107 protein-coding genes and 3 pseudogenes (2 of these 110 cut by a window edge) are annotated in these 113295 nt (G+C 60.1%); 60 read left to right on the forward strand and 50 right to left on the reverse strand.

Annotation, left to right across the window (positions count from 1 at the left end; all coding sequences use genetic code 11):
- The 3 genes in view from AB4O01_RS08065 to AB4O01_RS08075 are tightly spaced (at most 32 nt apart) and all read left to right on the forward strand, a layout consistent with a single transcriptional unit that may run on beyond the window.
- On the forward strand, positions 1–722 hold the 3' portion of the coding sequence (locus AB4O01_RS08065; RefSeq protein WP_460091255.1) for a bifunctional transcriptional activator/DNA repair enzyme AdaA. It extends 361 nt beyond the left edge of the window; the window shows 722 of its 1083 coding nt (coding positions 362–1083); its start codon lies beyond the left edge, outside the window; the stop codon is at positions 720–722.
- Between the two features lie 32 nt (positions 723–754).
- Positions 755–1552 carry an isocitrate lyase/PEP mutase family protein gene (locus tag AB4O01_RS08070; protein ID WP_460091257.1) on the forward strand — a complete coding sequence of 266 codons (798 nt, stop codon included), beginning with the start codon at positions 755–757 and terminating at the stop codon, positions 1550–1552.
- Positions 1553–2182: a DNA-3-methyladenine glycosylase family protein gene (locus tag AB4O01_RS08075; protein WP_093442579.1), complete on the forward strand. Its 630-nt coding sequence runs from the start codon at positions 1553–1555 to the stop codon at positions 2180–2182. It begins immediately after the preceding gene.
- A 194-nt stretch (positions 2183–2376) separates the two neighbouring features.
- On the opposite strand, the gene AB4O01_RS08080 is transcribed toward AB4O01_RS08075, so the two are convergent.
- The 3 genes from AB4O01_RS08080 to AB4O01_RS08090 all read right to left on the reverse strand — a co-directional run bounded on the left by AB4O01_RS08080 (position 2377) and on the right by AB4O01_RS08090 (position 5575).
- The gene (locus AB4O01_RS08080; RefSeq protein WP_460091259.1) at positions 2377–3474 is read right to left on the reverse strand and encodes an extracellular solute-binding protein; all 1098 of its coding nucleotides are present in this window, start codon (positions 3472–3474) and stop codon (positions 2377–2379) included.
- A gap of 2 nt (positions 3475–3476) precedes the next feature.
- The gene (aguA, locus tag AB4O01_RS08085) at positions 3477–4586 is read right to left on the reverse strand and encodes an agmatine deiminase (RefSeq protein ID WP_093442586.1); all 1110 of its coding nucleotides are present in this window, start codon (positions 4584–4586) and stop codon (positions 3477–3479) included.
- A 104-nt stretch (positions 4587–4690) separates the two neighbouring features.
- Complete coding sequence (locus AB4O01_RS08090) at positions 4691–5575, reverse strand: LysR substrate-binding domain-containing protein (RefSeq protein WP_460091262.1); 885 nt, start codon at positions 5573–5575, stop codon at positions 4691–4693.
- A gap of 382 nt (positions 5576–5957) precedes the next feature.
- Between AB4O01_RS08090 and AB4O01_RS08095 the strand changes: the two genes are divergently transcribed.
- The gene (locus AB4O01_RS08095) at positions 5958–6473 is read left to right on the forward strand and encodes an HvfX family Cu-binding RiPP maturation protein (protein WP_186625434.1); all 516 of its coding nucleotides are present in this window, start codon (positions 5958–5960) and stop codon (positions 6471–6473) included.
- Between the two features lie 3 nt (positions 6474–6476).
- Here the strand turns inward: AB4O01_RS08095 and AB4O01_RS08100 are convergent, their stop codons facing one another.
- Positions 6477–8093, reverse strand: a complete 1617-nt coding sequence (locus AB4O01_RS08100; protein ID WP_460091263.1) for a L,D-transpeptidase family protein — start codon at positions 8091–8093, stop codon at positions 6477–6479.
- Between the two features lie 151 nt (positions 8094–8244).
- Between AB4O01_RS08100 and AB4O01_RS08105 the strand changes: the two genes are divergently transcribed.
- The gene (locus AB4O01_RS08105) at positions 8245–8958 is read left to right on the forward strand and encodes a murein L,D-transpeptidase catalytic domain family protein (protein WP_093442598.1); all 714 of its coding nucleotides are present in this window, start codon (positions 8245–8247) and stop codon (positions 8956–8958) included.
- Between the two features lie 1659 nt (positions 8959–10617).
- On the opposite strand, the gene AB4O01_RS08110 is transcribed toward AB4O01_RS08105, so the two are convergent.
- Entirely contained in the window at positions 10618–12030 is a 1413-nt protein-coding gene (locus tag AB4O01_RS08110) for an MFS transporter (protein ID WP_460091265.1), read from the reverse strand.
- Positions 12031–12133: 103 nt separating this feature from the next.
- Between AB4O01_RS08110 and AB4O01_RS08115 the strand changes: the two genes are divergently transcribed.
- Positions 12134–13021, forward strand: a complete 888-nt coding sequence (locus tag AB4O01_RS08115; protein WP_460091267.1) for a LysR family transcriptional regulator — start codon at positions 12134–12136, stop codon at positions 13019–13021.
- Here the strand turns inward: AB4O01_RS08115 and AB4O01_RS08120 are convergent.
- Complete coding sequence (locus tag AB4O01_RS08120; protein ID WP_034155563.1) at positions 13018–13638, reverse strand: cell wall hydrolase; 621 nt, start codon at positions 13636–13638, stop codon at positions 13018–13020. The genes AB4O01_RS08115 and AB4O01_RS08120 overlap by 4 nt on opposite strands.
- A 199-nt stretch (positions 13639–13837) precedes the next feature.
- Here AB4O01_RS08120 and AB4O01_RS08125 point away from each other — a divergent pair, with 199 nt between their 5' ends.
- The gene (locus AB4O01_RS08125; RefSeq protein WP_460091269.1) at positions 13838–14689 is read left to right on the forward strand and encodes a CAP domain-containing protein; all 852 of its coding nucleotides are present in this window, start codon (positions 13838–13840) and stop codon (positions 14687–14689) included.
- Between the two features lie 312 nt (positions 14690–15001).
- On the opposite strand, the gene AB4O01_RS08130 is transcribed toward AB4O01_RS08125, so the two are convergent.
- From AB4O01_RS08130 to AB4O01_RS08145, 4 genes are all read right to left on the reverse strand, one after another.
- Complete coding sequence (locus AB4O01_RS08130) at positions 15002–15157, reverse strand: DUF2474 family protein (RefSeq protein ID WP_186625518.1); 156 nt, start codon at positions 15155–15157, stop codon at positions 15002–15004.
- A complete protein-coding gene (gene cydB / locus AB4O01_RS08135; protein ID WP_116254923.1) occupies positions 15144–16160 on the reverse strand; it encodes a cytochrome d ubiquinol oxidase subunit II in 1017 nt (338 codons plus the stop codon). Before cydB ends, AB4O01_RS08130 begins: the two co-directional genes overlap by 14 nt.
- Positions 16161–16163: 3 nt before the next feature.
- The gene (locus tag AB4O01_RS08140) at positions 16164–17567 is read right to left on the reverse strand and encodes a cytochrome ubiquinol oxidase subunit I (protein ID WP_116255024.1); all 1404 of its coding nucleotides are present in this window, start codon (positions 17565–17567) and stop codon (positions 16164–16166) included.
- A gap of 106 nt (positions 17568–17673) precedes the next feature.
- Positions 17674–19998: an FdhF/YdeP family oxidoreductase gene (locus tag AB4O01_RS08145; protein ID WP_460091272.1), complete on the reverse strand. Its 2325-nt coding sequence runs from the start codon at positions 19996–19998 to the stop codon at positions 17674–17676.
- 354 nt (positions 19999–20352) lie between these two features.
- Here AB4O01_RS08145 and moaA point away from each other — a divergent pair, with 354 nt between their 5' ends.
- Both moaA and AB4O01_RS08155 read left to right on the forward strand, forming a co-directional pair.
- Positions 20353–21351, forward strand: a complete 999-nt coding sequence (gene moaA, locus AB4O01_RS08150) for a GTP 3',8-cyclase MoaA (protein WP_095124584.1) — start codon at positions 20353–20355, stop codon at positions 21349–21351.
- A 36-nt stretch (positions 21352–21387) separates the two neighbouring features.
- The gene (locus tag AB4O01_RS08155) at positions 21388–22284 is read left to right on the forward strand and encodes a bestrophin family protein (RefSeq protein ID WP_460091274.1); all 897 of its coding nucleotides are present in this window, start codon (positions 21388–21390) and stop codon (positions 22282–22284) included.
- Positions 22285–22956: 672 nt separating this feature from the next.
- Here the strand turns inward: AB4O01_RS08155 and AB4O01_RS08160 are convergent.
- The gene (locus AB4O01_RS08160) at positions 22957–24162 is read right to left on the reverse strand and encodes a molybdopterin molybdotransferase MoeA (RefSeq protein ID WP_460091276.1); all 1206 of its coding nucleotides are present in this window, start codon (positions 24160–24162) and stop codon (positions 22957–22959) included.
- Positions 24159–24698 carry a molybdenum cofactor biosynthesis protein B gene (gene moaB, locus AB4O01_RS08165; protein ID WP_038365659.1) on the reverse strand — a complete coding sequence of 180 codons (540 nt, stop codon included), beginning with the start codon at positions 24696–24698 and terminating at the stop codon, positions 24159–24161. The genes AB4O01_RS08160 and moaB overlap by 4 nt, the downstream gene beginning before the upstream one ends.
- Positions 24699–24987: 289 nt before the next feature.
- Here moaB and AB4O01_RS08170 point away from each other — a divergent pair, with 289 nt between their 5' ends.
- From AB4O01_RS08170 to AB4O01_RS08205, 8 genes are all read left to right on the forward strand, one after another.
- Positions 24988–25887, forward strand: a complete 900-nt coding sequence (locus AB4O01_RS08170) for a LysR family transcriptional regulator (RefSeq protein WP_108226803.1) — start codon at positions 24988–24990, stop codon at positions 25885–25887.
- Positions 25888–26103: 216 nt separating this feature from the next.
- On the forward strand, positions 26104–26949 hold the full coding sequence (fdhD, locus tag AB4O01_RS08175) for a formate dehydrogenase accessory sulfurtransferase FdhD (RefSeq protein WP_460091279.1): 846 nt from the start codon (positions 26104–26106) through the stop codon (positions 26947–26949).
- A complete protein-coding gene (moaC, locus tag AB4O01_RS08180) occupies positions 26946–27431 on the forward strand; it encodes a cyclic pyranopterin monophosphate synthase MoaC (RefSeq protein ID WP_116254930.1) in 486 nt (161 codons plus the stop codon). Before fdhD ends, moaC begins: the two co-directional genes overlap by 4 nt.
- Complete coding sequence (locus AB4O01_RS08185) at positions 27428–27679, forward strand: MoaD/ThiS family protein (protein WP_102899228.1); 252 nt, start codon at positions 27428–27430, stop codon at positions 27677–27679. Before moaC ends, AB4O01_RS08185 begins: the two co-directional genes overlap by 4 nt.
- Before the next feature lie 3 nt (positions 27680–27682).
- Positions 27683–28144 carry a molybdopterin synthase catalytic subunit MoaE gene (gene moaE / locus AB4O01_RS08190; protein ID WP_460091283.1) on the forward strand — a complete coding sequence of 154 codons (462 nt, stop codon included), beginning with the start codon at positions 27683–27685 and terminating at the stop codon, positions 28142–28144.
- Positions 28145–28514: 370 nt separating this feature from the next.
- Complete coding sequence (gene chrA / locus AB4O01_RS08195) at positions 28515–29858, forward strand: chromate efflux transporter (protein ID WP_460091285.1); 1344 nt, start codon at positions 28515–28517, stop codon at positions 29856–29858.
- Positions 29859–30267: 409 nt separating this feature from the next.
- Positions 30268–31632 carry a glutamine synthetase family protein gene (locus AB4O01_RS08200; protein WP_099756544.1) on the forward strand — a complete coding sequence of 455 codons (1365 nt, stop codon included), beginning with the start codon at positions 30268–30270 and terminating at the stop codon, positions 31630–31632.
- A 149-nt stretch (positions 31633–31781) separates the two neighbouring features.
- Entirely contained in the window at positions 31782–33065 is a 1284-nt protein-coding gene (locus AB4O01_RS08205) for an NAD(P)/FAD-dependent oxidoreductase (protein WP_460091287.1), read from the forward strand.
- A 133-nt stretch (positions 33066–33198) separates the two neighbouring features.
- Here AB4O01_RS08205 and AB4O01_RS08210 read toward each other — a convergent pair whose 3' ends face one another.
- Complete coding sequence (locus AB4O01_RS08210; RefSeq protein ID WP_460091289.1) at positions 33199–33984, reverse strand: DeoR/GlpR family DNA-binding transcription regulator; 786 nt, start codon at positions 33982–33984, stop codon at positions 33199–33201.
- Between the two features lie 255 nt (positions 33985–34239).
- Positions 34240–35133 carry a LysR family transcriptional regulator gene (locus tag AB4O01_RS08215; protein ID WP_460091291.1) on the reverse strand — a complete coding sequence of 298 codons (894 nt, stop codon included), beginning with the start codon at positions 35131–35133 and terminating at the stop codon, positions 34240–34242.
- Positions 35134–35218: 85 nt separating this feature from the next.
- On the opposite strand from AB4O01_RS08215, the gene AB4O01_RS08220 reads away from it, so the two are divergent.
- Positions 35219–35995, forward strand: coding sequence for an NAD(P)H-dependent oxidoreductase (locus AB4O01_RS08220; protein ID WP_460091293.1), 777 nt, complete (start codon positions 35219–35221; stop codon positions 35993–35995).
- Between the two features lie 218 nt (positions 35996–36213).
- Here the strand turns inward: AB4O01_RS08220 and AB4O01_RS08225 are convergent, their stop codons facing one another.
- The 3 genes from AB4O01_RS08225 to AB4O01_RS08235 form a co-directional block, all read right to left on the reverse strand.
- Positions 36214–37236, reverse strand: coding sequence for an AbrB family transcriptional regulator (locus tag AB4O01_RS08225; protein ID WP_460091295.1), 1023 nt, complete (start codon positions 37234–37236; stop codon positions 36214–36216).
- Between the two features lie 153 nt (positions 37237–37389).
- Positions 37390–37812 (reverse strand): HD domain-containing protein, encoded by a 423-nt coding sequence (locus AB4O01_RS08230; RefSeq protein ID WP_093440765.1) that lies wholly within the window; start codon positions 37810–37812, stop codon positions 37390–37392.
- Between the two features lie 15 nt (positions 37813–37827).
- Positions 37828–38217 (reverse strand): hypothetical protein, encoded by a 390-nt coding sequence (locus AB4O01_RS08235; protein WP_460091297.1) that lies wholly within the window; start codon positions 38215–38217, stop codon positions 37828–37830.
- 166 nt (positions 38218–38383) lie between these two features.
- Here AB4O01_RS08235 and AB4O01_RS08240 point away from each other — a divergent pair, with 166 nt between their 5' ends.
- Complete coding sequence (locus AB4O01_RS08240) at positions 38384–38815, forward strand: hypothetical protein (protein ID WP_460091299.1); 432 nt, start codon at positions 38384–38386, stop codon at positions 38813–38815.
- 60 nt (positions 38816–38875) lie between these two features.
- On the opposite strand, the gene AB4O01_RS08245 is transcribed toward AB4O01_RS08240, so the two are convergent.
- From AB4O01_RS08245 to AB4O01_RS08255, 3 genes are all read right to left on the reverse strand, one after another.
- Positions 38876–39175 carry a hypothetical protein gene (locus AB4O01_RS08245; protein WP_093440779.1) on the reverse strand — a complete coding sequence of 100 codons (300 nt, stop codon included), beginning with the start codon at positions 39173–39175 and terminating at the stop codon, positions 38876–38878.
- A 199-nt stretch (positions 39176–39374) separates the two neighbouring features.
- Complete coding sequence (locus AB4O01_RS08250) at positions 39375–39710, reverse strand: hypothetical protein (RefSeq protein WP_093440784.1); 336 nt, start codon at positions 39708–39710, stop codon at positions 39375–39377.
- 79 nt (positions 39711–39789) lie between these two features.
- Positions 39790–40215, reverse strand: a complete 426-nt coding sequence (locus AB4O01_RS08255; protein WP_007919295.1) for a hypothetical protein — start codon at positions 40213–40215, stop codon at positions 39790–39792.
- Positions 40216–40387: 172 nt separating this feature from the next.
- Here AB4O01_RS08255 and AB4O01_RS08260 point away from each other — a divergent pair.
- A pseudogene (locus tag AB4O01_RS08260) lies at positions 40388–40480 on the forward strand (fructose-bisphosphate aldolase); the annotation flags it as partial.
- Positions 40481–40722: 242 nt separating this feature from the next.
- Here AB4O01_RS08260 and AB4O01_RS08265 read toward each other — a convergent pair.
- The 4 genes from AB4O01_RS08265 to AB4O01_RS08280 form a co-directional block, all read right to left on the reverse strand.
- Positions 40723–41271 carry a cupin domain-containing protein gene (locus AB4O01_RS08265; RefSeq protein WP_007950154.1) on the reverse strand — a complete coding sequence of 183 codons (549 nt, stop codon included), beginning with the start codon at positions 41269–41271 and terminating at the stop codon, positions 40723–40725.
- Positions 41272–41685: 414 nt separating this feature from the next.
- Positions 41686–42969 carry an NAD(P)/FAD-dependent oxidoreductase gene (locus tag AB4O01_RS08270; protein WP_093440793.1) on the reverse strand — a complete coding sequence of 428 codons (1284 nt, stop codon included), beginning with the start codon at positions 42967–42969 and terminating at the stop codon, positions 41686–41688.
- Between the two features lie 49 nt (positions 42970–43018).
- Positions 43019–44509, reverse strand: coding sequence for an aldehyde dehydrogenase (locus AB4O01_RS08275; RefSeq protein ID WP_460091302.1), 1491 nt, complete (start codon positions 44507–44509; stop codon positions 43019–43021).
- Between the two features lie 267 nt (positions 44510–44776).
- Positions 44777–46153, reverse strand: a complete 1377-nt coding sequence (locus AB4O01_RS08280) for a glutamine synthetase family protein (protein ID WP_093440801.1) — start codon at positions 46151–46153, stop codon at positions 44777–44779.
- Positions 46154–46435: 282 nt separating this feature from the next.
- Here AB4O01_RS08280 and AB4O01_RS08285 point away from each other — a divergent pair, with 282 nt between their 5' ends.
- The 5 genes from AB4O01_RS08285 to AB4O01_RS08305 all read left to right on the forward strand — a co-directional run bounded on the left by AB4O01_RS08285 (position 46436) and on the right by AB4O01_RS08305 (position 51685).
- The gene (locus tag AB4O01_RS08285) at positions 46436–47197 is read left to right on the forward strand and encodes a gamma-glutamyl-gamma-aminobutyrate hydrolase family protein (RefSeq protein ID WP_460091304.1); all 762 of its coding nucleotides are present in this window, start codon (positions 46436–46438) and stop codon (positions 47195–47197) included.
- A gap of 366 nt (positions 47198–47563) precedes the next feature.
- Positions 47564–48706: an ABC transporter ATP-binding protein gene (locus tag AB4O01_RS08290; protein ID WP_077572275.1), complete on the forward strand. Its 1143-nt coding sequence runs from the start codon at positions 47564–47566 to the stop codon at positions 48704–48706.
- Entirely contained in the window at positions 48703–49617 is a 915-nt protein-coding gene (locus tag AB4O01_RS08295; RefSeq protein ID WP_034155532.1) for an ABC transporter permease subunit, read from the forward strand. Before AB4O01_RS08290 ends, AB4O01_RS08295 begins: the two co-directional genes overlap by 4 nt.
- Positions 49614–50489, forward strand: a complete 876-nt coding sequence (locus AB4O01_RS08300; protein ID WP_038365610.1) for an ABC transporter permease subunit — start codon at positions 49614–49616, stop codon at positions 50487–50489. The genes AB4O01_RS08295 and AB4O01_RS08300 overlap by 4 nt, the downstream gene beginning before the upstream one ends.
- A gap of 98 nt (positions 50490–50587) precedes the next feature.
- Positions 50588–51685, forward strand: a complete 1098-nt coding sequence (locus AB4O01_RS08305; protein ID WP_257355437.1) for a polyamine ABC transporter substrate-binding protein — start codon at positions 50588–50590, stop codon at positions 51683–51685.
- A gap of 250 nt (positions 51686–51935) precedes the next feature.
- On the opposite strand, the gene thpR is transcribed toward AB4O01_RS08305, so the two are convergent.
- Positions 51936–52457 (reverse strand): RNA 2',3'-cyclic phosphodiesterase, encoded by a 522-nt coding sequence (gene thpR, locus AB4O01_RS08310; RefSeq protein ID WP_116254945.1) that lies wholly within the window; start codon positions 52455–52457, stop codon positions 51936–51938.
- Positions 52458–52564: 107 nt separating this feature from the next.
- Between thpR and AB4O01_RS08315 the strand changes: the two genes are divergently transcribed.
- Positions 52565–52759, forward strand: a complete 195-nt coding sequence (locus AB4O01_RS08315) for a hypothetical protein (RefSeq protein WP_460091307.1) — start codon at positions 52565–52567, stop codon at positions 52757–52759.
- Positions 52760–52916: 157 nt separating this feature from the next.
- Here the strand turns inward: AB4O01_RS08315 and AB4O01_RS08320 are convergent, their stop codons facing one another.
- Together AB4O01_RS08320 and AB4O01_RS08325 are read right to left on the reverse strand one after the other, a co-directional pair.
- The gene (locus tag AB4O01_RS08320) at positions 52917–53270 is read right to left on the reverse strand and encodes a DUF1428 domain-containing protein (RefSeq protein WP_460091309.1); all 354 of its coding nucleotides are present in this window, start codon (positions 53268–53270) and stop codon (positions 52917–52919) included.
- A gap of 2 nt (positions 53271–53272) precedes the next feature.
- Positions 53273–54355 (reverse strand): hypothetical protein, encoded by a 1083-nt coding sequence (locus AB4O01_RS08325; RefSeq protein WP_460091310.1) that lies wholly within the window; start codon positions 54353–54355, stop codon positions 53273–53275.
- A gap of 301 nt (positions 54356–54656) precedes the next feature.
- Between AB4O01_RS08325 and AB4O01_RS08330 the strand changes: the two genes are divergently transcribed.
- Positions 54657–54932 (forward strand): hypothetical protein, encoded by a 276-nt coding sequence (locus AB4O01_RS08330; protein WP_095047967.1) that lies wholly within the window; start codon positions 54657–54659, stop codon positions 54930–54932.
- Positions 54933–54988: 56 nt separating this feature from the next.
- Here the strand turns inward: AB4O01_RS08330 and AB4O01_RS08335 are convergent, their stop codons facing one another.
- Complete coding sequence (locus AB4O01_RS08335; protein ID WP_007918829.1) at positions 54989–55192, reverse strand: hypothetical protein; 204 nt, start codon at positions 55190–55192, stop codon at positions 54989–54991.
- A gap of 243 nt (positions 55193–55435) precedes the next feature.
- Between AB4O01_RS08335 and AB4O01_RS08340 the strand changes: the two are divergent.
- The 4 genes and pseudogenes from AB4O01_RS08340 (at position 55436) to paoC (ending at position 61250) form a co-directional block, all read left to right on the forward strand.
- Positions 55436–57189: pseudogene (locus tag AB4O01_RS08340) on the forward strand (L-lactate permease).
- 289 nt (positions 57190–57478) lie between these two features.
- Positions 57479–58102, forward strand: a complete 624-nt coding sequence (gene paoA / locus AB4O01_RS08345) for an aldehyde dehydrogenase iron-sulfur subunit PaoA (RefSeq protein ID WP_093440843.1) — start codon at positions 57479–57481, stop codon at positions 58100–58102.
- On the forward strand, positions 58099–59055 hold the full coding sequence (locus tag AB4O01_RS08350; protein WP_460091311.1) for an FAD binding domain-containing protein: 957 nt from the start codon (positions 58099–58101) through the stop codon (positions 59053–59055). The genes paoA and AB4O01_RS08350 overlap by 4 nt, the downstream gene beginning before the upstream one ends.
- Entirely contained in the window at positions 59052–61250 is a 2199-nt protein-coding gene (paoC, locus tag AB4O01_RS08355; protein WP_460091313.1) for an aldehyde oxidoreductase molybdenum-binding subunit PaoC, read from the forward strand. Before AB4O01_RS08350 ends, paoC begins: the two co-directional genes overlap by 4 nt.
- Before the next feature lie 249 nt (positions 61251–61499).
- Here paoC and AB4O01_RS08360 read toward each other — a convergent pair whose 3' ends face one another.
- Entirely contained in the window at positions 61500–61976 is a 477-nt protein-coding gene (locus AB4O01_RS08360) for a (R)-mandelonitrile lyase (protein ID WP_460091315.1), read from the reverse strand.
- Between the two features lie 97 nt (positions 61977–62073).
- Here AB4O01_RS08360 and AB4O01_RS08365 point away from each other — a divergent pair, with 97 nt between their 5' ends.
- Positions 62074–62967 (forward strand): LysR family transcriptional regulator, encoded by an 894-nt coding sequence (locus AB4O01_RS08365; RefSeq protein WP_460091317.1) that lies wholly within the window; start codon positions 62074–62076, stop codon positions 62965–62967.
- A 19-nt stretch (positions 62968–62986) separates the two neighbouring features.
- Here the strand turns inward: AB4O01_RS08365 and AB4O01_RS08370 are convergent, their stop codons facing one another.
- Entirely contained in the window at positions 62987–63934 is a 948-nt protein-coding gene (locus AB4O01_RS08370) for an aldo/keto reductase (protein WP_257355446.1), read from the reverse strand.
- Between the two features lie 112 nt (positions 63935–64046).
- On the opposite strand from AB4O01_RS08370, the gene AB4O01_RS08375 reads away from it, so the two are divergent.
- Together AB4O01_RS08375 and AB4O01_RS08380 are read left to right on the forward strand one after the other, a co-directional pair.
- On the forward strand, positions 64047–64817 hold the full coding sequence (locus tag AB4O01_RS08375; RefSeq protein WP_460091319.1) for an alpha/beta hydrolase: 771 nt from the start codon (positions 64047–64049) through the stop codon (positions 64815–64817).
- Between the two features lie 274 nt (positions 64818–65091).
- Positions 65092–65958: a CAP domain-containing protein gene (locus AB4O01_RS08380; RefSeq protein WP_460091321.1), complete on the forward strand. Its 867-nt coding sequence runs from the start codon at positions 65092–65094 to the stop codon at positions 65956–65958.
- Here the strand turns inward: AB4O01_RS08380 and AB4O01_RS08385 are convergent.
- The 3 genes from AB4O01_RS08385 to AB4O01_RS08395 all read right to left on the reverse strand — a co-directional run bounded on the left by AB4O01_RS08385 (position 65928) and on the right by AB4O01_RS08395 (position 69883).
- Entirely contained in the window at positions 65928–66869 is a 942-nt protein-coding gene (locus AB4O01_RS08385; protein ID WP_460091322.1) for a DHH family phosphoesterase, read from the reverse strand. The genes AB4O01_RS08380 and AB4O01_RS08385 overlap by 31 nt on opposite strands.
- A 101-nt stretch (positions 66870–66970) precedes the next feature.
- Entirely contained in the window at positions 66971–68254 is a 1284-nt protein-coding gene (locus AB4O01_RS08390) for a Zn-dependent hydrolase (protein WP_093440879.1), read from the reverse strand.
- A gap of 144 nt (positions 68255–68398) precedes the next feature.
- Positions 68399–69883: an NCS1 family nucleobase:cation symporter-1 gene (locus tag AB4O01_RS08395; RefSeq protein WP_099756568.1), complete on the reverse strand. Its 1485-nt coding sequence runs from the start codon at positions 69881–69883 to the stop codon at positions 68399–68401.
- Between the two features lie 625 nt (positions 69884–70508).
- Here AB4O01_RS08395 and hydA point away from each other — a divergent pair.
- The 3 genes from hydA to preA all read left to right on the forward strand — a co-directional run bounded on the left by hydA (position 70509) and on the right by preA (position 74749).
- Positions 70509–71948, forward strand: coding sequence for a dihydropyrimidinase (gene hydA / locus AB4O01_RS08400; protein WP_460091323.1), 1440 nt, complete (start codon positions 70509–70511; stop codon positions 71946–71948).
- A 158-nt stretch (positions 71949–72106) separates the two neighbouring features.
- A complete protein-coding gene (locus AB4O01_RS08405) occupies positions 72107–73474 on the forward strand; it encodes an NAD(P)-dependent oxidoreductase (protein ID WP_099756570.1) in 1368 nt (455 codons plus the stop codon).
- Positions 73475–74749: an NAD-dependent dihydropyrimidine dehydrogenase subunit PreA gene (gene preA / locus AB4O01_RS08410; protein WP_093440896.1), complete on the forward strand. Its 1275-nt coding sequence runs from the start codon at positions 73475–73477 to the stop codon at positions 74747–74749.
- Positions 74750–74999: 250 nt separating this feature from the next.
- Here preA and AB4O01_RS08415 read toward each other — a convergent pair whose 3' ends face one another.
- A complete protein-coding gene (locus AB4O01_RS08415; RefSeq protein ID WP_007919317.1) occupies positions 75000–75620 on the reverse strand; it encodes a TetR/AcrR family transcriptional regulator in 621 nt (206 codons plus the stop codon).
- 139 nt (positions 75621–75759) lie between these two features.
- Between AB4O01_RS08415 and copC the strand changes: the two genes are divergently transcribed.
- Together copC and copD are read left to right on the forward strand one after the other, a co-directional pair.
- Complete coding sequence (copC, locus tag AB4O01_RS08420; protein WP_460091326.1) at positions 75760–76122, forward strand: copper homeostasis periplasmic binding protein CopC; 363 nt, start codon at positions 75760–75762, stop codon at positions 76120–76122.
- A 3-nt stretch (positions 76123–76125) separates the two neighbouring features.
- Positions 76126–76983, forward strand: a complete 858-nt coding sequence (gene copD, locus AB4O01_RS08425) for a copper homeostasis membrane protein CopD (RefSeq protein ID WP_460091328.1) — start codon at positions 76126–76128, stop codon at positions 76981–76983.
- Between the two features lie 115 nt (positions 76984–77098).
- Here the strand turns inward: copD and AB4O01_RS08430 are convergent, their stop codons facing one another.
- Positions 77099–78241 (reverse strand): HlyD family secretion protein, encoded by a 1143-nt coding sequence (locus AB4O01_RS08430; RefSeq protein ID WP_093440910.1) that lies wholly within the window; start codon positions 78239–78241, stop codon positions 77099–77101.
- Entirely contained in the window at positions 78238–79893 is a 1656-nt protein-coding gene (locus tag AB4O01_RS08435) for an MFS transporter (protein ID WP_093440914.1), read from the reverse strand. The genes AB4O01_RS08430 and AB4O01_RS08435 overlap by 4 nt, the downstream gene beginning before the upstream one ends.
- A 295-nt stretch (positions 79894–80188) precedes the next feature.
- On the opposite strand from AB4O01_RS08435, the gene AB4O01_RS08440 reads away from it, so the two are divergent.
- The 6 genes from AB4O01_RS08440 (at position 80189) to AB4O01_RS08465 (ending at position 86425) form a co-directional block, all read left to right on the forward strand.
- Positions 80189–81484 carry an OprD family porin gene (locus AB4O01_RS08440; protein WP_460091330.1) on the forward strand — a complete coding sequence of 432 codons (1296 nt, stop codon included), beginning with the start codon at positions 80189–80191 and terminating at the stop codon, positions 81482–81484.
- A 276-nt stretch (positions 81485–81760) separates the two neighbouring features.
- Positions 81761–82585, forward strand: coding sequence for an NAD-dependent epimerase/dehydratase family protein (locus AB4O01_RS08445; RefSeq protein WP_257355454.1), 825 nt, complete (start codon positions 81761–81763; stop codon positions 82583–82585).
- A gap of 30 nt (positions 82586–82615) precedes the next feature.
- Positions 82616–83509: an SMP-30/gluconolactonase/LRE family protein gene (locus AB4O01_RS08450; RefSeq protein WP_460091332.1), complete on the forward strand. Its 894-nt coding sequence runs from the start codon at positions 82616–82618 to the stop codon at positions 83507–83509.
- 60 nt (positions 83510–83569) lie between these two features.
- Positions 83570–84541 (forward strand): TRAP transporter substrate-binding protein, encoded by a 972-nt coding sequence (locus tag AB4O01_RS08455; RefSeq protein ID WP_320413131.1) that lies wholly within the window; start codon positions 83570–83572, stop codon positions 84539–84541.
- A 76-nt stretch (positions 84542–84617) separates the two neighbouring features.
- A complete protein-coding gene (locus tag AB4O01_RS08460) occupies positions 84618–85145 on the forward strand; it encodes a TRAP transporter small permease (protein WP_093440938.1) in 528 nt (175 codons plus the stop codon).
- A complete protein-coding gene (locus tag AB4O01_RS08465) occupies positions 85145–86425 on the forward strand; it encodes a TRAP transporter large permease (RefSeq protein ID WP_016986826.1) in 1281 nt (426 codons plus the stop codon). The genes AB4O01_RS08460 and AB4O01_RS08465 overlap by 1 nt, the downstream gene beginning before the upstream one ends.
- Positions 86426–86468: 43 nt before the next feature.
- Here AB4O01_RS08465 and AB4O01_RS08470 read toward each other — a convergent pair whose 3' ends face one another.
- The 3 genes from AB4O01_RS08470 to AB4O01_RS08480 all read right to left on the reverse strand — a co-directional run bounded on the left by AB4O01_RS08470 (position 86469) and on the right by AB4O01_RS08480 (position 89032).
- Positions 86469–87269: a sulfite exporter TauE/SafE family protein gene (locus AB4O01_RS08470; protein WP_150708839.1), complete on the reverse strand. Its 801-nt coding sequence runs from the start codon at positions 87267–87269 to the stop codon at positions 86469–86471.
- A gap of 9 nt (positions 87270–87278) precedes the next feature.
- On the reverse strand, positions 87279–88523 hold the full coding sequence (locus AB4O01_RS08475; protein WP_460091336.1) for an NAD(P)/FAD-dependent oxidoreductase: 1245 nt from the start codon (positions 88521–88523) through the stop codon (positions 87279–87281).
- Positions 88524–88690: 167 nt separating this feature from the next.
- Entirely contained in the window at positions 88691–89032 is a 342-nt protein-coding gene (locus tag AB4O01_RS08480) for an ArsR/SmtB family transcription factor (protein WP_007915092.1), read from the reverse strand.
- A gap of 91 nt (positions 89033–89123) precedes the next feature.
- Between AB4O01_RS08480 and AB4O01_RS08485 the strand changes: the two genes are divergently transcribed.
- Complete coding sequence (locus AB4O01_RS08485) at positions 89124–89987, forward strand: MBL fold metallo-hydrolase (protein ID WP_186624574.1); 864 nt, start codon at positions 89124–89126, stop codon at positions 89985–89987.
- 96 nt (positions 89988–90083) lie between these two features.
- Here the strand turns inward: AB4O01_RS08485 and bkdR are convergent, their stop codons facing one another.
- On the reverse strand, positions 90084–90572 hold the full coding sequence (gene bkdR / locus AB4O01_RS08490) for a Bkd operon transcriptional regulator BkdR (protein ID WP_025111414.1): 489 nt from the start codon (positions 90570–90572) through the stop codon (positions 90084–90086).
- Between the two features lie 185 nt (positions 90573–90757).
- Between bkdR and AB4O01_RS08495 the strand changes: the two are divergent.
- From AB4O01_RS08495 to AB4O01_RS08515, 5 genes and pseudogenes are all read left to right on the forward strand, one after another.
- Positions 90758–91992 (forward strand): annotated as a pseudogene (locus AB4O01_RS08495) (thiamine pyrophosphate-dependent enzyme).
- A 1-nt stretch (position 91993) separates the two neighbouring features.
- The gene (locus AB4O01_RS08500) at positions 91994–93052 is read left to right on the forward strand and encodes an alpha-ketoacid dehydrogenase subunit beta (protein WP_003224000.1); all 1059 of its coding nucleotides are present in this window, start codon (positions 91994–91996) and stop codon (positions 93050–93052) included.
- Positions 93053–94321 carry a dihydrolipoamide acetyltransferase family protein gene (locus tag AB4O01_RS08505; RefSeq protein WP_460091339.1) on the forward strand — a complete coding sequence of 423 codons (1269 nt, stop codon included), beginning with the start codon at positions 93053–93055 and terminating at the stop codon, positions 94319–94321.
- A gap of 7 nt (positions 94322–94328) precedes the next feature.
- Positions 94329–95702 (forward strand): dihydrolipoyl dehydrogenase, encoded by a 1374-nt coding sequence (gene lpdA, locus AB4O01_RS08510; RefSeq protein ID WP_460091341.1) that lies wholly within the window; start codon positions 94329–94331, stop codon positions 95700–95702.
- A 214-nt stretch (positions 95703–95916) separates the two neighbouring features.
- Positions 95917–96936, forward strand: coding sequence for a branched-chain amino acid aminotransferase (locus AB4O01_RS08515; RefSeq protein WP_007915073.1), 1020 nt, complete (start codon positions 95917–95919; stop codon positions 96934–96936).
- Between the two features lie 250 nt (positions 96937–97186).
- Here the strand turns inward: AB4O01_RS08515 and AB4O01_RS08520 are convergent, their stop codons facing one another.
- The 3 genes from AB4O01_RS08520 to AB4O01_RS08530 all read right to left on the reverse strand — a co-directional run bounded on the left by AB4O01_RS08520 (position 97187) and on the right by AB4O01_RS08530 (position 100132).
- Positions 97187–98020: a TIGR03915 family putative DNA repair protein gene (locus AB4O01_RS08520; protein ID WP_320337636.1), complete on the reverse strand. Its 834-nt coding sequence runs from the start codon at positions 98018–98020 to the stop codon at positions 97187–97189.
- Entirely contained in the window at positions 98017–99237 is a 1221-nt protein-coding gene (locus AB4O01_RS08525; RefSeq protein WP_460091343.1) for a putative DNA modification/repair radical SAM protein, read from the reverse strand. The genes AB4O01_RS08520 and AB4O01_RS08525 overlap by 4 nt, the downstream gene beginning before the upstream one ends.
- Positions 99238–99358: 121 nt before the next feature.
- Positions 99359–100132 carry an ArsR/SmtB family transcription factor gene (locus AB4O01_RS08530; protein ID WP_460091344.1) on the reverse strand — a complete coding sequence of 258 codons (774 nt, stop codon included), beginning with the start codon at positions 100130–100132 and terminating at the stop codon, positions 99359–99361.
- Positions 100133–100211: 79 nt separating this feature from the next.
- Here AB4O01_RS08530 and AB4O01_RS08535 point away from each other — a divergent pair, with 79 nt between their 5' ends.
- Positions 100212–101315 (forward strand): cytochrome P450, encoded by a 1104-nt coding sequence (locus AB4O01_RS08535; RefSeq protein ID WP_460091345.1) that lies wholly within the window; start codon positions 100212–100214, stop codon positions 101313–101315.
- A 130-nt stretch (positions 101316–101445) separates the two neighbouring features.
- On the opposite strand, the gene AB4O01_RS08540 is transcribed toward AB4O01_RS08535, so the two are convergent.
- Both AB4O01_RS08540 and AB4O01_RS08545 read right to left on the reverse strand, forming a co-directional pair.
- Positions 101446–102765 (reverse strand): Nramp family divalent metal transporter, encoded by a 1320-nt coding sequence (locus AB4O01_RS08540; RefSeq protein WP_460091347.1) that lies wholly within the window; start codon positions 102763–102765, stop codon positions 101446–101448.
- Between the two features lie 72 nt (positions 102766–102837).
- Entirely contained in the window at positions 102838–103374 is a 537-nt protein-coding gene (locus AB4O01_RS08545) for a chalcone isomerase family protein (protein ID WP_099756586.1), read from the reverse strand.
- Positions 103375–103521: 147 nt separating this feature from the next.
- Here AB4O01_RS08545 and AB4O01_RS08550 point away from each other — a divergent pair, with 147 nt between their 5' ends.
- Both AB4O01_RS08550 and AB4O01_RS08555 read left to right on the forward strand, forming a co-directional pair.
- Positions 103522–104295, forward strand: coding sequence for a hypothetical protein (locus AB4O01_RS08550; protein WP_460091348.1), 774 nt, complete (start codon positions 103522–103524; stop codon positions 104293–104295).
- 84 nt (positions 104296–104379) lie between these two features.
- On the forward strand, positions 104380–104937 hold the full coding sequence (locus AB4O01_RS08555) for a DcrB/PsbP domain-containing protein (protein ID WP_257355467.1): 558 nt from the start codon (positions 104380–104382) through the stop codon (positions 104935–104937).
- On the opposite strand, the gene AB4O01_RS08560 is transcribed toward AB4O01_RS08555, so the two are convergent.
- From AB4O01_RS08560 to AB4O01_RS08575, 4 genes are all read right to left on the reverse strand, one after another.
- Entirely contained in the window at positions 104927–105643 is a 717-nt protein-coding gene (locus AB4O01_RS08560) for an alpha/beta hydrolase (RefSeq protein WP_460091350.1), read from the reverse strand. The two genes, AB4O01_RS08555 and AB4O01_RS08560, sit on opposite strands and share 11 nt — an antisense overlap.
- Before the next feature lie 180 nt (positions 105644–105823).
- Complete coding sequence (locus AB4O01_RS08565) at positions 105824–106936, reverse strand: M14 family metallopeptidase (RefSeq protein ID WP_460091352.1); 1113 nt, start codon at positions 106934–106936, stop codon at positions 105824–105826.
- Positions 106937–107146: 210 nt separating this feature from the next.
- Complete coding sequence (locus tag AB4O01_RS08570) at positions 107147–107926, reverse strand: ABC transporter substrate-binding protein (protein ID WP_460091354.1); 780 nt, start codon at positions 107924–107926, stop codon at positions 107147–107149.
- A 247-nt stretch (positions 107927–108173) separates the two neighbouring features.
- Positions 108174–108602 carry a rhodanese-like domain-containing protein gene (locus AB4O01_RS08575; RefSeq protein WP_460091355.1) on the reverse strand — a complete coding sequence of 143 codons (429 nt, stop codon included), beginning with the start codon at positions 108600–108602 and terminating at the stop codon, positions 108174–108176.
- A 101-nt stretch (positions 108603–108703) separates the two neighbouring features.
- On the opposite strand from AB4O01_RS08575, the gene ftrA reads away from it, so the two are divergent.
- The 5 genes from ftrA (at position 108704) to AB4O01_RS08600 (ending at position 112646) form a co-directional block, all read left to right on the forward strand.
- Positions 108704–109678, forward strand: coding sequence for a transcriptional regulator FtrA (gene ftrA / locus AB4O01_RS08580; protein WP_460091356.1), 975 nt, complete (start codon positions 108704–108706; stop codon positions 109676–109678).
- Between the two features lie 438 nt (positions 109679–110116).
- Complete coding sequence (locus tag AB4O01_RS08585; RefSeq protein WP_116254971.1) at positions 110117–110497, forward strand: DUF6124 family protein; 381 nt, start codon at positions 110117–110119, stop codon at positions 110495–110497.
- A 2-nt stretch (positions 110498–110499) separates the two neighbouring features.
- On the forward strand, positions 110500–110769 hold the full coding sequence (locus AB4O01_RS08590) for a hypothetical protein (protein WP_007915053.1): 270 nt from the start codon (positions 110500–110502) through the stop codon (positions 110767–110769).
- A 306-nt stretch (positions 110770–111075) separates the two neighbouring features.
- On the forward strand, positions 111076–112314 hold the full coding sequence (locus AB4O01_RS08595) for an S-type pyocin domain-containing protein (RefSeq protein ID WP_460091358.1): 1239 nt from the start codon (positions 111076–111078) through the stop codon (positions 112312–112314).
- Complete coding sequence (locus tag AB4O01_RS08600; protein ID WP_257355473.1) at positions 112311–112646, forward strand: hypothetical protein; 336 nt, start codon at positions 112311–112313, stop codon at positions 112644–112646. The genes AB4O01_RS08595 and AB4O01_RS08600 overlap by 4 nt, the downstream gene beginning before the upstream one ends.
- A gap of 59 nt (positions 112647–112705) precedes the next feature.
- Here the strand turns inward: AB4O01_RS08600 and AB4O01_RS08605 are convergent, their stop codons facing one another.
- Positions 112706–113044: an FKBP-type peptidyl-prolyl cis-trans isomerase gene (locus tag AB4O01_RS08605; RefSeq protein ID WP_257355474.1), complete on the reverse strand. Its 339-nt coding sequence runs from the start codon at positions 113042–113044 to the stop codon at positions 112706–112708.
- Positions 113045–113207: 163 nt separating this feature from the next.
- Here AB4O01_RS08605 and AB4O01_RS08610 point away from each other — a divergent pair, with 163 nt between their 5' ends.
- Positions 113208–113295, forward strand: the start of a protein-coding gene (locus AB4O01_RS08610; protein ID WP_460091360.1) for a diguanylate cyclase domain-containing protein. 1004 nt of this gene lie beyond the right edge of the window; the window shows 88 of its 1092 coding nt (coding positions 1–88); it begins with the start codon at positions 113208–113210; the stop codon falls past the right edge of the window.

Below are 113295 nucleotides of genomic sequence, written 5' to 3' on the forward strand. Positions count from 1 at the left end.
TCAAGCAGCATTTCGGCATGACCTTCCATGCGTGGCTGCGTACGCGCCGCTTGGGCGTGGCGCTGGGCGGGATCAAGCAAGGCATCTCGATTGATCATGCTGCGTTTGATTCAGGCTACGAATCGCTCAGCGGTTTTCGCGATGCCTTCCAGAAGTCCTTCCACATCACCCCGGGCCGCGCCGGACACAGCGAGCCGCTGCTGTTCACCCGGTTGACCACGCCGCTGGGGCCGATGATCGCCATGGCCGAACGCCGCGGCCTGGTGTTGCTGGAATTTCTTGATCGCCCGGCACTGACCCGCGAAGTCGAGGAATTGCAGAACCGCTACGGTTACGCGGTGGCGCCGGGGCACAACGCGCATTTGCAGCAGATCGAGGCGCAACTGGCGCAGTATTTCGCCGGCCAGCTGAATACCTTTACCGTGCCATTGCACCTGCCCGGCAGCGAGTTCGCCCGGCAGGTCTGGTCGGCGCTGCTGCAAATCCCTTACGGCCACACCAGCACCTACGGCGCCATCGCCGCCGGTTTGGGCAAACCCGGCGCCAGTCGCGCGGTCGGCCTGGCCAACGGGCACAATCGGCTGTCGATTGTGGTGCCTTGTCATCGCGTGATCGGCGCGGATGGCTCGCTGACCGGCTATGGTGGTGGGCAGCCGCGCAAAGCGTTTCTGCTGCGACTGGAAAACGCCGCCGTGCAGCTCACCCAACAACTGGCATTCTGACGAATCGAATCAACTGACAAGAAGGATTTTTGATGAACGCGCTCGCTACGCAGTTTCACCAGTTGCACCAGCAAGGCCTGTTAATGCTGACCAATGTCGGCGACGCCACCGGTGCGCGACTGGTCGAGCACCTGGGCGGTAAAGCCGTGGCCACCAGCAGTGCGGCGGTGGCCTGGGCCCACGGTTATCCGGACGGCAACGCTCTGCCGCTCGAACGGCTGGTATCGACCGTGGAATCGATCGCCCGGGTGATCAGCGTGCCGTTGACTGTGGACGTTGAAGCCGGTTACTCCGATGACCTCGGACGCGTGGCGGAAGTGTTGGATGCGGTGATTGCGGCGGGTGCTGTTGGCATCAATATCGAGGATGGTTCTGCGGATCCGGAGGTGCTGGTGCGCAAGATCGAAGTGGCACGTCAGGTGGCCAACAAGCGCGAGGTGCAGCTGTTCATCAATGCGCGCACTGACGTTTATCTGAAAAGCCTTGTGCCGGCCGAAGATCGCGTCGCCGAAACTCTGCACCGCGCGGCGCTCTATCAAGCGGCCGGAGCGGATGGGTTGTTCGCGGCGGGCGTGACGTCGGCCTATGAAATCGAGGCCATTTGCAAAGGCACGACGCTACCGGTCAATGTCCTTGGTTTCGCTTGCCTGCCTTCGCCCGAAGAACTGCAAGCACTGGGCGTACGCCGCTTGAGCGCCGGCTCCGGCATTGCCGAATTCCTCTATGGCGCGATGGGCGGGCTGGTGAAAAGCTTTCTGGCCAGCGGCAAACTCGACAGCCATGACCTCAAGGCGTTCACCTACGGCGAAGTCAACGGCTTGCTGAAATAAATGGCTGACGACTATCAAGCGGCCAGCGTGTTTCTGGCCGCGCTTGATCCGGACTGGCAGCGCCATGTTGCAGCGGTCGGCCCGTGCCTGCATCAGCCGCATCCGGCGCGTGATCCGTACGAGTCATTGGTGCGGGCGATTGCTTATCAGCAGCTGCATGCCAAGGCCGGGGATGCGATTGTCGGGCGCCTGTTGGGATTGTTTCCCGGTCAGACGTTTCCTCGTCCCGAGCAGATTCTGGCGACGGAGTTTGATCGCATGCGCGGTTGCGGGTTTTCGGCGAGCAAGATTGCGACGATTCAGGGGATTGCTCAGGCGACGCTGGATGGCGTGGTGCCGGATTACGCCACGGCGTTGGCGATGGATGACGAGGCACTGATCGAACGTTTGGTCAGTTTGCGCGGGGTCGGTCGCTGGACGGTGGAGATGTTGCTGATTTACAGCCTGGAACGCATGGATATTTTGCCGGCGGATGACTTTGGTGTGCGTGAGGGTTATCGGCGCTTGAAGGGGTTGGAGGTGCAGCCTACGCGCAGGCAGATGGTTGAGATTGGTTTGGCGTGGAGCCCGTATCGGACGGTGGCGGCTTGGTATTTGTGGCGGGTGCCGAAACCGCTGCCCTCACCCTAGCCCTCTCCCAGAGGGAGAGGGGACTGATTGGGGGAGATTGGGGATTTACGCCGACTTGAAATAGCGCCTGTGAATCCATGATCGTCAGGACTTAAATCCATAATCAACTCGGGTTTTCAGGTCGATGTTTAACGCAAGACACCTCGGTCGGCCCCCTCTCCCTCTGGGAGAGGGCTGGGGTGAGGGTCAGCTTTTCACAGTCCGGACTTCAACCTGCTAAACGCCCGGATCAACGCACGATTGAACGCCTTGCCATTGTCATTCTTGCTGTACAGCGTGGCCCTGACGTCGGCCGACGGATACGTCCCCGGATCATTACGAATCGATGCATCGACCAAACCATCCGCCGCCGTAATAGCGTTGGCGTAATGAATGGTGTCAGTGATCGGCGCAATCACCTCCGGCGTCATCAGATAATCCATCAGCGCCAACCCGGCCTGCGGATGCGGCGCGTCCTTGGGCACGACCATGGCATCGAACCAGATCAACGTACCCTCCTTCGGAATCCGGTAACTCAGCGTGAACGGTTTCTTCGCCGCCTCAGCCTGCCCCGCCGCGATCGCCACATTGCCATTCCACGACATCGCCACACAGGTGTTGCCGTTGGCCAGATCGCTGATGTTCAAGTCGTTATCGAAGTAACGAATGTACGGCCGGATCTTCGCCAGTTGCTGCTCGGCGAGCTTCAAGTCATCGAGGTTCTGCCGGTTGATGTCCAGCCCCATGTACTTCATGACGGCGGCAAATACTTCGTTGGGATCGTTGAGCAGACTCACCCCGCAGTCAGCGAATTTCGAAACCACTGCCGGATCGAACAACATCGCCCAACTGTCCGTCGGTGCATCGGGCAAACGCTGCTCGATCGCCTGTTCCTGATAGCCCACACCGGTGGTGCCCCAGGCGTAAATCCCGGCATAGCGATTGCCCGGATCGAACACCGCCATGTGCTGGCGAAACTCCTCGCCAACCCCGGCAAAGTGCGGCACCCGGGCCTTGTCCAACGGCTGGATCGCGCCGCTTTCGATGGCCCGCGACAGGTGCTGGCCGGCGGTCAACACGAGGTCGTAGCCGCTGCGCCCGGTGAGCAATTTGGTCTCGACGGTTTCCAGCGAATCGAAGTGATCGGCGACCACATGAATACCGGTCTTCGCCTCGAAATTCTTCAGCGTATCCGGCGCCAGATACTCGCCCCAGATGTACAGATTAACCACCGGTTTGGCGGAGTCAGCGGCCTGCACACATAGGGGTGCAAGCACCAGCAATAACGCTTGAGTCAGTTTGTGCAGGCCCATGATTACACTCCTTTGCCGGCGTATTGCGGCATGGTGATGCACGCAACGTTGCCGCCGCCAAGGAGGATTTCCCGGGAGTTTTCGATGCCGACGATCTTGTGCTGCGGGAACAGTTCGGCCAGCGTCGCCATGGCAACCTTGTCGTTACGATCACCGAACAGCGGCACCACGATCGAGCTGTTGCCTGCGTAGTAGTTGATGTACGACGCGCAGATTTTCGTGCCGGCCTGACGGGTGTGAGTGCTGTCCTGCTGATCGAGGCCTTCGGCTTCTTCGGCGGTCCACTCGAGCACATCCGGTTGCGGCAATTTGTGCACGATCAACTCGCGGCCACGGCTGTCGCGGGTGCTGCGCAGGATGTCGAAGGCCTCTTGGTAGATTTCCCACTGCGGATCGTCGCGGTTATCGGTCCATTGCAGCACCACTTCGCCGGGACGGACGAAACAGGCGAGGTCATCGACGTGGCCATCGGTTTCGTCGAACTTGCAGCCGCGTGGCAGCCAGATCACTTGCTCGGCACCGAGGTAATCGGTCAGGCGTCGGGTGACTTCGTCCTTGCCCAGATGCTGGTTGCGATTGCGGTTGAGCAGGCATTGTTCGGTGGTGAGGATACTGCCCTGGCCATCGCTCTGGATGCCGCCCAGTTCGGCAATCAATGGCGCGCGGTAGCGGTCGAAACGCTCGATTTCGAGGATCTTGCTGGCGATCTGGTCGTCCTTGTCCCACGGGTAATAGAGACCACCGTCGAGGCCGCCATAGGCGTTGAACTCGAAGTCGACGCCGCGCACTTCACCGCTCTGGTCGTTGACCACAAAGCACGGGCCGCTGTCGCGAAACCAAGTGTCATTGCAGGTCATCTCGACCACGCGCACCTGCGGTGGCAACTGCCGACGCGCCGTGGCGAATTGCGCGGCGGAGGCACAGACAGTGACCGGTTCACTGTGGGAGATCGCGGTGACGATTTGCACCCAGACTTTCTGCGCCGGTTTTGCGCCGTTGCGCCAGACGTCGGTGCGCTCCGGCCAGCCCAGCCAGCAGCCGGATTTGGCTTCGAATTCGCCGGGCAGACGAAAACCGTCGTGTTTCGGGGTGGAGTCGAGCAAACGTGCCATGGTCAAACCTCGTCTTCGCGATGGGATTGGAATGACCACAGGCTAAGGGCGCGCGCACTGCGCCCGCCAACGATGATTATTACGGAATAGTTGAATTCAACTCATCAATCGACCAGTTGATCGTTGAACCATTCGAGCATCTGCGCCACCGCCGGACGCTCCAGCCGCAGCCGCTCGCAGACCAACGCATATTGGCCGAGCGCGGTCATGCTCGATGCGAAGGGACGCACCAGTCGACCACTTTGCAGATCTTCCTGCGCCGTGAGGTTGTCGCCCATGGCCACGCCCTGCCCTTGCGCCGCCGCTTCCAGCGCCAACCCGGCGTGGGCGAAATACAACTGACGCTGCGGGCGTAGATCGCCGGCGTGGCTGGTCAGCCAAGCGGTCCAGGTCTTGCCGTCCTGATCGTCGTGCAGCAGGCAGTGGCGAGCCAGATCCTTCGGGGTTTTCAAAGTGCCTTGGTTGAACAGGCCGGGGCTGCACACCGGGAAGAACTGCAAGGCTGGTAGCGGCCGAACGAAGTAAGCACTGCTGTCCACCGGGCCGGTGCCGTAGGTGATCGCCAGGTCGATGTCTTCGCCGGGCGCCGTGGCATCGATTGGTTGTTCGTAGAGGTGCAGGGTGATGTGCGGATAGCGCGCGTAGAAATCGGTGAGACGACTCATCAGCCACTTCTGCGCGAGTTCGGCAGTGACGGCCAGTCTGAGCACGGCCAGTGAGGACGGATCGCGCAACTCATCGCAGGCATCGCCGATCAGTTCGAAGGCCTGTTGCAGGCTTTGCATCAGCCGGCCGGCGGCGATGGTCGGACGGATTTGTCGGCCTTCGCGGATGAACAGTGAGACGCCGAGTTGCTCTTCGAGCTGGCGGATCTGATGGCTGACGGCGCTGTCGGTGACGCACAGTTCGGCGGCTGCACGGCCGAAATGCGCGTGGCGGGCGGCGCATTCGAAGGTGCGCAGGGCGGCCAGGGAGGGGAGTCGTCGCATGGGGGGATGGTCCGTTTTTTTGTGGGTCATGCTGACTGGGCTTTGGGTGCGCGTCCAGCCCCGTTGCCCTCACCCCAGCCCTCTCCCGAAGGGAGAGGGAGCCGATCGGGGGATATTGAGGATGTACGCCGACCTGAACGTGTTTCGGTGAATCCATAATCGACCGGATTTCTCAGGTCGATGGATGACGCAAGACAACTCGGTCAGCCCCCTCTCCCTCCGGGAGAGGGCTGGGGTGAGGGGCCTTTGACTGTATCGCACTGTATACCCCGAAGCCGCAGACACACCAAAAGCACAATCCCCCACCCCGCCGACACACACCCGATACACCCCAACGCTGAAATACCCCGGTCGATTTCACTCAACTCACCGGAGCTGCATCATGACCGCCACCCTTTCAACCGCCGTCAAAACCCTGCACCTGAACCTCGACCGCGCCGGCACCTGGCTCGCCCCTCTGACGCTGCGCCTGTTCATCGCCTGGGAATTCTTCGAGTCCGGGCTGGAGAAATTCAACGGGCAGAACTGGTTCGAAGACATTCAGGAGCGATTCCCCTTCCCCTTCGACCAACTGCCGGCAACGTTGAACTGGGAACTGTCGATGTGGGCCGAACTGATCTGCGCACTGGCGATTCTGCTTGGCTTCGGCACGCGAATTTCGGCGGTTTCGCTGATCGTGGTCACCGTCGTCGCGACCGCCGCCGTGCACTGGCCCGCGGACTGGTCGTCACTGAGCGAGCTGGCGCAGGGGTATGCGATCACTAACAAAGGCTTCGGCAACTTCAAGCTGCCGGCAATTTACCTGGCGGCGCTACTGCCACTGGTGTTCGCCGGGGCTGGCAAGTTGAGTGTCGATGCGTGGCTGGCGCGGGTGTTCTGGAACCGAAGCACCCGCTGAGGCTCAATGCGCTCGATCAAGCCCCACCAACAACGCGCTGTCGCGACTGTAGATGTCCGGTGAGTAACGCACGCGGCCACTGCTGTCGACCTGTGCCGTCCAGTAAGTCATCAGGATCGGCACCGGTTCCGACAAGCGAAATTCGTGGGTGGTGCCGGTAGCAAGCAAGGTTTCGGTGCGGGCCTTTTCCGCCGGGGTGAGCAGCAGATCACGCAGTTGCATTGGGTGCTCGACCCGCACGCAGCCGGAGCTGAAGGCGCGCGGACCTTTTTCGAACAGCGCCTTACTTGGTGTGTCGTGCAGGTACACCGAGAACGGGTTGGGGAAGCGGATGACCATTTGCCCCAACGGATTACGCGGTCCGGCGTCCTGACGCAGCATGATGTTGCCGGGGTTGTCCCAATCGATGTCCGCCGCCGCCAGCGGCTGCCCGTTGGCGTCGAGCACTTGCAGGTTTTGCCGGCTGAGGAAGGTCTGGTCCTTGCGGATCTCCGGCAGCTTGTCTTCTTTCCAGATGGTCGGCGGCACGGTCCACGTCGGGTTCAGGGTCAGGCGTGTCACCCGCGATTTCAGCAGCGGTGTCTGGCGTTCGGCGCGGCCCACCTGAGTACGTGTCTGCCACACCGCCACACCGCCCTGATACAGCGTCAGTTCCGCGGCGGCGACGTTGACCAGCAAGCCATTGGGCTCCAGATCCTGAGCCATCCAGCGGAAACGCTCGAGGTTGACCCGCAGTTGTTCGCGGCGGCTCAGCGGACTGATGTTGAGTTCGGCAATCGTTCCCGGCCCGACGACACCGTCCGCCTGCAGCGAGTGGTTGGCCTGAAAACTCTTCACCGCGTCGACCAGCACGCCGTCATAAGCATTGCCGGGCGTACCAATGATCTGAGTCAGATAACCTTCGTTGTAAAGACGCTGGGCCAGTTCCGGCACGCGTTTGTCTTCCATGGCCGGGCGCAACAGCGGCCCGCTGCCCACCGACTGCCATTGCGGCAAGGCTTTAAGCCGTTGCGCGGCGTAGAGCTGACGCAGGTCCTGATATTGCGCCAGACGCGGCCGGGCCAGATCGAACGCGGCGGGAATGTCGTGCATGCCCGGTACCGCGATGGCCAACAATTCCGCCTGACGGTCGCGTGGGGTGGCGTCGGCATGCCACAGCGGTTCGAAGTGCGATTGCAGCAGGCTTCCGTAATGCAGATCCTGCAGGGCCTGGAGGTAGTTGCGGCTGATGTCGATGTCGGCACACAACTCGCCATCCTGAGGCGCCGTGGTTGCGACCGGATAGCGTTTTGGATTGAGACCATCATCGGCCAACAGCTGCAATTGCGCCTGCAAGGCCGGCAATCGTGCCGAGTCACCGGCCCACACCGGCATCCAGTCCTGCTGCTGGTAGAAGGCCTGCAATTGCGTCAGCGCCGGGCCATTGAGATGCGCGGCAATCGCCGGGCATGACTGCGCCAGACTGATCAAAACCGCCTGCAACGGACTTTGCGGCTCGACCGGCATTTCTGCCGGTGGCGTCGGCAGTGTTTCCAGCGGCGGCAGCGGTTCATCGGCACAAGCGACAAACGGCGCAGCGAGCAAACAAATGCTCAAGTAGCATGCGTACTTTTTGAACAACTGCTTTACTCCAATCCATGGCCGTCTAGATGATGGCCAACCTTACATCAGGTGCGCTGAACAGTCAGGCTCGATCAACGGGCTTGCCGGTATTGACTGGGAGTCAGGAGCCAAAGTGCCAAATAAGTAGCAAGTGAGGACACTTTATAAAATGTTGACGTTTTTGCGCCGACTTCTGTTGACCACCGCGACCCTTGTCGCCGTGTCCAGTCCCGTTTTTGCCGCCGGCAAACCATCGCCGGTTCTCTACACCAGCCTCGCGCACGCCGCGCCAGAACTCAATCCCCAGGCGCTGAAAGGTGCCCTGAACGCCATGCAATGCGCGGTCAACAGCGGTGCGAAACCGTCGCGTCACCTGGCGATCATCGACTATTCGCAGCCGTCCACCGAACGCCGTCTGTGGATCTTCGACCTCAACAAAAAGAAACTGGTGCTGCGTGACCTGGTTGCTCATGGTTCCAACTCCGGGGAAAACTTCGCTACGCAGTTTTCCAATGTCGAAGGCAGTTACCAGTCGAGCCTTGGCCTGTTCCGCACGCAGGAAAGCTACAGTGGCACCCACGGTTATTCGCTGCGCATGGACGGTCTGGAGCCGGGTTTCAATGACATGGCCCGCGATCGCGCGATCGTCATTCACGCCGCCAGTTATGTGAATCCGTTGTGGAGCAAGAAACAGGGACGCATCGGCCGCAGCCAAGGCTGCCCGGCAGTGCGACCGCAGATTGCCAAGCAAGTGATTGATCGCCTGAAGAATGGCCAGTTCATGTTTTCGTGGTACCCGGATCAGCGCTGGCTGAAGTCGTCGCCGTACCTGAACTGCCAGCCGCAGCAGGTGGCGAGCATCCTCAACACCCACGCGAGCTGACGGCCACCACAAATCCCCTGTAGGAGCGAGCCTGCTCGCGATAGCGGTGTGTCAGTCTCTGAAGATATTGGCTGTGCCGGCCCCTTCGCGAGCAGGCTCGCTCCCACATTTGATCTCGGTTCGGTTGAAGATCTCTGATCAACTCGATTCCCTGTGGGAGCGAGCCTGCTCGCGAAAGCGGAGTGTCAGTCTCTGGAAATATTGGCTGTGCCGGCCCCTTCGCGAGCAAGCTCGCTCCCACATTTGATCTCGGTTCGGTTGAAGATCTCTGATCAACTCGATTCCCTGTGGGAGCGAGCCTGCTCGCGAAAGCGGAGTGTCAGTCTCTGAAGATATTGGCTGTGCCGGCCCCTTCGCGAGCAGGCTCGCTCCCACATTTGATCTCGGTTCGGTTGAAGATCTCTGATCAACTCGATTCCCTGTGGGAGCGAGCTTGCTCGCGAAAGCGGAGTGTCAGTCTCTGGAAATATTGGCTGTGCCGACCTCTTCGCGAGCAGGCTCGCTCCCACATTTGATCTCGGTTCGGTCGAAGATCTCTGATCAACTCGCTCCCCTGTGGGAGCGAGCTTGCTCGCGAAAGCGGAGTGTCAGTCTCTGGAAATATTGGCTGTGCCGGCCCCTTCGCGAGCAGGCTCGCTCCCACATTTGATCTCGGTTCGGTTGAAGATCTCTGATCAACTCGATTCCCTGTGGGAGCGAGCCTGCTCGCGAAAGCGGTGTGTCAGTCTCTGGAGATATTGGCTGTGCCGGCCCCTTCGCGAGCAAGCTCGCTCCCACATTTGATCTCGGTTCGGTTGAAGATCTCTGATCAACTCGATTCCCTGTGGGAGCGAGCTTGCTCGCGAAAACGGAGTGTCAGTCTCTGGAAATATTGGCTGTGCCGGCCCCTTCGCGAGCAGGCTCGCTCCCACATTTGATCTCAGTTCGGTTGAAGATCTCTGATCAACTCGATTCCCTGTGGGAGCGAGCCTGCTCGCGATAGCGGAGTGTCAGTCTCTGGAAATATTGGCTGTGCCGGCCCCTTCGCGAGCAGGCTCGCTCCCACATTTGATCTCGGTTCGGTTGAAGATCTCTGATCAACTCGATTCCCTGTGGGAGCGAGCCTGCTCGCGATAGCGGTGTGTCAGTCTCTGAAGATATTGGCTGTGCCGGCCCCTTCGCGAGCAAGCTCGCTCCCACATTTGATCTCGGTTCGGTTGAAGATCTCTGATCAATTCGATTCCCTGTGGGAGCGAGCTTGCTCGCGAAAGCGGTGTGTCAGTCTCTGAAGATATTGGCTGTGCCGGCCCCTTCGCGAGCAGGCTCGCTCCCACATTTGATCTCGGTTCGGTTGAAGATCTCTAATCAACTCGATTCCCTGTGGGAGCGAGCCTGCTCGCGAAAGCGGAGTGTCAGTCTCTGGAAATATTGGCTGTGCCGACCTCTTCGCGAGCAGGCTCGCTCCCACATTTGATCTCGGTTCGGCCGAAGATCTCTGATCAACTCGATTCCCTGTGGGAGCGAGCCTGCTCGCGATAGCGGTGTATCAGTCTCTGGAGATATTGGCTGTGCCGGCCCCTTCGCGAGCAGGCTCGCTCCCACATTTGATCTCGGTTCGGTTGAAGATCTCTGATCAACTCGATTCCCTGTGGGAGCGAGCTTGCTCGCGAAAGCGGAGTGTCAGTCTCTGGAGATATTGGCTGTGCCGGCCCCTTCGCGAGCAAGCTCGCTCCTACAGTTGAACTGCGCTCGGCTGATGATCAAAGCCATAGCGATCAATGCCACCGCGACGCCAAAAGTGATGTGCAAACCGCTGGCAATCGATGTTGCCGGCGCCTGCGTCGGATCGCCCGCCGCCAGCGCAAACACTGCGCCCATCACCGCCGCCCCAGTGATCAACCCCAGATTACGTGCCAGTCCGAGCATCGCCGAAACCACACCGCGTTGCTCCTGACGAACTCCGGCCATCAACCCGGTGTTGTTCGCCGCCTGAAACAGCGCATAGCCGACGGCGACCACTGCAATCGGCAGCAAATAGGCGGGCAACCCCAGACTCATCGGCAACAGCGCCAACAAACCACAACCGCAGGCCATGGCGAGCAACGCGCCCGGCACGATGCGCCGCGCGCCGAAGCGGTCCACCAGACGCCCGGCCGGCACACCGCCAAACGCAGACAACAACGGCCCGACCGATAACGCCAAGCCGACCACGGCACTGCTGAGGCCCAATCCGCGACTCAGGTAAAACGGTCCCACCACCAGCGTGGTCATCATCACGGTCGTCACCAGCAAGGTCAGCGCCAGGCTGCTGCTCAATCGCCGGTCAGCGAACAGTGACAAGCGAATCAACGGCGCCTTGGCCTTCTTCTCGATCATGAAGAACAAGCCAGCGCCGCCCAGACTGGCCAGCAGCAGCGGCAACATGAAACCGTCGAGCGTCATTGCCAGCGCATAGGCCGCCAGCGTGAAGACCAGCACCGCGCTGCCAGAATAATCGAACGTCATTCGCGGCCCAACTGCGCGATCCGCCGGCAGAAAGCGATACACCAGCCAGACATTGAGCAAGCCCAGCGGCACGTTGAGCAGGAAAATCGCCTGCCAGCCGACATGCGTCATCAACAACCCACCCAGCGACGGCCCAAGACTGGTGCCCGTCGCCGACATCGTCGCCAGCAAGCCCATCGCACTGCCAGCCCGTGTCTTCGGCACCGCATCGGCCACCAACGCCATTGTCAAAGCGAACATGATCGCCGCGCCAACGCCTTGCACCGCCCGTGCGCCGATCAGCCAACCCAGTCCGGGAGCCAGCGCACAGGCCAACGAAGCGCTGGTGAAAATGCCGATCCCGATCAACAGCAGTCGACGTCGACCAAAACCATCGCCCAGACGCCCGACGCTGACGATCAACGTGGTGATCGCCAACAGGTAAGCGAGCACGATCCATTGCACCTGTTGAAACGTCGCCGCAAACGCCGCCGCCAGAATCGGCAGCCCGGCGTTGGCGATGCTGGTGTCCAGCGAAGGCATCAACATCGATAAGGCCAGACTGGTCAGCGCCCAGCGGGCGGGAGTGCTCAGGAGTTCTTGGGGCATGGCAGGCTCGCAGTGCAAAGGTGATGCGTCATAGCCTGAGCCTCGACAACACACGGCGCAAGACGCATGCTTTGCACTCAATACCTGCATGGAACGCCATGTCATGACTGCACCGGATCTGAACCTGCTGATCACCCTCGACGTCTTGCTGCGCGAAGGCAGCGTCGCCCGCGCCGCCAAATGCCTGCGGTTGAGCCCGTCGGCCATGAGTCGCGCCCTCGCCCGTTTGCGCGAAACCACCGGGGATCCCTTGCTGGTGCGAGCAGGTCGTGGCCTGGTGCCAACGCCGCGTGCACTCGAATTGCGCGAGCGGGTCAGTCATCTGGTGCAGGAAGCCGAGGCGGTTTTACGCCCTGCTGAGGTGCTCGACCCGAGCCGCTTGCAACGCACCTTCACCCTGCGCAACACCGACGGCTTTGTTGAAACCTTCGCCGCTGCCCTGCTCGCACGCATCGCTGAAGAAGCGCCGGATGTACGCCTGCGCTTTGTGCAGAAAGCCGACAAGGACAGCACGCCGCTGCGCGAAGGCCGCGTCGATCTGGAAACCGGCGTGGTCGATGACAGCACCGACCCGACACTGCACAGCCGCATCCTGTTTCAGGATCAATGGATTGGCGTAGTGCGTGAGGGGCATCCTTTGAGCACGGGAAAAATCACCAGCAGGCGCTTTGCCGGCGGCGAGCACATTCTCATTTCACGACGCGGGCGCAGCACTGGCCCGGTCGACGAAGCGTTACTTGCGCTAGGGCTGACACGGGACATCGTCACCTCATTCGGTGGATTCTCGGCGGCGCTGACGCTGGTGCGTGAGTCAGACCTGATCGCCACGGTCCCGCAGCGTCATACCAGCAAACTGCGCACAGGCCTGCACAGTTTCGCCCTGCCCTTCGCGATGCCGGACATCAGTGTGTCGATGCTCTGGCACCCGCGCATGGACGCTGACCCGGCGCATCGCTGGTTGCGTGATTGTGTGCGGCAGGTCTGCGCCTAACGCGCGTCACCACCGGCAGGTTTGTAGAAGAGAAATTTTTTCGTTTCCGCGGTCTTGCGATATTCCTTGGCCCAGCTCGGATGCACATTGCGGTCGTGGAAATACAGCGCGCCGTTGGTGCGATCCTTGAGCTGGCGGTTCAGCGCTTTGCGGGCGATATCCTTGGCCAGCGTGTATTCGGCATCTTCCTTGACCTGATCCGGACGCCCGTCGCACCACCAGGAAAACTGGCAGCTCTTGGTTTCCGAGCCTTGTTTGACGACAGCGCAGACCGTGTCGGGGAAACCTTCGTGGCCGAGGCGATTCATCACCACACTGGCCACCGCTTCCATTTCCGGCGTGTCTTTGCCTTTGGCTTCCCAATAGATACTGCGCGCCAGGCAAGTGATCGGATCGTCCAGCGGCGCAGCGCCGGCCGGGTCGACCGCTTGCACTTCGGTCGGGGTGATGGCTTCGGCTTTCGGTGCCGGTGCGGCGCTGACCTTGTCCGCCGCTTTCTCTTCCAGCACTTGGGCTTTTTCTTCAGCCTTCGCTTTGATCGGGGCCTGATCGGTGGCCCATGCAGAGCCTGCCAACAGGGTGAATACGAGACAACCCGCCCAGCCTTTCAATCCCATGTCTGTTCTTCCGGCAGCGCCCGAGTCGGGCAAGGTGTTACGTCGGGGAGACACCCGTATCCCGGGGTCTTCGGTGAGTGTAGACGGCAAACCCAGAGACAAAGTTGCGCAGAAAAACCGCTGAATGAAGAAAAAAGACATTGCACTCACAGGGTGCCTTTCGCGCATCATGGGCGCATTCAGCTCAAGGGAGATTTCCATGCGCTTCATGCCGTTCGTTTTGCGTCTTGCCGCTTTGTCCGTGGGCGTTATGTCTGCCATTCCCGCGCTGGCTGGCGATGAGTCGCAATTGATCGAGTCGATCAACAGCTACCGCAGCCAGCCGCAGCGTTGCGGGTCGCAGGCATCGAATGAACTGCCACCGCTGTCGGCTGATCCCCGGCTGAGATTACGCGCCAGCGGTGCTGTCGATCTGCAACAAGCCATGGCCAGCGCCAGTTACCCGATGGTCAATGTGCAGGCAATCACGCTTAACGGCCCGCGCGATGCGGCGTCGGCGATGAAGGCGATTCAGGAAAGTTTCTGTCAGGTGGTGCTTGATCCGCAGTTCGTCGATGTCGGTGTCAGCCGCGATGATCGTGACTGGCGCATCGTATTGGCGCGGCCGCTGCTGTCGGCCAAACTGGGGGATGCGCAAAGTGAGGGGCAGAAGTTGCTCAGTGAACTCAACGCCGCGCGCAGCCAGGCACGTCAGTGTGGCGGTCAGGCATTCGCCGCTGCCGCACCGCTGGCCTGGAACGCGACGCTGGGTACGATCGCCCAGGATCACAGCCGCGACATGGCCAACAACAATTACTTCGATCATAAGGACCGCGACGGCCGCACCCCGGGCGATCGCGCGGAACTCGCCGGTTACAGCGGGCAACAGGTCGGCGAAAACATCGCCGCCGGCCAAGACACCGTGCACAAAGTCGTCGAAGGCTGGCTCGCCAGCCCCGGCCACTGCGCCAACCTGATGAACCCGCAATACAAGGAACTCGGCGCCGCCTACGCGACCGACCCGAAAAGCAGCGCCGGGATCTACTGGACCGCGATGTTCGGCGCCCAGTAAACCCAATCTCAAGTTCCCCCCTGTGGGAGCGAGCTTGCTCGCGGAGAGGCCAGTACATTCAACATCAACGTTGTCTGTCCTGACGCCTTCGCGAGCAAGCTCGCTCCCACAATGTTCGGCGGTGTTTACATATTCTCCAACCACCACAAATCCCTGTAGGAGTGAGCCTGCTCGCGATGAGGCCATTACATTCAACATCAATGTTGTCTGACCTGACGCCTTCGCGAGCAGGCGAAGGCCTACTGGGGGTAGTCAGTGACCTCAAGATCGGCGGCAATAAAAAACCGGAGCCAGGCTCCGGTTTTTTTGGGGTCAATGGGCTCTCATGCCCGCTGCATACATCGCCAGTTTCAGCACACTGGCGACAACCGCCAGCGACACCACGCTGCCCAGCCAGATCAACAACAACCAGCCCAAACGCTGGTACCAGCGACTGCTTTTCACTTCGCGCGAATCAATGGTAGCCATCGCCAATCCTCACTTTGCCGCGGAACACGTAGTAGCTCCAGAAGGTGTACATCAGGATCACCGGCAGGATGAACAGTGCGCCGATCAGCGCGAACAACTGGCTCGACGGTGGTGACGCGGCGGCCCAGATGCTCACCGACGGCGGGATGATGTTCGGCCAGATGCTCAGCGCCAGGCCGATGTAACCGAGCAGCATCAGCACCAGCGTGAACACGAACGGCCAGTGCGTATGCCGCTGACGCAACGTGCGCAGCAGCCCGAACACCGCCAGCAAGGCCAACACCACCAGCCCGGCAAACACCTGCAGATGCCCGTGCGTCGACCAACGTGTCACCAGTTCCGGATGCAGTTGCAGGGTCCACACGCCAATCACCAGCACCATCGCCATCAACAGCAAGGCCAGCGGCCGGGTGAACAGGCGCATCCGCGACTCAAGCATGCCTTCGGTCTTGACCAGCAACCACGTGCTGCCAAGCAACGCATAAGCCACCACCAGCCCCACGCCACACACCAGCGGAAACGGCGCCAACCAATCCAGACCGCCACCGGCAAATTGCCGATCGACCACCGGAATCCCGGACACATACGCACCAATCACCACGCCCTGGGAGAACGTCGCCAGCAGCGAACCACCGATAAACGCCTTGTCCCACCAATGGCGTTTTTGCGGCGAAGACTTGAAGCGAAACTCAAACGCCACGCCACGGAAAATCAAACCGCACAGCATCAGGATCAGCGGCAGGTACAGCGCTTCGAGAATCACCCCGTACGCCAGCGGAAACGCGCCATACAACGCCGCGCCACCGAGCACCAGCCAGGTCTCGTTACCGTCCCACACCGGCGCGACGGTGTTCATCATCACATCGCGTTCCTGCTCATCCGGGATCAGCGGAAACAGGATCCCCAGGCCCAGATCGAAGCCGTCCATGATCACGTACATCATCACCCCGAAGGCAATGATCACTCCCCAGATCAACGAGAGATCGATACCTTGAATACCCATGACTCAATGCTCCTTCATAGGGGCGATAGCCGCCGAAATCGGTCGACGCGGCGTCTGCAATTCATCGCCCGCAGGCGGATGTTCGTGATGCGGCTGCGGACCTTTTTTCACCAGTTTCATCATGTAGCCGATGCCCACGCTGAACACCGTGAAATAGATCACCACGAACAGCGCCAGCGACGTGCTCATCTGCGCCACCGAGTGATGCGACGCCGCGTCATGGGTGCGCAACAAACCATAAACCACCCACGGCTGACGCCCGACTTCCGTGGTAATCCAACCGGCCAGCAGCGCAATCAAGCCGCTCGGCCCCATCAACAACACCAGACGCTGGAAGCCGCGATGCTGATAAAGCTTGCCGCCCCGGCGCAACGCCAGACCGAGCAAACCAACGAGGATCATCAACATCCCCAACCCGGCCATGACGCGGAAGCTCCAGAAAATCACGGTCGAATTCGGCCGGTCTTGTTTTGGGAAGCTCTTCAGCGCCGGGATCTGCTTGTCGAGGCTGTGAGTGAGAATCAGGCTACCGAGGTACGGAATTTCCAATGCGTATTTGGTCTTCTCCGCCTCCATATCAGGAATACCAAACAGCACTAGCGGCGTCGGGCCGTTGTCGGCGTTTTCCCAGTGGCCTTCGATGGCGGCGATCTTCGCCGGTTGATGCTCCAGCGTGTTCAAGCCATGGGCGTCACCGACCACCGCTTGAATCGGCGCAACGATCAGCGCCATCCATAAAGCCATGGAGAACATCTTGCGCACCGGCGCGGTGTTGTTGCCGCGCAGCAAATGCCAGGCAGCCGAGGCGCCGACGAAGAACGACGTCGCCACAAACGCGGCAATCGCCATGTGCGCCAGACGGAACGGGAACGACGGGTTGAACACAATCGCCAGCCAGTCCAGCGGCATCACCCGACCATCGACAATCTCGAAGCCCTGCGGCGTCTGCATCCAGCTGTTCGACGCAAGAATCCAGAAGGTCGAAATCAACGTACCGATGGCGACCATCACCGTGGCGAAGAAGTGCAAGCCACGGCCGACGCGGTTCCAGCCAAACAACATCACCCCGAGGAACCCGGCCTCGAGGAAGAATGCGGTCAGCACTTCATAGGTCAGCAGCGGCCCGGTGATGCTCCCGGCAAAGTCCGAAAACCCGCTCCAGTTGGTGCCGAACTGGTACGCCATGACCAGTCCCGAAACCACGCCCATGCCAAAATTGACCGCGAAAATCTTCGACCAGAAATGGTAAAGATCGCGGTACGTGTCGTTATGGGTTTTCAGCCACAGGCCTTCGAGTACCGCGAGGAAACTCGCCAGGCCAATGGTGATCGCCGGGAAAATAATGTGGAACGAAACCGTGAACGCGAATTGAATTCGCGCCAGGTCCAGTGCCTCCGGATTGAACATGATGATGTCCTCATCAGGACTGAAAAGCGGCAGCACGAACCCGGGCCACCGCCAGGCGCGAACGCCTGCAGCCAGTAAAATTGCCAGTGTTTTTATGAGTCGCGGGTTACGCCACCGACGACGGGATCAGGTTGCTGACCTTCGCGGCTTCGAGGCGGATCGCCACGAATTTGGAGGTCGGCGTATACGTGCGGTCGCCGTAGCTTTCCAGCGGCACCAAAGGGTTAGTCTCCGGGTAATACGCCGCTGCCTGCCCTGGCGGAATGTCGTAGGCGATCAGGGTAAAACCGCTGACCCGACGCTCGCGCTCGTCATCCCACAGCGCCACCAGATCGACCTTCTGCCCCGGTTCAAACCCCAGGCGCTGAATGTCCTGTTCGTTGGCGAAGATCACATCGCGCATGCCATAGACCCCGCGATAACGGTCATCGAGGCCATACAGCGTGGTGTTGTACTGATCGTGGGAACGCATGGTTTGCAGAATCAGATGCGGTTTCACCGGCAGGTTGCGCACGCCTTCGCTGATCAAGTGGTCGGGCAGCACGCACGGCGTGAACTGGGCTTTGCCACTGACGGTGTTCCAGACCCGATCCGAGGCGTCGTTGCCGAGGTGAAAACCACCCGGAATCAGCAGTTTTTCATTGAAGTTTTCGAAGCCCGGAATCACGTCGGCAATCAGGTTGCGGATGCGCCCGTAGTCGCCCACCACCCATTCCCAATCGATCGGATGCTTGCCCAGGGTCGCGGCGGCGATCCCGGCAATGATCGCTGGCTCGGATTTCAACTGCGCCGATTTCGGCTTCAACTGACCGAACGACAAATGCACCATGCTGAACGTGTCTTCAACGGTCACGCCTTGCGGACCTTCAGCCTGGATGTCGATGTCGGTACGCCCGAGGCACGGCAGGATCAGCGCGTCGCGACCGGTGACCAAGTGGCTGCGGTTGAGCTTGGTCGCGATGTGCACGGTCAGGTCGAGTTTGCGCATGGCGGCGTGGGTGCGCGGGGTGTCCGGCGTGGCTTGGGCAAAGTTGCCGCCCAGACCGATAAACACCTTGGCTTCGCCACGTTCCATGGCGCCGATCGCCATCACCGTGTTGTGCCCGTGCATGCGCGGCACGTCGAAGTTGAAACGCTTTTCCAGCGCGTCCATCAAGTCTTTCGGCGCGAGTTCGTTGATGCCCATGGTGCGGTCGCCCTGCACGTTACTGTGACCGCGAACCGGGGAAAGCCCGGCGCCCGGACGGCCGACGTTGCCGCGCAGCAGTTGCAGGTTGATGACTTCCTGCAAGGTCGCCACCGAGTGCACGTGTTGGGTCAGACCCATGGCCCAGCACATGATCACGCTTTTGGCACGGCCATACATGCGCGCGGCCAATTCGATGTCATGCAGCGGCACGCCGGACTGCTCGACGATGTGCTCCCAAGTGGTTGCATCGACTTCGGCCAGATAGCTGTCGAGGCCCGAGGTGTGCTCGGCAATGAAGGCGTGATCGAACACCGGTTCGCCGCCAGTCGCCTGCGCCTCGCGTTCCCACTGCAACAGAAATTTGACCATGCCGCGAATCATCGCCATGTCGCCACCCAGCGCCGGACGGAAGTAGGCGGTGTTGGTCGCTTCCCAGCCGTTGCTGAGCATTTCCAGCGGGTTCTGCGGGTTCTGGAAACGCTCCAGGCCACGCTCTTTCAGCGGATTGATACACACCACTTGGGCGCCACGTTTCACCGCTTCACGCAGCGGTTCGAGCATGCGCGGGTGGTTGGTGCCAGGGTTCTGGCCGATAACGAAAATCGCATCGGCGTGATGCAGATCCTCGTAAACCACGGTGCCTTTGCCGACGCCGAGGGTCTCGTTCATGCTCACCGCACTGGCCTCGTGGCACATGTTCGAGCAGTCGGGGAAGTTGTTGGTGCCGAACGCGCGGACGAACAATTGATAGAGAAACGCCGCCTCGTTGCTCGCGCGGCCCGAGGTGTAAAACTCGGCTTCGTGTGGCGACTTGAGGTTTTTCAAGTGATCGGCGATCAGCGCGAACGCGTCGTCCCAGCTGATTTCCACGTAGCGATCGACCCGCGCGTCGTAGCGCATCGGGTGGGTCAAACGGCCCTGATACTCCAGCCAGTAGTCGCTCTGCTGGGCCAGGCTCGACACCGTGTACTTGTTGAAGAATGCCGGGTCGACCAAACGCCCGGTCGCTTCCCAGTTCACCGCTTTCGCGCCGTTCTCGCAGAACTTCAACATACTCGCGCCGGGTGCTTCACCCCAGGCACAACCCGGGCAGTCGAAGCCGCCGTTCTGGTTGGTCTTGAGCATGGCGCGGATGTTTTTCAGGGCGTTTTCACTGCCCAGCCAGCTCTTGGTCAGGCTGATGACAGCGCCCCAACCGGCAGCGGCGCCTTTGTAGGGTTTGTAACGGTCGACTTGTGACATGGGACTCTCCATGACGATGCACACAGGCATGAACCTGATTCGGTTAAACAGCGACGGCCGACTTTCAAGGTTGAAAAGTGGTCGTTGGGTTTGCCGGGGCAAGGATATGAACCGTTACAAAACGTTGTCTAATCGCTATTAATGACCGCTTTATCGAAAGCATCTATCACGGCTAAAAAACCCTTATTTACGGGGCCTTGCGAAACTAACGGAGCAACTTTCAGCGAAAAATAATTCATCATCGACGGCATCAATCAGCTGTTCATTAAGAGTGATTGGACGGCACTTAAAGTTAGCCATAACCTGCGCTGACCAAACTCCTTCAACCGGGGTTTTCATTCTTGCGAGGCTGTCATGTCAGAGCGTGTCTTGATCGATGGTTACAACCGCCGCGTCGACTATCTGCGCATGTCGGTGACCGACCGCTGCGATTTCCGCTGCGTCTATTGCATGGCCGAAGACATGCAGTTTCTGCCACGCCAACAAGTGCTGACGCTGGAGGAAATCTATCAACTGGCGCAGAGCTTCGTCGCCCTCGGCACGCGCAAGATTCGTCTCACCGGCGGCGAACCGCTGATCCGTCCGGGCGTGGTCAAGTTGTGTGAGCAGATCGCCGCCCTGCCCGGCTTGCGTGAACTGTGCATGACCACCAACGGCTCACAACTGGGCAAACTCGCCGCGCCGCTGTTCGACGCCGGGGTCAAACGCCTGAACATCAGCCTCGACAGCCTCGATCCGCAGCGCTTCAAACAGATGACCCGTACCGGTGATCTGGCGCAGGTGATCAACGGCATCGATGCCGCGCGCAAGGCCGGTTTCACGCGCACTAAACTCAACGTCGTGGTGATGCAGGGCCGTAACGATCAAGAGATCAATGATCTGGTCAGCTTCGCGATCGACCGGCAGCTCGACGTCTCTTTCATCGAAGAGATGCCGCTGGGGATCATCAGCGAACACAGCCGTGCCGAGTCGTTTTTCTCCAGTGCGCAGGTGCGCGAAAAGATTGCCGAGCGCTACACCCTGATCGACTCGGCGGAATCGACCCAAGGCCCGTCGCGCTACTGGCGGCTGGCCGAGGCGCCGGAGATTCGCCTGGGCTTTATCTCGCCGCACAGCCACAACTTTTGTGGCACCTGCAACCGCGTGCGGCTCACCGTCGAAGGGCGCCTGCTACTGTGTCTGGGTAACGAGCATTCGGTGGATCTGAAAGCGGTGCTGCGCGCGCATCCGGGGCAACCGCAGCGGCTGGAGAAAGCCATTGTCGAGGCGATGAAACTCAAGCCGTATCGGCACAATTTCGAAGTGAACGATGATGTTCAGGTCGTGCGCTTCATGAACATGACCGGCGGCTGATCCCGCCAGTTTCATCGGTTATCGGAACCGCACAGCATGATCATCAGACCCAAGGTCAATCAGTTCGCCATTCTCTTCACCCTCAAGGGTTCGATTGCCAAGCGCATCGCCCTGCGCACGTTGATGGTCACCCTGCTCGCTTCGGCTATCGTGCTGGTGGAAATCCTCCATCCGAGCAACTTCACCAAGGTCAACGCCACGCCGTTTACGTTGTTGGGTTTGTCGCTGTCGATCTTCATGAATTTTCGCAACAACGCCTGTTATGACCGCTGGTATGAAGCTCGTAAAGCCTGGGGCGAGGTGATCGTGCACATTCGCTCGGTGATTCGCGAAACCAATGTGATTCGCGAGTCCGCTGAGCGCAAGCCGTTGTTGCTCAATCTTTGTGGTTTTGCTCATGCGTTGAACGCGCGGTTGCGTAAAGAAAGCGAAGCGGACGCCAGTAGCCAATGGATCATGCCCAAACCCGATCCGCAGACACCGGATTACAGCGGCCGCATTTTGCAGACGGTTGGCCAGCAGTGTTCCGATCTGCACCAGAACGGTGAGCTGACTGAGTGGCGCTACATGTTGCTGGCCAATCACCTGACCAGCCTGACCCAGGCGCAAGCCGTGTGCGAACGGATCAAGACCACGCCGCTGCCGTTTCCTTACACGCTGTTGCTGCACCGGACGATTTATCTGTTCTGCATCCTGCTGCCGTTCGCCATGGCCGAACCGCTGGGCTGGCTGACACCGCTGTTCACGGCGATCGTCAGCTACACATTTTTTGGCCTGGATGCGATTGCCGATGAACTGGAAGACCCCTTCGGCCGCGATGAAAACGACCTGCCGACCGACGCGCTGGTGCGCACCATCGAACGCGACATCCTCGCCGAACTTGGCGCAGAAGTGCCGCCGGCGCTGAAGCCGGTGGACTATGTGCTGAGCTGACCCTTAGCTCTGCAGACACCTCAAAACCCTGTGGGAGCGAGCTTGCTCGCGAAGGGGCCCTATCAGCCAAAATCAATGTTGACTGACACTCCGCCTTCGCGAGCAAGCTCGCTCCCACAGGTTTTGCGTACACCGCGGATATTGATGACCACCACAAAACCAATGTGGGAGCGAGCTTGCTCGCGAAGAGGCCGTATCAGCCAACATCAATGTCGACTGACACTCCGCCTTCGCGAGCAGGCTCGCTCCCACAGGTTTTGCGTACACCGCGAATATTGATGACCACCACAAAACCAATGTGGGAGCGAACTTGCTCGCGATGGCGCCGGCCCAGTCAACATCTTCGTCGACTGACCCTCCGTCATCGCGAGCAGGCTCACTCCTACAGGTTTTGCATTCACACCCGAGTATTGATGAGCGCCAAATCCATTGTGGGAGCGAGCTTGCTCGCGAAGGGGCCCTATCAGCCAAAATCAATGTTGACTGACACTCCGCCTTCGCGAGCAAGCTCGCTCCCACAGGTTTTGCGTACACCGCGGATATTGTTGAGCACCACAAAACCATTGTAGGCCTTCGCCTGCTCGCGATAGCGGTTGACCAGCCAACGCAGATGTTGACTGTGCCACCGCCTTCGCGAGCAGGCTCGCTCCCACAGTTTGATTGGTGGTGAGGTCAGAACAGTTCGTTGAAGGGGATGAAACGCAGCGGGTCGCCGAGGTTGTGCGTGCTGTTCTCGGGGATTTCCACCAGGCCGTCGGCCCAGGTTGCGCCGAGCAGGACGCCGGAGCTTTGATTCGGATAAAGCACCGCACGCCCCGCCTCCAGCTTCACCCGCAGGTATTCACGGCGGCCGCCAGCCTTGTGCCAATCGAAGCCCGCGCTGACCGTAAAACTCAGCGGCATGACATCTTCCACGCCTTGAATGCGCAGCAGATACGGCCGCGCCAACAAGCCAAACGTCACCAGTGCTGAGGTCGGATTACCCGGCAGGCCAATCACCGGCACCGTGCCGAAATGGCCCACGGTCAGTGGTTTGCCAGGCTTGATCGCCAGTTTCCACAACAGCGGTTTGCCGTTGTCGCGCAACACCTGTCCGAGGCAATCGGCATCGCCGGCAGACACCCCGCCCGTGGTCAGAATCAGGTCGGTCGCCACTTGCAATTGCTCAAGCTTGAGCCGCGTCTGCGCCGGGCGATCCGGGAGGATGCCGGCGTCGATCACTTCGCAGCCCAGCTCACGCAACCAATGGCCGAGCAATACGCGGTTGCTGTTGTAGATGCTGCCGGGGCGCAACGGCTGGCCCGGCTCGACCAGTTCATCACCGGTCGACAGCAGCGCCACACGCGGGCGACGCACCACGTGCAGTTGCGCCAGCCCTTGCCCGGCAGCGACCGCCAGTTCGAAAGGTCCAAGTCGCTTGCCAGCGCGCAGCAGGATGTCGCCGACGCGATTTTCCTGACCTTGCGCGCGGATGTTCTGCCCCGCTTTCAGCGGCTGCAAAAAACGCACGCGGCCGTCCTCCAGCACTTCGACGTTCTCCTGCATCTCGACACAGGTGGCGCCGGGCGGCAGTGGTGCGCCAGTAAAAATCCGTGCGCAGGTGCCGGGCAGCAACGTGTCCGGCGCCAGCCCGGCGTAAACCTTTTGCGAGACCTTCAGCGGCTGACGGTGCAGATCGGCGAGATTGAGCGCGTAACCGTCCATGGCGCTGTTCGGCCACGGCGGCAGGTCGAGTGTCGCCACCAGATCACTGGCCAACACCCGCCCACGCGCATCGTCGAGCGCCAGCACTTCGCCGTCGGCCAGACGTTGCTCATTGGCCATGCCGAGCAATTGGTCGAGAGCGTCTTCGACCGGCATCAGCGGTGCTTTGCTCATCCGCGTGGCCCGCAGGCTTGCACGGCTTTCAGGTGCGGGACGAAGTTGCACGGGCGATGACGGTTATCCAATTGTTCGGCAAGAATGCCTTCCCACGCCGTGCGGCAGGCACCGGTCGAACCCGGCAGGCAGCACACCAGCGTGCCGTTCGACAGCCCGGCCAGCGCGCGGCTTTGCACGGTGGATGTACCGATATCCAGAATCGAAATCGCCCGGAACAGTTCGCCAAAACCATCGATCTGTTTGTCGAACAGGCAGGCCACCGCTTCCGGTGTGCTGTCGCGACCGGTGAAACCAGTGCCGCCAGTGATCAACACCACCTGAATGCCTTCGTCGGCGATCCAGTTCGCTACCTGAGCGCGGATTTTGTACAGATCATCCTTGAGCAGATTGCGCTCGCTCAACGTGTGACCGGCCTCCAGCAAACGACTGACCAGTAATTGGCCGGACGTATCGCTGGCGTAATCGCGCGTATCGCTGACCGTCAACACGGCAATATTCAGGGGGACAAACAGGGCATCGGCTTTTGCGCTCATGGCAGTTCTCCGGCAGCAGTCAATCAACATTGCCGAGCAGCCTAAGTGCCACTTATGAGTACTGTCTAATCACTCTGGCCAACCACATTATCGACCGCCTCTATCGGTGCCTTTCACTTTGCTCAAGGCCAGTAAAACCGGGCGTGATAGAGCTGATCGATAGTCCCTTAAACACTTCCGATTGGACGAACAACCGTTCAGATGAGATCGTCGCACCCTGCGCTTTTCGTGCGACTCGCGCATCCGCGTCAATACTCAATCAAAAAATTCCCATCGAGCAGGTGCCATCGTGGACATCAAACAACTCAAGTTCCTGATCGCGCTGGACGAAACCCGCCACTTCGGCCAGGCCGCCGCACGCTGCCACATCACCCAACCGACGCTGTCGATGCGCCTGCGCAATCTGGAAGACGAGCTGGATCTGGTGCTGGTCAACCGTGGCCAGCGCTTTGAAGGTTTCACCCAGGCCGGCGAGCGTGTGCTGGCCTGGGCGCGCACCTTGCTCGCAGCGCATGACGGATTGTTCGCCGAAGCGGCGGCGTGTCGCGGGCAATTGGTGGGTAGCTTGCGGTTGGGACTGGTGCCGCTCAGTAGCTTCAACCCGGTCAATTACATTCAGGGGTTGTCAGGGACGTATCCGGAGTTGAAGTTCAGTCTGTCGTCGCTCAGTTCCGACGAGATCATTGCCGGGTTAGGCAATAACCAACTGGACTTGGGCGTGTGCTATCTGGATCACGTCAACCCGAACTATTTCGAGTTTTTCGAGATCGGTGAAACCCGCGTCGGCCTGCTCTACGACAACCGGCATTTCCAGTTCGAAGGCTCGGAAATGAGCTGGGAAGACGCCGCCGAACTGCCGCTGGGGATGATTACCGCCGGCATGCATTACCGTAAATCCATCGATTTGAGCTTCCGCAGCCGTGGCCTCAGCCCGCAGCCGATCATGGAAAGCGACTCCACCTATCAGCTGTTGCAGGCGATTCACCAAGGCTTCTGCTGCGCGATCATGCCGCTGGACAGCGGCCTGGAAGAGCCGATCGAGCACTTGTCGTTCATGCAGTTGCCGGATGCCAGTGTGCTTGCGCCATTGGGCCTGGTGATGCGCAAGACCGAACCGCGCTCGGCGATTGCCGAGAAGTGTTTTGCCGAGGCGCGGAAGTTGTTTGGGGTTGAGGTTTCTGCCGAATAAATGATGGTGAATGTAAGGCCGCCTTCGCGAGCAAGCTCGCTCCCACAGTTGAAATGCATTCCCCTGTGGGAGCGAGCTTGCTCGCGAAGAGGCCCGAACAGTCGATACAAATCCTGGTTGATCGAGCAAAGCAATCACCACATCAGAACAAGCGATTGGACGCACTTTTAACGCCCCCGTAGCCTGAACACTCTTCAGCGCTTCGGGACTTTCAAGATGCTCTGCCACGTCGAAACCCTCACAGAATCCGCCACCGAGCCCAACGCCCCCGCCCCGCAACCGGCGCAAGTGGCGTTTCGCGAATACCTGCCCGACGCCACCATCACCCACGCCGCGCTAGCCTCGGAAATCGCCCTCGCCATCACCTACAACGGCCTCAGCCAAGCGGTGATGATGGTCTCGCCCGGCAACCTCGAAGACTTCATCCGTGGCTTCAGCCTGAGCAACGCGATCATCGACAGCGTCGACGAGATCTACGATATCCGCCTCACGCATTTCGATCAGGCCTGTCAGGCCGATGTGCAGATTTCCAGCCGGGCGTTCTGGGCCTTGAAGGATCATCGTCGGCAAATGACCGGCACCAGCGGTTGCGGCATCTGCGGCGTTGAAGCGCTGGAGCAGGCGCTGCCGCAACTGCAGATTCTGCAACCTTCACCGCTGCCGCCGGCAGAGCATTTCGACGGCATTCGCCAACGCATCGAAGCCGCTCAACAACTCGCCCGAAGCAGTGGCGCCCTGCACGCCGCGCTGTACTTTGACGCCAACGGTGAAGCGCTGCTGTGCCGCGAAGACATCGGCCGCCACAACGCCCTCGACAAGCTGATCGGTGCGATGCAATTCGACGACATCAATGCTGCTGAAGGCTTCGTCGTGGTGACCAGCCGTTGCAGTCTCGAACTGATCCACAAAGCCGTGCGCGCCCGCCTCGGCACCCTCGTCAGTCTGTCCGCGCCAACCGCTTTGACTGTGCGGTGGGCACTCAAGCACCGGCTTAATCTGATCCATGTGCCGCACCGCAACGCCCCGCGAATTTACAGCCCGATCCAGGAGCATTCCGCATGAGCCACACCCTCACCCACCTCGACGATCAGGGCCGCGCCAACATGGTCGACGTCAGCGACAAAGCCGCGACCCGCCGCGAAGCCAGCGCGCAAGCCTGGGTGCAGATGCGTCCGGAAACCTTGCAGATGATTCAGGCCAACGGTCACCCGAAAGGCGATGTCTTCGCCGTGGCGCGGATCGCCGGGATACAAGCGGCCAAGCGCACTCACGAACTGATCCCGCTGTGCCATGCGTTGCTGCTCAGCTCGATTCAGGTCGAGTTGAAGGCTTGCGAACCGGATCGCGTGCAGATCAACAGCACCTGCCGCCTGACCGGCCAGACCGGCGTCGAACTCGAAGCCCTGACCGCCGCCAGCGTCGCCGCGCTGACCATTTACGACATGTGCAAAGCGGTGGATCGGGCGATGGTTATCGGTGATATCCGCTTGCTGAGCAAACAGGGCGGACGCTCCGGCCACTTTCAATCGGAGGACGCGCGATGATCCTGATCAACTACTTCGCCAGCTACCGCGACCGGCTCAATCTGGGCGGTGAAAAAATCCCGCTGACCGAGGCTTTGGGCAGCGTTGAAGATGTCCGGCAAATGCTCATGCAGCGCGGCGATCTGTGGCGCGAAGTGCTCGGTGCCGGGAATCTGATGTGCGCGGTGAATCAGGAACTGTGTCAGCCGAGCCAGGTGATTGAGGATTTCGATGAGATCGCGTTTTTTCCGCCAGTGACCGGGGGTTGATCGATGGCTATTCGAGTCCAGCACAAAAGCTTCGATGTCGGCCAGTTGACGGCTGATCTGCACGCGCGCAACCCACGAGTGGGTGCGGTGGTGAATTTCATTGGTTATGTGCGTGATCTGAACATTGGCCAGAGCGTGAATGAGCTGTTTCTTGAGCACTATCCGGGCATGACCGAAAAAGCTCTTGAGCAGATCGCCGCAGAGGCCCGCGAGCGCTGGCCGCTGTTGGGGGTGGAGATTGTGCATCGGGTTGGCGCGTTGTCGGTGAGTGAGCCGATCGTGTTTGTCGGGGTCAGCAGCAAGCACCGGCACATGGCGTTTGAAGCCTGCGCGTTCATCATGGACGTGCTCAAGACCCGTGCGCCGTTCTGGAAGCGTGAGACTACGCTTGTGGGTTCTCACTGGGTCGAGGGCCGTGAGAGCGATCGGGATGCGGCGTTGCGCTGGAGCCTGGCGCATGCCTGAAAAGCAAAAGCCCCTCATCGGAACGCCGCCCTCCTAACCCTCTCCCCGAGGGAGAGGGGACTGATTGGGGGATATTGCAGAAGTACGCCGACGTGAAGGAATTGTGGTGAATCCATGACCGACCAAACCTTTCAAGGTCGATGTGAAACGCAAATTACCTCGGTACGCAATCTCTCCCTGAGTAGCTGGCCGGCCGCTCGCCCTCAGGCGTCTGGCTGATGACCCAATCCATAATCGACTCGATCTTCCAGGTCGATGGATAACACCAGACACCTCGGTCGGCCCCCTCTCCCTCTGGGAGAGGGTTGGGGTGAGGGTTGAAAGTCTGATTAGATAGCCACTCCGCCAGGATTCAACTCCGGAGTCTCGCTTGAGCACAGCGCCGAACAACCTGCCCCGCCCCGATCCCGTCACCCTGCGCCAAGCGTGGCGCTTCTGGCTGAAACTCGGCTGCATCGGTTTCGGCGGCCCGGCCGGGCAGATCGCGATCATGCATCAGGAGCTGGTCGAGCGTCGGCGCTGGATCTCCGAAAAACGTTTCCTGCACGCACTCAACTACTGCATGTTGCTGCCCGGCCCCGAGGCTCAGCAATTGGCGACGTACATCGGCTGGCTGCTGCATCGCACCTGGGGCGGTGTCATCGCCGGAGCGCTGTTTGTGCTGCCATCGTTGTTCATTCTGATTGGCTTGTCGTGGCTGTACGTCGCTTTCGGTGACGTGCCAGCGGTGGCTGGAGTGTTTTACGGGATCAAACCGGCAATCACCGCGATAGTGCTGCACGCCGCGCATCGCATCGGCTCGCGCGCCCTGAAGAATGCCTGGCTATGGGCGATTGCCGGGGCGTCGTTTGTGGCGATTTTCGCCTTCAATGTGCCCTTCCCTTTGATCGTCCTCGGGGCTGCGTTGATCGGCTATCTGGGCGGACGATTCGCCCCTCGGCGGTTCAACAACGCAGGTACGCGCAACAGCGAGAAATCCTTCGGCCCGGCGTTGATCGACGACGATACGCCGGCGCCCGAACACGCCCGTTTTAGTCTGCCGAAGCTGCTGCGCTTGGGGTTGATCGGCGCAGTGCTCTGGTGTTTACCGATGGCGTTACTGACGGTGCTGTTTGGCTGGGACGGCACGTTCACGCAAATGGCCTGGTTCTTCACCAAAGCCGCGCTGCTTACCTTCGGTGGCGCCTACGCGGTGCTGCCTTACGTCTATCAGGGTGCCGTCGGGCATTATGGCTGGTTGACGCCGACGCAGATGATCGACGGTCTCGCCCTCGGTGAAACCACCCCGGGCCCGCTGATCATGGTGGTGGCGTTTGTCGGTTTCGTCGGTGCCTACGTGCAACCGGCGTTCGGCCCCGAACATGCCTTTGCCGCCGGGGCGCTGGCGGCAACGCTGGTGACTTGGTTCACTTTCCTGCCCTCTTTTCTGTTCATCCTCGCCGGCGGGCCGTTGGTGGAATCGACGCACAACGAACTGAAGTTCACCGCACCGCTGACGGCGATCACCGCTGCCGTGGTCGGGGTGATTCTGAATCTGGCGTGTTTTTTCGCCTACCACGTGTTCTGGCCGAACGGTTTTGCCGGGAAACTGGATCTGTTTTCGCTGATGCTGGCGGTTGCGGCAGCATTGGCCTTGTTCGTTTTCAAACGCGGCGTGATCAGCGTGTTGATCGTTTGCGCCCTCGCCGGGCTGGGCTTTGAGCTGACGCGCTGAAGCGGGGCCTGTGAATCTCCCGTTTACAGGCCCGCGAATTCCCCCTTACTATCCGGGCACACCGGTCGGCGGGTCAGCCCGCCACCGACGTTTTCCGCCAACGGAAACACGCGTTATGAGTACGTCACCACAACAACGAAAATCGTTGAACGTCTCTACCCTGCGCGCCCTCTCCCACAGGGGCGGCGTATGAATCGTATCGTCAATCTCCCCATGGCCCTGCGCCGTTCCAAGCTGCGTCACTCCGCACGCCCGCCGGATATCGCCCGGTCTGTCTGATCGCGTCCGTTAAAGAACCGCGACAGTCCCCTACTTCTTGATATCCCTGCCAGGACACCTACGCCTTTTTGTCGCGTCGTGTCCGGCCCGAATCTGCGCGCCTGCGCGGCGCCATCGTGAGTGATTGATTATGAAATTCGCAGCCATCGAAGACGCACGCCTGTTCCTTGAACAGAACCCCGATATCGACATGATCGAGCTGTTTATCCTCGACGCCAACGGCGTGCCGCGCGGCAAGCTGTTGCACCGTGAAGAACTGCTCGCCGTGTACCAAAGCGGTCGGCCACTACCCAGCACCATCCTCGGTCTGACCGTACAGGGTGAAGACGTCGAGAACTCCGGTCTGGTCTGGGATGTCGGCGACATCGACTGCCGCGCCTATCCGCTGGAAGGCAGTCTGGTGCGCCTGCCATGGCGCAAGATTCCGACCGCCGCCGTGCAGGTCAGCATGCACCCGACCGAGGGCATGCCCGCGAGCATCGCCGACCCGCGACACTTGCTGATCAAGGTTATCGACGGGCTCAAGGCCGAGGGTTATCACCCGGTGATGGCGTGTGAACTGGAGTTCTATCTGCTCGACGCCAAACGCGATCACAACGGTCGCCCGCAACCGGCGCTGGACGCTGACGGTGGTCGACCGCGACATACGCAGGTTTATGGTTTGCGCGAGCTGGAACAGATCGAACCATTCCTCGCCGACCTCTACAGCGCCTGCAAACTGCACGGCATTCCGGCGCGCACGGCGATCTCCGAATACGCCCCGGGCCAGGTGGAAATCACCCTCGAACATGGCGACGCGCTGGAGGCGATGGATCAGGCCGTGCGCTACAAACGTCTGGTCAAAGCCATCGCCCACAAGCACGGCATGCAGGCGACCTTCATGGCCAAGCCGTTCGATGATCTGGCCGGCACCGGCATGCACATGCATGTCAGTCTGGCCGATGGCGCGGGGCACAATCTGTTCGCCTCCGAAGACCCGGCCGGCACCCCGCTGCTGCGCACGGCGATTGGCGGCATGCTCGCGTCCTTGCTCGACTCGTTGCTGCTGTTCTGCCCGAACGCCAACTCGTACCGGCGCTTTCAGGCCAACAGCTACGCACCGCTGGCGCCGACCTGGGGTGTCGACAACCGCACCGTCAGCCTGCGCGTACCCGGTGGCCCGGCCAATACCCGACACATTGAACACCGCATCTGCGGCGCCGATGCCAACCCGTATCTGGCGGCAGCGGCGATCCTTGCCGGGATTCATCGTGGCATTCGTGAAGACCTTGATCCGGGTGCACCGGTTGAAGGCAATGGCTATGCGCAGGCGAAGGAATTGCTGCCGACCGATTGGCTGACCTCGCTGCAGGCACTGGAGAATTCGGTGTGGGCGCGGGATGCCTTGGGGCGGGAATTTCTCGGGGTGTATCTGGCGGTGAAGCGTGCAGAGTACCGGCAGTTCATGGCGGAGGTGGGTGAGCAGGATTGGCGCTGGTATCTCACCGAAGCTTAACGATCCGACACCGAACCTGTGGGAGCGAGCTTGCTCGCGAAGGCGTCGTCACATTCAACATTTTGGGTGACTGACACACCGCTTTCGCGAGCAAGCTCGCTCCCACAGGGGACTGCACTCCGACTTCCGAACTTTGTGTGGACACTGACATGACCGAACGCTGCAATTCCTACTACACCGCCACCCTTAACCAAGACACCGACTACCCGACCCTGCAAGGCCGACACACTGTCGATGTGGTGATCATCGGCGGCGGCTTCACTGGCGTCGCCACTGCCGTCGAACTCGCCGAAAAAGGCCTGAAAGTAGCCATCGTCGAAAGCCACAAAATCGGCTGGGGCGCCACCGGCCGCAATGGCGGCCAAGTCACCAGCAGCCTTTCCGGCGATGGTGCGATGCGCAAACAGATGCGCGCGAAACTCGGCGATGACGTCGATGATTTCATCTGGCACCTGCGCTGGCGCGGACATGAAATCATCCAACAACGCGTCGACAAGTACGGCATTCAATGCGATCTCAAACACGGCCATTTACACGCCGCGTACAAACCCAGCCACATGACCGACTTGCGCAAGGATTATGAAGAAGCCGTGCGTCGCGGATTAGGCGATGAAGTCAGTCTGCTCGACCGCAGCCAAGTGCGTGATCTGCTGCAAAGCGACCTCTACCACGGTGCAATCAAGAACACCCGCAACATGCATCTGCACCCGCTCAACCTGTGCATCGGTGAAGCGCGAGCGGCGGAAAGTCTTGGCGCGCTGATCTTCGAAAATAGCGAAGTGCTGGAGATCATTCACGGCGCTACGCCTAGCGTAAGAACCGCCCACGGCCAGATCGACGCCAAGCAGGTGATGCTCGCCGGCGACGTCTATCACAAGCTCGAACCGGGACAGCTCAAGGGCAAGATTTTCCCGGCCATGGGCGGCATCGTCACCACCGCGCCACTGGGCGATCTGGCAAAACAGATCAACCCCGAAGACCTCGCGGTGTACGACTGCCGCTTCGTCCTCGACTACTACCGCCTCACCGCCGACGGCCGCTTGTTGTTTGGTGGCGGCGCCAACTACAGCGGCAAGGATTCACGCGACATCGCCGCCGAACTGCGCCCGTGTATCGAGCAAACCTTCCCGGCGCTCAAAGGTGTGCAGATCGATTACCAGTGGAGCTGCGCGATGGGCATCGTCATCAACCGCATTCCGCAACTGGGCAAGCTCTCGGACAACGTCTGGTATTGCCAGGGCTATTCGGGGCACGGCATCGCGACGACGCACATCATGGGCGAAATCATGAGCCGCGCGATCACTGGGCAGATGGAGCAGTTCGATACGTTTGCCGCGTGTCAGCACATTCGGGTGCCGATGGGGGATTTGCTCGGTAACCCGTTGCTGGCGGCGGGGATGTGGTATTACCAGATGCTTGAGCGCCTGCGCTGAAACATGTGTTGAATATACCGGCCCCTTCGCGAGCAAGCTCGCTCCCACAGTTGATCGAGTTCTATCTCAGAAACGCGTTCGAATGTGGGAGCGAGCTTGCTCGCGAAGGGGCCATCAAAACCACCGCAAAACCTCAATCCGGCAACTGCTCGACGACAATCCCCAACCGCCGATAATCCTCGACACTCCCCGACGCCACATGCCGTTCGGTAATCAGCGTATGCAGGCGCGTACAAGGCGCCACCACAAACGGCTCCACCGCTCCCAACTTGTCCGCCGAAGTCACCGCTATCACCCGCGTCGCGCCCTCCAGCATCGCCTGCTTCACCGGCACTTCATCGAAATGCAGCGAGGTAATCCCCACCTCCGGATGAATCGCGCACACCCCGGTAATCGCCAGATCCGCCTTGATCCCCGCCAGCAGCCGCAGCGCCTCATGCCCACCCGCCGCCATCGTTCGCGGGTTCAACTGGCCGCCAGCAAGAATCACTTTCACAGCCTTGAATTCGGACAAGGCAATCGCCGTCATCGGTGAAGCGGTCACCGCCGTGATGCTGATATCTGCACGTAACGAGCGCGCCACTTGCAGCGTGGTCGAGCCGGAATCGAACAGCACAATCTGCCCGTCCTCCACTTCCAGCGCCGCCCGTTGCGCCAAGCGAATTTTCACCTCATCCGTCTCGTCCAGCCGCGTGAAGTAATCCTTGCCGGAGTCTTTTGGACGCGGCAACGCGCCGCCGTGCACGCGCTGCACCAGTCCTGCGTTGTCCAGTTCGGCGAGGTCGCGGCGGATGGTGTCCTCGGAGACTGCGAAGTGCTGGCTCAACTCGGAGGCCATGACCTTGCCGTCACGTTCGAGGAGCAAAAGGATTTTCTGCCGGCGCAGGGATGGCAGTTCAGCCGCGGAATGATCGTGCATGGTTATGCCTGTTTATGCTTGTAGTTGCAGGTTTTTTCGAGATTAGCCAAAGCCCTGAGCAAACACAATCCGGCGGGGTATCAATCGTTTCGATCATTGGAATCAACAAGGCGAATTTTTTCTTTGCTTTCAACCTGTTCAGAATGGCGCCACTCTAAAAGGCTCAGGATGAACACCTCATGAATCTCAATTTTGCGTTTGCGTGCATGATCGTCGTGTCGTTTGCGATTGCCCTCGGCCACGCCTGACAGCGCCTCAGACCGACGCCAACAAATGCTCACGCAGCCATTTGTGCGCCGGATCGCGGTGCGAACGTTCGCCCCAGAACATCGCCATTTCGTAACCCGGCACTTGCAGCGGCGCGTCGACCACTTGCAAGGCCGGGTTGCCACGCACCAGACGTGACGGCAGCATCGCCACCAGATCGGTGCTCGCCAACACCGACATCGCCATCAGAAAGTGCGGCACCGACAACACCACTTTGCGCATCAACCCGACATCGGCCAACGTCCGGTCAGTCACCCCGAAAAAGCCCCCGCCCTCGCGCGACACCATGACGTGCTCCAGCGCGCAGAACTGTTGGCGGCTCGGCGCATGCATCAAATCTGGATGTCCGACTCTACCGGCGAGCACATAACGCTCGGTGAACAGCGGCCGTCGATGCAACTCCGGCGGCGCGTCTTCGCTGATGTGCAGCGCCAGATCGAACACGCCCTGCTCGGCCTGTTTGACCAGATGCGCCGGCGTCAGATCGATCACCGCCAGACGCGTGCCCGGCGCCTGCTCGCGCAAGCTGCTCAGCGCCGGCAGCACCACCGTCGACTCGCCGTAATCGGTCGCGGCGATCTTCCAGGTGTGGGTCGCCTGCGCCGGATTGAACGCACTGGCCGGCGCCACCGCTCTCTCCAACGCCTCCAACGCTTCGCGCAACGGCTCACGCAACTCATCGGCGCGCGCCGTCGGGCGCATGCCGCGCGGCCCGGGCAACAGCAGCGGATCACCAAAGATGTCGCGCAACTTGGCCAGATGCACGCTCACCGAAGGTTGCGACAGATTCAGGCGCTGCGCCGCGCGGGTGACGTTGTGCTCCGCCAGCAGTACATCGAGGGTCAGCAGCAGATTGATATCCAGCCGTCTCAAATTATTCATAGCTATACCAGACATATCAGACATTCATTTCCAATATACCGGGTGAACGCCGATCCTGCAGTCACTCAGCTAACGGAGCTTCAACATGAACGTCTTACTCGTTTACGCCCATCCAGAACCGACCTCCCTCAACGGCTCGCTGCGCGACTTCAGCGTCCAGCGCCTGCAAGCCGCCGGCCACACCGTGCAGGTCTCCGACCTCTACGCGATGAACTGGAAAGCCACCCTCGACGCCGACGACGCCCCGCAGCGCGACGCGACGAAACCGTTCCACGCCTCGCTCGACTCGAAAGTCGCCTACGCCGAAGGCACCCAGGCTGCCGACATCGCTCGCGAGCAGGAAAAACTGTTGTGGGCGGATGCGCTGATCCTGCAGTTTCCACTCTGGTGGTTCACCATGCCGGCCATTCTCAAAGGCTGGGTCGATCGGGTGTACGCCTACGGTTTTGCCTATGGCGTCGGTGAGCATTCCGACAGTCGTTGGGGCGAGCGTTATGGCGAAGGGAAAATGCAAGGCAAACGGGCAATGTTGATGGTCACCACCGGCGGCTGGGAATCGCACTACGCACCGCGTGGGATTAACGGGCCGATGGATGATTTGTTGTTTCCGATTCAGCACGGGATTTTGTATTACCCGGGGTTTGAAGTGGTGCCACCGTTTGTGGTGTATCGGACGAGTCGGATGGATGCGGCGCGGTATGCCGAGACTTGTGATGAGCTGGGGCGGCGGCTGGATGAGTTGTGGAGTGCACGGCCGATTGGGTTTCGGCAGCAGAATGGGGGGGAGTATGAGATTCCTGCTTTGACGTTGAAGAGCGATATCGCGCCGGATAGCGAAGGCTTCGACGCACACATCCGCTAGCGCCGCATTGCCCTCACCCCAGCCCTCTCCCAGAGGGAGAGGGAGCCGACCGTGTTGGATGTTCGAGTTACGCCGACCTGGTATATCGAGCCGAACTCAAATTTCGAACAGCCCACAATCGGCTCCCTTTCCCCCTCGCCCCCCTTGGGGGAGAGGGCTGGGGTGAGGGGGATGGATCTAACTGACACGCCGCAACATGCAGGCATCAGTGGCTCCGGTCAGGCCTCTTCGCGCGCCCGCCGCACTTGCACCAACAACGCCGGCGCGAAATGCAACAACACCATCCGGCTCAAATGATGCGTCAAAATAAACACCACATTCAGCCCGCCACCAAACGCGACAATCGCAATCGTCTCAATCGCCCCCGGCATGTACGCCAGCCACAGCGACAGTGGATCACTGCCCAACCAGCGTGCCGCGACTTCAGCAAACACCGCCGCGACCACGATCATCAAACCAACCGAGACCAACGCCGTGCGGCCGTGACGTGTCAGCTCCGCGAAGCCGAGACCTTGAAATCGTGAGCCGATCCGCACGCCGAGAATCAGCGCCGCAAGATTCAAACTCCAGTCCGGCATGTGAAACCCGTGCAACCATCCCGATTTCACAAACACCGCCGTAATGATGATCGCCGTGAGCATGAACGGCGCCGGTACGCCGATCACCAGCAGCAAGCGCCCGAGCAGCACGCTCAGCGCGATGACCGAAAACGCTGTCAGAGCCATGCCTGTCGTCAAAGGGTCGCCATCGGCAACCGCCACTGCAGCGGCTTGCCCGGGAATCAGGAAACTCACCAGTACGGTGATCAACAGCAAGCGTATCAAGTGCACGATGATGACCTTGCTCGATGCCTTTTCCGACTCGAGTAGATCGAACACTGCGGCCAGTGCGCCCGGATAAACCGCCAACAATGCATCGGTGCGATTCCAGCCCGCGCCGCGCGTCAGCCACCATCCGGCCAATGCGATCTGCACTGCCAGGCAAATCAGCAACACACCGAGGCTCGGCAACATCGTCGAGGCCGTCGCGCTGTCCCACGCTTCGAACATCAGCCCGGTGGCGATGCCCAGCGTGACCTGGATGTAGCCGAGTCCATAGGGAGTTGCCGGTGCGATACCGGTTTTACTGGCGAACAATGCGGTGACGACAATCGAACCCAACAGCAGGCCATGCGGCACGCCTTCGAACTGCAACAGCGCGCCGAAACCGGCAGCCATCAACAAACAGAGAATGGATTTCATAGTCGCCTTCCTGGCTAATAAACTGACCCAACATCACCCAATAATGATTAGTCCCTGTGGGAGCGAGCCTGCTCGCGAAAGCGTCTTGCCAGTCGCAGATAAGTCACTGACTCGACGCCTTCGCGAGCAGGCTCGCTCCCACAGGGATTTCGTTCACATACGCAACCGTGCAATCGCCCTTCGATACTTTTCGATTCGCTCCAGATCCTCCCAACTCGGCGAGGCAATTCGCGACAAGTCACTGTTCTCTTCCAGATCCGCCAGCTTCACCACCCGACCGATCGGGTTCTGTGCGGCGCGGTCGACGAAGTCTTCATAGGATTCGCCCGGCACTTTGGTCACCGATTCGATAGCGCTCAAAACTTCCTCGCTGAAGCCTTCCTTGCGCAAATCATCGAGGCTGACACCACAGTCCTCAACCACATCGTGCAGCACGGCAACGATACGTTCTTCCAGCGTGCTCATGCGTAACATGACTTTCAGCGGATGCAGAATGTACGGCGCACCGCCCTTGTCGACCTGCCCGGCGTGGGCCGTGGCGGCGATGGCGATAGCACGTTCGAGGGTCTGGGTCATGAGAGTCTCCGTGGGTTAAACGCCATAGCGGCCGCCGACATGGATGTTGCGTTTGAGCCAGTTGCTGATCGCTTTAAGCCGTCCGGTTGGCTTCGTTGGCTCGGAATGACGCTGAAGAATCAGCGACACCAATGTGGCCTGATCGGCTTTTGGACGGGCATCGATCAACTCGACAACCCACGCGCAATCGGCCTTTTTCAGATGCTCGCGCCACTCTCCCGGCCAGGCATCCAGCTCATCCAGCGCCAACCATCGGGCACCGCCATGCTCCATATGCCCGCCGGACATCGACTGCTCGAAACAGAAAGGCGTGTCTGGCTTGGCAGGGTCAATGTGGAACAGGTAGATGTCGTGGAATGGGTGCTGCGAGGGGGACGCATTATTGCGGCTGCCAATTTCGATCATGGGCAATGTTCCAATCCTTGGGCGCTGAATGTTTCCGATTGTTTCGCAGTGTACGCCATGGGAGCAAATCAAAAACCCGATGGAACCTCCCTCCTCCGCGCCGTCTCGAAACTATAAAGCGCCAACATGATTGATCAGACCCGGCGCCATTGAAGAGGAAACCCCGATGAACATTCGCTTCCTGCTTCTGATCGCCACCTTCGCCATCATCCCCACCTGCGTCATGGCCGAAGGCTGCGACGTCCAGACCCAATCCTCCAGCGCCTCAGTGCCCTCGGTCGAAAGCCACAGTTGTTATGAATACGAAGGCATGCCGGTCAACTCAATCGACTGGTCGTGCAGCAACGAAAGCAAAGACATGCTCAGCAGCACCAAAACAAAGGTCGAGCACTGCGCCGATCACTATCAGGCTACATGTATCGCCACGATTACCCAGGAATCTCTGGCCAACCCGCATTCCACCAGCAAGGACAAGAACGCCAAGGCATTGAACATCCCCGACAACGCTCAGGTGACCACGTATTACTACGACATGGAGCATTTGGCCCAGGCGCGGATTGATTGTGAGAATGGTGGCGGGCATTGGAAAACGAAGTAAGAGTCTGGCAGGCATTAAAAGCCCGGCTCAAGGCCGGGTTTTTCAAACGCACACCATTGACTAGCTGCCACCTCCGCTGCCGCCGTTGCCACCACCGCTGCTACTGCCTCCGCCCTGACCCGCGCCACTCGGCTTGGAACCAGCGGGCACTGGCCCATTGTCGGTTTTACCGCCATCCGCGCCTGGGGGCAGCGCATTGGCGTCCGGATCGGCATTCGTAGCGGGCGAAGCTGGCTCCCGCGTCTGGCTGCTGCCATCGTTCGCCGTCGGGGTGGACGTTTCGCCAGCCGCAATTGCATATAGCGAACTGCCGGAGATAAGCGCCGCGAGTGTAAACACCGCAATTTTATGGTTCAGCATGGTGCTTTTCCTTTGCTAGGTGAGTTACAGCATTGGAAGACCGGCTGGCGTGAAGGTGCGGTGTATCGGATGAATGGTCATGGTTTAGGCAAAAAAAACCGACGCCTGTTCAGGCATCGGTTTCCCCTATTGGTGACAGGTACCGGATATCAGCGCTTCATCGCTTCACACTGGCTGCGCAGAATCTTTCAATTGGCACTTATTCTTTGGGCGTACTGACCAAGCAGGCAGAGAAGTATTTGTTCTGGAATTCAGTGGTCGCGGCCGTTTGCTGCTCTGCGGTTTCGCGCCGTGGCTCTTCATATGCATCTTGAATGAGCCTCTGATACATCTTGGTGATCAACTTATTCTCATTTTTTTCCGATATATCCCAAAGCGTCGCCATGGGAGCACCATCCTGACGCGCCTGCATCACGACCATCGCGGCGTTTTCCAGGATCTTGCAGCCTTTCAGATATTCGGTTTTTGAGATGGCTTGTGCGGAAAAGCTGCAAGTAAGTAATGCAGCACATACAAAAAGACGATTACGTAGCACAGTGTTCTTCCTTGGAAAAATGGCCCGGGACTCTATCATTGATATCGTAATGCCATCAATTCGAACTGATCTGCAAGGTTCAACGTTTCAGGGCTTCGCAGCGGGTGCGCAGGTCATGGTTGTCGATATTCCCGCAACTGCTGCCGCCGGTCGTGGCGTTGCAATAGGCTCGTTGATCATGGTCATCGATGTTGCCGCAGGAACTGTTGCCCTGCTCCGCATTGCACCGCGCACGCAAGTCGTGATTATCAATATTGCCGCAACTGCTGCCGCTCTTCTTCGCGTTGCAGTAGGCGCGCTGATCATGGTCATCGATGTTGCCGCAGGAGCTGCCTCCCAACTCGGCGTTGCACGAGGCGCGCAAATCGTGATTATCGATATTGCCGCAACTGCTGCCGCTCTCCCTCGCATTGCAATAGGCCCGCTGATCGTGGTCGTCGATGTTGCCGCAACTGGCGAACGTGTAACTGCTGAACATCAACAACATGGCGAGTAATAGTCTCATCACACACTTCCTTGGGTTGCCAGGAAACAGCCTGGCACTGGTTGATCCTGTTCAATGAGCGTCGCGACACGCCATCAAATTGACATCGTTTTTTAGGAAAGTTCAAATTGAGGTGTGTGCGGATTTGAGTTCTGAAAAAGGCGCAGGAAAACGCGCCGTGTGGTGAGGGGATTCGTCCGTCGAGAGCATCGCCAGGATCCTGGTGCAGGATGTGAGTGATGTGTTTCGGATGATTGAGCAGCGGGGGTTTGAGCCCGCCTCTTAAAAAGAACAGGTAAGGAAAGCGCGGGCATTCCTACTCCACGCATTAGCGAAGTGATGCAGGCAAACCTAAAAAGAAATAATCCGCACTGGTGACAGATCACCTTATAAATAGATCTGTCACCTTTTCGTTTTTTCCTGGAAAAAACTGATTCTTCGGAAACGGCATGATTAAAAAATCTTGCATAGCCGTCTTCTATTCTAAATGACACCTGATGAGGGCAGCCTTATGGCTGCCCTCATTAATTAGAAATTCGCTGGCGTATTCGCACTAATAATCTCAGCCTCATCCGCCCCGATATTCCGAAACTTATGCGGCAGCGTGGTCGGAAAATAATACCCATCCCCCGCATTCAACACACTCACCGACCCATCCACAGTCAACTCGACCGTGCCACGCGTCACCAACCCGCACTCCTCTCCTTCAGCATGCACAATCGGCTCTTCCCCGGAACTCGCGCCCGGTGCGTATTGCTCACGCAGCAAGCGCATTTGGCGGCTGGGCACGGAGGCGCCGATCAGCAGCAGTCGCAAGCCATGGCGGCCGAGGTCGGGTTGTTCGTTGGCGCGGAAGACGTATTGGTGTTCGCGCGGGGGTTGGTCGAAGGTGAAGAAGTCGGCCAGGGACATCGGTATGCCTTCGAGCAGCTTTTTCAGTGAGCTGACGGAGGGGCTGACGCGATTCTGTTCGATCAGGGAGATGGTGGCATTGGTCACGCCGCTACGCCGGGCCAGCTCACGCTGGGAGAGTTTGTAGCTTTCGCGTACTAGTTTGAGTCGAGAACCCGTATCCATGACTGCCTTATGTGAGAACGACTTAAGGGCGATGGGGGTGGGTGGCGGGTGACGCGCCGAGGGCGCGGATCACGTTGCTCCCGTGTCCCGGAACCGTGAAAGGCGGCTATTAAATCACGTTTGCCGGTGTTGCTCAGCAGGTTCGATGGACGGTGCGGCAAAAGTCCTTCTGGCCTTGGTAATACGGACCTGTAGGAGTGAGCCTGCTCGCGATTGGGCGGCACATTCACCATTATTTTTGACTGGATAACCGCCTTCGCGAGCAAGCTCGCTCACACAGGGTTTGTGGTGTTTCTGTGGGAGGGATGGTGGCTGGGCTGGCCTCATCGCGAGCAGGCTCACTCCTACATTTTGATATTTGGTGTATCAGGTAAAAAACCGGCGGGGTCTTGGGGCCGCCGCCGGGGAGGTAACCTAGATGCCGAAGCGGTCGCGCAGTGAGTAGTAGACGGCGCCGAGGGCGGTGAGTGGCGCGGAGAAGGTGCGGCCGCCGAGCATTGGCATGTGCGGCAGCGATGCGAAAGCATCGAAACGTTCGGCGTCGCCGCGGATCATTTCCGAGATCAGTTTGCCGGCCAGGTGCGAGCAGGTAACGCCGTGGCCGCTGTAGCCTTGCATGTAGTAGGCGTTTTTCTCGATGCGGCCGAATTGCGGCATGCGTGACATGGTCAGCAGGAAGTTGCCGGTCCAGCGGTAGTCGATTTTCACGTCTTTGAGCTGCGGGAAGGTCTTGAGGATCTTCGGGCGGATCAGTTGTTCGATGTCGTCCGGTTCACGTGCGCCGTAGACCACGCCGCCGCCGTACAGCAGACGGTTGTCGGCGGTGAGGCGGTAGTAATCCAGCAGATAGTTACAGTCTTCGACGCAGTAGTTGTTGGTGATCAGGCTGCGCGCCTGTTTTTCGGTCAACGGCTCGGTGACAACGATCTGCGAGCCGCACGGCATGCTTTTCGCGGTCACGCGGTTGTCGAGACCTTGCGGCAGATAAGCGTTGCCGGCGATCAGCAAGTACTTGGCGCGGACCTGACCTTTGGCGGTGCGCACGACGTTGGGCTCGCCGTATTTGATTTCTACAGCCGCTGATTGCTCGTAGATCTTGCCGCCCAAACGCGTGATCGCAGCCGCTTCACCGAGGGCCAGGTTCAGCGGGTGAACGTGGCCGCCCTGCATGTCGAGCAGACCACCAACGTAAGCATCGGAGCCAACTTCACGACGGATATCCGCTGCGTCGAGCATCTTCAGATTGCGGTTGCCATAACGCTCCCAGCCGCGCTTCTGCTCAGCCAGACCGTTGAGTTGTTTCTTGTTCATCGCTGCGAAGATACCGCCCGGGCGGTAGTCGCATTTGATGTCGTATTCCTTGATGCGCGAACGGATGATGTCGGCACCTTCGAAGATCATGCTGCCGAGGATTTCTGCGGTCTTGTCGCCGTAGCGCTCTTCGATCACGTCGACGTCGCGGCTATACGAGTTGACCAGTTGACCGCCGTTGCGACCACTGGCGCCGTAGCCGACTTTCGCCGCTTCCAGCACCGTCACTTTGTAGCCGGCTTCGGTGAGGAACAGCGCCGAGGACAGGCCGGTGTAGCCGGCGCCGATAATGCAGACATCGCACTCGACCGACTCTTCCAGAACCGGAAAGTCGATGACTTCGTTGCGAGTGGCGGCGTAGTAGCTGTTTACGTGTTGCTGTTTCATACGTTTCTCCGAGGGCCGCCAATAGAAGGCGACCACCGCTGTAATAGAGTCAGAGCTTGATCCAGGTCGCTTTCAGCTCGGTGTACTTGTCGAACGCGTGCAGCGATTTATCGCGACCGTTGCCCGACTGCTTGAAACCACCGAACGGTGCGGTCATGTCGCCACCGTCGTACTGGTTGACCCAGACGCTGCCGGCACGCAGGCCACGGGCGAAGGTGTGCGCCTTGCTGAGGTTGCTGGTCCACACGCCGGCGGCGAGGCCGAAGATGCTGTCGTTGGCAATCTGCAGCGCTTCTTCGGCGGTGTCGAAGGTGATCAGCGACAGCACCGGGCCAAAGATTTCTTCCTGGGCGATGGTCATCGCGTTGGTCACGCCGTCGAACAGCGCCGGTTGCACGTACAGGCCGCCGGTTTCTTCGAGGGTGCGTTGGCCGCCGGCGATCAGCTCGGCGCCCTGCTCGCGACCAATGCTGATGTAGCGCAGCACGTTGTCGAGTTGACGCTGATCGACCACGGCACCGACGGTGGTCGCCGGATCCAGTGAATGACCGGGTTTCCACGCTTGCAGCGCTTCCACCAACAGCGGAATGAATTGCTCGCGAATCGAGCGCTCGACCAGCAGACGCGAACCGGCGGTGCACACTTCGCCCTGGTTGAAGGCAATGGCGCCGGCCGCTGCTTGTGCTGCCGCGCGCAAGTCCGGGGCGTCGGCAAACACCACGTTCGGGCTCTTGCCCCCGGCTTCGAGCCAGACGCGTTTCATGTTGCTTTGCCCGGCATAAATCATCAGTTGCTTGGCAATCGCCGTGGAGCCAGTGAAGGCCAGCACGTCGACGTCCATGTGCAACGCCAGCGCCTTGCCGACGGTGTGGCCGAAGCCTGGCAGAACGTTGAACACGCCTTTCGGAATGCCGGCATCCAGCGCAAGTTGAGCGATGCGGATCGCGGTCAGCGGCGACTTTTCCGAAGGCTTGAGAATGAACGAGTTGCCCGCCGCCAGGGCCGGCGCGAATTTCCAGCTGGCCATGATCAGCGGGAAGTTCCACGGCACGATGGCCGCAACCACGCCGGAGGGTTCACGGGTGATCAGACCGAGTTGGTCGTGCGGGGTGGCGGCAACTTCGTCGTAGATCTTGTCGATGGCTTCGGCACTCCAGCGGATCGCGTTGGCGGTCGCCGGGATGTCGATGCTCATCGAATCGCTGATCGGTTTACCCATGTCGAGGGTTTCCAGCAGCGCCAGTTCTTCCTGGTTCTGCAGGATCAGATCGGCGAAGCGGATCAGGATGCGCTTGCGCTCGGCCGGGGCTTTTTTCGCCCACACGCCGGACTCAAAAGACTGGCGCGCAACTTCAACGGCGAGGTTGGCGTCGGCTTCATCGGTGCTGGCCACGGAGGCGAGGAAACGGCCGTCGACGGGGCTCAGGCATTCGAAGGTGTCGCCACTGATGGCCGGGCGATATTCACCGTTGATGAATGCGCGGGCTTCGATGGTCAGGGACTGGAAGCGTTGTTCCCAGTCGTTGCGGGTCGTTGTCATTGTTGTGGCTCGACAAGGGGGGATTGGGGGTGTCGGGTTGCTGTGTCTGGGTTGAGATGGCTGCCCTCACCCTAGCCCTCTCCCGGGGGTAGAGGGGACCGACCGAAGTGTCTTGGGATCTGCACCGACCTGAACGACCGAGTCGAATATGGATTCGGCAAAAATCGTTCAGGTCAGCGGATTGCCCGAGCATCCCCGGATCAGTCCCCTCTCCCTCCGGGAGAGGGTTAGGGTGAGGGGCTTTTGGCCTTTGGGGCCCTCAAACACTCAGACCGTATGCAGATACCAGTTGTACTCAAGGTCAGAAATCGAGTTCTCGAACTCGGCCAGCTCACTTTCTTTGCACGCAACAAACACGTCGATGTACATCGGGTCGATGTAGCGGGCCATGACTTCGCTGTCGTCCAGCTCGCGCAGTGCATCGCGAAGGTTGTTCGGCAGGCTCTGTTCGTTCTGCTCGTAGCTGTTGCCTTCCACCGGGGCGCCCGGCTCGATCTGATTGGTCAGACCGTGGTGAACACCGGCCAGCACCGACGCCATCAGCAAGTACGGGTTGGCATCGGCACCGGCGACGCGATGCTCGATACGCACAGCGTCGGCCGAACCGGTTGGCACACGGACCGCAACGGTGCGGTTGTCGATGCCCCAGCTCGGCGAGTTCGGTACGTAGAACTGCGCGCCGAAGCGGCGGTAAGAGTTGACGTTCGGGCAGAGGAACGCCATTTGCGCAGGCAGGGTCTCCAGCACACCGCCGATCGCGTGACGCAGTGCGGCGTTCTGCTCGGGATCCTCGCTGGCAAAAATGTTGTTGCCCTCTTTGTCCAGGATCGAAATGTGCACGTGCAGACCGTTGCCCGCCTGGCCCGGATACGGCTTGGCCATGAAGGTGGTGTCCATCTCATGGTCGTAGGCGATGTTCTTCACCAGACGCTTGAGCAGGACGGCGTAGTCGCACGCCTTGATCGGGTCGGAGACGTGATGCAGGTTGACTTCGAACTGCGCCGGGGCGCTTTCCTTGACGATCGCGTCAGCCGGGATGCCCTGCTCTTTCGCGCCTTCGAGGATGTCTTGCAGGCAATCGACGTATTCGTCGAGGTCGTCGATCAGGTACACCTGAGTCGACACCGGACGCTTGCCGGACACCGGCGAACGTGGCGATTGCGGACGGCCGTTCACGTTGTCCTGATCGATCAGGTAGAACTCGAGTTCGAACGCCGCGCAAATGGTCAGGCCGAGGTCGTCGAATTTGCGCACGACGTTGGCCAGCACTTCACGCGGGTCAGCGAAGAACGGCTGGCCTTCGATCTCGTGCATGGTCATCAAGAGTTGTGCGGTGGGGCGCTTCTGCCACGGCTCGATGCTCAGGGTGCCGGGGATCGGGTAGCAGATGCGGTCAGCGTCGCCGATATCCAGACCCAGGCCGGTGCTTTCCACCGTGGAGCCATTGATGTCGAGCGCGAAAAGCGAGGCCGGCAGGTTGATACCTTTCTCGTAAACCTTATGAAGACTGGTGCGTTCGATGCGCTTGCCGCGCACCACACCGTTCATATCCGCAATCAGAAGGTCGACGTACAAAACCTCAGGATATTTCTTAAGGAATGCGTTTGCTTCGTTGAGTTGAACGGTACGCAGAGGGACCGACATGATGCACCTATTTAGCTGTTAATTATTATGTTCACTGCTGTTTCGCCGAGCCAGTCAACCCGAACGGCAAAGTGAAGTCAATAGCGAACAGATGGCCGCTCAGGGTTTATTTTTCGGGCTTTTTTTAACACTTGCGTGCCAATGCAGGGGTCACAGCCCCGGAAATCATGAAGATATGATGAACGGCGTTTAGAATTTTTTACATGGCAGTTGTTAATTAAAATCAACGAGGCTAAGCTCCGGAAAAGCTCGTTCAAGTGTCAAACTTCGAGGTGAATAAAAATGGCATTCAAGCCATTGATCGGCGTTACTGCGTGCGTCAAACAGATTGGCCTGCACCCCTATCACATCAGCGGCGACAAGTACGTACGTGCTGTCAGCGTTGGCGCTAACGGGTTGCCAGTGGTCATTCCTTCCCTTGGCAACCTGACTGAAATCGAAGACCTGCTCGGTCAACTCGACGGTCTGCTGCTGACCGGCTCGCCCTCGAACGTGGAACCTTTCCACTATCAAGGCCCGGCCAGCGCTCCCGGCACGGATCACGATCCGGCGCGAGATGCCACCACCCTCCCTTTATTGCGTGCAGCCATCGCGGCGGGCGTTCCAGTGCTCGGCATTTGCCGGGGCTTCCAGGAAATGAACGTGGCGTTCGGCGGCAGCCTGCATCAGAAGGTGCATGAGCTGCCGGGCATGCTCGATCACCGTGAAGCCGACAGCCCTGACGTGGCCGTGCAATACGCACCGGCTCACGCGGTGACGGTATTGAGCGGCGGCGTGTTCGAAGCGCTGGGGTTGCCGGGTGAGTTCCAGGTCAATTCGATTCACAGCCAGGGCATCGATCGTCTCGCGCCCGGCCTGCGTGCCGAGGCCGTGGCGCCGGACGGTTTGATCGAGGCGATCTCGGTCGAGCACAGCCCGACCTTCGCCCTCGGCGTGCAATGGCACCCGGAATGGCAAGTACTGGACAACCCGAACTACCTGAAGATTTTCCAGGCCTTCGGCGCGGCTTGCCGGCAACGGTCGACGCGGCGCAACCAGCGCTGACACAACCCAAGAATCCGTAACGATTTACTGCCCCCGCGGACGTCGGGTGTGCCTTTGCGCATCCGTCATTCGTGAACAACAACACCCGTAATAACAACAAGTACGACCCAGGCAGCCAGGACGGCGGCGCCGACCAAGCCGGACGGCGGGAGCAAGACCTTCAGATCAATGCAATACCCTGTGGGAGCGAGCTTGCTCGCGAAAGCGGTGTGTCAGGCAACAACGACGTCGACTGACACGACGTTTTCGCGAGCAAGCTCGCTCCCACAGGGGGATGTGATCCGACCGGGAATGCACCTGCAGGCTTGCAATCCACTTAAGCCCGGCCACATTGGCCAGGCGAACGAAACCTGTTGGGAGTTTCACATGGCAAACGCCTCCAGCACTTACAGGAAGGCACTTGAAGGTCATCAGCAACCGAAAAAGGTGCTGGTGAAAGTCGATCGTGTCACCAAGAAGTTCGACGAAACCGTGGCAGTGGACGATGTGTCCCTGGAGATCCATCAGGGCGAAATCTTCGCCCTGCTCGGCGGCTCCGGTTCGGGCAAATCGACCCTGCTGCGCATGCTCGCCGGTTTCGAGCGGCCGACCGAAGGGCGGATTCTGCTCGACGGCGTGGACATCACCGACATGCCGCCGTACGAGCGGCCGATCAACATGATGTTCCAGTCCTACGCGCTGTTCCCACACATGACCGTCGCGCAGAACATCGCCTTCGGCCTCAAGCAGGACCGTTTGCCGGCCAGTGAAATCGACGCCCGTGTCGATGAAATGCTGCGTCTGGTGCACATGACCCAATACGCCAAACGCCGTCCGCACCAGTTGTCCGGCGGTCAGCGTCAGCGCGTCGCCCTCGCCCGCTCGCTGGCCAAGCGTCCGAAGCTGTTGCTGCTCGACGAGCCGATGGGCGCGCTGGATAAAAAGCTGCGTTCGCAGATGCAACTGGAACTGGTGCAGATCATCGAACGCGTCGGCGTAACCTGCGTGATGGTGACTCACGACCAGGAAGAGGCCATGACCATGGCCGAGCGCATCGCGATCATGCACCTCGGCTGGATCGCGCAGATCGGCAGCCCGGTCGACATTTATGAAGCGCCGGTCAGCCGCATGGTCTGCGAGTTCATCGGTAACGTGAACGCCTTCGATGGCACCGTGGTGGAAGACCTTGAAGGTCACGCGATCATCCACAGCCCGGACTTGCAGCAGAAGATCTACGTCGGTCACGGCGTCAGCACTTCGGTGCAGGACAAATCGGTCACCTACGCGATCCGTCCGGAAAAAATGCTTGTCAGCACGACCAAGCCGGAGTTCCGCTACAACTGGTCCGAAGGCAAGGTGCATGACATCGCCTACCTCGGCGGTCACTCGGTGTTCTACGTCGAATTGCCCGGCGGCAAAATCGTCCAGTCGTTCATGGCCAACGCCGAACGCCGTGGCGCGCGTCCGACCTGGGACGACAAGGTTTACGTCTGGTGGGAAGACGACAGCGGCGTGGTACTGCGCTCATGAGAACCTTCAATCAGCAATTCCTGCGCCTGGTGCCCAGCGGGCGAAAACTGGTGATCGGCATTCCGTTCATCTGGCTGTTCCTGTTCTTCATGCTGCCGTTCTTTCTGGTGATGAAGATCAGTTTCTCGGAAGCCGCGCTGTCGATCCCGCCGTACTCGGAGATCTACACCTACGCCGAACAGAAATTCCAGCTGATGCTCAACATCGGCAACTACACCATGCTCGGCGAAGACGAGCTGTACCTGTCGGCCTACCTCGGTTCGCTGAAGGTGGCGGCACTGAGCACGATGATGTGCCTGCTGATCGGTTTCCCGATGGCCTACGCGATCACCAAGACCGGCAAGGAAACGCAAAACGTCCTGCTACTGTTGATCATGATGCCGACCTGGACCGCGATCCTGATCCGCGTTTATGCGTGGATGGGCATCCTCAGCAACAACGGTCTGCTCAACGCGTTTTTGATGTGGACGGGGTTGACCGACCACCCGATCGAGATCCTCAACACCAACACGGCCGTGTATATCGGCGTGGTCTACGCCTACCTGCCGTTCATGGTGTTGCCGCTGTACGCCAACCTCGTCAAGCACGATGGCAGCCTGCTGGAAGCCGCGCAGGACCTGGGTTCGAGCAACTTCAACAACTTCTGGAAAATCACCGTGCCGCTGGCCAAGAACGGGATTATTGCCGGCTGCATGCTGGTGTTCATTCCGGTGGTCGGTGAGTTCGTGATTCCGGAACTGTTGGGTGGCCCGGAGACCCTGATGATCGGTCGCGTGCTGTGGCAAGAGTTCTTCAATAACCGCGACTGGCCGGTGGCGTCTGCCTTGGCGGTGGTGATGCTGTTGATCCTGATTGTGCCGATTCTGCTGTTCAACCGCAGCCAGGCCAAAGAGATGGAGGCACGGGGATGAAACGCTTCGGTTTTTCCAAGTTCATGCTGATCTTCGGTCTGATGTTCATTTATCTGCCGATGCTGATTCTGGTGATCTACTCGTTCAACGCATCCAAACTGGTGACCGTCTGGGGCGGCTGGTCGGTGAAGTGGTACGTCGGTTTGCTCGACAACACGCAACTGATGGGCTCGGTGGTGCGCTCGCTGGAAATCGCCTGCTACACGGCGATTGCTGCCGTGGCGCTGGGCACCCTCGCCGCTTTCGTGCTGACCCGCGTCACGCGCTTCAAGGGTCGCACGCTGTTCGGTGGTCTGGTCACCGCGCCGTTGGTGATGCCTGAAGTGATCACCGGTCTGTCGCTGTTGCTGCTGTTCGTGGCCATGGCGCAGTTGATCGGCTGGCCACAGGAGCGTGGCATCGTCACGATCTGGATCGCCCACACCACGTTTTGTGCCGCTTATGTCGCGGTGGTAGTCTCCGCCCGCCTCCGCGAGCTGGATCTGTCGATCGAAGAAGCGGCGATGGATCTCGGCGCGAAACCGTTCAAGGTGTTTTTCCTGATCACCATTCCGATGATCGCGCCGTCGCTGGCGGCGGGCGGGATGATGTCGTTTGCCTTGTCGCTGGATGACCTGGTGTTGGCAAGCTTCGTTTCCGGGCCGGGTTCGACGACCCTGCCGATGGAAGTGTTCTCGGCGGTGCGTCTGGGCGTCAAGCCCGAGATCAACGCCGTGGCCAGCCTGATTCTGCTGGCGGTGTCGCTGGTGACCTTCCTGGTCTGGTACTTCGGCCGCAAGGCAGAAGCCAATCGCAAACGAGCGATTCAGGAAGCGATGGATCAGACCGCAAACGAGTCGTGGCAGCCTCAGCAATCCGCAGCAACCGCTTAACCTGTAGTCAGCCCCTCGGTCAGTCCCCTCTCCCCCTGGGAGAGGGTTAGGGTGAGGGGGCTTTGCGTAACGTGAATAAAAAGAATGGAGTTGTACCGATGAAAATGTTTGGCAGGACTCTGCTGACACTGTCCTTAATGGGCGCGATGGCCATGGGCGCCCAGGCCAACGACAAGGTGCTGCGTGTTTACAACTGGTCCGATTACATCGCGCCGGACACCGTCAAGAAGTTCGAAGACGAGACCGGCATCCGCGTGACCTACGACGTCTTCGACAGCAACGAAACCCTTGAGGCGCGTTTGCTGGCGGGCAAATCCGGCTACGACCTGGTCGTGCCGTCGAACAGTTTCCTGGCCAAGCAGATCAAGGCCGGCGTCTATCAGACGCTGGACAAATCCAAGCTACCGAACTGGAAGAATCTCAACCCGGTGCTGCTGAAAAACGCCGCTGCCAGTGATCCGGACAACGCCCACGCGTTCCCGTACATGTGGGGCTCGATCGGCATCGGCTTCAATCCGGCCAAGGTCAAGGAAGTGCTCGGCGCCAACGCCCCGACCAATTCCTGGGACTTGCTGTTCAAACCGGAAAACGCTGAAAAACTCAAAGCCTGCGGCATTAGTTTCCTCGATTCGCCGACCGAAATGATCCCGGCCGCCCTGCACTACCTGGGCTACCCGGTGAACGACAAGGACACCGCGCACATCAAGGAAGCCGAGGCGCTGTTCATGAAGATCCGCCCGAACGTGGCGTACTTCCACTCCTCGAAATACATCTCGGATCTGGCCAACGGCAACATCTGCGTCGCGGTCGGTTACTCCGGCGACGTGCTGCAGGCCAAGGCCCGCGCGGTGGAATCGGGCAACAACGTGGTCATCGACTACAGCATTCCCAAGGAAGGCGCCGGCAGCTTCTACGACATGGTCGCGATCCCGCGCGATGCGGCGAACGTCGAGAACGCCTACCTGTTCATGGACTTCCTGATGCGCCCGGAGATCATCGCCGAGATCACCAACAGCAACGGCTACAGCAACGCCAACGCGGCGGCAACGCCATTGGTGGATGAAGCGATCCGCAACGACCCGGGTTCGTACCCGTCGCAAGCGGTGATGGCGACGCTGTATGCGGTGCCGGATCAGCCGATTGCCACACAGCGAATCATGACCCGTGGCTGGACCCGAGTGAAGCTCGGTAAATAGGACAAGCACAAATCCAAATGTGGGAGCGAGCTTGCTCGCGAAAGCGGGTGAACAACCGCTAAAGATGTTGGATGTGCCGACGCCTTCGCGAGCAAGCTCGCTCCCACAGGGTCAGTGGCTGACTCGAAGAAATTTATGATTTCCCGTTCACGCAGCGCCTTACCACCGCTGCACCCTGCAATGAACGGCCTCACCTGGCTTCCTCGGTCAAGGTGAATTTCAGGCGCCCTCGGGCGCCTTTTTTTGTGCCTCAGATCAGCGACCAGTCCTGCAGGATCCGGTAGCGCCCTTTGTGCGATTCGAACAAGGCAAAACGTTCAGCGCGCAGGAAAAACTCTGGCGGCGTAGCAGATTCCGGCTCTGGCGCACGGTAGTCTCGGGCCAGGGTCAGATGCGGACGAAACTCGCGGGGCGTCTCTTCAAAACCGAACGGCAACATCGCCTGTTCCAGCGCGTAGACCAGGCGCAGCAACGCCGGCGGTGCCTGCTCGGGCGCGAGCGACAACACCCCGGGGCGATGCCAGACCTGCAGTCGATCAAGCGGAATTCTCAAGGCCTCTCCCGGCGTACGCACTTGTCCGGCGGCCTCACAGACTTCGTTGATCTGCGCCAAGGGCACGGCGCCGATAAACAGCAGCGTCAGGTGAAAATTGTCCGCAGGCACCGGCTTACCGGTGCGTAAACCCAACTCCCCGCGCCACTGAGCAATTGCCTTGCGTTGCACCGCCGGGCAATCGAGGGCGAAAAACAGTCGCTTCGCTTCTTCGGTCATGGCCCTGCTCCCCTGTTCAAAGTGATCCGCCGGATTCTACACAGCCTGATCTGACGACTCGTGACAGGAAGCTATAGTTCAAGGATTGCCATCAACCGGAGGCCGCCATGCGCGCGATCCTCAGCAAAGAACCGTGGTGGGCCCGGCCACCGCATCCCGGTCAGGATGAGAAGGAACTGGAATGGGGCTGGCTGGTGCATTACAGCGAAGGTGAGCCGCGCTTCGAATTCGTCCGCGAACGCCCGACGGACGAGCAGATCCGCAACCGTAAAAGCTGTCGCATCACCCCTTCAGCCGAGTGAACACAGCCAGTGAGCACTAATCCTGTGGGAGCGAGCCTGCTCGCGAAAGCGGAGTATCAGTGACCTTTTTGTCGACTGACACACTGCATTCGCGAGCAGGCTCGCTCCCACAGGGTTTTGTGGTGAAGCATGAATCTTGTCCATTCCAAAATCGGGTTCAGGACTCAAGAATATTTTTAAAGCCACCAAAGATCATCCGCTGGCCATCAAACCCCATCGGGTTGACGTCCGGTTGCATGCGCGGGTCGTCCATCATTTTGCCCATGCCAGCGTCGCGAGTGGCCTTGTCGGGCCAGATCAACCAGCCAGCCGATACCGTCTCGCCCTCCTTGAGTTTGACCGCCATCGGAAATGACGTGACCTTGCCCTCCGGCACGTCATCGCCCCAGCACTGCATCACATCCTGTGCACCGTATTCTTTGAACAGTTTCGCGGCGATTTCACAGTGCTTTTTGTACTGTTCACGATTGGCGTTCGGCACCGGCGCTACGAAAATATCGATGTAAGCCATGATCACTCTCCTTGCACGTTGGGTTCGATCTGCTGGTTAGTCGATTGCGACGGCTGCCATTCGACACGATTCCCCCCCAAGCCGACCGACGGTTCATCAACCCTACCCAGATTGCGCTCGACCTGCCCGGCCACGTGCAACGTGCCGGCCATAACCCCGGTCGTCGGGTTCTGCACCAGTTTCAGCCAGGCCTTGTCAAAGGTGCTGCCCAGACTGCTGCGAATCAGCGCTTCGCTGTCGGGCCGGTCATTGGCCTGGAGGATGGCGCGAATGCCGGCGACACCGACCGAGATCAGCCCTCCAGCCAGTTTCCCCGCCGCGGCCGCTACAGCACTGGCGGCCCCGCGCGGGGCCATTTCCGCTTCCATCCGCTGACTGGCGCGCTTGGCCACCGGGGCCATGCCGGCATCGGTCGAGGCAATGCCCTTGGCGCCGCCGTCAGTGTGGATCTTGTCGATCAACGCGGCATAGGCCGGCAAGGTGTTCAATGGTTCCGTGCTTATCACTTGAAACAACGAAGCATCGCGCGCTGGCGGCGGGCCCAGTGCAATGGCGGGGATTTTCTGCAAACGCCCGTTGAGCTGAGCGACAGGCACACCATGACGCTGGGCGATGAGCGGCATCTGCTGCGCCATCAACTGCGCATAGAACGCCGTCGCCTGCCCCAGAATTGCATCCGGATCGATCTCCACCGCCACCGGCGCCAGCACTCTTTCCTGATATTGCTCAAGCAGATAGGCCGCCAGCCGCTTGGCCGAGGCGTCCTGCTCACCGCCGGCATTGATCGTGTACCAACTGACCTTCATCGACAGCCATTCCTGGGTCCAGTAGCTGCTGAACCACGGAATGAAATTTTCTTCAGTTTGCTGATAGACCCGAGTGCGCCAATGTTCCATCGAGCCACGGGCAAAGACTTTGACTTGCTCGGTGGACTGCTGCGAAGCGCTGACAATTTCCCGGTCGATCTGCTGCCAGGTGGCCGGCGAGACAAACACGGCTTGCGGCGCTGACACCGGCGCCCGCGCCGAAGTGGCGCAGCCGGCCAGCAACAACAGTGCGGCGACGAGCAGCGCACGCGAGTTCACGGTTGAGGTTTCCTTTCAATAAGGAGGAGTCAGATTTGAGTATAGGTGTGGGCGTCGGACCATTTGTCCGCTATCGCGAAAACACTGCAGATCCCCTGTGGGAGCGAGCTTGCTCGCGAATGCGATGTATCAGACACATATGAATCGACTGGCTCGACGCCTTCGCGAGCAAGCTCGCTCCCACAGTGGTCTGCGACAACCATCACTGCCATCGATATTCACCATCGCCACGATTGCCTTCCGCCCGCCGCCCGTCAAAGGCACGATTAAGCCATCCGAAACACAACGAGGAGTTCACAACATGATTCACACCCACGTCACACTCTCCGTGAGTTTCCCGGTGTTCGGCAGCAACTATTACGACCAGCACGCCGTGTCGCACAAGGCGCAGGCACTGGTGTTCAACGAAGATTTCGAAGATCTGCTGATGCCCGCCGCCACCAATCATTTCAACAATGAAGTGGTCGGCATCAACGATCAGTTCCGTTTTCTGAGCGACATTCTCGCCACCCATTTGCTGGACATCGAGGCCTCCGTGCCTGCGCGATCCAGCGTCCGGGCGAGCGCTCACTTTTAATTGAGGGCTAATGACAGAGGGCGTTCCTTTTTGGGGAACGCCCTCTTTTTGTTCAATCAATCATCATCCCGATCACGGTAGTAACGACGCCCATCGCGGCGATCATCGCGATCATCCCAGCGCCGGTCGTGGTCGTAATTGCGGCCATGATCGCGGTCGTAATGCCGGCCATGGCGGTGGTCATCATCAAAATCCGCGACACAGCCGCCGAGCAATACGGCGGCGGTCACGGTCAGCAGCATCGTTGTTGCGCGCTTCATTCAACACTTCCCTAAAACCAAGGTCTTGACGACGGAATCGGCGACGCTGCCCGCGCCTTCAGGACGCGGTGCGCGCAGCCGCAGATACGACCGGGCAAAACGCCGTTGATTCACTGGCCACTATCGACCGTTTGTCGCCCCGCCCGCGCTGCCCGAGCAGCGGCGAAATGCCACCTATACTCCTTGCAACCAAGCCCCACGCAATGGATCTGCGCCCTCAATAACAACAAGCAGAGGTGGACCATGGTCTGGCAGCAAATTTACGACCCGTTCGGCAACCCGGTGATCTCCACGCTCATGGCCGCCGTACCGGTGGTGGTGATGCTTGCGGCGCTGGCGTTCTTCCACGTCAAGGCGCATCTCGCGGCGCTGCTGGCGCTGGCGTCCGCCCTGCTGATTTCGATTTTTGCCTTCGGCATGCCGGCGAGCATGGCCGGTTCTGCGGCGTTGTTCGGTGCGGCGAATGGCTTGCTGCCAATCGGCTGGATCGTCCTCAACATCATCTTTCTGCACCGTCTGACCACCGAGAACGGCTCGTTCAAAGTGCTGCAGGATTCCCTCGCGCGGATCACCGATGACCGCCGTTTGCAGTTGCTGCTGATCGCGTTCTGTTTCGGTGCGTTTTTTGAAGGTGCGGCGGGTTTCGGCACGCCGGTAGCGGTGACCGGGGCGATTCTGATCGGGCTGGGGTTTTCGCCGTTGGCCGCGTCGGGTCTGGCGCTGATCGCCAACACCGCGCCGGTGGCATTCGGCGCACTCGGTACGCCAATCATCACGCTGGCCAAAGTTACCGGGCTGGATGAAATGGAGCTGTCGATGATGGTCGGTCGGCAGTTGCCGTTTTTCTCGGTGCTGGTGCCGTTCTGGTTGATCTGGGCCTTCGCCGGGTGGCGCAAGATGCTGGAGATCTGGCCGGCGATTCTGGTGGCCGGCGTCAGCTTCGCGATCCCGCAATTTCTCGTGTCGAACTACCACGGCCCAATGTTGGTGGACGTGATCGCCGCGCTGATTTCCATGGCCTGTCTGACGCTGTTTTTGAAGGTGTGGAAACCGGCGACCATTCACACCTCGGCAGCGCTGTCAGGGCGCGTCGACAACTCCAAAGTCGAGGAAGAAAAAGTCACTGCCAGCGCCGCGTTCAGCGATCAGGCGCGCCCGGCGGTGATGCGCGCGTGGATGCCGTGGATCATCCTCACCGTGTTCGTGTTTGCCTGGGGCACTCAGGGCTTCAAGAATATGTTCGATGTCCGGCCGGCGATCGATCCGGTCACCCACTCGGCCAAACTCGACCCGACTGGCAAGCCGTTGAACGAGGCTAATCCGATCTTCGCCCCAGCCGTGACTTTCACCACCCTGCACCTGCAAGTGCAAAAGTCCCGCCGGTGGTACCGGCCCCGAAAGCCGAGGAAGCGGTGTACAAATTCACCTGGTTCACCGCCACCGGCAGCGGGATTCTGCTGGCGGCGATTGTCGGTGGTTTGCTGATGGGCTATTCGATCCCGCAACTGATCAAGCAATACCTGCGCACGTTGTGGGTGGTGCGGTTTTCGTTGATCACCATTGCGGCGATGCTGGCGCTCGGGTTTCTCACGCGCTACTCGGGACTCGACGCGACCATGGGCCTGGCGTTTGCCGCGACGGGGATTTTCTACCCGATGTTCGGCACGTTGCTCGGTTGGCTGGGCGTTGCGCTGACCGGTTCAGATACCGCCTCGAACGTACTGTTTGGCGGCTTGCAGCGGGTGACGTCGGAACAGCTCGGGATCAGTCCGATCCTGATGGCGGCGGCGAACAGCTCCGGCGGGGTGATGGGCAAAATGGTCGATGCGCAATCGATCGTGGTCGCCTCCACCGCGACCCGCTGGTACGGGCATGAAGGCGAGATTCTGCGCTATGTGTTCTTCCACTCGATTGTGTTGGCAATTCTTGTCGGCGGACTGGTGACGTTGCAGGCGTATGTGGCGCCGTTTACGCATATGGTGGTTGGCTCGCATTAGCCAGGTAGACCCCATTCCCCTGTGGGAGCGAGCTTGCTCGCGAAGGCGTCCGTTCAGTCGATGAAGAGGTTGAATGTGCCGGCCTCTTCGCGAGCAAGCTCGCTCCCACAGGGATTTGTGCCAAGTCAGGCGATTGATGAACCACACGCATAACTCTATAGCGCAAATCCGCAAAAACCTTTTCCTCTCTTCGGCAGTCACTCCTTTACGAGACCGGCGATGACGCTGGCTGCCCGCTTGGGCCATCCACGACCCTGCTGCCCTGATGAAGAGAGAAAGGAATCGAACCATGACGATTTCCCGACGCGGATTTCTGATCCTCGGCGCCGTGACCGCCACCGCGTTCGCGATGCCGCCATTTATCAGCCTCAAGGCCTACGCGGCCAATCTGGAGCAACCGGCTATGAGCAAAGTGACGATCAACGTCAACGGCAAGCCGCGTGCGCTTGACGTCGACACCCGTACCACCCTGCTCGATGCCTTGCGCGAGCACTTGCACCTGAGCGGCACCAAAAAAGGCTGCGACCACGGCCAGTGCGGGGCATGCACGGTGATCGCCGATGGTCGACGCATCAACTCTTGCCTGACCCTGGCGGTGATGCACGAAGGCAGCGAGATCACCACCATCGAAGGCCTCGGCATGCCCGACAATCTGCACCCGATGCAGGCCGCATTCATCAAGCACGACGGCTATCAGTGCGGCTATTGCACACCGGGGCAGATCTGCTCGGCGGTGTCAGTGATCAAGGAAATCCGCGACGGCATCCCCAGCCACGTCAGTGAGAGCCTCACCGAGGCGCCGCAGTTGATCGCCAGAGAGTTTCAGGAACGCATGAGCGGCAATATCTGCCGCTGCGGTGCGTACTCGAACATCATCGAAGCCATCACCGAAGTCGCGGAGGTACCGGCATGAGACCGTTCAATTACAGCCGCGCCGACTCCCCCGCCGCTGCCGCTGCGCAAGCCGCACAGGTCGAGGGCGCACGCTTCATCGCTGGCGGCACCAACCTGCTGGATTTGATGAAGCTCGACATCGAAACCCCGCTGCACCTGATCGACGTCAACCACCTCGGCCTGGATCAGATCGAAGCCACGCCCGAGGGCGGCTTGCGCATCGGCGCGCTGGTGCGCAACACCGATCTGGCGGCCGATATGCGCGTGCGGCAAGACTACGCCCTGCTCTCGCGCGCCTTGCTCGCCGGGGCTTCCGGACAGTTGCGCAACATGGCGAGCACCGCCGGCAACCTGCTGCAACGCACGCGCTGCCCGTACTTCTACGACACCCATCAGGCCTGCAACAAACGCAATCCCGGTAGCGGTTGCGCGGCGATTGGCGGGGTCAGTCGGCAACTGGGCATCATCGGCGTCAGCGACGCGTGCATCGCCACGCACCCGAGTGACATGGCAATTGCCATGCGTGCCCTCGATGCGCAGATTGACACGGTGAAACCCGACGGCAGCACCCGCAGCATCGCCATGGCCGACTTTCACCAGTTGCCCGGTACTACGCCGAACATCGAAACCAGCCTGACGCCCGGCGAGTTCATCACCTCGGTGACACTGCCCGCGCCCGTCGGCGGCATCCACATTTATCACAAGGTGCGTGATCGTTCGTCCTACGCATTCGCGCTGGTCTCGGTTGGTCTGATCCTGCAAAAGGACGGCAGTGGCCGCGTTGCGGTCGGCGGTATCGCGCCGAAACCGTGGCGGGTTGAAGCGGCCGAAGCGCTGCTGCCAAAAGGCGCCAAAGCCGTCAGCGAACGCCTGCTCGACGGCGCCACGCCGACCCACGACAACCAGTTCAAACTGACCCTGGTCGAGCGCACGCTCGGTTCGGTGTTGGCGCAAGCGAGGGATCAAGCATGAAATTCGACACGCCCGCCACCACCAACCCGATCGACCAGTTGAAGGTCATCGGCCAACCCACCGAGCGCATCGAAGGCCCGTTGAAAACCTGCGGGCAGGCCACGTATGCCTACGAGCAACATGAAGCGGCCGCCAATCAGGCTTACGGTGTCATGGTCGATGCGGCCATCGCCAAAGGGCGGATCAAAGCCATTCATCTGGACGCGGCGAAAGCCGCGCCGGGCGTGCTGGCGATTGTCACCGCCGCCAATGCCGGCAAGCTCGACAAGGGTCAATACAACGCCGCCCACCTGCTCGCCGGTCCCGAAGTGCAGCATTATCAGCAGGCCGTCGCGCTGGTCGTCGCTGAGACATTCGAGCAGGCCCGCGCCGCCGCGCAACGGGTCAAGGTCGATTACGAAGCCGTCGAAGGCAAGTTCGATCTGGCCAGCGTGAAAGACTTGGGCGTCGAGCCGAAAGACGAGTTGCCCGACGTCAATCATGGTGATTTCGACAAGGCCTTTGCCGCCGCGCCGGTGCAGTTTGATCAGACTTACACCACACCGGATCAGTCCCACGCGATGATGGAACCGCACGCGACATTGGCAGCGTGGAAAGGCGATCAACTGACGTTGTGGACCTCCAATCAGATGGTCGCGTGGAGTGTCGGCGACATTGCGAAAACCCTCGGCCTACCGAAGGAAAAAGTTCGTTTGGTCTCGCCGTATATCGGTGGCGGTTTCGGCGGCAAGCTGTTCATCCGCGCCGACGCGATTCTTGCCGCCCTCGGTGCGCGCATGGCTGGCCGACCGGTGAAGGTGGCCCTCGCCCGCCCGCAGATGGCCAACAACACCACGCACCGTCCGGCGACAATTCAGCGCATCCGCATGGGCGCCACGGCGGACGGCAAGCTCACCGCCATCGCTCACGAAGGCTGGTCGGGCAACCTCGCCGACGGCAAGGTCGAGCTCGCCGCACAACCGAGCCAGTTGCTGTACGCCGCCGAAAACCGTCGCGTGAGCATGCGCCTCGCGCCGCTCGATTTGCCCGAAGGCAACGCCATGCGTGCGCCGGGTGAAGCACCGGGGTTGATGGTGCTGGAAATCGCCATGGACGAGATGGCCGAGCAACTGAAGATGGACCCGGTGCAATTCCGCATTCTCAACGATACGCAGGTCGATCCGGTGAAGACCGAACGGCCGTTTTCCCAGCGGCAATTGATCAAGTGCCTGCAGACCGGGGCCGAGAAATTCGGCTGGAACCAGCGCAAGGCTCAACCGGGTAGCCGTCGAGAAGGTCGCTGGCTGATCGGCATGGGCGTGGCGGCGGCGTTTCGCAACAACCTGCTGGTCAAGTCCGGCGCCCGCGTGCATTTGGAGCGTGACGGCAAGATTGTTGTGGAAACCGACATGACCGATATCGGCACCGGCAGCTATACGATCATCGCGCAGACTGCCGCCGAGATGATGGGCGTTGGCCTCGACGCAGTGGTAGTGCGGCTGGGTGACTCGAACTTCCCTGTGTCGGCCGGCTCCGGCGGCCAGTTCGGCGGTAACTGCTCGACCTCCGGCGTCTATGCCGCATGCGTAAAACTGCGCGAAGCGGTGGCGAGCAAACTGGGGCTGGCGTCGGACCAGGCCGAATTCATCGACGGTCAGGTGCGCGTCGGCAACAAGAGCGTGCCATTGCGCAATGCGGCTGAAGGCGGCGCGCTGGTCGGCGAGGACAGCATCGAGTTCGGTGATCTGGCCGAGAAGTATCAGCAGTCGACCTTCGGTGCACATTTCGTCGAAGTCGCCGTCGACGCGGCCACCGGTGAAGTACGCGTGCGGCGCATGTTGGCGGTATGCGCGGCGGGACGGATTCTCAATCCGACTTCGGCACGCAGTCAGGTGATCGGCGCAATGACCATGGGCGTCGGTGCGGCGTTGATGGAAGAGTTGGCGGTGGACAAGAAACTTGGGTTTTTCGTCAACCATGATCTGGCCGGGTACGAGGTGCCGGTGCATGCCGACATTCCGCATCAGGAGGTGATTTTTCTTGATGAGACTGATCCAGTGTCTTCGCCGATGAAGGCCAAGGGTGTCGGTGAGTTGGGGATTTGCGGGGTCAGTGCGGCGGTGGCGAATGCGATCTACAACGCCACCGGAGCGCGGGTGCGGGAGTATCCGATTACCCTCGATAAAATCCTTTCTTCACTGCCGGAGATGATCTAAACGCCTGAAAAGAGCCCCTCACCCTAGCCCTCTCCCAAAGGGAGAGGGGACCGATCCGGGGATATTCGGGAGCTGCACCGACTTGAACGTCCTGTTGTGAATCCATAATTGACACAGCACTTTCAGATCGATGGATAGCGTTTTCCCGTAAATCCATAATCGTCTCGGTCTCTCAGGTCGATGTATGACGCCAGACACCTCGGTCGGCCCCCTCTCCCTTCGGGAGAGGGCTGGGGTGAGGGAAAAGCCTCACTCGGTTGACGGATATTGCTCATCACTCACCTGCTCCATCCAATCCGCGACTTTGCCATCGAGCACCTCAGCAATAGCAATATGAGTCATCGCCGTACCGGGCGCCGCACCGTGCCAATGCTTGGCCCCTGGCGCAATCCACACCGTATCCCCTGGACGAATCTCACGAACCGGCTGCCCCCACTCCTGCACAAACCCGGAACCGGCCGTGACGATCAATGTCTGCCCCAACGGATGCGTATGCCACGCGGTACGCGCGCCCGGCTCAAACGTCACTGTCGCGCCACTGATCCGCGCCGCGTCGGAGCCTTTGAACGGCGCATCCACCCGCACAGTGCCAGTGAACCACTCTGCCGGGCCCTTGGCCGAAGGTTGCGAACCATTCGGTGTGACAGTCACTCGTGGGATTTCATTGGCTTGCACCTCACCCGCCAACAGGGAAAGGGTCAACGCAGAAGCGGCGATCGGGTTCATGGCAATGTCTCCAAATAAACAGTGCCACTACTCTAACGGCACCAACTCTTCAGATAATCGACTAGAATTCGAAAAAACTTATGCAGGACCCTCATCAATGCTGCGTGAAAATGCCACCGACCTGCTCGCCTTCCTCGCCGTCGCCCGCGAGCGCAGTTTCACCAAAGCGGCGGCCAAACTCGGCGTTTCGCAATCGGCGCTCAGTCACACGATTCGCGCGCTTGAAGCGCGTTTAGGCCTGCGCTTGCTGACCCGCACGACTCGCAGCGTCTCGCCCACCGAAGCCGGCGAACACCTCCTGCAAACCATCGGCCCGCGCTTCGAAGAAATCGAACTGGAACTGGCGGCGCTGAGCAACCTACGCGATACCCCGGCGGGGAAGATCCGCATCAGCGCCACCGATCACTCGCTGAACTGGTTGCTGCGCCCGGTGCTCAAGGATTTTCTGCCGCAGTACCCGGACATATCCATCGAGGTCTGCTGCGATTATGGTTTCGTCGACATCGCCGGCCAGGGTTTCGACGCTGGCGTGCGCCTGGGCGAAGACGTCGCGCAAGGCATGATCGCCACCCGCATCGGCCCCGACATGCGCATGGCGGTGGTCGGTTCACCCGCCTATTTCGCCAAACGCCCCCCGCCGCAAACACCCCGCGACCTGACTGACCACGCCTGCAACAACCTGCGCCTGCCCACCAACGGCGGGTTGTACAGTTGGGAGTTCGAGAAGGATGGCGAAAGCCTGAAAGTGCGGGTCTCCGGGCAGATCACTCTGAACGGCGTCTACCCGTTGCTCGACGCTGCGCTGGACGGTTTTGGCCTGAGCTACATCCCGGAGAACATCGTCGCGCCGTATCTGGCCGACGGCCGTTTACTGCAAGTGCTGGACGAGTGGTGCCCGACGTTTGCCGGTTACCACCTCTACTACCCGAGCCGACGCCAGGCGGCGCCGGCGTTTGCATTGTTGCTGGAGGCGTTGCGCTATCGCGGTTAAGCGCCGTCTACGAGATCGATTATCCCGCTGCTAACGCAATCAACTGATGCCGTTGCGCATCGGTGAGCATCGGCCCGAACCCGGCCTTGGCGTTATCGGCCATATAGCGCGGATTGCCCGTGCCCGGGATCACGCAAGTCACCGCCGAATGCGAGAGCAGAAACTTCAACGCCAATTGTGCCCAGCTGTTGACCTGCACATCCGACACCCAGCCCGGCAGCGGTTTGCCTTTGAGCCGGGCCAGCAGTCCCCCGCCACCGAACGGTCGATTACAGATCACCGCGACGCCGCGCTCGCGGCACAAAGGCAAAATACGTTTCTCCACGCCTCGGTCATCGAGGGCGTAATTGATTTGCAGAAAGTCCAGTTGTTCGGCCTTCAACACCGATTCGACTTCCTCATAGGCCGAGGGCGTGTAATGGGTGATGCCGATGTAACGGATGCGCCCCTGCGCTTTCCATTCACGCAGGGTCGGCAGGTGGGTTTGCCAGTCGAGCAGGTTGTGGATCTGCATCAGGTCGATGCGCTCGGTGCGTAGCAGGCTGAACGACTGTTCCATCTGCGCGATGCCTTCCTTGCGCCCGCGCGTCCACACCTTGGTCGCCAGAAACGCCGGCGAACGCGGTTCGTGGATCGATAGCAGTTCGCCGGTGGTCTGTTCGGCGCGGCCATACATCGGTGAACTGTCGATCAGCGTGCCGCCCTTTTTGAACAGCTCATCGAGCACCGCCGGCAATTGCCGATAGGCCGGGTCACCGGGCGCGACGTCAAAGCCGCGATAGGTGCCCAGGCCCACGATGGGCAGCGACTCGGCACTGGACGGGATGGCACGGGTCTGCATGGTTTGGCCTCCGGTGGTCGTGGACGTGGTGGTTGTGGCCAGCGCCCGATCAAAGGTGAAGACCGCCGAAACCCCGGCAGCCAGCGTGAGCAATCGGCGACGGGAGTAACCCTCAGTGTGGCTCATGCTGGTTCCCCTGCTGCGTGGATCTGTTGCCTGTTGTGTGTGCGAGCGGCCCGGTGGCAGGGCTGAACTACACTGCGACAGCGATCCTTCACACACCGTTAAAAGTAGCCGAATGTCCCGAACCCTGATGCCACTCGTCGCATTGATCGTTGCCGTGTACCTGGTGCTGTGCGCGGCGCTGTTCTTTTTTCAGCGCTCGCTGATCTATTTTCCGCAGCCCAATGCCGTCAGCGGCAGCGACTCACAACTGATCCTGTCGATGCCGGACGCGCGGGTTTCAGTGATCACCCGCGAGCGTGTCGGGCCACGGGCGCTGATCTATTTCGGCGGCAATGCCGAGGACGTGTCGCGCAATCTGCCGGAGTTTGCCGAGGCGTTTCCCGATTACGCAGTGTATTTGCTCAACTACCGCGGTTTCGGTGGCAGCGGCGGTTCACCGTCGGAGGCGGCGATTGCTGAGGATGCGCTGGCGCTGTTCGATCAGGTCTACGCCAGTCATCCGCAGGTGGCCGTGGTCGGGCGCAGCCTCGGTTCCGGCGTCGCCGTGCGTCTGGCCAGTCAACGGCCGGTGCAACAGCTGATTCTGGTGACGCCTTACAACAGCCTCGAAGAAATCGCGGCGCGCCAGTATCCGTGGGTGCCGGTGCAGTGGTTGCTCAAGGACCGATTTGAATCCGGCAAGTACGCCGCGCATATCCGCGTGCCGACGTTGTTGCTCGCGGCCAGTGATGACGAGGTGATTCCGCGCGCCAGCACCCAGCGTTTGCTGGAGAATTTCCCGCAAGGCGTGGCGGTGCTCCGGGTGGTGCCGGATTCGGGGCATAACTCGATCTCGGATCGTGCGCAGTATTTGCAGTGGATGAAGGATGTGTTGAATCGGTGATAGTGGTCTGCCTGTGTCTTTTGTATTGTTTTCAGTGACGCCATCGCGAGCAGGCTCACTCCTACAGGGGAACGCATTCCAAATGTAGGAGTGAGCCTGCTCGCGATAGCGTCATCCGGCGCAACATAGCGCTCTGTTTGATTCCACTGTTCGTCGCTTCGCCGTAAAGCCTTCACCGCCCCTTGAACCAAGTCGAAAAAGCCCAGTCCTACTCGCGCCGCTTTCTGCGGCTCACTCAACTTTTGCGCTGTCCCTCTTCAGAGCTGCCCGTCTCATGCGCCACGCCGTTCGTTCGTCTCGCTTCGTTTCGCTGTGCCTGCTGATCCTTTCGCCGCTGTTCGCTGCAACCGCCCATGCCGGTGCCGAGCGGCAACTGGTGGCCGCCATCAATGACTATCGCGCCCATCCGCAACGCTGCGATCGACGCCCGGCAAAGCGCCTGGCGCCGTTGGCGCTGAAGTCGAACCTGGCCTTGCCGATCGGGTATCGCTACGCCGGCGGCATGCGTGAAGCGCTGAAGTCGTCCGGCTACTCCGCCGTTGCGGTACGCAGTATTCGCGTGATCGGGGCCGAGGACGCCGAAGAGGCCTTCGACTTGCTGCAAGACGAACACTGCGCCGCGCTGCTGGATGCGAGCTACGCCGACATCGGCATCAGTCGCTCACGCAATGAATGGCAAGTGGTGTTGGCGCAACCGGTGCTCGACAGCCGCGTTGGCGATAACCGCAGCGTCGGCAAGGCCTTGCTCGCTGAGGTAAACGCCGCGCGCGCCCGGCCACGGATGTGCGGACGCCAGCGCTTCGCCGCCGCCCGGCCGTTGAGTTGGAACGCAGCACTGGGCGCCGCCGCGCAGGGGCACAGCAAAGCCATGGCTTACGGCAACTACTTCGCCCACCGCGATCCGGACGGCGACCTGCCTGCCGATCGCGCCCGTGCAGCCGGCTATCGCGGTCGGCAAATCGGTGAAAACATCGCCGCCGGACAGAGTTCACCGGGCAAAGCCATGGCCGGATGGCTGGCCAGCCCTGGGCACTGCGCCAACCTGATGAATCCGATGTTTACTCAGGTCGGCGCCGGGTTTGCCAGTGAGGCGCGCAGTGATGAAGGCGTTTACTGGACGATGGTGTTTGGTGCGCAGTGACTGCCAGCGTCCAGTGCCAATTTCAACAGTTCCTTGCGCAGCATTGAGGGTGCGCGCACGGCCAATCCGCCCTGCCAGTCGAGTGGCAACAAGCGATTGAGCTTTTGCTGGCTGACCTCGGCTGGCGCCAGAAAGCAGCTTTCGCGGTCGCGGATACTGATCACATTCAGCAGCCAGTCATCGCCCTGCTCTGCCATCCAGCGCCTGATCAGCGGCAGGTGTTTTTGCAGCAAGGCATCGGCATCCCAAACAGTCATTTGCGCGAAAAAGCATGGCAGGTTGCTCTCGGGTTTCATCCGTTTCGAGTCGGCTGCCAATGCAGCGGCAAGGTTCGATTCGATGCTGGCCTGGCACTCGAGAAAATATTGCCGAGGCCAGTCTGCCGGCAGTTTTGCCCGTGAAGCGAGGTCGACGTAAGCCTCGATGTCCGCTGGCGTGGTCATCTGCCCGGTGAAATTCTGCGTGTTGTCGAGAATCGCGGTGACCAGCAAAGCGGCACTTTGCACGCTTATCTGCGGCAGCACACCGGCCGCCTGCCAGCGCTGAAAAACCTGAGTTGCTGCGGCGCCGATCGGGCGGATATCGGCAGCAGACCCAAGCTTCTGCTGCCAATAGTTTTCGTAGCCTGGATGATGGTCGATGACCTCCACCACCCGTTCAAGCACCACCAACGGGTCGAAATGGTGATAGTCCGAGACATCGACCAAGACAAACTCATCGTCCGATGTCGGCTGGTAGTCGTGAAACGCCGCGCCCCAGCCGAGCACGCTTGGCGAAACGCTGGCGTTGGCAGGTGCGCTGCTGACGGCGCGGGCGGGAATGCCTTGCAGGTTGAGCAATTCGGCATAGGCAATGGAGCAGGCGTAGGCGTCAATGTCCAGATAGGACGCGCCGGAGGTGATGATTTTCATGGGCCGGCAACATCGCACAGGTTTGTGACGTTTGGGTGACAGGAAAAGATCGCAGCCTCGTTACACTCGACAGCTGCTGCAAGGCTGCGATCTTTTCATCTTCAAGCCGCCCGCTGCCCTCCCGCGACCATCGCCGAAGCCGCCAGCATCGCCCGCAATAACACCGCACACCCCGCCGCCAGATCATCCGGCGCGGCGTTCTCGATTTCGTTGTGGCTGATGCCGCCTTCGCACGGCACGAAGATCATTCCGGCCGGGCCGAGTTCGGCGAGGAAAATCGCGTCATGTCCGGCGCCACTGACGATGTCCATATTCGACAAACCCAGCCCTTTCGCTGCGCCGCGCACCGCTTCCACGCAGCCCTTTTCGAAGTACAGCGGCGGGAAGTCCGCTGTCGGCGTCAGTTCATAAGTCAGACCGTGTTCTTCACAGGTGGCTTCGATGACTTGTTTAACCTCGGCAATCATCGAGTCGAGGCGCGCCGGTTCCAGGTGACGGAAATCGAGGGTCATGCGCACTTCGCCGGGAATGACGTTGCGCGAGCCGGGATAGGCTTGCAGGCAACCGACGGTGCCACAGGCATGGGGTTGATGGCCGAGGGCGGCGCGGTTGACCGCACCGACGATCACCGAGGCGCCGACCAGCGCGTCTTTACGCAGGTGCATCGGCGTTGGACCGGCATGGGCTTCGACGCCGCGCAGCTTGAGGTCGAACCACTTCTGCCCCAACGCGCCGAGCACGACGCCGATGGTTTTCTGTTCGTCTTCGAGGATCGGGCCTTGTTCGATGTGCGCCTCGAAATAGGCGCCGACCTTATGCCCGCTGACTTTACGCGCACCGGCATAGCCAATGGCGTTCAGCGCTTCACCGACGGTGACGCCATCGGCATCGACTTTGGCGAGGGTTTCTTCGAGGGTGAATTTCTCGGCGAACACCCCGGAGCCCATCATGCACGGGGCGAAGCGCGAGCCTTCTTCGTTGGTCCAGACCACCACTTCCAGCGGCGCTTCAGTTTCGACGCCGAGGTCGTTGAGCGTGCGCAGGACTTCGACGCCGGCGAGTACGCCGAAGCAGCCGTCGAACTTGCCGCCAGTCGGTTGGGTGTCGATGTGGCTGCCGGTCATCACTGGCGGCAGGTCGGGATTGCGTCCTGGGCGACGGGCGAAAATGTTGCCGACGGCATCGACCGTGACGCTGCATCCGGCGTCCTTGCACCATTGCACAAACAGGTCGCGGGCCTGGCGGTCGAGATCGGTCAGGGCCAGGCGACAGACCCCGCCCTTGACCGTCGCGCCGAGTTTGGCCAGTTCCATGAGCGAGGCCCACAGGCGGTCGCGGTTGATGTGCTGATGGCTCGATTGCAGAACGTCTACGGCTGCGTTCATGGGGATCTCCTCAGGCTGCTTTTCTTATGAGTTTCTTCAGATAAATCTCTGCCGTAAGTCAGGCCGCCTTCGCGAGCAAGCTCGCTCCCACATTTGGAATGCGTTCACATGTGGGAGCGAGCTTGCTCGCGAAGAGGGCTGCATTCACACCGCAGATTTCACTACTGACGGACTAGCACGCATCACGCACAACCCGTAATAAATAATCCCGCCCAGCGCCGAACCGGTGAACCAGCCATAGCTGTAAAACCAGCTGAACGCATCGCTGCCCAGCGACATCACGGTCAACACCACCGGTACGCCAAAGGCAACAAAACCGGCCCAGTTCCACGCTGGATAGACGTCGTCGCGGTACAACCCGGCGAGGTCCAATTGCTGTTTCTTGATCAGGAAATAGTCCACCACCATGATCCCGGCGATCGGTCCGAGCAGGCTCGAATAACCGAGCAGCCAATTGGAATAGACACTTTCCAGACTGACCTCGGAAACGATCCAGCCGAGTTTTTTCAGCAGTTCATGCCCCATCAGCAACAGCCCGACCAACCCGGTCAGCAACACCGCTTTGGTGCGGTTGATCACCTTGGGCGCGATGTTCTGAAAGTCGTTGGTTGGCGAAACGATGTTCGCGGCAGTGTTGGTCGATAGCGTGGCGATGATGATCAGTGCCATCGCCACCGCGACCCATACCGGACTTTGGATATGGCCGATCAGCGTGACCGGATCAGAGACAGTCACACCGACCAGTTTCACCGACGCGGCAGTCATCACCACACCCAGCGCAGCGAACAGGAACATGGTCAGCGGCAGGCCGATGATCTGCCCGAGAATCTGATCCTTTTGGCTCTTGGCGTAACGGCTGAAGTCGGGAATGTTCAGCGATAATGTCGCCCAGAAGCCGACCATCGCCGTCAGTCCGGCGGCGAAGTAGCCGTAGACGCTGGCACCTTCGGGGCGTTTGGCCGGGATCGCCATCAACTCTGTCATCGACACATTGGGCATCGCCCACACCAGCAGACCGATGCCGACCGCCACCAGCAACGGCGCCGACAAGGTTTCCAGCCACTTGATCGACTCAGCGCCGCGAATCACCACCCACAGGTTCAGCGCCCAGAACACCATGAAGCCAATCACCTCCCCCGTGCCGCCGAGGGATTTCCAGCCCTCGAACACCGAGCCGAGAAACAGGTGAATCGCCAACCCGCCAAACATCGTCTGAATGCCGAACCAGCCACACGCCACCAACGCACGAATCAGACACGGCACGTTGGAACCGAGAATGCCGAACGACGAGCGCAGCAACACCGGAAACGGAATGCCGTATTTGGTGCCGGGGAAAGCGTTAAGTGTCAGCGGAATCAGCACGATGATGTTGGCGAACAGAATCGCCAGCAGCGCTTCACCGACGGTCAGGCCAAAGTAGGCGGTGAGCACGCCGCCGAGGGTGTAGGTCGGCACGCAGATCGACATGCCGACCCACAGCGCGGTGATGTGCCATTTGTTCCAGGTTCGTTCATGCACCTTGGTCGGTGCCATATCGTGGTTGTAACGGGGACTGTCGAGGACGTCGCTGCCGGCTTCGAGCTCAAACAAGCCGTCGCGCTCGGTCACTTGCGATCTGATCTGTTGCATGGCCGCTCCACTGTTCTTCTGATTATTTTTTGCTCATCAGGCGGCTGGCACACGCGGGTGCGAGCCGGACGATGGCCGGAGGAACTGACAACTTTCGTGCACCGGCCAAGGTGTCAGCGGCGGCATCAATAAACGTGCCGGGTGCCCCGCTTACGCATCGGGCCGAGGGTCAAACGCTTTGCAACTTTCTGATATTCATCAGTTTTAATTATTCACCGGGTGAGTTCACGGAAACTTGTCTGGGCGCTCAGGCTAAACACTTGGCAAGTTGTCCGAACAGACAGGACTCAAACTGGTGCACTGCATTTATTTTCATCGTGAGCGAGCAGCCGCAGCTCAACTTCAAGCGGCTGATTTCACATAGGAAATCTTGCTCATATTTCCATCCTGTCAAGTGCGTCAAAATGGTGAACAGCCTCACCATTTTGGTGATTTACGTTTTTTATCGTTATTTTTCATACACTTAAAACAGTCATAAGCTTATAAAAAATAATCTTGCTCTATTGCAAATCTGCGACTAGTTTCTATTCCTGACAGCGCTGACAGGAATACGCCCTGCATCGCCGTACATCAATAAAACATCTAGAACCGGCACAAGTCGGTCAATGCCTGCGAGGAACTCGGAATGTCTCTGTTGATCCGTGGCGCCACCGTTGTTACCCATGATGAAAGTTATCGCGCCGACGTCTATTGCGCCGACGGTGTGATCAAAGCCATCGGTGAAAACCTTGATATTCCCGCCGGCGCCGAAGTGCTCGACGGCAGTGGTCAATACCTGATGCCTGGCGGCATCGATCCGCACACGCACATGCAACTACCGTTCATGGGCACCGTGGCCAGCGAAGATTTCTATAGCGGCACGGCGGCCGGTCTGGCCGGCGGCACCACGTCGATCATCGACTTTGTAATTCCCAATCCGCAGCAGTCGCTGATGGAAGCCTTTCATCAGTGGCGCGGCTGGGCGGAAAAGTCGGCTTCCGACTATGGCTTCCACGTCGCAATCACCTGGTGGAGCGAGCAGGTGCGTGAGGAAATGGCCGAGCTGGTCAGCCATCACGGGATCAACAGTTTCAAGCACTTCATGGCTTACAAGAACGCAATCATGGCCGCCGACGACACGCTGGTGGCGAGTTTCGAGCGCTGCCTGGAACTCGGCGCGGTGCCGACCGTGCACGCGGAAAACGGCGAGCTGGTTTATCACTTGCAACGCAAGTTGATGGCGCAGGGCATCACCGGGCCGGAGGCGCATCCGCTGTCGCGGCCGTCGCAGGTTGAAGGTGAAGCGGCGAGCCGGGCGATTCGTATTGCTGAAACCATCGGCACGCCGTTGTATCTGGTGCACGTTTCGACCAAGGAAGCCCTCGACGAAATCACTTATGCGCGCAGCAAGGGCCAACCGGTGTACGGCGAAGTGCTGGCCGGGCATTTGTTGCTCGACGACAGCGTCTATCAACACCCGGACTGGCAGACCGCTGCGGGTTACGTGATGAGCCCGCCGTTCCGTCCGCGCGGCCATCAGGAGGCGCTGTGGCACGGACTACAAAACGGCAATCTGCACACCACCGCGACTGACCACTGCTGCTTCTGCGCCGAGCAAAAAGCCGCTGGCCGTGATGACTTCAGCAAGATCCCCAACGGTACGGCGGGTATCGAAGATCGCATGGCGGTGCTGTGGGACGAAGGCGTCAACAGTGGTCGTTTGTCGATGCAGGATTTCGTCGCTCTCACCTCCACCAACACCGCAAAGATCTTCAATCTTTATCCGCGCAAAGGTGCGATTCGCGTCGGCGCCGATGCCGATCTGGTGCTGTGGGATCCGCAAGGCACCCGGACCATTTCCGCCAAGACCCACCATCAGCAGGTGGACTTCAACATCTTCGAAGGCAAGACCGTGCGCGGCGTGCCGAGCCATACCGTCAGCCAGGGCCGGGTGGTCTGGGCCGACGGAGACCTGCGCGCCGAGCGTGGCGCCGGGCGGTATATCGAACGGCCGGCGTATCCGGCGGTGTTTGATTTGCTGAGCAAGCGGGCTGAGCTGCACCGGCCCACTGCTGTGAAACGCTGAAATCCAGGCCTTCGGCCTTCGCGAGCAAGCTCGCTCCCACAGGGGAATGCATTCCAAATGTGGGAGCGAGCTTGCTCGCGAAGAGGCCATCCCGAACGCCACAAAAACCACTGCCCGACAGAGGCAGAGAACCTCAAATAACCGTGAGGCACAAAACCGTGATCGAGACCCTGAACCATCTCCCCCACCCGCACGAAAGCGCGGCCGCCCTCGCCGGGCATTTCACCGATCTGGCGCCGCCGCTCAATGACCGGCAGGCGCATCTGGAAGCCTCGCGCTGCCTATATTGCTACGACGCGCCGTGCGTCAATGCGTGCCCCAGCGAGATCGACATCCCGTCGTTCATCCGCAACATTCATCAGGACAACGTCCCCGGTGCGGCGCAGAAAATCCTCTCGGCGAACATCCTTGGCGGCAGTTGCGCGCGGGTCTGTCCGACCGAAATCCTCTGTCAGCAAGCCTGCGTGCGCAACAACGCTCAGGAATGCGCGCCGGTACTGATTGGCCTGCTGCAACGCTACGCCGTGGACAACGCGCACTTCAGCGAACATCCGTTCCAGCGCGCCGCAGCGACCGGCAAACGCATCGCCGTGGTCGGTGCCGGGCCGGCCGGTTTGTCCTGTGCGCATCGCAGCGCCATGCACGGCCATGACGTGGTGATTTTCGAAGCTCGGGAAAAGGCTGGCGGCCTCAATGAATACGGAATCGCCAAGTACAAACTGGTCGACGACTACGCGCAGAAGGAACTGGATTTCCTTCTGCAGATCGGCGGCATCGAGATCCGTCACGGGCAGAAACTCGGCGAGAATCTGACCCTCAGCGAACTGCATCAGCAGTTCGATGCGGTGTTCCTCGGCCTCGGCCTCAGCGCCAGCAAGCAACTCGGCCTGCCCCACGAAGATGCCCCGGGCCTGCTCGCTGCCACCGACTACATTCGCGAATTGCGCCAGGCCGATGACCTCACGCAATTGCCATTGGCCGAACGCTGCATCGTCCTTGGCGCCGGTAACACCGCGATCGACATGGCCGTGCAAATGGCTCGCCTCGGGGCTCGCGACGTCAATCTGGTGTATCGCCGGGGCGCTGCCGACATGGGCGCCACCGGCCATGAGCAAGACATCGCCAAAGCCAATCAGGTGCGCCTGCTGACCTGGGCACAACCGGAAGAGGTGCTGCTCGACGCTCAGGGCCAAGTGCGCGGCATGCGTTTCGCCCGCACCGATCTGGTCGACGGTCGCCTGCAAACCACCGGCGAGACCTTCGAGCTGGCCGCCGACGCAATCTTCAAAGCCATCGGTCAGGCCTTCGACGGCAGCGCCCTCGCCGACCCGTTGGCCCGTGAACTCAAGCGTCAGGGCGAACGCATCTACGTTGATGAAAACCTGCGCACCAGCATCCCCGGCGTGTATGCCGGCGGCGACTGCACCAGCCTCGATCAGGACCTCACCGTGCAAGCCGTGCAGCACGGCAAACGCGCCGCCGAGGCGATCAATGCTCAACTGATGCTTAACGTGGAGGCTGCGTAAATGGCCGATCTGTCGATTGTCTTCGCTGGCATCAAAGCGCCGAATCCGTTCTGGCTGGCCTCTGCGCCACCGACCGACAAAGCTTACAACGTGGTCCGCGCCTTCGAAGCGGGCTGGGGTGGCGTGGTCTGGAAAACCCTCGGAGAGGATCCGGCGGCGGTCAACGTGTCGTCGCGTTACTCCGCGCATTACGGCAACAACCGTGAAGTGCTGGGCATTAACAATATCGAGTTGATCACCGACCGTTCGCTGGAGATCAACCTGCGCGAAATCACTCAGGTGAAGAAGGACTGGCCGGATCGCGCGCTGATCGTTTCGCTGATGGTGCCGTGCGTCGAAGAGTCGTGGAAACACATCCTGCCGCTGGTGGAAGCCACCGGCGCTGACGGTATCGAGCTGAATTTCGGCTGCCCGCACGGCATGCCCGAGCGTGGCATGGGCGCGGCGGTCGGTCAGGTGCCGGAGTACGTCGAACAGGTCACGCGCTGGTGCAAAACCTATTGCTCGCTGCCGGTGATCGTCAAACTGACGCCGAACATCACCGACATCCGCGTCGCCGCCCGCGCCGCCCATCGCGGCGGTGCCGATGCAGTGTCGCTGATCAATACGATCAACTCGATCACCAGCGTCGACCTGGAACACATGGTCGCCCTGCCCACCGTCGGCAGCAAAAGCACCCACGGCGGCTATTGCGGCTCGGCAGTGAAGCCGATTGCGCTGAACATGGTTGCCGAAATCGCCCGCGACCCGCAGACCCAGGGCTTGCCGATCTGCGGGATTGGCGGCATCGGCAGTTGGCGCGATGCGGCAGAATTCATGGCGCTGGGCAGCGGCGCGGTGCAGGTGTGCACGGCGGCGATGTTGCATGGGTTCCGCATTGTCGAGGAGATGAAGGATGGGTTGTCGCGGTGGATGGACAGTCAGGGTTACGCCAGCATCGCCGAGTTTTCCGGGCGCGCGGTGGGCAACACCACGGACTGGAAGTACCTCGACATCAACTATCAGGTGATCGCGAAGATTGATCAGGATGCGTGCATTGGGTGCGGGCGTTGCCACATTGCTTGCGAGGACACTTCACACCAGGCGATCAGCAGTCTGAAGCAGGCGGACGGTACGCATAAATATGAAGTGATTGATGAGGAGTGTGTGGGCTGCAATCTGTGTCAGATCACGTGTCCGGTGGCGGACTGTATCGAGATGGTGCCGATGGAGACTGGGAAGCCGTTTCTGGACTGGAATCATGATCCGCGCAATCCGTATCACGTTGCGGTCTAGATCGCCGACTGATCCAACAGCCCCCTCACCCTAACCCTCTCCCAAAGGGAGAGGGGACTGATTGGGGGATGCTTCAGAAATCCACCGACCTGAACGATTTGCTTTGAATCCATAGTCGAAACAGCCACAGGCTCGGACGGCTTTGAATCCACAATCGACGCGGTTTTTCAGGTCGATGTACTTCGAGAGACACCTCGGTCAGCCCCCTCTCCCTCCGGGAGAGGGCTGGGGTGAGGGTTGGCTTTTGCTTTTAGGGTTCCAACCCGATCCCACGCAATATCACACTCGTCACCGTCTGCACCGCCCGTTCAAACTGCATGTCCGACAACGGCTGATGCTCATTCAGAATATTCACCTGATGATCAAAGTCAGCATAGTGCTGCGTCGACGCCCAGATCATGTACAGCAAACTCGACGGCTCCACCGGCAGAATCCGCTTGTCCTCGACCCACTGACGAATCTTCGCTTCCTTCATCTTCGCCCAGTCATACAGGCTGACATCCAGCGCCTCGCCCAACGTTGGCGCGCCGTGGATGATTTCGTTGGCCCAGACTTTCGAGCCGTACGGTCGGCTGCGCGAGTGGTTCATCTTGGCGCGGATGTAGCTGCTCAGCACCACGCGCGGATCGTCGAACATCTCAAAGCACAGCGCATCCTGTTTCCATACTTCCAGCAGATCGAACAGCACCGCGCTGTACAGCTCGCTCTTGGTGCTGAAGTAATAATGCAGATTGGAACGCGGCAGCTGCACCTCAGCCGCGATGTCGGCCATGGCCGTGCCGCCGAAGCCTTTTTCGGCGAAGACTTTTTCCGCCGCGAGGAGAATTTTCTCGACGTTGTTGCGACGAATCTCGATCTTGTGATTGCCCATAAGGGCTCCCTGACAACAGCGTTGCCCAAGACTAGCATCCGCTCTGGTCTGCGGGCGACCGCTGCAAACAAAACTTCGTACTGGTGTGAGCGGATGGCTAAACTGACGCTTCTTCGATCCTGCCTCAGAGGTATCCGCGATGCTGTTCAAGAACGTCCTGACCACCACTGCCCTGCTCGCTTCGCTGTTCGCGGCATCTGCCGTATTTGCCCACGCCCACTTGAAAAGCCAGACCCCGGCGGCCGACAGCACCGTCGCTGCTCCCGCCGATTTGCGCTTGACCTTTTCCGAAGGTGTCGAGGCCAGTTTCACCAAAGTCACCTTGACTCGCGATGGCGCACCGGTCGCGGTCAAACCGCTGACCACCGAGGGCGACAAGAAAACCCTGATCGTTACCCCTGCAGCTCCTTTGAGCGCCGGCGAGTACAAAGTCGAATGGCACGCAGTGTCGGTCGACACGCACAAAAGCGAAGGCGCCTACCAGTTCAAGGTGAGTCAGTAATTCATGGGTGAAGCGCTGGTGCTGTGCCGCTTTGTGCATTTCATCGTGGTGTTGATGCTGTTTGGGGCTTGGTTGTTCAGGCCGTTGCTGCTCAAGGATGAAGCGCCGCAAGTGGATCGGCACCTGGCGCGACTGGCGCGTTGGCTGGCGACTGTGGCACTGCTCAGCGGGATTGCCTGGGCGCTGTTGATCACCGCGAGCATGGCCGGTTCGGCAGCGGCGGCGTTTGACCCGGACACGGTTGCGCTGGTGCTGGGCAATACGTTTTTTGGTCAGGTATGGCGCTGGCATTTGCTGATCAATGCCGCGCTGTTGGCGCTGTTGTTCACGCCTTGGCATTCAAGCATGCCGTTGCGACTGGGCTTGAGCGCCTTGCTGCTGGCGACTCTCGCTCCGGTCGGACACGGCGCCATGCTCGACGGGTTGAGTGGGCAATTGCTGATTCTCAACCAGATCGTGCATCTGACCTGCGTGGCGGCGTGGCTGGGTGGTTTGTTGTTGCTGGTGATGATTCTGCGTCAGCCGACGGAACCGATGCGTGAAGTGTTGCGGCGTTTCAGCGGTGTCGGTTATGCGCTGGTCGCGGGGCTGCTGCTGACGGGATTGATCAATGTGCGCGTGCTGACCGGCCAGTGGTGGCCGACGCCGTTGTTCAGCGGGTTTGCGTTGATTCTGTTGATCAAGGCGCTGATCGTGCTGGGGATGCTTGGGTTGGCGCTGTTCAATCGTTTGCGGATTGATGATTGCGAGCAGCGGATGGGCACGCTCAAGCGCAGTGTGCTGCTGGAGTGGTTGCTCGGCATTGGCGCGGTTGCGGCGGTCTCGCTGCTCGGCACCCTACCCCCGATGATCACAGGATAAACACCGTTCAACTGTGGGAGCGAGCTTGCTCGCGAAAGCGGTGTGTCAGATAAAAAAATGTGACTGATACATCGCTTTCGCGAGCAAGCTCGCTCCCACAGGGTTATGCATTGTGTCAGTGGGGCTGGGTGTCGCCCGCTGCGGTGTCGATGCTGACCACCACCGACATCCCCGGCCGCAACCGCTCCTCTTCCTGCTGATCCGGATCGATGGTGATCCGCACCGGCACCCGCTGAGCAATTTTGACGAAGTTGCCGGTGGCGTTGTCCGCCTGCAACAGGGCAAATTCCGAGCCCGTCCCCGGCGAAATATGCTGCACATGCCCAGTGAATCGGCGGTGATTCAGCGCATCGACGGTGAAGCGCACCGGTTGCCCGACGCGCACGTTATCCATCTGGGTTTCTTTCATGTTGGCGATCACCCATTTCTGGTTTGGCACCAACGCCATCAACTGCGCTCCGGAGTTGACGTAAGCACCGAGGCGCACGCCGATCTGCCCGAGCTGGCCATCACGCGGGGCGACGATGCGCGTATTCGACAGATCAATCCGCGCCAGTTGCACCGCCGCTTCGGCGCTGGCCACGGCCGCCTCCAGCGAGCCACGATTGACGATCACTGTTTGCAGATCCTGACGGGCGATTTCCAGATTGGCCTTGGCTTGTGCGACCGCCGCAATGCTTTGCGCATTCGCCGCCAGCGCGACGTCCATCTCGCGCTTCGACACCGAACCGTCGCGTACCAATTCCTGATTGCGGCGCAGATCCGCTTCACTCTTGCGCAACTGCGCTTCGCTGTCGGCCTGCGCCGCCTGACGCAATTTGATCGTCGCTTCGGCGCTGTTGCGTTGCTGCACCACATTGGCCAACGCGGCTTTCTGCACCGCCAGTTGCGCCAGTGACTGGTCGAGTCGCTGCTGATAGATGCGGTCGTCCAGACGCACCAGCAAATCCCCGGCTTTCACGTACTGGAAATCCTGCACCGGCACCTCGTAAACATAACCGGCGAGTTGCGGGCCGATGATCGTCACCTGCCCACGAATCAGGGCGTTTTCGGTGGTTTCGACCGCACTGCTGAACGGCGGCAATTGCCAGGCATACAAAACGATCAACACGCCGACGATGGCAATCGCGGCAAAGCCCAGCGAAGAAATGATCCGCACCCGCAGCGAGCGCGGCTCGGTGTTCGGCGATGACGGCGGCGCCACACCTTCGGGCGTGGCGGCAATGGCATTGGTGGTTGTGGTGGTCGGTTCGGTCATGAAGAAGTGGCACCGCTCGAAGGTGTGGATGGCGCTGGGGCGACGGCTTTGGTGGTGCTCATCAGCCACAGCGCACGAATGGACAGCCAGATCATGGTCAGCACCGCAATCACGGCGATCAACATGAACACATCGTTGTAGGCCAGCACATTGGCCTCACGGGTGGCGGCGTTGGCCAGGCTGCGAATCCCCGCCAGGTTGCGCAGACTCGGGTCGGCCAGCAACGAGCCATACGCCGAACCGCCGCTCTGCACGCGCGCGGCCACCAAGGGGTCAGACAGCGTCAGGTGTTCAACGATGTGACTGGAATGAAATTTTTCCCGGACGATCTGAAAAGTGCCCAGCAGCGCCGCACCGAGCAGGCCGCCGAGGTTGTTGCAGATCCCGAACAACACGGAAAAACTCACCAGATTGCGCGGATTGGTCAGCACGTTGCGCGTACCGAAAACCATGGTCGGGCCGAGGAAAAACGTACTGCCGAACGCCAGCAGAAACTGGCTGAAGTAGAGGTTTTCCGGACGGGTCAGGTTGTTGGAAAAACTGTCCATCACCGACCCGGTGGCCATCAGTGCCAGCGAGATAATCAGCGGCATCAGCAGGTGTTTGGGGTCGATGGTCAACGCGCTGGTCAACAGCCCCGCGACACTGCCGATCAGCATCACCACGTAGAGGCTGTGCAACTGCTCGTAGCCCATGTTCAGGTTCTGCATGAAACCGACCGCACCGGTGGACTGCTCCGAGGTGACCATACGAATCAGGGTCACCGCCAGCGCCAGGCGGATCATCGTCCCGCTGCCAAGCCAGCGGGTCATCAGCAGCGGGTTGCTACGGTTATGTTCGATGGCCAGACCGGCGAGGATCAAAGCAATCGAGGCAGCCAGCGCGTAACCGATCCAGTTGGCCTCCAGCCACCAGTCAATCCGCCCCAGCGACAACACCGCACACAGCAGCGCCACGCCAGTGGCGAGAATGGCGAAGGTGAGAAAGTCGAGTTTTTCGAAGGTTTTGAAGCGGTCGCCCGGCGGCAACTTGAGCATCAATACACAGCCCAGCGACAGCAGTGCCATGCCCAGTTCGAACAGATACAAGCCGCGCCATTCGGCGATCTGCAGCAAGTCTTCGGAAAATAAACGCGCCAATGGCAAGGCCAGTTGCGAGGTGCCGAGGCCGAGCACCAGTGCCTTCAACCGCCACTTCGCCGGGAACGCCTGGACCATGTAATACAGGCCCAGCGAACTCAGCGCCGCGCCCACCATGCCGTGGGCCGCGCGCACCGCCACCGCCGAATTCAGATCGTTGACAAACAGATGGCCGAAAGTCACCAGCGCATACAGCACCAGAAACACTTCGGTGAATGCACGCAAACCGAACTGCTGACGAAACTTCACCAGCAACAGGTTCATCGACACGTTGGTCATCACATACGCCGCCGGCAGCCAGGCCATTTCGGCGGTGGTCGCGCCGAGTGCGCCTTGCAGATAAGGCAGGTTAGCCACCACCAGCGAGTTACCCAAGCCACCGGTCACCGCCACCAGTACGCCGACCAGCGCATAGGCCAGGCGCTTGGGGTTGGAGTGCAACGGCGTCGAGGGGGAACCGGGCAGACTGGGCTTTTCGTGGGGCTGCCAGTTGCGCGGGGCGTAGTGATCCATGGAGAAGCCTTGTGCGGAAGGTGGGTGAAGTTTGCCGCAAATTCATTGCTAAAACACTTTTCCCCCTGTGGGAGCGAGCTTGCTCGCGAAAGCGGTGTGTCAGTCGACAACATCGGCGGATGAAAGTCCGCATTCGCGAGCAGGCTCGCTCCCACAAGGGTTCTGTGTGAGGGCCGGGAGTCATCGTATAACTTGCTGTTGACATTCCCCTAAAACCTAGGAAATATCCGCAACCATGTTGTACGACGACGTATGACAAATAATAAAAACAACAAACGCAACAGGGAGCGTCACAGTGAGCACACTCGCCCGTAATTTCGTCCGCCCTTCCCGCTTTACCACGCTTCGCCCGTGTACCACCCTTGGCCTGATCGGCTGTAGCAGCCTGGCTCTGGCCTTGCCGATGAGCGCCGATGCCGAAGGCTTTCTCGAAGACAGCAAAGCCACGCTGAACCTGCGCAATGCCTACTTCAACCGCAACTTCGTCAACCCTGCCTACCCACAAGGCAAGGCTGAGGAATGGACGCAGAACTTCATTCTCGATGCCAAATCCGGCTTCACTCAGGGCACCGTCGGCTTCGGCCTCGATGTGCTGGGGATGTATTCGCAGAAGCTCGATGGCGGCAAAGGTACGGGCGGTACGCAACTGTTGCCGATCCACGATGACGGGCGTCCGGCCGACAATTTCGGACGGCTCGGCGTGGCGTTGAAGGCCAAAGTCTCGAAGACTGAATTGAAGGTCGGCGAATGGATGCCGGTGCTGCCGATCCTGCGCTCTGACGATGGCCGCTCGCTGCCGCAGACCTTTCGCGGCGGCCAGATCACATCCACCGAGATCAATGGCCTGACTGTCTACGGTGGCCAGTTCCGTGGCAACAGCCCGCGCAACGATGCGAGCATGGAAGACATGTCAATGAACGGCCGTGGCGCGTTCACTTCCGACCGCTTCAACTTCGGCGGCGGCGAATATACCTTCAACGACAAGCGCACCCTGGTCGGCGTGTGGTACGCCGAACTCAGCGACATCTACCAGCAGCAGTATTTCAACCTCAGCCACAGCCAGCCGTTGGGCGACTGGACCCTGGGCGCCAACCTCGGTTTCTTCACCGGCAAGGAGGACGGCAGCGCCCAGGCCGGCGACCTCGACAACAAAACCGCGTTCGCCCTGCTTTCGGCCAAATACGGTGGCAACACCTTCTACGTCGGCCTGCAAAAACTCAGCGGCGACGACGCGTGGATGCGGGTCAACGGCACCAGCGGCGGCACCCTCGCCAACGACAGTTACAACGCCAGTTATGACAACGCCAAGGAACGTTCCTGGCAGTTGCGCCACGACTACAACTTCGTCGCCCTCGGCATCCCCGGCCTGACCCTGATGAACCGCTACATCAGCGGCGACAACGTGCACACCGCCACCACCAATGACGGCAAGGAATGGGGCCGCGAGTCGGAACTGGCCTACACGGTGCAGAGCGGCCCGCTGAAAAACCTCAACGTGAAATGGCGCAACGCAACGATACGCCGGGACTTCAGCACCAACGAGTTTGACGAGAACCGGATCTTTATCAGTTATCCGATTTCGTTGTTGTAACCAGCGGGCGCCGCAATCCCCCTGTAGGAGTGAGCCTGCTCGCGATAGCGGTGTATCAGCCGCCTCTTCCTCAACCGACACACCGCTATCGCGAGCAGGCGAAGGCCTACAGGGGATTGCATTGCAAGGAGGGAATTGTGCTGAAGGGAAAGGAACCGGGCCTTCCGTCATTTACACCAAAAGTCGCGTTGACAAGTTCCGGAAACCCTACCGATACTTCAGCGCAGTCATACGACAACCTACAACAAACCTAATAACAACGTGTAAGGGCTTGCCATGACGTCTACCTCTACTCCCCACGCCCCGTTCAACCGTTTGCTGCTGACCGGCGCTGCCGGGGGCCTGGGCAAAGTTCTGCGCGAACGTATGCGCCCTTATGCCAATGTCCTGCGCCTGTCGGACATTGCCGCCATCGCCCCGGCCGTCGATGATCGCGAAGAAATCGTCCCTTGCGATCTGGCCGACAAACACGCCGTACATCAACTGGTCGAAGGTGTCGATGCGATCCTGCATTTCGGCGGCGTCTCCGTCGAGCGACCCTTCGAAGAAATCCTCGGCGCCAACATCTGCGGCGTGTTTCACATCTACGAAGCAGCGCGCCGGCATGGCGTGAAGCGGGTGATCTTCGCCAGCTCCAACCACGTCATCGGCTTCTACAAACAGGACGAGCCGCTCGACGCCAGCTCCGCGCGCCGTCCCGATGGCTACTACGGACTGTCCAAGTCCTACGGCGAAGACATGGCCAGTTTCTACTTCGATCGCTACGGCATCGAGACCGTCAGCATCCGCATCGGCTCCTCGTTTCCCGAGCCGCAAAACCGCCGAATGATGCACACCTGGCTGAGTTTCGACGACCTCACGCAATTGCTCGAACGCGCGCTGTACACGCCGAACGTTGGCCACACCGTGGTCTACGGCATGTCCGCCAACAAGGACGTCTGGTGGGACAACAAATTCGCCAGCCACCTCGGCTTCGAGGCGAAGGACAGCTCCGAAGTGTTCCGCGAAAAAGTCGAGGCGCAGCCCATGCCAGCTGCCGATGACCCGGCACGGATCTATCAGGGCGGCGCGTTTGTTGCCGCAGGTCCGTTCGGCGACTGATCACCCTGACAACGACGCGAAGGAATGAGTATGCAAGCCGAATTGATCGTCGATGCCCGCAACGCCGTGGGCGAAAGCCCGGTCTGGGTGCCGCAGGAAAACGCGCTGTATTGGGTGGATATTGCCAACGGCGGGCTGCAGCGCTGGAGCGCCGATACCGGCCACGTGCATGCCTGGCAAACCCCGGAAATGCTCGCCTGCATCGCCCGCCATAGCGGTGGCGGCTGGGTTGCCGGCATGGAGAGCGGCTTTTTTCATCTGCACCCACACAGCGACGGCAGCCTCGACAGCGAACGGCTGGCCAGCGTCGAGCACCGCCGCGCAGACATGCGCCTCAACGATGGTCGCTGCGACCGACAGGGCCGTTTCTGGGCCGGCAGCATGGTGCTGAACATGGGTCTGAGTGCGCCCGAAGGCCGGCTCTACCGCTACGGCGCCGGGCAGTCTGGCGTGATCGCAGCGCAGCTCGACGGTTTCATCGTGCCCAACGGCCTCGGTTTCAGCCCTGACGGCACGACGATGTACCTGTCCGATTCGCACCCCGACGTGCAACTGATCTGGGCGTTCGATTACGACACCGAGACTGGCACGCCGTCGAACCGTCGTGTGTTCGTCGACATGAACCACTTTCCCGGGCGGCCCGATGGCGCTGCCGTGGATGCTGAAGGTTTCTACTGGATCTGCGCCAACGACGCCGGCCTGATTCACCGCTTCGCCCCGGACGGCCGTCTTGATTTCTCACTGGAGGTGCCGGTGAAAAAACCGACCATGTGTGCCTTCGGCGGCAGCCGCATGGACACTTTGTTCGTCACCTCGATTCGTCCCGGCGACGACCACGATCCGCACTCTCTGGCCGGTGGCGTATTCGCCCTGAACCCCAACGTGAAAGGCCTTGCGGAACCCTTGTTCAACGATTTGCTTTAAACCCTCTGCTGCACCGCTGCGCCTTGAACACAACAATAACAAGACTGGAGACTCACCCCCATGTACTTCAAACGCACCTTGCTGGCCGCTGCACTCCCGCTGATGTTTACCTTCACTGGCGCCGCTCAGGCCCTGCAACTCAAATTCGCTGACATTCACCCCGCCGGTTATCCAACCGTGGTGGCCGAAGAAAACATGGGCAAGACCCTGACCAAGGAAACCAACGGCGAACTGACCTTTCAGTACTTCCCGGGCGGTGTGCTGGGTTCCGAAAAGGAAGTCATCGAGCAGATGCAGGTCGGCGCAGTACAGCTGTCTCGCGTCAGCCTGGGTATCGTCGGCCCGGTGGTACCGGACGTGAACGTGTTCAACATGCCGTTCATCTTCCGCGACCATCAACACATGCGTAACGTCATCGACGGCCCGGTGGGCGACGAAATCCTCGACAAAATCACCAACTCCGAATTCGGCTTGGTGGCCCTGGCCTGGATGGACGGCGGCACGCGCAACATCTACACCAAGAAACCGGTGCGCAAGCTCGAAGACCTCAAGGGCATGAAAATCCGCGTGCAAGGCAACCCGATGTTCATCGACATGATGAACGCCATGGGCGGTAACGGCATCGCCATGGACACTGGCGAGATCTTCAGCGCCTTGCAGACCGGCGTCATCGACGGTGCGGAGAACAACCCGCCAACCCTGCTCGAACACAACCACTTCCAGAACGCCAAGTACTACAGCCTCACCGGACACCTGATCCTGCCAGAGCCGATCGTGATGTCGAAAATCACTTGGGAAAAACTGACCCCGGATCAGCAGACGCTGGTCAAGACCGCCGCCAAGGCTGCCCAGGCCGAAGAGCGCGTGCTGTGGGACAAGAAGTCCGCTGCCAGTGAAGAAAAACTCAAGGCCGCCGGCGTCGAGTTCATCGAGGTCGACAAGAAACCCTTCTACGACGCCACCGCACCGGTGCGGGAAAAGTACGGCGCGAAGTACGCCGACCTGATCAAGAAAATCGAAGCCGTTCAGTAACGTCTCCCGCTCCGTCCTCATGAACAAGGCCCGGTGCGCCCGATGACTGCGGCGCGCCGGGTTACGGTGGAACCCGATGAAGAATCTACTGCTGCGTATCAACGACAAGATCTACATGACGTGCATCTGGGTCGCCGGCCTTTCCGTTCTGGCGATCTCCCTGATGATTCCCTGGGGCGTGTTCGCCCGCTACGTGCTGGGCACCGGCTCGAGCTGGCCCGAGCCTACGGCGATTCTGTTGATGATGGTGTTTACCTTCATCGGCGCTGCCGCCAGTTACCGCGCCGGTGCGCACATGGCCGTGGCCATGCTCACCGACCGCATGCCGCCGCAGTTGAGAAACGCGGCGTCGATTTTTTCCCAACTGCTCATGGCGTCGATCTGCATTTTCATGACGATCTGGGGCGCCAAGCTGTGCATGTCCACCTGGAACCAGTTCATGGCAGCCCTGCCCGATCTGCGGGTTGGCGTGACCTACTTGCCCATTCCCGTGGGCGGCTTGCTGACGCTGGTTTTCGTGCTGGAAAAACTCTTGCTCGGTGATCAGAGCAAACGGCGGGTCGTGCAGTTCGACCTGGTGGAAGAAAGTGAAGGTGCCGCTTAATGGACGCTTTGATACTGCTGGGCAGTTTTATCGTATTGATCCTGATCGGCATGCCCGTCGCCTACGCGCTGGGCGCCGCCGCGCTGATCGGTGCATGGTGGATCGACATCCCGTTCCAGGCGGTGATGATCCAGGTCGCGTCAGGAGTGAACAAATTCTCGCTACTGGCCATTCCTTTCTTCGTGCTGGCCGGTGCGATCATGGCCGAGGGCGGCATGTCTCGCCGGTTGGTGGCGTGTGCCGGGGTACTGGTGGGTTTTGTCCGCGGTGGCCTGTCACTGGTCAACATTGTCGCCTCGACCTTTTTCGGCGCGATCTCCGGGTCGTCAGTGGCCGACACCGCGTCGGTGGGTTCGGTGCTGATTCCGGAAATGGAACGCAAGGGCTATCCACGGGATTTCTCCACTGCCGTGACCGTCAGCGGCTCGGTGCAAGCCCTGCTGACTCCGCCAAGCCATAACTCGGTGCTCTACTCCCTGGCCGCCGGCGGTACTGTTTCGATTGCCTCGCTGTTCATGGCCGGCATCGTGCCGGGCTTGATGATGAGCGCCTGCCTGATGGTGCTGTGCCTGATCTTCGCGAAAAAGCGCAACTACCCCAAAGGTGAAGTCATCCCGATGCGCCAGGCGTTGAAAATCGTCGGCGAGGCCCTCTGGGGCATGATGGCGATGGTGATCATCCTCGGCGGCATCCTCTCGGGGATCTTCACCGCGACCGAATCGGCGGCGATTGCCGTGCTGTGGTCATTCTTCGTCACCATGTTCATTTACCGCGACTACAAATGGAGTGAACTGCCGAAACTGATGCACCGCACCGTGCGGACGATTTCGATCGTGATGATCCTGATCGGTTTCGCTGCGAGCTTCGGCTACATCATGACCCTGATGCAGATCCCGGCAAAGATCACCACGCTGTTCCTGACCCTGTCGGACAACCGCTACGTGATCCTGATGTGCATCAACGTCATGCTGCTGTTGCTCGGCACGGTGATGGACATGGCGCCGCTGATCCTGATCCTGACGCCGATCCTGATGCCGGTGATTCTCGGTATCGGTGTGGATCCGGTGCAGTTCGGCATGATCATGCTGGTCAACCTCGGGATCGGGCTGATAACACCGCCGGTGGGCGCGGTGTTGTTTGTCGGTTCGGCGGTGGGCAAGGTCAGTATCGAGAGCACTGTGAAAGCGCTGCTGCCGTTTTATGCGGTGCTGTTCCTGGTGTTGCTTCTGGTGACCTACGTGCCGGCGATTTCGCTGTGGTTGCCGCATCTGGTGTTGTAAGCGGTTAATGGATCGCAGCCCTCACGGGCTGCGATTTTTTGCTTTAAGCCCGCAACAACATATACCCCGCCACCACCAGACAGACACTGGCAAATCCCACCTGCAACGCCCGCGCCGGCACTCGCGCGCAAAGCTTGCGCCCGATGATCATGCCGACGATGCTGGCAACGATAAATGCCGCACCCTGCCCGTCAATCCGTACACCGGCGTGAAACGAGCCGATCACCCCGATTGCCGAAATCAGACTGATCACCATCAACGACGTCGCGACAATTCCGCGCATCTGCACGTCAGTCAGTTGCTTGAACGCCGGCACGATCAAGAAGCCGCCACCGACGCCGAGCAAACCGGACACCACCCCGGTAATCGCGCCCAACGCTGCCAGCGTTGCGGTGCATTTCGCGGTCCAGTCAAAGCGCCCGGTTTCGGCATTGAGCATGCAATTCTTCTGGCCCCAACTGGCGTGACCATGATCACTCGGCCCTTCCTGCTGACGCTCGCGGCGCAGCATGCGCCACGCCACCATGACCATCAGCAGACTGAACAGGATCATCAGGATTTTCTCCGGCAACTGGTGCGCGAAGTAAATGCCCAATGGCGAAAACACCGCGCCGAGCGCGGCAATCAACAACGCCGCACGATAGCGCACCAGGCCATGACGCAAACCGTCGATAGCCCCGACCGCCGCCGCACTGCCCACCGCAAACAACGCCACCGGCGCTGCCTGGGTCATCGTCCAACCGAGGCCGAGGACCAGCGCCGGAACCGCGAGAATCCCGCCGCCGGCCCCAGTCAAACCGAGCACCAACCCCATCACCACACCAAACAGGCTTGCCAGCAACATAGGATGTTCTCAGTCGACTTTGGACAGGCCGGTCAGCCACTCGCGCCCTTTGAGCATGCCGTTCCAGTAGAACCACGGCAGCAGCGTCGCCTTGAGCAACCACGCCGAGCGCCGCGCCACGGTCGGGTCCATCGGGAAGGTCGGCAGCAACTTACCGGCATAACCGAACTCGGCAAGAATCACCTTGCCCTTCTCCACCGTCAGCGGGCAGGAACCGTAACCGTCGTACTTCAGCGGCAGCGGTTGATGCTTGCGCAGGGCCAGCAGGTTTTCCGCGACCACCACCACTTGTTTACGCACTGCTGCGGCGGTTTTCGCATTGCTAGTGCCGCAGATGTCACCGAGTGCAAACACCTCGGGATAACGCGGGTGCTGCAGGCTGTGCGGATTGACTTCACACCAGCCGGCCGCGTCGGCCAAAGGACTTTGCGCGATGAAATCCGGCGACACCTGCGGCGGTACCACGTGCAACAGATCGAAGGATTTCGCTACGCGGCTGACGTTGCCGTCGGCGTCCTTGATCTCGAACCAGGCGGTTTTCGCCGGACCATCGACCTTGACCAGATTCGAGTTAAAGGCCAATTGCGCGTTGTATTTCTCGATGTACTTCATCAACGGCGGCACAAACGTCGCCACGCCGAACAGCGCCGCACCCGCAAGATTGAATTCGACATGGATGTTGTTCAACACGGCGGTTTTGCGCCAGTGATCGCAGGACAGGTACAGCGCTTTTTGCGGCGCGCCGGCGCATTTGATCGGCATCGCCGGCTGGGTGAACAGGGCTTTGCCGCCGCGCAGTTTCTGCACCTGATCCCAGGTGTACTGCGCGTGCTGATAGCTGTAATTAGAGGTGACGCCGTGCTGGCCGAGGCTCTCTTGCAAGCCTTCGATCTTCTCCCAGGCCAGGCGCAGGCCGGGGCAGACGATCAGGTTCTGATAGCGGACCGTGCGTTGATCGTTGAGGGTGAGTTGGCGTTGGTCCGGGTCGATTGCGGTGACCGCCGCTTGCAGCCAGTTCGCTTGCCGGGGCATGACCTTGTTCATCGGCCGGATGGTGTCTTTGACGTCGTAGGCGCCACCGCCGACCAGCGTCCACGCCGGTTGGTAGTAATGCTGGGCGCTCGGTTCGATCACGGTAATTTTCAGCGCAGGGTCACGCTTGAGCAGGCTGGCGACAAAACCGATACCGGCCGTACCGCCGCCGATGACCACGATGTCTGCACTGATGGATGGGCCCCAGTGTTGATCGTTCATTGCTTGTTCCTTTTGCTGCACGCAAGGAGTTTTCTAGCCAACACAAATCCCAATGTGGGAGCGAGCCTGCTCGCGTAGGCGGCGTGTCAGTCGATGCAAGTATTGCCTGACCTAACGCTTTCGCGAGCAGGCTCGCTCCCACATTGAACCAGTGTCATGGCTGGCATTTATTGGTGGCCCAGGCTTTTCAGCACGGCCCCGCAATACAACCCGGAGAGGGTCTTCATGACCTGAATGACTTCCGGACTGGCGAGGCCGTAGAAAATGTACTTGCCTTCACGCCGAGTCGCGACCAGGCCTTCATCCCGCAGGATGCCCAGTTGCTGGGACAGCGTTGGCTGGCGTACGCCGGTCATCTTTTCCAGTTCGCCAACGTTGCGCTCGCCCTGGGTCAGTTGACAGAGGATCAACAGGCGATCCTCATTGGCCATAGCCTTGAGCAAGGCGCAGGCCTTGGAGGCCGAGGCGCGCAGTTGGGCGACTTCACATTCGGTCAGACTGGATTGCATTTGCACGATGCCTTCAAGGTCACTTAAGCTGCGAACATTATGTTTTTAGATAAAGTGTTGCAACCCATTTTCCTTGTTCAGGTTGGTGTCCATGCCCGCGCAGATTGAAGCTTTCCTCGACCCCGCCTCTTCGACCTACAGCTACGTGGTCTATGAAACCGACGGCGGGCAATGTGCGATCGTCGACCCGGTGCTCGATTACGACGGCGCCGCCGGGCGCACATGCACCGCCCAGGCCGATAAAATCATCGCCTTCGTCCGCGCGCACAATCTGCAAGTGCAGTGGCTGCTGGAAACCCATGCCCACGCCGATCACCTGTCCGCCGCACCGTATCTGCGCCGGGAGCTGGGCGGGAAAATCGCCATTGGTGAATCGATCAGCAAAGTGCAAAACGTGTTCAAGGCGCTGTTCAATCTGGAGCCGGAGTTCTGCGTCGATGGCTCGCAGTTCGATCACCTGTTTGCGCCAAACGAGTCATTCAGGATCGGCAATCTCAAAGCCACTGCCCTGCATGTGCCTGGGCATACCCCGGCGGACATGGCCTACTTGATCGACGGCGAACAGATTCTGGTGGGCGACACGCTGTTCATGCCCGACGTCGGCACCGCGCGCTGCGACTTCCCCGGCGGCAACGCCCATCAGTTGTTCAACTCGATTCATAAACTGCTGGCCTTCCCGGCCAGCGTGAAACTCTACGTCTGTCACGATTACCCGCCCGAGGGCCGCGCCGCGCAGTGCCAGACCACGGTCGGTGAGCAGCGCAAAAGCAATATTCATGTGCATGACGGGATTGATGAGGCGGCGTTTGTCGAAATGCGCACCCAGCGTGATGCCGGGCTGGGCATGCCGACGCTGTTGCTGCCGGCGATTCAGGTCAATGTGCGGGCGGGGAATCTGCCGGCGGCGGAAGACAACGGCGTCGTTTATCTGAAGATCCCGATCAATAAGCTTTAACAGCACAAGATCGCAGCCTGCGGCAGCTCCTACATCGATCGTTCCTCACGCTCTGCGTGTGAATGCTGCCGGGGACGCTCCGCGTTCCGCTTCGGGTCAGGCGCCTAACGTCAACCCATTCGCCGGCAACGGCAACGCGGTTTTGTAGCGCACCTGCTTGAGCGCAAAGCTTGACCGGATATTTGCCACACCCGGCACTTTGGTCAGGAAGTCCATCATGAAGCGTTCGAGCGACTGAATGGTCGGCACCAGGACCCGGATAAGGTAATCCGGGTCTCCGGCCATCAGGTAGCACTCCATCACCTCGGGGCGATCAGAAATCGCCTCTTCGAAATGCTGCAACGCCTCCTCCACCTGTTTCTCCAGGCTGACATGGATGAACACGTTCACATGCAGCCCCAGCAGGTCGGCATCCAGCAACGTGACCTGCTCGCGAATCAGCCCTAATTCTTCCATCGCCTTGACCCGGTTGAAGCACGGTGTCGGCGACAGATTGACCGAGCGTGCGAGGTCGGCGTTGGTGATGCGCGCATTCTCCTGAAGGCTGTTGAGAATGCCGATGTCGGTACGGTCCAGTTTGCGCATGAGACAAAACCACCTGTTTTTTATGTTTATGCAGAATTTCTATCTGCAAATCATCTCCAGCGCAACGAAACAGAGATAAATATTCTTCTTGCCCGGGCCTATGATTGTTGTAGGACAAGATTTCTTCTACCGAAGAATGACTGCCAGCTCACTACAAGAAATTCACAAGATCGAGCGTAGAAGCCATGACCCAAGCGTATGAACCGCTGCGTCTGCACGTCCCTGAACCCTCGGGCCGTCCAGGCTGCAAAACCGATTTTTCCTACCTGCATCTGACCGATGCCGGTACGGTGCGCAAACCTTCCATTGATGTCGAACCTGCCGACACCGCCGACCTGGCGCGTGGCCTGATCCGTGTGCTCGACGATCAGGGCAACGCCCTCGGCCCCTGGGCCGAAAACGTCCCGGTCGAGATCCTTCGCAAGGGCATGCGCGCCATGCTCAAGACGCGGATCTACGACAACCGCATGGTGGTCGCCCAGCGTCAGAAAAAATGTCGTTCTACATGCAGAGCCTCGGCGAAGAAGCCATCGGCAGTGCTCAGGCTCTGGCCTTGAACATCGACGACATGTGCTTCCCGACTTATCGCCAGCAAAGCATCCTGATGGCCCGCGAAGTGCCGCTGGTCGACCTGATCTGCCAGTTGCTGTCCAACGAGCGCGATCCGCTCAAGGGCCGTCAGTTGCCGATCATGTACTCGGTCAAGGACGCCGGTTTCTTCACCATCTCCGGCAACCTCGCGACCCAGTTCATTCAGGCGGTTGGCTGGGGCATGGCTTCAGCGATCAAAGGCGACACCAAAATCGCCTCGGCGTGGATTGGTGACGGCGCTACCGCCGAATCGGACTTCCACACCGCCCTCACCTTCGCCCACGTTTATCGCGCGCCAGTGATCCTCAACGTGGTAAATAACCAGTGGGCGATCTCGACCTTCCAGGCCATCGCCGGTGGTGAAGCCACCACCTTCGCCGGACGTGGCGTCGGTTGCGGCATCGCTTCGCTGCGCGTGGATGGCAACGACTTCTACGCGGTGTATGCGGCATCTGCCTGGGCTGCCGAACGCGCCCGCCGCAACCTCGGCCCGACCATGATCGAATGGGTCACCTACCGCGCCGGTCCGCACTCGACCTCCGACGATCCGTCGAAATACCGTCCGGCCGATGACTGGAGCCACTTCCCGCTCGGCGACCCGATCGCCCGTCTCAAACAGCATCTGATCAAGGTCGGTCACTGGTCAGAAGAAGAGCACGCCGCCGTCAGCGCCGAGCTTGAAGCCGAAGTGATTGCCGCGCAGAAACAGGCCGAACAGTACGGCACCCTCGCCGGCGGTCAGATTCCAAGCGCCGCGACCATGTTCGAAGACGTCTACAAAGAGATGCCGGAGCACTTGAAGCGCCAGCGTCAGCAGTTGGGGATCTGACATGAACGATCACAACAACAATATTCAGTTGGAAACCGCCATGACCACGACCACCATGACCATGATCCAGGCCCTGCGCTCGGCCATGGATGTGATGCTTGAGCGTGACGACAATGTGGTGGTGTTCGGTCAGGACGTCGGCTACTTCGGCGGCGTGTTCCGTTGCACCGAAGGCCTGCAGACCAAGTACGGCACCTCGCGCGTATTCGACGCACCGATCTCGGAAAGCGGCATCGTCGGTGTTGCCGTGGGCATGGGCGCTTACGGTCTGCGTCCGGTCGCCGAGATTCAGTTCGCCGACTACGTCTACCCTGCCTCCGACCAGATCATTTCCGAAGCCGCGCGCCTGCGTTATCGCTCGGCCGGCGAGTTCACCGCGCCGATGACCCTGCGCATGCCTTGCGGCGGCGGCATCTACGGCGGCCAGACCCACAGCCAGAGCATCGAGGCGATGTTCACTCAGGTTTGCGGTCTGCGCACGGTCATGCCGTCCAACCCGTATGACGCCAAAGGCTTGCTGATCGCCTCCATCGAAAACGATGACCCGGTGATCTTCCTTGAGCCGAAACGCCTGTACAACGGCCCGTTCGACGGCCACCACGATCGTCCGGTAACGCCGTGGTCGAAACACCCGCAAGCCCAGGTGCCGGACGGTTACTACACCGTGCCGCTGGACGTCGCCGCGATCACCCGTCCGGGCAAGGACGTGACCGTGCTGACCTACGGCACCACCGTCTACGTCTCACAAGTCGCGGCCGAAGAATCCGGCGTCGATGCCGAAGTCATCGACCTGCGCAGCCTGTGGCCGCTGGACCTGGAAACCATCGTCAAGTCGGTGAAGAAGACCGGCCGTTGCGTGGTGGTTCACGAAGCCACCCGCACTTGCGGTTTCGGCGCCGAACTGGTGTCGCTGGTGCAAGAGCATTGCTTCCATCACCTGGAAGCGCCGATCGAACGCGTCACCGGTTGGGACACCCCCTACCCGCACGCGCAAGAGTGGGCGTATTTCCCTGGGCCGTCCCGAGTGGGCGCGGCGTTGAAACGGGTTATGGAGGTCTGAATGGGCACGCACGTTATCAAGATGCCGGACATCGGCGAAGGCATCGCAGAAGTCGAACTGTCGCAGTGGCACGTCAAGGTTGGCGATCTGGTCGTTGAGGATCAGGTGCTGGCGGACGTGATGACCGACAAGGCGATGGTCGATATTCCATCGCCGGTACACGGGAAAGTGATTGCGCTCGGTGGTCAGCCGGGTGAAGTGATGGCGGTTGGCAGTGTGTTGATCAGCATTGAGGTGGAAGGGGCCGGCAATCTGAAAGAATCGGCCGCGCCTGCTCCCGTCAAAGAAGCTCCTGCTGCACCGAAAGCTGAAACCGTGGTGGAAAGCAAACCTGCTGCCGCACCACGTCCAGCTGCAGTTTGCCAAGGACCGATGGTTGCCCGCGAAGCGGATGAGCGCCCACTGGCCTCGCCGGCCGTGCGCAAACATGCATTGGACCTGGGCATTCAATTGCGTCTGGTGCGCGGTTCCGGCCCGGCCGGTCGTGTGTTGCACGAAGACCTCGAGGCCTATCTGGCGCAAGGTCAGTCGAACGCTTCAGCACCGGTTGCCGCCGCTTACGCCCAGCGCAATGACGAAGAACAGATTCAAGTCATCGGCATGCGCCGCAAGATCGCCCAACGCATGCAGGACGCCACTCAGCGTGCCGCGCATTTCAGCTACGTCGAAGAAATCGACGTTACCGCGATTGAAGAACTGCGCGCGCATCTCAATGAAAAACACGGCGCCAGCCGTGGCAAGTTGACCTTGCTGCCGCTCCTCGTCCGTGCTCTGGTTGTGGCCCTGCGCGACTTCCCGCAGATGAATGCCCGTTACGACGACGAAGCCCAGGTCATCACTCGCCTCGGCGCGGTGCATGTCGGCGTCGCCACGCAAAGCGATGTCGGCCTGATGGTGCCGGTGGTGCGTCACGCCGAGGCGCGCAGCCTGTGGGACAGTGCTACAGAAATCTCGCGTTTGGCCAACGCCGCGCGTAATGGCAAGGCCAGCCGTGATGAACTGTCCGGCTCGACCATCACCCTGACCAGCCTCGGTGCACTGGGCGGCATCGTCAGCACGCCGGTGCTGAATCTGCCGGAAGTAGCGATCGTCGGCGTCAACAAAATCGTCGAACGGCCTATGGTCGTCAAAGGCCAGGTGGTGATCCGCAAGATGATGAACCTCTCCAGCTCCTTCGATCACCGCGTGGTCGATGGCATGGACGCGGCACTCTTCATCCAGGCCATTCGCGGCTTGATCGAACAACCTGCCACTTTGTTTGTGGAGTAAGGCGCGCATGCAATCTCTGAACACTACGCTGCTGATTATCGGCGGCGGCCCCGGCGGTTATGTAACGGCAATCCGCGCCGGGCAACTGGGCATCCCGACCGTTCTGGTCGAAGGCCAATCGCTGGGCGGCACCTGCCTGAACATCGGCTGCATCCCGTCGAAAGCGCTGATTCATGTGGCTGAGCAGTTTCACCAGACCCAGCATCACAGCCAGCATTCGGCGCTGGGCATCAGCGTTGCCGCACCGAGCCTCGACATCACGAAAAGCGTCGAGTGGAAGGACGGCATCGTCGATCGCCTGACCACTGGCGTCGCTGCACTGTTGAAGAAGAACAAGGTTCAGGTCATCAACGGCTGGGCCAAAGTCATCGACGGCAAGACCGTTGAAGTCGGCGACACGCGCATCCAGTGCGAACATTTGGTGCTGGCCACCGGTTCGACCAGCGTCAATCTGCCGATCCTGCCGATTGGCGGGCCGATCATCTCCTCCACCGAAGCGCTGGCGCCGAAATCCGTGCCTAAGCGTCTGGTGGTGGTGGGCGGTGGTTACATTGGTCTGGAACTGGGCATTGCTTATCGCAAGCTCGGCGCCGAGGTCAGTGTGGTCGAGGCGCAGGATCGTATCTTGCCGGCCTACGATGCGGAGCTGACGCAACCGGTGCATGAAGCGTTGAAGCAACTGGGCGTGAAGTTATATTTGAAACACAGCGTGCTGGGTTTCGATGGCACGTTGCAGGTGCGCGATCCAGAGGGCGAAACCCTGAACCTGGAAACCGATCAGGTGCTGGTCGCCGTCGGCCGCAAACCGAATACCCAGGGCTGGAACCTCGAAGCGCTGAATCTGGATATGAACGGCTCGGCGATCAAGATCGACAGCCGCTGCCAGACCAGCATGCGCAACGTCTACGCCATCGGCGATCTGAGCGGCGAGCCGATGCTGGCCCACCGCGCCATGGCTCAGGGCGAGATGGTTGCCGAGTTGATCAGCGGCAAAACCCGTGAATTCAACCCTACGGCCATTGCTGCGGTGTGCTTCACCGATCCGGAACTGGTGGTGGTCGGCAAGACCCCGGACGAGGCCAAGGCTGCGGGGCTGGACTGCATTGTTTCCAGCTTCCCGTTCGCCGCCAACGGCCGGGCGATGACGCTGGAGTCAAAAAGCGGCTTCGTGCGCGTGGTCGCTCGTCGGGATAACCATGTGATTGTCGGCTGGCAAGCGGTGGGCGTTGGCGTGTCGGAGTTGTCGACAGCGTTTGCGCAAAGCCTGGAAATGGGCGCGCGGCTGGAAGACATCGGCGGCACCATTCACGCGCATCCGACCCTGGGTGAAGCGGTGCAGGAAGCGGCGTTGCGTGCTTTGGGGCATGCGTTGCACCTGTAGGCCCCTTCGCGAGCAAGCTCGCTCCCACATTTGGAATGCATTCCCCTGTGGGAGCGAGCTTGCTCGCGAATTCCTGAGGGCAACACGATTTATCTGTGTGCCATCCGATAGTCCGGGCTGCGAAACCGCTCAAGAATGAAGTATTGTTGTGCCCATCCAAAAAACGTCAGAAGCCTTGAACCGTTTCGGCGGTTGTTCAGTGATAGAGGGTGTCATGGGTAACGAAAGCATCAATTGGGACAAGCTGGGTTTTGACTACATCAAGACCGACAAACGCTATCTGTCGTACTTTCGCGATGGCGAGTGGGACAAAGGCACCCTGACCGAAGATAACGTGCTGCACATCAGCGAAGGCTCGACGGCCCTTCACTATGGCCAGCAGTGCTTCGAAGGCATGAAGGCCTATCGTTGCAAGGACGGCTCGATCAACCTGTTCCGCCCGGACCAGAACGCCCTGCGCATGCAACGCAGCTGCGCGCGTCTGCTGATGCCGACGGTCGACACCGAGCAGTTCATCGAAGCCTGCAAAGCCGTGGTCCGCGCCAACGAGCGCTTCATTCCGCCCTACGGCACCGGCGGCGCGCTGTACCTGCGTCCGTTCGTGATCGGCGTCGGTGACAACATCGGCGTGCGCACTGCGCCCGAATTCATTTTCTCGATCTTCTGCATCCCGGTCGGCGCCTACTTCAAGGGCGGCCTGACCCCACACAACTTCCAGATCTCCAGCTACGACCGCGCCGCCCCCCAAGGCACCGGCGCAGCCAAGGTCGGCGGCAACTACGCGGCCAGCCTGATGCCGGGTTCGAAAGCGAAGAAAGCCAACTTCGCCGACGCGATCTATCTGGATCCGATGACCCACACCAAGATCGAAGAAGTCGGTTCGGCCAACTTCTTCGGGATCACCCACGACAACAAGTTCATCACCCCGAACTCGCCGTCGGTTCTGCCAGGCATCACCCGCCTGTCGTTGATCGAACTGGCCAAGACCCGTCTGGGCCTGGAAGTGGTTGAAGGTGATGTGCTGATCGACAAGCTGTCGGACTTCAAGGAAGCTGGCGCTTGCGGTACAGCTGCGGTGATCACCCCGATCGGCGGGATCAGCTACAACGACCATCTGCATGTGTTCCATAGCGAGACCGAAGTGGGTCCTGTGACCCAGAAGCTCTACAAAGAGCTGACTGGCGTGCAGACCGGCGACATCGAAGCGCCAGCGGGCTGGATCGTCAAGGTTTGATCTGACGGCGATTGATGTAGAAAAGCCCTCCACCGAGTGATTGGTGGGGGGCTTTTTTATGGCGTTTGGCGGGGATTGTTGTGTAGGGCTTGAGATCTTTTCCCCCTCACCCCAGCCCTCTCCCCCAAGGGGGCGAGGGGGAAAGGGGGCCGATCTATGTGGTATTCAAAATCTGAGTTCGACGCGGACTTTCAGGTCGATGGATCAAGTCCAAACACCTCTGTCAGTCCCCTCTCCCTTTGGGAGAGGGTTAGGGTGAGGGGCTTTTCAGCGTTATCCGTTTACCAAGCCGATCAGCAATCCCACTCGCCTGCCCATTCTGCTGCTTCCCCATCCGCGCCTGCGTAATCAACCCGGGAATCAACTCCCCCTCCGGCAGATTCTTCCAGAACCGCGCCGGCAAGTGCCCCTGCATAACCTTCTCGTTCAACCGCGCAGGATTAAAGATATGACTGTAATAAGTCAGCCACAGGTCACCATGAGGATCGTCGACGTTCTGCGCCAACTGCTGCCATTCCAGCGGGCATTGCCGTTGATGGATCAGTTGCTCGCCATCGTAATAGACCCCGTCACGCGGGGTGGCGATCAACCAGCGATGGCGGCCCATTCGCCCGATGAAATGCTCACTGGCGCTGTGCAGAATGTCGTGGGCCGGTTCGTGCCATGCCACGTATTGCGGGCCTGCGCTGGACGATGGCCGCTCGATGAAACGTACAAATGCGTGCAGGTGATGGGCCTCCCGATGCACTTGTTTGATCCGTCGCTGCAACTCGCTGCCGAGTTTGTCCCCGGCCATCATCGCGGTACGGTCGCCGTGGCTGACGCGCCACAGCACTTCATACAGCAAACTCCAGCGTTGATCACCGCGATAACGCGAGGCCTGTTCCAGAGTGTCGAGCAGCGCTCGCGGAATACGTGCCTGAAATGGCCCCTGCCCTTCAGGCACCGGCTCATCACTGGCAAACAGATCACCCACACCCTCCGAGGCCCAACTCACCAGACTCGGGTCGACTTCATGGCTCAGCAGCCAGCGCGCCTGCTGGCGCCAGGTGTCGAACAGGTCGTCGCAATCGAGATTGATCATCCCCACAACCCCATCTGTTGCGGCATCGGCCGGTCACGCAATTGCTGATAAAGCATATGGCTGGTGACCTCGGCCTGCTGCGGGTGATAGTCGCTGGTGATGATGAACGGCTTGGCCTTGGCCAGCACGCAGCGCATACGCGCGACGTCTTCGTAACGGATGCGCCGCTGGCGGCGCAGCTCGACCAGTCGTTCGGTGGTGCGCAAGCCGATACCGGGAATACGCGCAATCAGGGACGCTTCGGCACGGTTCAGATCGAGCGGAAACACTTCGCGGTTCTGCAACGCCCAGGCCAGTTTCGGGTCGATGTCCAGCGCAAGATTACCCGGCCCCTTGAGCAATTCATCAGCACTGTAGCCGTAGCTGCGCAGGAGAAAATCGGCCTGATACAAACGGTGTTCGCGCATCAGCGGCGGCGCGGCCAGCGGCACGCTTTTCGGGCTGTCGGGAATCGGGCTGAAGGCCGAATAGTAGACCCGGCGCAAACGGAAATTGCCGTACAAGGCCTGGGCGCTGTGGAGGATGGTGCTGTCATCGGTGTCGTCGGCGCCGACAATCAACTGTGTGCTCTGCCCGGCCGGGGCGAACTTGGCGGAGCGCGGTTCGTTCAACACGGTCTGCACGCCGGTGTAGATGGTGTTCATCGCCTGTTTGATCGAAGCGATGTCCTTCTCCGGTGCCAGCACTTGCAGGCTGGCATCGGTGGGCAGTTCGATATTGACGCTCAGGCGATCGGCGTAGCGGCCCGCCTCTTCAATCAATGCCGGATCGGCTTCGGGAATGGTCTTGAGATGGATGTACCCGCGAAACTCATGCTCTCCGCGCAGCAGCTTCGCCACCCGCACCAGTTGCTCCATGGTGTAGTCCGCCGAGCGAATGATGCCGGAACTGAGAAACAGCCCGCTGACGCAGTTACGCCGGTAGAAATCCATGGTCAGCGCCACGACTTCCTCGGGAGTGAAGCGTGCACGCGGGACATCGCTGGAGCGGCGGTTGACGCAGTACTGGCAATCGTAAAGGCAGAAGTTGGTCAGCAGAATCTTCAACAACGACACGCAGCGCCCGTCCGGCGTGTAGCTGTGGCAGATGCCCATGCCATCGGTCGAGCCCAGGCCGCTCTTGCCCTCGGAGCTGCGCTTGGGCGCGCCGCTGCTCGCGCAGGAGGCGTCGTACTTGGCGGCGTCGGCGAGGATGCTGAGCTTGTCGATGATTTGCATGGCGCGGGCTCTATACTGTTTTTATATACAGTATAGGGTCGGCAGCGGTGATACAAGGTGGCAGATGCGCCCCTCGTCGGTCAGAAGCTGAAAATCAAAAGATCGCAGCCTTCGGCAGCTCCTACAGGGATTCGGTACGGTCGGAATTTATCGGGTGGGCACGCTTTACGGCTGGCTGCGATCTTTTGATCTGCCCGTCTACCGGCCACTCAACGCCAAACCGCGCACCGATCTCCTTGCGCCCCAGCGCCGTCAACGCCAGCGCCCGACTGTCCAGATCCTGGGTCACCCACTTGCGCTTCAACGCGGTCTGCAACAGCGCCGCCCCCAGCGAACCACCGAGATGCGGCCGGCGCATGCTCCAGTCCAAGCACGGACAGGCAAACTTGCGGCGCAGGCTGGTCAAATCCTGTACTTCGATACCCAGCCCGAGAAACACCGCCTCCCCGCTTTCACTCAAGCGATACGCCTGCTCGTCGGTTGCCACCAGCCAACCAGCCTCGAGCAAGCGGTCGTGCAGCAACACCGCCAGCGTCCCGGCCATGTGGTCATAGCAGGTGCGCGCAAATTGCAGGCGATCCGGGGTGTGCGCCTTGAACGTAGGCGCGGCGTTCTGGCCAATCACCATCAACGCTTCCAGCGCCTGCGCCACGCGCTGATCGGCGAGGCTGTAATAGCGATGACGGCCCTGCACGTGCAGGCGCACCAGGGCCAGGTCCTTGAGTTTCGCCAGGTGCACGCTGGCGGTCGAGGCGCTGACTTCGGCGATCGTCGCCAATTCAGTGCTGGTGCGGGCGTGGCCGTCCATCAGCGAACAGAGGATTTTCGTTCGCGCCGGCTCGGCGATGGCGGCGGCCACTTGGGAAACGCCGATGTCTTGATGCTCTGCGTGCATAGTTCGCTCCCGGACGAATCATCGTCGTTGCGCAGTGGAGATAGTAGCAACACTTTCCCCGCCGACAAGGATGCAAACCATGAACCCGATTAGCGCCGCAACGCACGCCGATCCTTATCCCTACTACGCCGAACTGCGCGCAGCAGGTGGACTGACGTTTCATCCAGAGCTGAAACTGTGGGTCGCCAGCAGTGCCCGGGCGGTGTGTGCGGTGTTGGCCCACGCCGATTGCCGGGTGCGTCCGGCGCAGGAGCCAGTGCCCGCAGCGATTGCAAAAGGCATGGCCGGCAAAGTCTTCGGCCAACTGATGCGCATGAATGACGGTGAACGCCAGCGCTGCCCGCGCGCTGCCATTGAGCCTGAGTTGGCCTCGCTCGACCTTGAGGCCGTCGACAGACTGGTCGCCGCGCGGCTGATCACGGCGGACGCCGACGGGGTGTACAAGGCAATGCTTCGTGGCCCGGTGTGCGTGGTCGCGGCGCTGCTGGGGTTCACCCCGGCGCAAGCGCGGGCGATCAGTGAATTGACGGCGGATTTCGTTGCCTTCCTGTCGCCGTTGAGCAATGACCTGCAACTGGCCGCAGCAGAGGCGGCGGCTGAACAACTGCGCGGTGACTTCATCGAATTGCTCGCCGAGCCGGCCAGCCCGTTGCTCAGTGCAATCCAGCAGCGTTTCACTGGCGATGAGGAAACCTTGATCGCCAACCTGATCGGCCTCTGTTCACAGACGTTCGAAGCCTGCGCCGGCCTGATCGGCAATACGCTGCTGGCGCTACGTCGGCAGCCAGCGTTGCGCGGCGAATCCATCGAAGCACTGCTCAACGAAGTCCAGCGCTTCGACCCGCCCGTGCAGAACACCCGGCGCTTTGTCGCCGCGTCCTGTGAGATTGCTGGAGTACGTGTCGAAACGGGCGATGTGATTCTGGTGCTGCTGGCCTCGGCCAATCGAGATCCGGCGCTCAACGAACGGCCGGAGGAGTTTCTGCCGCAACGCGAGAACCGCCGCAGTTTCAGTTTTGGCAGTGGTCGGCACGAGTGTCCGGGGCAAGCGCTGGCGATGAGTATTGCCGGGGCGACGGTGAGGGAAATACTTGGGCGTGGCATCGATCTGAATCGCTTGAACTGGCACTACAAGCCTTCGCTCAACGGGCGCATTCCAGTGTTCAGCGATGTGGGCGCCTGACAGTCCGTCTTCGCGAGCAAGCTCGCTCTCACATGAGTTATCGGGTGATCGCAATAGTGTGCACACCCGATAACCCTGTGGGAGCGAGCTTGCTCGCGAAGAGGCCAGCCCAGTCACTGCAAATGCTGGCTCAAACCGCCCACTGCAAAATCAGCCAGCTGTTAGCGCCGCTGATCACCACAAACAACCCCCAGGCCAACACCCGAGTTGGCCAGCGGTTCACAAACGGCCCCATCAGTTGTTTGTCGTTAGTCATTCGAATGAGTGGATACAAGGCAAACGGCAACTGCAGACTCAACACCACCTGACTCAACACCAGCAATTTGCCGATCGCGTTATCGCCCATCAGCCACACGCCGACGAATGCCGGAATCAACGCCAGTCCGCGAGTAATCAAGCGCCGCTGCCAGCACGGGATCCGCAGGTTCAGATAACCCTCCATGATCACCTGGCCGGCGATGGTGCCGGTGAAGGTCGAACTCTGCCCCGATGCCAGCAACGCGACGCCGAACAACACGCTGGCCAGCGCCCCACCGACCAGCGGATCGAGCAAGTGGTAGGCGTCCTGAATGTCCACCACGTCGGTGTGCCCGGACTGGTGGAACGCTGCCGCCGCGAGAATCAGAATCGCCGCGTTGACCAGTAACGCCAGGGCCAGCGAACCGATGGTGTCGATGCGCGCCAGTTTCACCGCGTCCTGCTTGCTGGCGAGGTCCTTGCCGATCATCCGCGTCTGCACGATCGAGGTGTGCAGGTAGAGGTTATGCGGCATCACCGTCGCGCCGAGAATACCGATGGCCAGGTACAACGGCGCCGCCTCGCTGATCGCCGCCAGCGACGGTTTGAAACCTTGGGCGACGTCCGGCCAGTAGGGTTTGATCAGCAGCAGTTCAACGAAGAAACACACGCCGATGGTTGCGACCAGCACCAACATGATCGCTTCCAGTCTGCGGAAACCGCGATTCTGCAGGGCCAGCACCAGCAAAGTATCGAACGCCGTCAGGGCAATGCCGAAGGTCAGCGAACAGCCAAGCAGCAAGTGGAACGCCAGCGCACAACCCAGCACTTCAGCCAGATCGGTGGCGATGATCGAGATTTCCGCCAACACCCACTGCAGGCGCGCGGTCGGCGTGCTGTAGCGCTCGCGAGACAGTTGCGCCAGATCGCGCCCGGTGGCAATGCCCAACCGCGAGCACAGGCACTGCACGACCATGCCGGCCAGACTCGCCAGCAACACCACAAACAACAGGCTGTAACCGAAGCGTGAACCGGCCTCGATGGCGGTGGCCCAGTTGCCCGGGTCCATGTAGCCAATCGACACCAGCAAGCCGGGGCCGGCGAAACGCAGCACGCGTTTAAAGAACGAGGCGCTGGGATCAACCGCAACACTGCCAGCCACTTCCGGCGGACAAAACGGCGCGGTGGCGATTTTGGGCAAACTGAATTTCACGCACACATCCAGAAACAAGTCGGAAAGACGCAGCTTAGAGGTTTCCGCCGGAGCCTTGAAGCGCAAAAAAATCTATCGACTCACCCCCAACAACTGTTCGCGCAGCTCCGGACTGCGCGTGCGCGGATCCAGCCAGATATCAAAAAATGCGCGGGCAAACAGCGGATCATCGATCTCATGCTGCAACTGCTGACCGACAAAAAACCGCGCACCCTGCCCCGGCAGATACACCCCGGTAATTCGCGTGCCGGCCTGCACATCGACGAACGATTGCTGCATCTGTACCTGCCACCCGGCCAATTGCGCCGGGCTGACGCGGGCACCGGCCAGCCGTTTGATTTCGTCGACGCTGGCCTTGACCAGATCATCGCGGGAGATGTTGCGGCGGTAGATCAACTCCAGCGCAAATGGCTGACCGTCGACCAAGGGCCGCGCGGCACTCCACAATCGCGCGTTGTAGACATCGAAACCGAACACGCTGTAATCGCCGGTGCCAATGATCTGCGCGCCGGGCACGGCGTCCTGCCAATTGGCCCAGGTCGGCGTCAGCAACAACGCCCACAAGCCGATGCCGCAGCATCCTCGCACCAGCTTCGGTGTTCTTCTCATCGCGGCATCGACTCCGGTAAACCCTGATACACACAGCATAGCCGGGTATCGCCCCCGCTACTTTGTATACAAAAACTGCACACATAGGCAGCAATCGCCGATCGACAATGCTACCGTGGCCTACCCTCAACGGACGGAGACACCTGTGTGCTGATCCTCAAACTGCTGCTGATTCCCGGTTTTCTGCTGCTGATATCCCTGGCGGGCAAACGCTGGGGGCCAAGCGTGGCCGGGTGGCTGTCGGGATTACCGGTGGTGGTCGGGCCGATTCTGTTTTTCCTCGCCATCGAGCAGGGTCCGGCGTTTGCCGCGCAGTCGGCGGTGGCGGCGTTATCGGCGATGTTCGCGATGATTGCGTTCTGCATCACCTATGCGCAGGTCGCGCAACGGGCGAACTGGCCAGTGGCACTGACGGCGTCGCTATCGGTGTGGGCCGTCATCGCGGGGGTGTTGTCACTGATCCCGGCGTCGCTGCCGTTTTCGGTGGCAGCGGCGGCGGTTGCGTTGTTGGCATCGCCGTATCTGTTTCCTGCGGTACAACCGGTGCTCAACGGTCCGGCGCCGAAGTCGGACAAACTGATCTGGCGAATGATCGCCGGTGCCGCGTTGACCCTGCTGGTGACGATGCTGGCCAGCACCGTCGGCGAGCGCTGGAGCGGTTTGCTCGCGGTGTTCCCGGTGCTCGGCAGTGTAATGGCGGTGTTCTCGCAACAGACACGCGGCCCGGCATTTACCGCCGCATTGTTAAGGGCGACGGCCACCGGCATGTATTCGTTTTCGGCGTTTTGTCTGGTCTCGGCACTGACCTTGCCGAGCATGGGACTGAGTGGATTCGCCGTCGGTGTCGCTTTGTCGGTGGCGATGCTCGGCGTGACCAAACGCCTGTTGGCCCGTCCACTGGCGAAAGCGCAGGCGCAGTAACCGGTCAGACGATTCGCGCTGGAACGCCCGCCCCCCTCCGTGGGATGATCGCCCGCCTCGCGCGACCATCCACCGGAGATTCACATGTCATTGTTGAGCAAAAAAGCCGTCGTCCTGCTGGTGGCGGCCCTCGCCGGTTTCGGCGCCCTCCACGCGCAAGCGGCCAAGAAAAATGCCGGCACCGAAAAAGTCTCGATGCTCGAGGGCAAGTTCACCTTTGTGTTGCCTAAAGGTTTCGTCGCCGACCCGCTGCCGACCAGCCCGAGCGGAACCAAAGGCACGATGTACACCAATGAAGCGACGAAGACCGTGGTCATTACCGCTGAAAACCAGATTCCCGAAGGCCAGCACATCAAGGATAACGACGGGCAGTTCCTCGACAGCACCGTCTCGAGTTTCATCGACGACCAGCGCAAGGCCCTGCCGGACTTCAACAAACTCAGCGAAAAAAGTCTGACCCAGAAAGGCACCGGCCTTGGCCTGCGCCAGGTCGACAGCACCGCGACCCAGGGCGGTGGCCAGACCCTCAACACCACGCTGATGGCCGGCTCCGGGACGAAAATGGCGCTGGTGCAGGTGATCTCCCGTGCCAGCGACAAGAAAGGTCACGATGCTTTGGTGAAAACCATCCTCAAGGATTGAGCTGCTGCAGCCAGCCATTCAAGTCGCGCAGCTCGGCCGCACTGATACTGTGGCCGACGCCGGGATAGGCATGAAACTGCGGTTTGTAGCCCAGTTTCTGTAGCTGCGCATTGGCCTCGGTGCCGTCGTGGTAGGGCACGCGATCATCGGCGGTGCCGTGGCCGATGAAGATGCTCAGTGGCAACGGCTGCTGTTCGGCCTTGAGTTCAGCTTTCAACACCGGCAACAAACGCCCGCTCAACGCCGCGATTCCGCCGACGGCGACTGGCGGCCGCAGCCCCACCTCGTAGGTCATCATCGCGCCCTGGCTGAAGCCGATCAGGTACACCTTGCTCGGGGTGGTGTGATATTTCTGCGCCGCTTGCGCGACAAAGTCGCGCAGCTTCTGGCCACTGACCTTCAGATCATCGGTCTCTCCGTTGTAGGCACCTTCGCCTTTCTTGCGAAACCACTGGAAACGTCCTTCGCCCAACGACAACGGCGCCTGCACCGACAGGTAGTTGTATTGCGCCGGGAGCTGGAATTTCATGCCGATCAGATCGGCTTCGTTACTGCCGTAGCCGTGCAGGAAAATCACCAACGGACGCGCCTCGGCGTCGGCGTGCACCTGCTCGATGTACTTGAGCGGCAGATCGGATTGCAGCGTGGTCTGCGCCTGCACGGCGCTGGACGCCAGCAGGGTCAAGAGAGCAAAGACCTTCAACATAGAGCCTTCCTTTCACAGAGTGTCGGGTTCGGGGGGAGCCTAACATCCTGCGGCGAGGATCAACATGTTGGGTGCTGCTGATGGCCCCTTCGCGAGCAAGCTCGCTCCCACATTGGAAATACATTCCCCTGTAGGAGTGAGCCTGCTCGCGATGAGGCCATTAGCCCCAACGAAGATCCTTCAGTCGTTAGTCAGTTTCCCGGTACGAAACGCCACCCGCCCCGCCACTTTCGCCTGCCAGATCCCCGGCTCGGTATAACGCCCACGATCCAGCGCAAACAGCACCCCGCTGGTGCCGGCGCGCACGGTGGTCACGCGATCCTGCAACGGATCGACCACCTCGAACAACGCATCGCCCTGCTCCACCCACTCGCCAGCATTGCGCAGAAAACTCACCACGCCATGGTGCGGTGCGAATAGGTATTCGGTGCCCTCGAACGGCAGACCTTCGCAGCACTCACTTGGCGCTGCCGGCCACTCGCCGCTGATGAAACCTTGCTCGGCGAGGAATCCGAGGATCGCCTCACAATTGGCCTGCGCCTGATCGACCCGGGTGTCGCCCATGCTGCCCAGTTCCAGCGTGGTCGCCAGATTCGCCGCCGGAATTGCAGCATTGGGAAATGCCCGCGCCAGACGCAACCATGGCGTCGAGCAGGATTCATCGAACGAGCTGCCACCGGAATCTTCACACAGCAGCGCCACGCCGGCCTTCAAGCGCGCCGCCAGCGATTGCCACTGTGGCCAGTGCTGCGGCAGCGCGTACAAGTGAATCGCCGCGTCGAAATCACAATGCAAATCGAGGGTGATGTCGGCATCGCAGGCATGGCGCAGCAACAGGCGATGCAAGGCTTCCAGTTGCGAGGCCGGCGCCGGCAGTTCATCGAATACCTGGCCCATGGTTTGGCGGATCAGTGCAACGTTGGCCTCGGCATCCGCGCCCAGACGCTCACCGATCAACGCCCCGACCGGCGCGCTGAGTTCGACGAAGGCGCGGTTGAAATTCTTGCCGCTGCCCAGTTCGAAGCGGCCCATGTGCGCGCCTTGCACGTGTTGATCGAGGCCGATCGGGTTGGCCACCGGCACCAGCTCGATCACGCCCTGCAAACGGCCTTGCTGCTCGAGTTGGTTGAGGCGTTGCTTGAGTTCCCACGCGGTGCGCATGCCCGGCAGTTCATCGGCGTGCAGGCTGGCCTGGATGTACACCTTGCGTGGGCCGGCGCCATAGCGGAACACACTGAGCGAGCGTTCGCTGCCCAAGTGGCTCCAGGGCAGAACATGGTCGATGCGTTGCATGGGAAGACTCCTGCAGTCTGGTAGATCTGGATCAATGAGATCCCTGTGGGAGCGAGCTTGCTCGCGAATGCAATTTGACAGTCAATAAAGATGTTGAATGTTAAACCGTATTCGCGAGCAAGCTCGCTCCCACAGGGATCTCCATCTGTAGAAAGAAAGCATAAAAAAAGTGGCCACCGCGCAAACGGGGCCACTTTTTTCTACGGCGTATTAATGACCGTACACGTCAAAGTCGAAGTACTTGTCCTGCACTTTCTTGTACTCGCCATTGGCGCGGATTTCGGTGATGGCTTTGTTGAATTGCTCGGCCAGCGCGGTATCGCCCTTGCGCACCGCAATGCCGGCGCCGCCACCGAAGTACTTGGCGTCTTCGTAGGTTGGGCCAACAAATTCGAAGCCTTTGCCGGCGTCGGTTTTCAGGAAACCGTCGCTCAGGTTGACCGAGTCAGCCAGCATCGCCTCGATACGCCCGGAAACCATGTCGAGGTTGGCTTCCTGCTGCGAGCCGTAACGCACCAGGTCGATCCCGGCCGGCACCAGCACTTCGGTGGCGTAACGGTCGTGGGTACTGGCACGCAGCACGCCGACTTTCTTGCCCTTGAGCTCGGTCAGCGGGTCTTTGACACCGGAGCCTTCCTTCATCACGAAGCGCGCCGGGGTGTGGTAGTACTTGATGGTGAAATCGACGTTCTTCTTGCGGTCATCGGTGATGGTCATCGACGACAGAATCGCGTCGATCTTCTTCACTTTCAGCGCCGGGATCAGGCCATCGAATTCCTGCTCGACCCAGGTGCATTTGACTTTCATCTGCGCGCACAACGCATCGCCGATATCGACGTCGAAACCGGCGAGTTTGCCGTCAGGGGTTTTCATCGAGAATGGCGGGTAACCGGCTTCGATACCGATGCGGATCGGCTTGGCGTCTTCGGCCACGGCGGTCAGGGACAACATCGACAGTGCCAGGGCACCGAACATCACTAGCTTCTTCATTTATAACTCCTGTGTGCGGAGGCTTTTATTGGCAGCTTTCGATTCAGCGTTCGGTCATGGCCAATTGGCTACAAACACCGAAGTGGCCGGCAGTCTATGGCGGCGCGCACAGGGTAAATTGTGTTTAAGCGACAAATACTTATGAAAGATCGGCGCACCGCTTGACCGGGGTCAACGGGTGCGCCGTCGTGGTGCAAAGGCTGTAGGACAAGGGCTTTTTTTGCTCAGGATTTCTCTTAAAACAACGTCAGCATTCGCAGCCGATGGCGGTTTCGCCGACTGGCTCAACGCTGAGTTGAAAGCCTTCATCCAGCCATCCGGTAACCCCGCCGATCATCTCCTTGACCGGATACCCCAGCGCTGCCAGTTTCACCGCCGCCTTGTTCGCGCCGTTGCAGTGCGGGCCGGCGCAATAGACCACGAACAGCGTGGTTTTCGGGTAGATCGCCAGCTCCGCCGCCGTCAGTAACCGGTTCGGGATATTGATCGCGCCCGGCACATGCCCGCGCTCATAGGCCAGCGGCCCGCGTACATCGACCAGGACAAAATCAATCTCGCCGGCCTCTTGGCTACTGAATACGTCGGAACAATCGGTTTCGAAAGTCAGACGATTGCTGAAGTGCATCAGGGCGATCGCCGACGGCGCCGCAGGAATGTCGCGAACCAGGCTGACCATGGGTGTTGCTCCTTTATCTGAACGGGTGTGAACAGACTTTATCGAGCGGCCGCTTGCGGCTACAGTGGCGTACAAGACACTCACCGGGAATTTTCCGCCAAATGCCGACATCACCAGGTCTGGTTGCGATTCTGGCCTACGACGGCCTCTGCACATTCGAGTTTGGCATCGCCGTGGAGGTCTTCGGCCTGACCCGGCCGGAGTTCGATTTCCCGTGGTACACCCACGCCATTGCGGCGGTCGATCAAGGCCCGATGCGCGCCTTGGGCGGTATTCAGGTGCTGGCCGATGGCGGTCTGGAATTGTTGGCCGAGGCGCGCACCATCATCATTCCCGGCTGGCGCGACCGTAACGCGGCGGTGCCTCCAGCATTGATCGACGCGCTGTGCCAGGCCCATGCCCGGGGTGCGCGATTACTGTCGATCTGCTCCGGTGTATTTGTGCTGGCCGCCACCGGCCTGCTTGACGGGCATGGCGCGACGACGCATTGGCGTTACACGGCGGAACTGGCGCAGCGCTTCCCGGCGATTGCTGTCGATGCCAATGTGCTTTACGTCGACTCCGGGCAGTTGATCACCTCGGCGGGCAGCGCGGCCGGGATCGATGCCTGCCTGCATCTGGTGGCGCGGGACTTCGGCACGCAAGTCGCCAACTCGGTGGCGCGGCGCCTGGTGATGTCGCCGCAGCGTACTGGCGGTCAGGCGCAGTTTATTCCAACCCCGGTCAGCCCGACGCCGCGCAATGATCTGTCGCGGGTGATGCAGTGGGCGCGTGAGCGTTTGCATGAACCGCTGGAGGTACGTGATCTGGCCAGTGAAGCGGCGATGAGTGAGCGTACGTTTCTGCGGCGATTTACCGAGGCCAGTGGGCAGTCGCCCAAGGCTTGGTTGCAGCATGAACGGTTAGCGCGGGCACGGGAGTTGTTGGAGAGTACGCCAGACAATACCGAGCAGATTGCCGAGCGTTGTGGCTATCGGTCGGTGGAGAGTTTTCGTGTGGCGTTTCGTGGTGTGGTGGGTGTGCCGCCGTCGGTGTATCGGGAGCGGTTTGGGCGGGGCGTGAGGGCTGAATCCTGAGGTGATTTTGCAGGCGCCTTCGCGAGCAGGCTCGCTCCCACAGTTTGGAATGCGTTCCCCTGTGGGAGCGAGCTTGCTCGCGAAGGCGCCCAGTCAAACGCAGCATCATTTAGACATCAGCCACAAGGCTACAGCGCCTTGCGCCTTTGCCTACAACTACGCCAGAATCCGCCGGCTTGTGCGGCTTGGAGGTCACCGGTAACTTGGTTCGCGTCACTGAATGTTCAGTGATCGGGTTTAGTCGCTCGGTGGTTTTTTGGCAGCATACAGTCCGTTCAGTCAGGCATTCTCGCGCCTGAGCTTAATGGTAGCTGTGCGCAGGGCGCCTTCGGGTGCGCCGGGACTGCTTAGAACCACCGGTCGACTAACCTGCGCATAGCTGCCACCCATTTGTTTAGTCGCAATGAACGTGTCGGCCTCATTAAAAGGTTCTAAGAAATGTTCAAAATAACGCCGAATCCGCCCGAAACAGACGCGGAAATCGATCAAAATCCAACGTCCCCCTATTCCACCCCGGGCTCCAGAAAACTCCACGAAGCCGCCGAACGCGCCCTCGACCACTACCTGAAACCCACACCGCCTTCACCACCGCGCAGACCCAGCACCATGTTCCTCGTCGACCCCAACACCGGCGCCGAAGACCTCATGGCCCACGCCTGCGAATCCATGGCCTCGGCCAGCATCATGCTCAGCGACTTCGCCGCCCTGCTCGACTCGCCCTACCGCAACACCGTGCTCGGCATCCAGCAAGTGGTCATGCTCGGCGAACTCGCGGTCAACCGCGCCCTCGACAAAATCGAACCCGCCCTGAGGCAATAAACATGTCCAACAAAACCGATGCACAAGTCGTCGCGGCACTGGTGGCGATGGGTTTCAACGAGCGGGACGGACGCTGGGCGCAGAACGCCTGCCTGGTGCTCTTCGAAAGCGAACGCGAAACCATCGTCGCCTCCGCCGTCACCGTGCTTCCCCAACTCGATGAACTGGAAATCGACGCCGTGCTACCCGCACTGCGCCGCGTGACCCGCCGGTTCCCCTCACTGCAAAAAACCGTGGCCGACACACTGGCCGAGATGGCACACGCAGCCTGATTGACCGCGTAATCGTTCTTCGCGAGCAGGCTCGCTCCTACACTAGATCTGCGGTGCACTCAAATCCCATGAGCATCCGCGATCAATTGTAGGAGTGAGCCTGCTCGCGATGGCTTTCTTTCTGCTAACAAATATCTGAAAACCAGACCATAGGAAGGCCCGAGCGAGTTGGGGTACCTGCCGATGTACCCATCCTGATTTTTTACACTTGTAACAACTGTCGCAATTTCAGACCCGTCCTACATCCATCAAACGCCCATTCATTTAGCGTCCGCATCGTTTTCTGACGAAAGAACAAGGACGCTCATGGCGCGAAAGACAGACAGACCTCGGGTTCAAAATCCACCGGCCGGTGACGGACACCACATCACTAGCCGCTACATGACCGACAGCGAGTTGGCAGAGCGGGAAGCTAGACAAACCGCCTATGACGACATGCTTGCCAGACAGCAAGCCTACGAAAATAGCCTAATCAAACAGCCACAACAGCCCATGCCCGATGCAAAAGGTTGCGTGTTCGCTAAAAGCTGCCAACTTCCGGATGGTGTAATCAACCATGTCAGTAGTACCGGATTTATTCCGGTCGAGAAGTTGGCTGATTTTGGAGAGTTGTCTTTGTTGGGCGGCCGCGAACGAGACACTGCTGGCAACATCCCGCTGAAAAAAGTAGGAGGCCGTAATTTTCCCGCTGCGGCAGGAACGCTTTTATTAGCTACGACTACCACTGCAAGCCCAGGCGCAAGTGCAGTGAGTGGTGCAAGTGCAGTGACGGGAGGTGTTGTCGCTGGTGCATTGCTCGGCATGGTTGCTCTGCTTTGGCCTTCGAGTTTGGGCGACAGCTCGCTATACACAGAAGAACAACTTAAATCGCTTGAGAAAGGTCGCACTCGTGTCCGATTGCGTTTAAAACAACAAGCCGACGGCACCTTGAAAGGATATGGGTACAACACCCAGACGCGCAGCGATTGGGAGATGATTCCTGTCGTACGGTTCGTGAAGCAAGGCACCCAGCAAGTCGCAGATTTCGGTAATGGGGCAACACTGATTTGGACTCCCGCCGTAGACACAAGCAGTACATCGGAAATTCCACCGCTGGAAGGCGCACCGCAAATTCCCCAGATCTGGATTTATCCGCCGACTGAGCAAGCGGACAAGCTCATCGTTAATCCGGTTTACCCGCCTGAGTACCGAGATTTCATCCTTGTTTTTCCTCCAAACTCGGGAATTAAACCCCTTTATATTGTTTTGGCGCTTGAGTTCGATGCAGCCAGTTACCACGGAAAAACAGATACACCCATAAAAAGTAAAGGACCAACCAATGGTCAGGAAGCGCTAGAAAACTCGGTTCAGGTCAAACCTACATCACCACGTAGAATCGGAATTGATCCAGAAACAAATGAGCTAGTCGTCTTCGATCGCACGGGTGGAGATGTCTATCACGGCCACGTAAGGCCATGGGATAAACTTCACCAAGATAGGAAAAATGCGCTGATCAAGGCTAAAAAAGTAGACAACAAAGGCAGAATCCTGGGAGATGCAAAGTGAGCCTCATCTATCAAGATCCATCTATTAGCCATGACGAGGCCATTCGCCTACTTTCCAGCGACACGGATGCAAACGTAATCACCGCACTCGTATCCATTGGCCTGAATGAAACCGATAGAAAATGGGCTCAGGACATCTGCCTGAAACAGCTCGCCAGCAAAACCGAAGCAATTGTGGCCGCTGCGGCTACTGCACTCGGGCACATCGCTCGCCGACATGGCGAACTGGATACTGAAACAGTTTTTGCGGCACTCGAATCAGCCAAGCAAACGCACCCTTCACTGCAAGGAATCATCGAAGACACGCTTGACGATATAGACGTATTCACCTGATCCACCCTGACGGCATTTGGATGAAGTAACGGACTTCATCCAAATCGACGCCCCCCACCTCAATCCTCCCGCGTCAGCACTTCCAACAACTCAATCTCAAACACCAGATTCGAACCCGGCGGGATCTTGCCCATCGTCCGTTCGCCGTACCCCAAATGCGCCGGCACCAGCAATTTGCGCTTGCCCCCCACCTGCATCCCCATCAAGCCCTGATCCCAACCCTTGATCACCCGCCCGGTGCCAATCACGCACTGGAAAGGTTTGCCTCGGCTGTAGGAAGAATCGAACTCGCTGCCGTCTTCCAGCCAACCGGTGTATTGGGTGGTGATCAGCGCGCCTTTGATGGCGGCTTTGCCTTCGCCGATCTGAAGATCGATTACCTGCAGTTCATCATTCATAACATTCACTCTATTGTTCAGCCGGCCGCCGTTTTCCCAGAAATGCCGGGGATTGGCAACCTGGCAGCGCAGATCAACATGGTATCCGAACCGAGTAATGAAGCATTAACATAGCCAACCGCCACTACTCTACGGATCGACCCGCCATGCTGGCAGCGCCCGAATGACTCTGTTCTGGATCAGCCTTGCCATGGGCGCGAGCATGCTGGCCATCATCGCCCTGCTGCTGTGGCGCGAACGCGGTTTGCGCA

Source organism: Pseudomonas sp. S2_E02 (assembly GCF_054668355.1).

Excerpts from the sequence above, each read along its gene's own strand:
- AB4O01_RS08395 (WP_099756568.1), bottom strand. The coding sequence starts at position 69,883 with ATGCAACAGATCAGATCGCAAGTGACCGAGCGCGACGGCTTGTTTGAG.
- AB4O01_RS08555 (WP_257355467.1), top strand. The coding sequence starts at position 104,380 with ATGTCATTGTTGAGCAAAAAAGCCGTCGTCCTGCTGGTGGCGGCCCTC.
- AB4O01_RS08080 (WP_460091259.1), bottom strand. The coding sequence starts at position 3,474 with ATGGGCCTGCACAAACTGACTCAAGCGTTATTGCTGGTGCTTGCACCC.
- AB4O01_RS08335 (WP_007918829.1), bottom strand. The coding sequence starts at position 55,192 with ATGAAGCGCGCAACAACGATGCTGCTGACCGTGACCGCCGCCGTATTG.
- AB4O01_RS08155 (WP_460091274.1), top strand. The coding sequence starts at position 21,388 with ATGATCATCAGACCCAAGGTCAATCAGTTCGCCATTCTCTTCACCCTC.
- AB4O01_RS08595 (WP_460091358.1), top strand. The coding sequence starts at position 111,076 with ATGGCGCGAAAGACAGACAGACCTCGGGTTCAAAATCCACCGGCCGGT.
- AB4O01_RS08520 (WP_320337636.1), bottom strand. The coding sequence starts at position 98,020 with ATGATCAATCTCGATTGCGACGACCTGTTCGACACCTGGCGCCAGCAG.
- AB4O01_RS08430 (WP_093440910.1), bottom strand. The coding sequence starts at position 78,241 with ATGACCGAACCGACCACCACAACCACCAATGCCATTGCCGCCACGCCC.
- AB4O01_RS08535 (WP_460091345.1), top strand. The coding sequence starts at position 100,212 with ATGAACCCGATTAGCGCCGCAACGCACGCCGATCCTTATCCCTACTAC.
- AB4O01_RS08265 (WP_007950154.1), bottom strand. The coding sequence starts at position 41,271 with ATGGATACGGGTTCTCGACTCAAACTAGTACGCGAAAGCTACAAACTC.
- AB4O01_RS08590 (WP_007915053.1), top strand. The coding sequence starts at position 110,500 with ATGTCCAACAAAACCGATGCACAAGTCGTCGCGGCACTGGTGGCGATG.
- AB4O01_RS08605 (WP_257355474.1), bottom strand. The coding sequence starts at position 113,044 with ATGAATGATGAACTGCAGGTAATCGATCTTCAGATCGGCGAAGGCAAA.
- AB4O01_RS08450 (WP_460091332.1), top strand. The coding sequence starts at position 82,616 with ATGCAAGCCGAATTGATCGTCGATGCCCGCAACGCCGTGGGCGAAAGC.
- cydB (WP_116254923.1), bottom strand. The coding sequence starts at position 16,160 with ATGGGTATTCAAGGTATCGATCTCTCGTTGATCTGGGGAGTGATCATT.
- AB4O01_RS08275 (WP_460091302.1), bottom strand. The coding sequence starts at position 44,509 with ATGACAACGACCCGCAACGACTGGGAACAACGCTTCCAGTCCCTGACC.
- AB4O01_RS08130 (WP_186625518.1), bottom strand. The coding sequence starts at position 15,157 with ATGGCTACCATTGATTCGCGCGAAGTGAAAAGCAGTCGCTGGTACCAG.
- AB4O01_RS08240 (WP_460091299.1), top strand. The coding sequence starts at position 38,384 with ATGAACATTCGCTTCCTGCTTCTGATCGCCACCTTCGCCATCATCCCC.
- AB4O01_RS08390 (WP_093440879.1), bottom strand. The coding sequence starts at position 68,254 with ATGAACGCAGCCGTAGACGTTCTGCAATCGAGCCATCAGCACATCAAC.
- AB4O01_RS08505 (WP_460091339.1), top strand. The coding sequence starts at position 93,053 with ATGGGCACGCACGTTATCAAGATGCCGGACATCGGCGAAGGCATCGCA.
- AB4O01_RS08225 (WP_460091295.1), bottom strand. The coding sequence starts at position 37,236 with ATGAAATCCATTCTCTGTTTGTTGATGGCTGCCGGTTTCGGCGCGCTG.
- AB4O01_RS08560 (WP_460091350.1), bottom strand. The coding sequence starts at position 105,643 with ATGTTGAAGGTCTTTGCTCTCTTGACCCTGCTGGCGTCCAGCGCCGTG.
- copC (WP_460091326.1), top strand. The coding sequence starts at position 75,760 with ATGCTGTTCAAGAACGTCCTGACCACCACTGCCCTGCTCGCTTCGCTG.
- AB4O01_RS08530 (WP_460091344.1), bottom strand. The coding sequence starts at position 100,132 with ATGCACGCAGAGCATCAAGACATCGGCGTTTCCCAAGTGGCCGCCGCC.
- AB4O01_RS08565 (WP_460091352.1), bottom strand. The coding sequence starts at position 106,936 with ATGCAACGCATCGACCATGTTCTGCCCTGGAGCCACTTGGGCAGCGAA.
- AB4O01_RS08360 (WP_460091315.1), bottom strand. The coding sequence starts at position 61,976 with ATGAACCCGATCGCCGCTTCTGCGTTGACCCTTTCCCTGTTGGCGGGT.
- AB4O01_RS08125 (WP_460091269.1), top strand. The coding sequence starts at position 13,838 with ATGCGCTTCATGCCGTTCGTTTTGCGTCTTGCCGCTTTGTCCGTGGGC.
- AB4O01_RS08330 (WP_095047967.1), top strand. The coding sequence starts at position 54,657 with ATGATTCACACCCACGTCACACTCTCCGTGAGTTTCCCGGTGTTCGGC.
- AB4O01_RS08280 (WP_093440801.1), bottom strand. The coding sequence starts at position 46,153 with ATGTCGGTCCCTCTGCGTACCGTTCAACTCAACGAAGCAAACGCATTC.
- AB4O01_RS08545 (WP_099756586.1), bottom strand. The coding sequence starts at position 103,374 with ATGAGAAGAACACCGAAGCTGGTGCGAGGATGCTGCGGCATCGGCTTG.
- AB4O01_RS08460 (WP_093440938.1), top strand. The coding sequence starts at position 84,618 with ATGAAGAATCTACTGCTGCGTATCAACGACAAGATCTACATGACGTGC.
- AB4O01_RS08290 (WP_077572275.1), top strand. The coding sequence starts at position 47,564 with ATGGCAAACGCCTCCAGCACTTACAGGAAGGCACTTGAAGGTCATCAG.
- AB4O01_RS08140 (WP_116255024.1), bottom strand. The coding sequence starts at position 17,567 with ATGTTCAATCCGGAGGCACTGGACCTGGCGCGAATTCAATTCGCGTTC.
- AB4O01_RS08350 (WP_460091311.1), top strand. The coding sequence starts at position 58,099 with ATGAGACCGTTCAATTACAGCCGCGCCGACTCCCCCGCCGCTGCCGCT.
- AB4O01_RS08455 (WP_320413131.1), top strand. The coding sequence starts at position 83,570 with ATGTACTTCAAACGCACCTTGCTGGCCGCTGCACTCCCGCTGATGTTT.
- AB4O01_RS08185 (WP_102899228.1), top strand. The coding sequence starts at position 27,428 with ATGATCCTGATCAACTACTTCGCCAGCTACCGCGACCGGCTCAATCTG.
- AB4O01_RS08230 (WP_093440765.1), bottom strand. The coding sequence starts at position 37,812 with ATGACCCAGACCCTCGAACGTGCTATCGCCATCGCCGCCACGGCCCAC.
- AB4O01_RS08120 (WP_034155563.1), bottom strand. The coding sequence starts at position 13,638 with ATGGGATTGAAAGGCTGGGCGGGTTGTCTCGTATTCACCCTGTTGGCA.
- copD (WP_460091328.1), top strand. The coding sequence starts at position 76,126 with ATGGGTGAAGCGCTGGTGCTGTGCCGCTTTGTGCATTTCATCGTGGTG.
- AB4O01_RS08205 (WP_460091287.1), top strand. The coding sequence starts at position 31,782 with ATGACCGAACGCTGCAATTCCTACTACACCGCCACCCTTAACCAAGAC.
- AB4O01_RS08160 (WP_460091276.1), bottom strand. The coding sequence starts at position 24,162 with ATGAGCAAAGCACCGCTGATGCCGGTCGAAGACGCTCTCGACCAATTG.
- AB4O01_RS08095 (WP_186625434.1), top strand. The coding sequence starts at position 5,958 with ATGACCGCCACCCTTTCAACCGCCGTCAAAACCCTGCACCTGAACCTC.
- AB4O01_RS08075 (WP_093442579.1), top strand. The coding sequence starts at position 1,553 with ATGGCTGACGACTATCAAGCGGCCAGCGTGTTTCTGGCCGCGCTTGAT.
- AB4O01_RS08305 (WP_257355437.1), top strand. The coding sequence starts at position 50,588 with ATGAAAATGTTTGGCAGGACTCTGCTGACACTGTCCTTAATGGGCGCG.
- moaA (WP_095124584.1), top strand. The coding sequence starts at position 20,353 with ATGTCAGAGCGTGTCTTGATCGATGGTTACAACCGCCGCGTCGACTAT.
- AB4O01_RS08270 (WP_093440793.1), bottom strand. The coding sequence starts at position 42,969 with ATGAAACAGCAACACGTAAACAGCTACTACGCCGCCACTCGCAACGAA.
- AB4O01_RS08110 (WP_460091265.1), bottom strand. The coding sequence starts at position 12,030 with ATGCCCCAAGAACTCCTGAGCACTCCCGCCCGCTGGGCGCTGACCAGT.
- AB4O01_RS08575 (WP_460091355.1), bottom strand. The coding sequence starts at position 108,602 with ATGGTCAGCCTGGTTCGCGACATTCCTGCGGCGCCGTCGGCGATCGCC.
- preA (WP_093440896.1), top strand. The coding sequence starts at position 73,475 with ATGGCCGATCTGTCGATTGTCTTCGCTGGCATCAAAGCGCCGAATCCG.
- AB4O01_RS08515 (WP_007915073.1), top strand. The coding sequence starts at position 95,917 with ATGGGTAACGAAAGCATCAATTGGGACAAGCTGGGTTTTGACTACATC.
- lpdA (WP_460091341.1), top strand. The coding sequence starts at position 94,329 with ATGCAATCTCTGAACACTACGCTGCTGATTATCGGCGGCGGCCCCGGC.
- AB4O01_RS08480 (WP_007915092.1), bottom strand. The coding sequence starts at position 89,032 with ATGCAATCCAGTCTGACCGAATGTGAAGTCGCCCAACTGCGCGCCTCG.
- AB4O01_RS08105 (WP_093442598.1), top strand. The coding sequence starts at position 8,245 with ATGTTGACGTTTTTGCGCCGACTTCTGTTGACCACCGCGACCCTTGTC.
- AB4O01_RS08295 (WP_034155532.1), top strand. The coding sequence starts at position 48,703 with ATGAGAACCTTCAATCAGCAATTCCTGCGCCTGGTGCCCAGCGGGCGA.
- AB4O01_RS08485 (WP_186624574.1), top strand. The coding sequence starts at position 89,124 with ATGCCCGCGCAGATTGAAGCTTTCCTCGACCCCGCCTCTTCGACCTAC.
- AB4O01_RS08370 (WP_257355446.1), bottom strand. The coding sequence starts at position 63,934 with ATGAGCCACACTGAGGGTTACTCCCGTCGCCGATTGCTCACGCTGGCT.
- AB4O01_RS08570 (WP_460091354.1), bottom strand. The coding sequence starts at position 107,926 with ATGAAGAAGCTAGTGATGTTCGGTGCCCTGGCACTGTCGATGTTGTCC.
- AB4O01_RS08300 (WP_038365610.1), top strand. The coding sequence starts at position 49,614 with ATGAAACGCTTCGGTTTTTCCAAGTTCATGCTGATCTTCGGTCTGATG.
- AB4O01_RS08465 (WP_016986826.1), top strand. The coding sequence starts at position 85,145 with ATGGACGCTTTGATACTGCTGGGCAGTTTTATCGTATTGATCCTGATC.
- AB4O01_RS08525 (WP_460091343.1), bottom strand. The coding sequence starts at position 99,237 with ATGCAAATCATCGACAAGCTCAGCATCCTCGCCGACGCCGCCAAGTAC.
- AB4O01_RS08090 (WP_460091262.1), bottom strand. The coding sequence starts at position 5,575 with ATGCGACGACTCCCCTCCCTGGCCGCCCTGCGCACCTTCGAATGCGCC.
- paoC (WP_460091313.1), top strand. The coding sequence starts at position 59,052 with ATGAAATTCGACACGCCCGCCACCACCAACCCGATCGACCAGTTGAAG.
- AB4O01_RS08500 (WP_003224000.1), top strand. The coding sequence starts at position 91,994 with ATGAACGATCACAACAACAATATTCAGTTGGAAACCGCCATGACCACG.
- AB4O01_RS08470 (WP_150708839.1), bottom strand. The coding sequence starts at position 87,269 with ATGTTGCTGGCAAGCCTGTTTGGTGTGGTGATGGGGTTGGTGCTCGGT.
- AB4O01_RS08375 (WP_460091319.1), top strand. The coding sequence starts at position 64,047 with ATGTCCCGAACCCTGATGCCACTCGTCGCATTGATCGTTGCCGTGTAC.
- AB4O01_RS08235 (WP_460091297.1), bottom strand. The coding sequence starts at position 38,217 with ATGATCGAAATTGGCAGCCGCAATAATGCGTCCCCCTCGCAGCACCCA.
- AB4O01_RS08415 (WP_007919317.1), bottom strand. The coding sequence starts at position 75,620 with ATGGGCAATCACAAGATCGAGATTCGTCGCAACAACGTCGAGAAAATT.
- AB4O01_RS08475 (WP_460091336.1), bottom strand. The coding sequence starts at position 88,523 with ATGAACGATCAACACTGGGGCCCATCCATCAGTGCAGACATCGTGGTC.
- AB4O01_RS08385 (WP_460091322.1), bottom strand. The coding sequence starts at position 66,869 with ATGAAAATCATCACCTCCGGCGCGTCCTATCTGGACATTGACGCCTAC.
- AB4O01_RS08115 (WP_460091267.1), top strand. The coding sequence starts at position 12,134 with ATGACTGCACCGGATCTGAACCTGCTGATCACCCTCGACGTCTTGCTG.
- AB4O01_RS08070 (WP_460091257.1), top strand. The coding sequence starts at position 755 with ATGAACGCGCTCGCTACGCAGTTTCACCAGTTGCACCAGCAAGGCCTG.
- AB4O01_RS08435 (WP_093440914.1), bottom strand. The coding sequence starts at position 79,893 with ATGGATCACTACGCCCCGCGCAACTGGCAGCCCCACGAAAAGCCCAGT.
- fdhD (WP_460091279.1), top strand. The coding sequence starts at position 26,104 with ATGCTCTGCCACGTCGAAACCCTCACAGAATCCGCCACCGAGCCCAAC.
- AB4O01_RS08200 (WP_099756544.1), top strand. The coding sequence starts at position 30,268 with ATGAAATTCGCAGCCATCGAAGACGCACGCCTGTTCCTTGAACAGAAC.
- AB4O01_RS08145 (WP_460091272.1), bottom strand. The coding sequence starts at position 19,998 with ATGTCACAAGTCGACCGTTACAAACCCTACAAAGGCGCCGCTGCCGGT.
- hydA (WP_460091323.1), top strand. The coding sequence starts at position 70,509 with ATGTCTCTGTTGATCCGTGGCGCCACCGTTGTTACCCATGATGAAAGT.
- AB4O01_RS08445 (WP_257355454.1), top strand. The coding sequence starts at position 81,761 with ATGACGTCTACCTCTACTCCCCACGCCCCGTTCAACCGTTTGCTGCTG.
- paoA (WP_093440843.1), top strand. The coding sequence starts at position 57,479 with ATGACGATTTCCCGACGCGGATTTCTGATCCTCGGCGCCGTGACCGCC.
- bkdR (WP_025111414.1), bottom strand. The coding sequence starts at position 90,572 with ATGCGCAAACTGGACCGTACCGACATCGGCATTCTCAACAGCCTTCAG.
- thpR (WP_116254945.1), bottom strand. The coding sequence starts at position 52,457 with ATGACCGAAGAAGCGAAGCGACTGTTTTTCGCCCTCGATTGCCCGGCG.
- moaC (WP_116254930.1), top strand. The coding sequence starts at position 26,946 with ATGAGCCACACCCTCACCCACCTCGACGATCAGGGCCGCGCCAACATG.
- AB4O01_RS08320 (WP_460091309.1), bottom strand. The coding sequence starts at position 53,270 with ATGGCTTACATCGATATTTTCGTAGCGCCGGTGCCGAACGCCAATCGT.
- aguA (WP_093442586.1), bottom strand. The coding sequence starts at position 4,586 with ATGGCACGTTTGCTCGACTCCACCCCGAAACACGACGGTTTTCGTCTG.
- AB4O01_RS08255 (WP_007919295.1), bottom strand. The coding sequence starts at position 40,215 with ATGAGACTATTACTCGCCATGTTGTTGATGTTCAGCAGTTACACGTTC.
- AB4O01_RS08285 (WP_460091304.1), top strand. The coding sequence starts at position 46,436 with ATGGCATTCAAGCCATTGATCGGCGTTACTGCGTGCGTCAAACAGATT.
- AB4O01_RS08245 (WP_093440779.1), bottom strand. The coding sequence starts at position 39,175 with ATGCTGAACCATAAAATTGCGGTGTTTACACTCGCGGCGCTTATCTCC.
- moaE (WP_460091283.1), top strand. The coding sequence starts at position 27,683 with ATGGCTATTCGAGTCCAGCACAAAAGCTTCGATGTCGGCCAGTTGACG.
- AB4O01_RS08585 (WP_116254971.1), top strand. The coding sequence starts at position 110,117 with ATGTTCAAAATAACGCCGAATCCGCCCGAAACAGACGCGGAAATCGAT.
- AB4O01_RS08210 (WP_460091289.1), bottom strand. The coding sequence starts at position 33,984 with ATGCACGATCATTCCGCGGCTGAACTGCCATCCCTGCGCCGGCAGAAA.
- AB4O01_RS08315 (WP_460091307.1), top strand. The coding sequence starts at position 52,565 with ATGCGCGCGATCCTCAGCAAAGAACCGTGGTGGGCCCGGCCACCGCAT.
- moaB (WP_038365659.1), bottom strand. The coding sequence starts at position 24,698 with ATGAGCGCAAAAGCCGATGCCCTGTTTGTCCCCCTGAATATTGCCGTG.
- AB4O01_RS08380 (WP_460091321.1), top strand. The coding sequence starts at position 65,092 with ATGCGCCACGCCGTTCGTTCGTCTCGCTTCGTTTCGCTGTGCCTGCTG.
- AB4O01_RS08220 (WP_460091293.1), top strand. The coding sequence starts at position 35,219 with ATGAACGTCTTACTCGTTTACGCCCATCCAGAACCGACCTCCCTCAAC.
- AB4O01_RS08365 (WP_460091317.1), top strand. The coding sequence starts at position 62,074 with ATGCTGCGTGAAAATGCCACCGACCTGCTCGCCTTCCTCGCCGTCGCC.
- AB4O01_RS08215 (WP_460091291.1), bottom strand. The coding sequence starts at position 35,133 with ATGAATAATTTGAGACGGCTGGATATCAATCTGCTGCTGACCCTCGAT.
- ftrA (WP_460091356.1), top strand. The coding sequence starts at position 108,704 with ATGCCGACATCACCAGGTCTGGTTGCGATTCTGGCCTACGACGGCCTC.